This is a genomic window from Streptomyces sp. NPDC003697 (assembly GCF_053587115.1).
Genome location: NZ_JBSFNN010000014.1, coordinates 1 through 110382, shown reverse-complemented (window position 1 = coordinate 110382; position 110382 = coordinate 1). Strand labels below are relative to the sequence as shown.

Below are 110382 nucleotides of genomic sequence, written 5' to 3'. Positions count from 1 at the left end.
GTCGCCTTCGTCGTCGGCGCGGCGTCGAACGCCTCCCGGCCGGCCGTGCAGGCGATGATGGCCGACATCGTGCGGCCCGAGGACCGCGCCGGCCTCTCGCCGACACCTCCGGCGGGTTCCGGTCCGGAGGGGACCCCCGCCGCCGGCCCCGTCCCGCACCCGAACATCGTCCACCGCCAGCCGATCGTGCGCGGCGACGCGACCGAGGCGGCGAGGAGAGCGGACGTCGTCGTCACGGGCGAGTACCACTTCGGCATGCAGGACCAGGCCTTCCTCGGCCCCGAGTCCGGGCTCGCGGTCCCGGAGGAGGACGGCGGGGTCCACCTCTACGTCGCCACCCAGTGGCTCCACTCCGACCTGCGACAGATCGCGCCCGTGCTCGGCCTGCCCGAGGACAAGGTGCGTATGACGCTGGCCGGCGTCGGCGGCGCCTTCGGCGGCCGCGAGGACCTGTCGATGCAGATCCACGCCTGCCTGCTGGCGCTGCGCACCCGCAAACCCGTCAAGATCGTGTACAACCGCTTCGAGTCCTTCTTCGGCCACGTGCACCGCCACCCGGCGACACTGCGCTACGAGCACGGCGCGACGAAGGACGGCAGGCTCACCCATGTCAAGTGCCGCATCGTCCTCGACGGCGGCGCCTACGCCTCCTCCTCCCCGGCCGTCGTCGGCAACGCCGCCTCGCTCGGCGTCGGCCCGTACGCGGTGGACGACGTCGACATCGAGGCCGTCGCCCTGTACACCAACAACCCGCCCTGCGGCGCCATGCGGGGCTTCGGCGCGGTCCAGGCCTGCTTCGCCTACGAGGCCCAGATGGACAAGCTCGCCGACCGGCTGGGCATGGACCGGGTCGCCTTCCGGCAGCTGAACGCGATGTCCCAGGGCACGGTCATGCCGACCGGGCAGCGGGTCGACTCCCCGGCCCCGGTCGCCGAACTCCTGCGCCGGGTCAAGGCGTTGCCCCTGCCGCCGGAGCGCCAGTGGGAGAGCTCCGAGGGCGCCGACGTACGGCAGCTGCCGGGCGGCCTGTCCAACACCACGCACGGCGAAGGCGTCGTACGGGGCGTCGGCTACGCCGTCGGCATCAAGAACGTCGGCTTCTCCGAGGGATTCGACGACTACTCGACCGCCAAGGTGCGGGTGGAGGCCGTCGCCGGCCGGCCCGTCGCCACCGTGCACACGGCCATGGCGGAGGTCGGCCAGGGCGGTGTCACCGTCCACGCCCAGATCGCCCGCACCGAGCTGGGCGTCACCCAGGTGACGATCCACCCGGCGGACACGCGGGTGGGCAGTGCCGGTTCGACCTCGGCGTCCCGGCAGACCTACGTGACCGGCGGCGCCGTGCGGAACGCCTGCGCACTCGTCCGCGAGCAGGTCCTCGACATCGGCCGTCGCAAGTTCGGCTCCCACCACCCCGCCTGGGCGACCGCCGAACTGCTGCTGGAGGGCGGCAAGGTCGTCACCGACGCCGGCGAGGTGCTCGCCGACCTGGCGGACGTCCTGGAGGACGAGGCCGTCGAGGTCGAGGCGCAGTGGCGGCACCGGCCGACCGAGCCCTTCGACCCGCGCACCGGCCAGGGCAACGGGCACGTGCAGTACTCCTTCGCCGCGCACCGCGCCGTCGTCGAGGTCGACACCGAACTCGGCCTGGTCAAGGTGATCGAGCTGGCCTGCGCCCAGGACGTGGGCAAGGCGCTCAACCCGCTGTCCGTGGTCGGCCAGATCCAGGGCGGCACCACCCAGGGCCTGGGCATCGCGGTCATGGAGGAGATCGTCGTCGACCCGAGGACCGCGAAGGTGCGCAACCCCTCCTTCACGGACTACCTCATCCCCACCATCCTCGACACCCCGACCATTCCCGTCCACCTCCTCGAACTCGCCGACGAGCACGCCCCGTACGGGCTGCGCGGCGTCGGCGAGGCCCCCACCCTGTCGTCCACCCCGGCCGTCCTCGCGGCGATCCGGGACGCGACGGGCCTGGAGCTGAACCGCACACCGGTCCGCCCCGAGCACCTGACGGGCACCGCGTAGGCCTCCGCCGGCGGCCTCCGCTGCGGCGGACGGGTCACGCACGCGCCTCAGGGCCGCTCCAGGAGCCGGTTCACGGCCCGGCCGAACAGCGCGCGGGCCGTCCGTTCGACCAGCGGGTCGAAGAGGGCCGGAAGGAAGCGCACGCGGAGCGTCTCCCGCCAGATCACCCGGGCCCGGCCTCCCGGAGCGGGGCGGACCTCGATCTCGGCCCCTCCCAGGACGACCCGGCCCCGCTTCTCCAGCCGGCACAGGCCCGGCTCGCCGTCCGCCGGCGGACGCCAGACGGTGACCTCCATCGGGTCGTCGAAGCCGAGCGGGCCGACGGCCGAGCGGGCCACGAAGCGCGTGCCCTCACCGGTCGGCGCGGGGGTGACCACGGTGACGCGGGTCAGCGGCATCACGTCGCCGTGCCGGGGCCACTCGGTCAGACGCCGCCACGCCTCGTCGAGGGGGAGCGGCGGGGTGCGTTCGATCCGGAAGTCGGCCACACGGTGATCGTAGAGAAGGGGCCCGGCCCGGCGGGCCGTTCGGCGCCGGGTCACCCCCGCCTGGCCGACGGCTCTTCGTCCGGCGGTTCACGGACTGGTGCCGCCCCCGAGCGGATGGCTCCGGGTGCCGACGTCACGGTCGTGGGGTGCGCCGCCGCCGTGATTGCGCTAATGTGGATCTTGAGTTCACCGCCGGACGGCCGGTGGTGGCCACTGCGTTGGTGGTCCAAGGAAAGACGTCCCGCTTCCTGCGGGGAGATGCAGGTGCAAGGCCTGCCCGGCGCTCGACAGAACCCCGCCCCCGGACGCCCGGGAGCGGGGTTCTTCCGTGTGGCCGCCGGCCTGGCGCCGGTCCGGCGCGCCGTCAGCCGTGGTAGTTGATGTAGCCGTTGCCGTCGCGGTCGTTGGCGGACCTGGTGTAGGCGTGGACGTCCGCCCGGCTGCCGGAGGGCTTGTACAGGTAGATGGTGTCCCGGTCGTTGTTCCAGAGGAAGTTGCAGTTCTGGCGGTAGACGACGTTGCCGGCGTCGGAGTCGGTGCCGCGTCCGCCCCTCAGCTTCACGTAGTCGCCGGGCTGGAGGTAGTGGTTGGCCGTGAAGGCGAACCGGTTGCCGGTGGCGTCCTTCACGACGTAACCCTTGAGGTTGACGGTCGCGCTGCCCGAGTAGTTCTTGATCGTCAGGTACTCGTCCTTGGTGTTGCCGCTGCTGCAGCTGTTGGAGTCCCGTCCGGGAGCGTCGTACTGGACGCCCTTGACCTTCAGCGCGGACGAGTACTCGGCGGCGTGCGCCGGCGCGGCGACGGCGGCGAGCGTTCCGGCGGTGACGGTCGTGGTGGCCGCGATGGCCAGGGCGGAGCGTATCCGCATGAGGTGTCCCCCCTCAGTGGTGCGATGAAAACCTCAGGAGAATATCCGACAAGTGCCCCGCGTGTGACGGGGAGATGGAGAAATGGTGAAGAGGATGGAAGTGCGGTTCCGTCTTCACCGGAGCCTTCCGATCCTCGACCGCCCGTTCGGCTTCAGGGGCGCGGGTCCGCTCATGCGGCCGCGCTCGGTGTCCCTCTCGGTTTGCGCCGGCCGGCCGTCGAACACCTGGGCGAACAAGTCGGGCGAAGTGTGCGAATTCGCCTCAGGGTTACTCAGGGCGACACACGCGTGAGGCCGAGAGCCGACACACACGCGCGAGGCCGAGAGGGAGGAGAACCCCGTGAGCGGACGCACCTGGCGCCGGGCACTGGTCACCGGCGGAGCCGGCTTCGTGGGATCCCATCTGTGCGCGCGGCTGCTGGACGCCGGCGCCGCAGTCCTGTGCCTGGACGACCTCTCCACCGGCTCCCGCGCCAACGTCGCCGAACTGGAGCGCCGGCGCGCTTTCCGCTTCGTGCCGGCCGACGTCACCGACGCCGAAGCCGTGCGCGGCCTGCCCGGCCGCTTCGACCTCGTCCTGCACTTCGCCTGCCCGGCCTCGCCCGCCGACTACCTGCGGCTGCCGCTGGAGACCCTCGACGCCGGCAGCACGGGCACCCGCAACGCCCTGGAGCGCGCCCGCGCCGACGGCGCCCGCTTCGTCCTCGCCTCCACCTCCGAGGTCTACGGCGACCCCCTGGAACACCCGCAGCGCGAGGACTACTGGGGCAACGTCAACCCGGTCGGCCCGCGCAGCGTCTACGACGAGTCCAAGCGCTTCGCCGAGGCCCTGGTCACCGCGCACCGCGCGGTCCACGGTACCGACACCGCCATCGTGCGCATCTTCAACACCTACGGGCCCCGTATGCGCACCGGGGACGGTCGGGCCGTGCCGGCCTTCATCGCACAGGCCCTGGACGGCATGCCCCTCACCGTCGCCGGCGACGGCACCCAGACCCGGTCCCTGTGCTACGTCGACGACACCGTCGCCGGCGTCCTCGCGCTGGCCGCCTCCGCGGAGAGCGGACCCGTGAACATCGGCGGCACCGACGAGCTCACCGTGCTGGACCTCGCCCGGCGGATCCTGGAGCTCACCGGGTCCGCCTCGCGCATCCGGTTCGTCGACCGGCCCGTCGACGACCCCGGCCGACGCCGGCCCGACACCCGCCTGGCCCGCGAGCGGCTCGGCTGGCAGCCGCGCGTGCCCTGGAGCGAGGGGCTGACACGCACCATCGGCTGGTTCGCCCGCGCGGCCGCGGCCTGAGCCGTATGCCCGGCACCCGGCGCCCGGCGACTGCCGTCCGGCTCGGCGGCCGGCGACCGTCCCCGGCCGCCGGCCACCCCCCGAGGCCGCCCACGAAAGCCGCCTGGGCGCCCGCGACGGCCCCCGGGGCCGGCCGCGGCCGCTGAGCCGACCGGCGACGGCCACCAGGGCCACCCGCGACGGCGGCCGAGCCAACCCCCGGCCGCCCCGGCCGCCCGGGTACCCGAGCCGCCCGGCTCCCGCGCCCCACGCATCCCGAGTCGCGCGGCACTCGGCACCCGAGCCGCGCGCGCCGCGGGCCGCCGACCGTGCCCGCCCGAACCGTACTGACCTGCTGCGGTGGGGCGATGTGCGGTACTTGGGACGAAGAGTGACATTCTGCTGCTCAACCGGACAGTTGCCTTCATATGTTTGAGACAGTCGCATTGCGGCACCCAGTGCCCATAGGCCCCATCAGCCGAACGGGACGGAGCGCCCATGCGCATCCTTGGTATCAACGCCCTGTTCCACGATCCGGCCGCCGCGCTCGTGGTCGACGGCAGGACCGTCGCGGCCGCCGAGGAGGAGCGGTTCAGCAGGCGCAAGCACGGCAAGCGCCCGGTGCCGTTCTCCGCATGGGAACTGCCCGAGCTCTCCGCCCGCTGGTGCCTGGAGCACGCGGGCATCCGCGCGGAGGACCTGGATGCCGTCACGTACTCCTTCGACCCCGCCCTCGCCCGGCCCGCCGGTGACATGGGGCTGCGCGACCCCTGGGACCCGCTGCGCCTGGAGTACGCCCGTCGCGCGCCTCAGTTCCTCGCCGAGGCGCTGCCCGGGCTCGACCCGGCCAAGGTCGTCTTCGTCCCGCACCACGTGGCACACGCCTGCTCCGCCGGGCCCGCCTCCCCGCACCCCGACAGCGCCGTCCTCGTCCTCGACGGCCGCGGCGAGTGCGCCTCCCACCTCGCGGGCCGCTTCGGCGACTGCGGGCTCGACACGCTCGCCGCGCAGGAGCTGCCCCACTCCCTCGGCCTGCTCCACGAGGAGCTGACGGCCCACCTCGGCTTCCTGCGCAGCAATGACGAGTACAAGGTCATGGCGCTCGCCTCCTACGGCAAGCCGCGCTTCCTGCCGCAGTTGCGCCAGCACGTCCACGCCACCGGTGACGGCGGCTTCCGCGCCCACGGCGTCGACTGGGCCGAGTTCGCCCCGCCGCGCGCCGGGGGCGAGGGGTGGGCCCAGGACCACGCCGACCTCGCCGCCAGCTGCCAGGCCGCCCTGGAGGAGGTGCTGCTCGACCTCACCCACTGGCTGCACCGCGAGGCCGGCGGCGAGGCCCTCACCATGGCCGGCGGCGTCGCCCTCAACTGCGTCGCCAACTCCAAGATCGCCGAGCGGGGCCCGTACCGCCATGTGTGGGTCCAGCCCGCCGCAGGCGACGCCGGGACCGCGCTCGGCGGCGCCCTGTACCTGGCCGCCCGCGAGGGCCGCGCCCAGCCGATGCCCGGCGCCGACCTCGGGCGCGGCTGGAGCGAGGAGGAACTGCGCCGGTGGCTGGAGGAGGCCGGCGTGCCGTGGGAGCGGCCCGCTGACATCGCCGAGACGGCCGCCGAGGAACTCGCCCGCGACGGCGTCGTCGCCTGGTTCCAGGGCCGCAGCGAGTACGGCCCGCGCGCCCTCGGCCACCGCTCCCTGCTCGCCCACCCGGGCCGGGCCGACAACCTGGAGCGGCTGAACCGGGTCAAGGGCCGCGAGGAGTTCCGGCCCGTCGCGCCGATGGTGCTCGCCGAACGCGCCCACGAGCTGTTCGAGGGGCCGCTGCCGAGCCCGTACATGCTCTTCGTGCACGACGTCCGCCGTGACTGGCGCGACCGGATCCCGGCCGTGGTGCACGTCGACGGCACCGCGCGCATCCAGACCGTCGAGGAGCGCCGGGAACCGCTGGTCGCCCGCATGCTGCGCGCCTTCGAGGCGCGCACCGGGCTGCCCGTCGTGGTCAACACCAGCCTCAACACCGCCGGCCGCCCCATGGTCGACGACCCCCGCGACGCACTGGAGTGCTTCGGCTCCGCACCCGTCGACCTGCTGGCGATCGGCCCGTACGCGGTGCGCCGGGGGAGGGCGTACGCATGAGCCACACGCCTGGCGGGCTGCCGTACGCCGTCGTGATCCCCACGCTCGCCCGGGACACGCTGGCCGACTGCCTTGCCGCGCTCGCCGCCGCCACCGGGCCCCGGCCGGAGGAGATCGTCCTCGTCGACGACCGGCCCGACCCGGAGCCGGGCGTGCTCGACCACGCGCTGAACGTGCTGGGGGACCTGCGCCCCCGCACCACCGTGCTCACCAGCGGCGGCCGCGGGCCCGCCGCCGCCCGCAACACCGGCCTGCGCGCCGTGACCGCGCCCTGGGCCGCCTTCCTCGACGACGACGTCCAGGTCGGGCCGCACTGGTGCGACCAACTCGTGCGCGACCTCGCCCGGGTGAGCCCGGACACCGGGGCCGTGCAGGGCGTCATCACCGTGCCGCTGCCCCGCGAACGCCGCCCCACCGATTGGGAACGCAACACCGCCGCTCTCGCGCGGTCCCGCTGGATCACCGCCGACATGGCCTACCGCACCGAGGCCCTCAAACAGGTACGCGGCTTCGACGAACGCTTCCGGCGGGCCTACCGCGAGGACGCCGACCTCGCGCTGCGCGTCCTCGACGCCGGCTGGCGCATCCGGCAGGGCCGCCGCACCACCCGCCACCCCGTGCGCCCCGCCGACCGCTGGGCGTCCGTGCGCGCGCAGCGCGGAAACGCCGACGACGCACTCATGCTGCGCCTGCACGGCCGCGACTGGTGGCACAAGGCGGTCGCCCCACGCGGCCGCATACGCTCCCACCTCGCCCTCACCGCCGCCGGTGCGGCGGCCTGCGCGCTCGCCGCGGCCCGGCGGCCCCGGGCCGCCGCCCTCGCCGCGCTCGGCTGGGCCGCCGGCACCGCCGAGTTCGCCTGGGCGCGCATCGCCCCCGGGCCGCGCACCCGCGACGAGGTGACGACCATGATCGCCACCAGCGTGCTCATCCCGCCCGTTGCCACCTGGCACCGGCTGAGCGGACTGTGGCGCCACCGCGGCGCCCCCGCCTGGCGGGAGGTGGCGCCGTGAACAGCGTCAGGGCCGTGCTGTTCGACCGGGACGGCACCTTGGTCGAGGACGTCCCCTACAACGGCGACCCCGACCGCGTCCGTCCGGTCGCCGGCGCCCGCGAGGCGGTCCGGCTGCTGCGCGCCGAGGGCATCGCCACCGGCGTCGTCACCAACCAGTCGGGCATCGCGCGCGGACTGCTGAGCACCGGCGACGTGCTGCGCGTCAACCAACGCGTCGACGACCTCCTCGGCCCGTTCGACGCGTGGGCGGTGTGCCCGCACGGCCCCGGCGACGGCTGCCCCTGCCGCAAGCCGCAGCCCGGCATGATCCTGTGGGCGGCCGGACGGATCGGCACCGCCCCCGCGAACGTCGTCGTCATCGGCGACATCGGCGCCGATCTGGAGGCCGCCCGCCGGGCCGGCGCGCACGGCATCCTCGTGCCGACTCCCGCGACCCGGTCCGAGGAGGTCACCGCCGCCGCGTGCGTCGCCCGCGACCTGCTGACCGCCGTCCGCGCGGTGCTGGCCGGCCCGCCACGGGCGAGCGTCCCGACCGGCGCCGGGCCCGCCGGCGGCGCGGCCCGCGCCGCCGGCGGGCGGCCCCACGACGGCGCCGGCCGGAGGACGCGATGAAGGCCCTCGTCACCCGCCTCGACAGCTTCGGCGACGTCCTGCTCGCCGGGCCGGCGATCCGTGCCGTCGCCGCCCGCGCCGACCGGGTCACCCTGCTGTGCGGGCCGCGGGGCGAGCCCGCCGGGCGCCTGCTGCCCGGTGTCGACGACATCGTCGTCTGGGACGCCCCGTGGGCCGGGTTCGAGCCGCCGCCCGTCGACCGGCGGGAGATCGAGGCACTGCTCGGCGCCCTGCACGCCGACACGGCCCTGGTGCTGACCTCCTTCCACCAGTCGCCGCTGCCGACCGCGCTGCTGCTGCGCCTGGCCGGCGTCCGGCGCATCGCCGCGGACAGCGTGGACTACCCCGGCTCCCTGCTCGACGTACGCCACCAGCGCGCCCCGCACACCCACGAGGTGGAGGCCGCCCTGCACCTCGCCGAGGCCGCCGGCTTCCCCCGGATGGACGACGGACGGCTGCGGGTGCTGCCCCCGCCGGACACTTCCGGCCTGACCGGTCCCGAACCGTACGTCGTGCTGCACCCCGGCGCCAGCGTCCCCGCCCGCGCCTGGAGCCGGGAGCGCTGCGCCCAGGCCGTACGCGAACTCACGGCGGCCGGGCACCGGGTGGTGGTGACCGGCGGGCGGGGCGAACGCCGGCTCACCGCCCGGGTGGCCGGTGAGCACGCACTCGACCTCGGCGGCCGCACCGCCGCCGGTGAACTCGCCGGCGTCCTGGCCGGCGCCCGGGCCGTCGTCACCGGCAACACCGGCCCGGCCCACCTCGCGGCCGCCGTCGGCACGCCGGTCGTCTCCCTGTTCGCCCCGGTCGTCCCCGCCGAGCGCTGGCGCCCCTACGGCGTCCCGTACGTGCTGCTCGGCGACCAGAACGCGCCGTGCGCGGACAGCCGCGCCCGGCTGTGCCCGGTTCCCGGCCACCCGTGCCTGGAGTCGGTGACCGCGCACGACGTGCTCGCCGCCGTGGAGAAGGTGATGCAGGCGTGAGGATCCTGATCTGGCACGTGCACGGCTCCTGGACGACGGCGTTCGTCCAGGGCCCGCACACCTACGTCGTCCCGGTCACCCCCGGCCGCGGGCCCGACGGCCTGGGCCGCGCCCGCACCTTCGACTGGCCCGACACGGTGGTCGAGCTTTCCCCCGAGCGGCTGCGGGACGCCGGCATCGACGTGGTGGTCCTGCAACGCCCGCACGAGCACGCCCTGGTGGAGCGGTGGCTGGGCCGCCGCCCGCCGATGGTGTACCTCGAGCACAACGCCCCGCACGGGAACGTCCCCGACACCCGCCATCCGGTCGCCGGCCTGCCCGGCGTCCCACTGGTCCACGTCACCCACTTCAACCGCCTGATGTGGGACGCCGGGAGCGCCGAGACCACCGTGGTCGAACACGGCGTCGTCGACCCCGGCCCCCTGTGGACCGGCGGGGTACCGCACGCCGCCGTCGTCGTCAACGAGCCCGTCCGGCGCGGCCGCACGACGGGCACCGACCTGCTGCCCGCCTTCGCACGGGCCGCCCCGCTGGACGTGTTCGGCATGGGGACGGACGGCCTCGCCGGCCACCTGGGCCTGCCTCCCGGACGCTGCCGCAGCCGTGAACTCGTCCAGCGGGACCTGCACCGCGCGATGGCCCGGCGCCGCCTCTACGTCCACCCCGTCCGCTGGACGTCCCTCGGCCTGTCCCTGCTGGAGGCGATGCACCTGGGCATGCCCGTGGTCGCCCTCGCCACCACCGAGGTGACCGAGGCGGTTCCCCCGGACGCCGGAGTGGTCTCCAACCGGATCGACGTACTGACCCGGGCCGTACGGGACTTCGTCGCCAACATGCCGTACGCCCGCGCCGCCGGCGAGGCGGCCCGCACCGCGGCGCTCGCCCGCTACGGGCTCCCCCGCTTCCTGGACGACTGGGAGCGGCTGCTGAAGGAGGTGACCCGATGAGGATCGCCATGGTGTCCGAGCACGCCAGTCCGCTCGCCGCGCTCGGCGGGGTGGACGCCGGCGGCCAGAACGTGTATGTCGCCCGCCTCACCGAGGAACTGGCGCGGCGCGGTCACGACGTCACCGTCTACACCCGCCGCGACCGCACCGGGCTGCCCGACCGCGTGCCACTGCCCGGCGGCGCCGTCGTCGAGCACGTGCCCGCGGGTCCGCCCGAACCGCTGCCCAAGGACGCGCTGTTCGCCCACATGCCCGCCTTCGGCGACCACCTGGCACGCGCCTGGGCCCGGCAGCGCCCCGACGTCGTGCACGCCCACTTCTGGATGTCCGGCATGGCCTCCCAGCTCGGCGCGCAACCGCACGGCGTCCCGGTCGTCCAGACCTTCCACGCCCTGGGCACCGTCAAGCGGCGCCACCAGGGCCGGGCCGACACCAGCCCGGCCGAACGCGTCGGCGTCGAGCGGCAGATCGGCCGCACCTGCGAACGGGTCCTGGCGACCTGCACCGACGAGGTCCGCGAACTGGCCGGCATGGGCGTGTCGACCCGCCGGATCTCCGTGGTGCCCTGCGGCGTCGACGCCGGGCACTTCCGACCCGGGACGGACACCGGCGGCGCCCCCGCGCGCGAGCGGCGGCACCGGATGCTGGCCTGCGGCCGGCTGGTCCCGCGCAAGGGCTACGACCAGGCCGTCCGCGCGCTGGCCCGCATCCCGGACACCGAACTCGTCGTCGCCGGCGGCCCGCCGCCGGACCGGCTGCACACCGAGCCCGAGGCCCGGCGGCTGCTGGAACTCGCCGAGCGGAAGGGCGTCGGCGACCGGGTGCGCCTGCTCGGCGCCGTCGATCCGCGCCGGATGCCCGCGCTGATGCGCAGCGCCGACCTGGTCCTGTGCACACCGTCGTACGAACCCTTCGGCATCGTGCCGCTGGAGGCCATGGCGTGCGGCGTGCCGGTCGTCGCCACCGGCGTCGGCGGCCACCGCGACACGGTGGTCGACGGGCACACCGGCCGGCTCGTGCCGGCGGGCGACCCCCCGGCGATCGCGGCCGCGGTCCGCGACCTGCTCGGCAGCGACCGCACACGACGGCACTACGGAGCGGCGGGCCGCGAACGCGTCCTCGCCCGCTTCACCTGGCGGCACGTCGCCGGCGGCGTCGAAGCGGTCTACCGGCGGGTCGTGACCGGCCCCGGACTGCCGTCGGAGGTGGCGTGATGGGCCACGGAACGCGAACGGCCCGGGCGGACGGCACCGCCGTCGCGGGCGCCGTGCCGGTCAGGGGTCACGGAGAACCGTCGGAGGTGGCGTCATGAGCGTGGAGACACCAGCCGTTGTCGGGCACTGCGACGCGCTCCAGGCCGCCCTGGGGCACTTCCGCGGCTCCGCCCACATCACCCAGCGGTGGGGCGAGCGGCTGGCCGCCGTCCTCGCCGGCGGCGGGCGGCTGCTCGCCGCGGGCAACGGCGGCAGCGCCGCCCAGGCCCAGCACCTCACCGCCGAACTCGTCGGCCGCTACCGGGACGACCGTCCCCCGTTCTCCGCGATCGCCCTGCACGCCGACACCTCCAGCACGACCGCCATCGCCAACGACTACGGCGTCGACGAGCTGTTCGCCCGTCAGGTCCGCGCCCACGGCCGGACCGGCGACGTGCTGCTGCTGCTGTCCACCAGCGGTGCCAGCGCCAACCTGCTGTCCGCGGCCCACGCGGGCCGCGCCACGGGCCTGCACGTGTGGGCGCTGACCGGACCGGCGCCCAACCCGCTCAGCGCGGGCAGCGACGAGGCGCTGTGCGTGACCGGGGCCTCCAGTGCCACCGTGCAGGAACTCCATCTCGTCGCCGTGCACATGATCTGCGTTGCGTTCGACGCGGCGGTGGAGCGGGGCGGGAGGTGACATGACGGGCAAGGCACCTCTCGTCGTGGTCGGCGACGGCCTGCTGGACCGCGACCTGAGCGGACACGCGGACCGGCTGGCGCCCGACGCGCCCGTGCCGGTCGTCACCGACTGCGCGGAACGGTTGCGGCCGGGCGGCGCCGCGCTCGCCGCGTACCTCGCCGCCCGCGACGGCCGCGACGTCACGCTGGTCACCGGGCTCGGCGACGACCCGGCGAGCCGCGCACTGCGCCGGCTTCTCGGACCCTGGCTGACCCTCGTGCCGCTCCCGATGACCGGGGCGCTGCCGGAGAAGACCCGCGTCCTGGCGCAGGGCCGTCCGGTCGTCCGCCTCGACCGCGGCACCGGCCGGGTGCGCGAGGCGACGGACGAGGCCCGCGCGGTGCTCGGGGCGGCCCCGGCCGTCCTGGTCTCCGACTACGGCCGGGGCGCCGCGGACGCCCTGCGGGACGTGCTGAGGAGGCGCCGGCCGGTGGTCTGGGACCCGCATCCCCGGGGCGGCCCGCCGGTGCCCGGGACCCGGCTGGTCACGCCGGCGCGGTCGGAGGCGCACGGGTTCGCGGCGGCGCGGGACCGCGGCGCCGGCCCGGAGGCCGGGGACGGCTCCGGCCCGGCCGGGGCCCGCGCCCCGCGCGGCGCGCCGGACGGCGAGCGCAGCGGCAACGAGCTGTGGGACGTCGCCCACGAGGCCTCCGCGCTCGTACGGCACTGGCGCGTCGCCGCCGTCACGGTGACCCTCGGCGCACGCGGCGCGCTGCTGTCGTACGGGGAGCACCCGCTGCTCGTGCCGGCGCCCGACGACCACCACGGCGACCCGTGCGGCGCCGGCGACCGGTTCGCCGCCACGGCGGCCGGGCTGCTCGCCGACGGCGCCCTCGTCGGGGAGGCGGTGGAGGGCGCCGTCGCCGCCGCGACCGCCTTCGTGGGCGCCGGGGGAGCGGGCGGCCTCGACCTGTCGACGGCCGAGCGCCGGGGCGCGGGCCGGGGCAGGGGCCGGGACCCGGGTGGGATCGCAGGGCGGGGCGTGCGGGCGGCCGGCGCGGGCGGGGGCGCGGGTGGGACCGCGGGCTGGGACGCAGGGGCGAGCGCGGACCGGGGCGCAGGGACGGCGGGCGCGGGCGGGGCGGCGAGCGCCGGCGCCTCCGGGCGCGGCGACGGCGCGCCGGTGCCGGCGACCGACTTGCACGCGCCCGCCGCGACGACCCCTGACGGCGCCTCCCGCGCCCCCGCCGGCCCCGGCGCCCGTAGCGCCGCGGGAGGCGCGGGGGCCGAGGGCCGTAGGGGAGGCGTGCCCAGCGGCACTGGGGGAGCCGGCCCCGCGCAGCCCGCGCACGGGCCGCGCGATCCCGACGCCCAGTCCGCGGGCGGGCCGCGCGATCCCGACGCCCCGCCCGCCCTGGACGACCCCTTCGATCTGGCCGCGCACGTACGGGCCACCGGTGGGACGGTCGTGGCCGCGGGCGGTTGCTTCGACCTGCTGCACGCCGGGCACGTCGGGCTGCTGCAGGCCGCCCGGCGGATCGGGGACTGCCTGGTCGTCTGCGTCAACTCGGACGCGTCGGTGCGGCGCCGCAAGGGCGGGGGCCGCCCGGTCAATCCGCTGGCCGACCGCGTCCGTGTGCTGCGGGCACTGGCCTGCGTGGACGCCGTCGCCGTGTTCGACGAGGACACCCCCGAACGTCTTCTCGCCGAACTCCGCCCGGACGTCTGGGTCAAGGGCGGCGACTACGCGGGCGCCGAACTGCCGGAAGCGGCGCTGCTGGAGGAGTGGGGCGGCCAGGCGGTCCTGCTGCCCTATCTCGACGGACGCTCGTCGACGGCGATGATGGCACGCGCCGCGGAGGTGACCCGGTGAACGGGCCCGACCCGACGGCTCCGACCCACCCGACGGGCATGGCCCACCCGACGGCCCCAACCCGCCCGACGAGCACGGTCCCTCCGGCCGAGACGACCTGCCCGCCGGGCACGGCCGGCTCGGCGAGAACAGCTTCCGCGGCCGGGACGGCTGTTCCCCCCGAGACGGCTCGCGCGGCCGGGGCGGCCGGTCGTGGCGAGACCGCTCGTCCGCCGGGCGCGGCTCGCCCGGCCGCCCCTGCTCGCCCCTCGGGCGCCACCCGCCCGGCTGAGGCGGACTGCCCGCAGGGCGTGGTTCGCCTGGTCGGTGCGGTTCGTCCGATGGGGAGTGCCGGCCTGGCGGAGGGGGCCGGTCCTGCCGAGACGGCTCGCGCGGCCGGGGCGGCCGGTCGTGGCGAGACCGCTCGTCCGCCGGGCGCGGCTCGCCCCTGGGGCATGGCCCGCCCGACGGGCATGGCGGCGGGCCGACCGTCGGGCACGGCCCGTCCGGTGGGCGCCGCCCGTTCGTCGGGCGCGGCCCCCCGCCTGCTGGCGCTGCGTGCCCTGGGGCTCGGTGATCTGCTGGCCGGTGTGCCGGCCCTGCGCGCGTTGCGGCGCGGCTTTCCCGAGTACGAGCTGGTGCTCGCCGCGCCCGCCGAGCTGGGGCCGGTCGCCGTGGCGAGCGGGGCCGTCGACCGGCTGCTGCCCGCCTCCGCGCCCGGCCGCGCCGTACCGCGCACCCTCGACTGGCTCGGCCCGCCCCCGGACGTCGCGGTCGACCTGCACGGCAACGGGCCGCCCAGCCACCGCCTGCTGGCCGGTCTGCGTCCGGGCCGGCTGTTCGCCTTCGCGCATCCGCGGACCCCGGGGATCCAAGGCCCGCCGTGGTACGCCGAGGAACACGAACGCGACCGCTGGTGCCGGCTGCTGCGCTGGTACGGCGTCGACGCCGACCCCGCCGACCTGCGGCTGCCCCGCCCCGCCGGCCCGTCCCCGGCGCCCGGGGCGGTCGTCCTGCACCCCGGTGCCGGGGCCCCGGCCCGTCGCTGGCCCGTCGAACGGTTCGCGGCCGTCGCGCGGGCCCTGCGCGCGAGCGGCCACCGCGTCGTCGTCACCGGCGGAGCGGGCGAGGAGGACCTGGTGGCCGGCCTGGCCGAACGGGGCGGCCTGCCGGACACCGACGTGTTCGGCGGCGGCCTGCCCTTCGGCCGGCTCTCCGCGCTGGTCGCCGGCGCCCGCGCTGTGGTCAGCGGCGACACCGGCATCGCCCATCTCGCCGTCGCCCACGCCACCGCGTCCGTCACCCTGTGCGGACCCGTGCCACCCAACCGCTGGGGCCCGCCCCCGGACCCCCGGCACCGTGCCCTGTGGCACGGCCCGGCGGGCGACCCGCACGGCCGTCACCCCGACCCGGCGCTGCTGAGGATCGGCACCGGCGAGGTCCTGGACGCCCTCCACGCCCTCCCGGAGCCGTGCAACTGAACCCGAGACCCGACCCCTGGGACACCGCCCATGGAACGCTCACCCGTCGGCGTCGTCATCGCCACCCGCAACCGCCGCGCGCGTCTGGCCGTCACCCTGCGGCACCTGCTCGACCTGCCGGAACGGCCCGAGATCCTGGTGGCCGACAACGCCTCCTCCGACGACACCCGCGCCATGGTCGCCCGCGACTTCCCGCAGGTCCGCCTGCTGTCGCTGCCGTCCAACCGCGGCGCCCCGGCCCGCACCCACGGCCTGCGCGCCCTCGGCACCCCCTACGTGGCATTCAGCGACGACGACTCCTGGTGGGCGCCGGGCGCGCTCGGCCTGGCCGCCCGGCTGTTCGACGAGCATCCGCGGCTGGGCCTGCTCTCGGCCCGCACGCTCGTCGGCCCGGGCGAGGAACCCGACCCGCTCAACGACGTCCTCGCCGACTCCCCGCTAGGCAGGGCCACCGACCTGCCCGGCGTCCAGGTGCTCGGCTTCCTCGCCTGCGCCTGCGTCGTCCGGCGCACGGCCTACCTCGACGCGGGCGGCTTCCACCCGCTGCTGTTCTTCGGCGCCGAGGAGACACTGCTCGCGTACGACCTCGCCGCGCGCGGCTGGGGCGTCACGCACAGCCCCGACGTCGTCGCCCACCACCATCCCCACCCGGCCCCGCGCACCGGCCGCCCGGCGGTCCAGCGCCGCAACGAACTGCTCACCGCCTGGCTGCGCCGCTCCCTGCCGCACGCCCTGGCCCGCACCCGCGACCTGGCCGTCGCCTCCTGCCGGGACCCCCACGCGCGGCGCGCCCTGGGCGAGACGATCGCCCGTCTGCCGGCCGTCCTGCGCGCCCGCCGGGCGCTGCCGCCCCACCTCGAACGCGCCGCCCGCCTGCTCGACCAGGAGACCGGGCGCGCCGCCCGCGCGCCGGACGCGGACCCGGGAGGCACCCCGTGACCGACCCCCGCACCACCGTCGTGATCATCACCCACAACCGCCGCCCCGAACTGCTGCGCACCCTGGACCGGCTCGCCGAACTCCCCGAGCAGCCCGAGGTGTTCGTCACCGACAACGGCTCCACGGACGGCACGTCCGGCGCGGTCGCCCGCCACCATCCCCAGGTGCGGCTGCTGCGTCCCGGCCGCAACCTCGGCGCCGTCGGCCGGAACCTGGCGGTGCGCCGGGTCCGCACACCGTACGTGGCGTTCTGCGACGACGACTCCTGGTGGGCGCCCGGCGCGCTCGCCGGCGCCGCCGACCTGCTGGACCGGCACCCCGCGCTCGGCGCGGTCACGGCCCGTATCGTCGTCGAACCGGACGGCACCGAGGACCCCATCGTCGAGGAGTTGCGGGACTCGCCCGTCCCCGGCCCGCACTGGCTTCCCGGGCCGGCGCTCGGGTCGTTCCTGGCCGCGGCGACCGTGCTGCGCACCGAGGCGTTCCGTCGCGCGGGCGGCTTCAACCCCCGCCTGTGGCTGGGCGGCGAGGAGGAACTGCTCGCCGCGGACCTGGCGGCGGACGGCTGGTGGCTCACCTACGCGGAACACCTGACGATCCATCACCAGCCCTCCTCCGCACGGGACTCCACCCGCCGGCGGCGGGACGGCATCCGCAACACGCTGTGGTTCACCTGGCTGCGCCGCCCGGTCCGCCCCGCCCTGCGCCGCACCCTGCACCTGGCACGCACGGTCCCGCGCGACGGCGCGTCGCTGCGTGCCTTCGCCGAGGCGGCCGCCGCACTGCCGTGGGTCGTCCGCGAGCGGCGGGTGCTGCCCCCGCCCGTCGAGGCGCGGCTGCGCCTGCTGGAGGACACCCAGCGCCGCTCCAGGGCCCGCCGCTACACCGGCTGAACAGAGCCGGTGAGGGGCCGGACGGACACCGCACCCCGCCCTTCCGGTTCCCCGGCAACGGGAACGGCCCCTGCGCGCCGCGCGGACGGTCACCGCTCCCGCGCGGGTGGACGAACGCCTCAGGTCCGCGACCACCGGCACAGCAGCCGGAACACCGCGAACAGGGTCACCGGCCACATCGCGGCGAACGCCCAGATCACGGCCGCGGCGGAGGTGACGATGCCGGTCACCATCAGGCCGACGGACACCGCCAGCAGCAGTGCCACGAGCCACGACGGCGGCGCCCAGGAGGCGACCCCGGACAGATCGGGCCGCCGGTGCAGGCGCAGCGTGCGCAGCCGCCGGTCCAGGCGGCGATCCCTGCGCAGGGCACGCTCCACCTCGTCGAGGATGCGCTGTTCGTGATCGGGGAGTCGGCTGATCGACACTGTTGCTCCTTCTACGGCGGCCGACCGAGTCCCCCGCCGAGTGCCCGAACCACCGCGAACCAACCGGCGGACCCGTACAGGAGCACCGTCACCTGAGCGCCGGGCCAGGCCGCCCTTGTCGGCCCCCGACGACTACTCGGCCGGGTGCCGCAGCGCCTCCAGCAGGCCGTGCGTGCTGTCCCTGCCGGCGCCCTCCGCGTACTCGTCGCGCAGTTGCCGGGCGCCGACCCGGCCCGAGGCCAGGCACCAGTTCCACCAGCGGTCCAGCTCACGCGGGCTCAACCGCTCGGCCGGCACCAGCGCCGGCCAGCCGCACGCACGTGCCTGCGCGCTCACCTTCGCGCCGCCCTCGACCGGATCGACGGTCAGCGCCGGGGTGCCGGCCCGCAGCGCGAGGACCATGCCGTGCAGCCGGTCGGTGACCACCAGGTCCAGCCGGACCAGGACGGACTCCAGTTGGGCGGGCGTCGCGCACAGCCGCCAGTCGTGGGCGTCGAGCCGGGTGTCCAGCTCCAGGCGCGCGCAGTCCTTTCCGTGCAGCCAGCCCGTCACCTCCTTGGCGACCACGTCGTGCCGGCGTGCGGGCCCGTACTCGTGCTGCCCGTGCGTGAGGATCACCCCGGCGACGGGGAGGGCCGGCAGGGCGGGCGCGCGGGCCGCCAGGTCCCACGCCGGCCGCGTCCCGGGCACATCCCGCGCGAGGATGCGGTGGAAACCGGTGGCCGCGTGGTCGGCGGGATCGATGACGGAGGTGCCGACGGCGACCCGCAGGCAGTGCGCGAACTGCTCGTGCAGCCGTTCCACCTGGGGCCCGTGCAGGGGACCGCACACGAACACCAGCCGTGTGTACCGCTCGGCCCGGACCGCGTCGAGGTGCAGCGCGCCGGGCCGGAAACCGGGGCTCCAGGCGACGTCGTAGGTGAGCCCCGCCCGCCGCAGGACGTCCTCGACCCGGTGCAGCGCCAGCACGTCCCCCGCAGTCGCCTCCCCGTCCGGGAAGCTGAACCAGCCCGTGATCAGAATCGTGGCGTCCCGCTGTCCGTCGTGCACAGTGCGACCGGGTGCCCCTCCCGCGTCGCGCCCAATCACCCGCTCACCGCGGCACGGCCCCGTCCGGACGGGCCGGCGCTTGGACCGCGGGCCCTGGGTACCCGGCGCGAGGGGACGGCGGACCACCCGCACCCGCACCGGAGGCGGGAGGACGGCGACGGCTCCCGTGCCCGCGGTGGCATGGGGGCAACGGCGGGAAGGAGGCGCGAGCGTGCCGCGGATGGACCCCGACAGGGCGCGGCGGCGCTTCTCGGCCGCCCGGGTGGCGCGGCTGGCCACGGTCGACGCGGCGGGCCGCCCCCACCTGGTGCCGGTGGTGTTCGCCGCCCTGGGCGACGACCGCGTCGTGATGGTGGTCGACCGGAAGCCCAAGACCACGACCGAGCTGAAACGGCTGCACAACATCGCCGTCCACCCGGCCGTGTGCCTGCTGGTGGACGGCTACGACGAGGACTGGGACCGGCTGTGGTGGGTCCGTGCCGACGGCGGCGCCCGGATCGTGCCGGCGGACGCGCGGGACGCGGCGACGCGGCAGGAGTACGAGGACGTGGTCGCACGGCTGCGGCGGAAGTACCCCCACTACCGGACCGACGCGCCGCACGGACCGGCGGTGGTGATCACCGTCCACCGCTGGAGCGGCTGGCACGCCGTGCCGTCGGCCACGGAAGCCCCGGCCGGCTGACGGGCGGCCGTACGGGCGCCCGCCCACCCGCCGGGACCGTGGCATGTGCCCTTGCGGGGGCCGGGACATGGAGAGGGGGCGCTGCGGGCCGCTCGTGGAGGCCCGCAACGCCCCCCGGTACTCACCTGAGCGGATCGCTCAGGAGGTCTTCACGGGGCACCGGGCGCGGTCATGAGGAGACCTGCGCGGCCACGAGGCTGGAGAAGGTGGTCAGCCGGGTGTAGACACCCGGGTAACCCGCCTCGGCGCAGCCGTTGCCCCAGGAAGTGATCCCTGCCAGGACGCCCCCGACAAGCAGGGGACCGCCGCTGTCGCCCTGGCAGGTGTCCACGCCGCCGGAGGTGTATCCGGCGCACACCATGTCGCTCGCGACGAAGTCGGAGCCGTACGAGCCGCGGCAGCTCGTGTCGGACACGATCGGCACGGTCGCCGTCCGCAGCTGGTTGGAGGAGCCGCCGCTCTCCGAGGTGGTGCCCCAGCCGAGGATGCGGGCGGTGGTGCCCGCCGCGTACACGGACGTGTCGGAGGAGGAGACGTACCTGGCCGTGGTGTACGGCATCGACGTCGACAGGGTGAGCACGGCCACGTCGTCGCCGCTGGTGACGTCCCGGTAGGACGGGTTCACCCATATCCCGCTGACCCGGCTCACCGTGCCGTCGGTGCCGTCGAGGTAGGTGCGCCCGCCGACCACCCGGACGCCGGAGGCGGTCTCGCCGGCCATGCAGTGCGCGGCCGTGACCACCTTCGTGGGAGCGACCAGGGTGCCGCCGCAGTACTGGTTTCCGTACGCGTCCGTTATCTGCATCACGAACGGGTAGGCGGTCGTCGTCGTCGCGGTGCCGCCGACGACGGGCTGGGGGGCGGCGACGGCGGCGGGAGCGGTGAGCAGCGCGGTCGCGGCGGCGGCGCCGGCCGCGAACGCGGCGGCGGCCCGTCTGGCGCGGGTGAGCCCGAACATGCGTCTCCTCGACTGGCCGGTGGGGGATCGCGCGGTGGGGGTGAGACACGGGGGCGGCGGTGACACCGTGCTCGGTGCGAGCTCGGGAGAGACCGACCCCGTGTGCCCGGGCGAGCGGCACGTCCCACACGCTACGAGCCGGCCGACCCCCCACCAATGAGGGAACCCCCTAGGGGAGTTGGGAGCCGGGCAGGGAAAACCCTCGGTCGTCGCCGGGGCGACGGCCCCTCACCGGACCCACTCAGGCAGTCAATCCGCCCCGGGCTCAGTCCGCGCGGCGGCCCGCCGCCAATCGGACGATGTCCACACGCGAACGGATCCTCAGCTTGCGGTAGACGCGGGTCAGCGTCGCCTCCACCGTCTTGACGCTGACGTACAGCCGCGCGGCTATCTCCCGGTTGGTCGCGCCCTCCATGACCAGGGCGGCCACCTGACGTTCCATCGTGGCCAGCCCGTCCAGGGCCGCCGGCACCACCTCCGGCTCCGCCGGCCGGGCGGCGGCGGCCGCCTCCACCAGGCGCAGCCACGGCAGGGCGCGGCAGCGCCGGAACAGCCGCGCCGCCTCGTCGTAGGGGGCCGCCCCCGGTGCGGGGGTCCCCGCCGCCCGGGCCGAGCCGAGCGGCCGGGGGAGGGCGCGCACCTGGGCCAGCGCGAACGCCGCCCGCGCCTCCTCCAACCCGAGGCCGAGCTCGGCCAACCGGTCCTGCGCGGACGTCAGCTGGGCGACGGCGGCCTCCTCGTCGCCGCGCGCCGCCCGCACCAGCGCCTCGGACCGGTCCAGCACCGCCAGCACGCTCTCCCGGCCGAGCCGCAGGGCGTGCTCGCGCGCGGTGTCGATGACGGCCTGCGCCTCGGCCGGCTCCCCGATCCGCACCAGGGCCTCCGCCAGATCGCCCTGCCAGCGGCCGCGCGCCGGGTCCGTGATGCCGAGCGCCGGCTCCAGCTCGCGCACCCGGCGCAGCGACACGACCGCGGCCTGCGCGTCCCCGGACACCAGCTGGGCGTAGCCGAGGGCCGCCAGCGCGAGGGAGAGGTAGATCTGGTCGCCGTCCTCCTCGGCGTGCGCCACCGCCTCCTGGGCGAGGGCCCCGGCCCGCTGCGCGTCGCCGGCGGACGCCTCGGCGAGGGCGGTGGTCATCGCGGAGGCGCTCTCGCCGATGCCGGTGTCCCGGGCCAGCCGCAGGCTCTCCCGGGCCAGGTCGACCGCCCGGCCGCAGTGCCCGGACCGCAGCTCGGTCTCGGCCAGGTAGCGCAGGTAGTGCACCTCGCTCTCGAACATGCCGCGCCGCCGCACCTCGCGCAGCAGCGCCGTGATCGTCGTCCGGGCGGCGCCGAGCTGGTCGTTCATCAGCAGCCAGCGGAACCGGGCCGATCCGACGCCGTTGTGGTGGCACGCCACGTACGGGTCCTGGGGTTCGCGCAGGGCCCGCTTGATGGTCGCCGCGGCATCCGGATGCCCCATCAGGGTCTCCGTCGAGGCCTGCAGGGCGAGCGCCATGAGCTCGGTGCGTCTGTCCGCGCCCTCCGCCGCGAGCTGTGCCGCGTGCGCGGCCTCCTGCCGGGCCTCGGCGAAGTCGCCCGCGACCACCAGGCCGCGCCAGGCCAGCTGGTAGTGGACCAGGGCGAGCAGCCGCGGGTCGTCGCCCGCGTCGGCCAGCGCCTGCGGGAAGACGGCGTCCACGTCCGCGAGCGCCTGCCCGGCCGCCTCGATCACCACCATCCAGGCCCGCACCCGCTCCGCGGGCACGGTGGCCCGGGTCAGCACCTCCCGCGCGATGTCCCGGGCGAGGTCCATCTCGCCGGCGGTGATGGCGTCCTCGGCGGCCTGCAGCCGCCGCCCGTCCGGTCCCGGCTCGCCGTCCGCCGGGGCGTGCCGGGCCGCGAGCAGCCCGAGCGAGGCCGCCACCGACGGCGCCCCGCGGTCCCGGGCCAGCGTGGCCGCCCCGGCCAGCCGGGCGGCCACGCCCGGGTCGGTGCCGGTGGTGGCCAGCGCCAGGTGGCGGGCCCGCTCGATGGGGTCGGAGGCCGCGGTGGACAGCGCGGCGTGCGCGGCGCGCCGCTCGCTCGCGGGCGCCTCCGCGTACAGGGCGGCCGAGATCAGCGGGTGCGCGAACCGGACGGCCGGGCCCTCCGGCTCCGTCGCCAGCAGCCCCAGTTCGGCGGCCCGGGCGCAGTCGGCCTCCGCGTTCTCCCGGCCGGCCGCGCGCAGCAGCGCCGGAGTGGGGCGGGCGCCGGCGCTGGCCACCAGGAGGGTCCGGCGGGCCTCGTCCGACAGCATCTCCAGCCGGCTCAGCACCAGGGCGCGCAGCGAGGTCGGCACGGGCAGCGCCTCGCCGGGCCGGGGCGGGGTCGGGCTCTCGGCCAGGGCGCGGCCCAGTTCGAGGGCGAACAGGGGGTTGCCCCCGCTCGTGCCGTGGATGTCGCGGACCGTGGAGCGGGGCAGGCCCGCGTAGCCGCGGTGGTCGAGCAGCGCGGCCACCTGGGGGCGGGTGAGCGGACCGATCCGCACGGCGGCCGTGTCGGGCGGGCAGGCGAGCAGGTGCCGGTCGTACTCCTGGCCCTCGGTGCGGACCGCGCACAGGAACTGCACCGGCAGGTCGCCCAGCCGCCGGGCGGCGAACCCGAGCAGTTCAGCGCTCGCGGAGTCCAGCCACTGGAAGTCGTCCGCGACGACCAGGACGGGCCCCTCGGCGGCGAGGGCGCGCAGCGCGGACAGCACGGCGAGGCGCAGCGCGAGGCCGTCGCGCTGCAGGGTGGACTCGCCGCGGCCGGTGAGCGCCGACTCGAGCGCGGTGCGCTGCGCGGCGGGCAGCTTCCCGGAGACCTCGTCGAGGACCAGGCCGAACAGGTCGGCCAGGGCGAGGAAGGGCAGGTGGGATTCCGACTCGGTGGCGGAGCAGCGCAACACGGTGCGGACCGACGGGGCATATTCCGCGGCCCATGCCCGCAGCACGGTCGACTTTCCTATTCCGGCCGGGCCGTGCAGCAGCATGCTGCCGCCGCGGGCCAGCTGCTCACGGGCCGCCGCGGTCTGCTCGTCGCGGCCGATGAGCAGGTCGGAGCGGCAGCTCGCAGGGTCCCTGACGTCCCGTCGCACGGTCACCGCTCCCCTCGCGTGTCGTGTCCTGGCCAAATTCTAGGCAACACGCCGGGAAATTCGGACACCCGGCAAGGTGAGGCAAATAACAGCGACGCCCGCAGAACCGAATTCACGACACCACCGAATGAATAACACCTGCCCCCAGCCGGCGCCGCAGCCAGGCCGCCCCAGCCCAGCGGGGGATCCGCGCCCACGCGGCCGTCCACGGACGGGCGCCGCCCCAGCCTCGCGGAGGATCCACGCACGCGCGGCCGCACGCGGACCGGCGCCGCCCCAACCCAGCGGGGGATCCGCGCCCACGCGGCCGTCCACGGACGGGCGCCGCCCCAGCCTCGCGAAGGATCCACGCACGCGCGGCCGCACGCGGACGGAAGGGGCCGTGTCGGGGGGTGCCCGCCCGCAGCGGCCGGCGCGTCTGCGCCGGGTTCCCCGACAAGAGACCAAGTCCGCGCCGGTCCGAGGACGGGCACCCCCCGGCGCGGCCCCGACCCCCCACGCACCGCAGGCGACCCCCCCCGTCACGGCAGCAGTCCCGCTCTCCGGGCCGCCACCACCGCCTCCCCGCGGGTGTGGGCGCCCAGTCTGCGCATGGCCGAGCGGAGGTAGCCCTTGACGGTCTCCGGGCTCACACCCAGGCGGGCGGCGGCCGCCGCATTCGTCGCTCCGGCCGCCACGCACGCCAGCACGTCCACCTCCCGGGGCGCCAGCGAAACCCCCCGCCCCGGCGAGACCCCCCGCCCCGGCGAAACCCCCCGCCCCGGCGGCACCCCCCGCCCCGGCGCCGCCGCCGCGAGGAGCCCGCACGCCTCAAGGAGTTCCGCCCGCAGTCCCGCGTCCGCGATTCGGGGTGCCAGGGCACGCAGCGCCGCATGCGCCTCGCGCACCTCTTCCCACGCGGCACCACCCGCCGCCCCGCACGCGGCGCCTCCCGCCCCCTCCCACACGGCATCCGGCCGCACCGCCGCGAGCAGCCCCCGCGCCTCCTCCCGCACCACCAGCGCCTGCTCGACGTCCCGCGCTGCCTCCACGGCCGCGTTCAGGACCCGGTCGCCCAGCGGGTGGGCGGTGCGCAGCGCCCCGTACAGCACGCCGCGCACCCGGCGCCGCACCACGACCGGCACCGCCAGCACCGAGCGCAGGCCTTCCGCGGCGACCGGGGCGTCGTACTCATGGCTGATCCGCGGGGAGGACGAGTAGTCCGTCACCGCGCACGGCCGGGCGAGGGCCACCACCTTCCCGCCCAGGCCGTTGCCGGAGGTCACCGCGAGCGCGCTGAGGGCGAACGTGGTCGTACCGGTCAGCTCGCTGATGCGCACCTGCGGCCGGCCCGGCTCGACCAGCCCGCCGAAGGCGACCGGAAGCCCCGTCGAAGCGCGCAGCCGCAGCAGCGCACCCCGGATCTCCACCGATGCGGACGCCTCCGATGCCACCTGCCATCCCCTTCGCCGGCCCCTGCGCCACCCACACCCCCGTTCGGGGGTAGTGAGACCTGCATCACGGATTACACGATGGCAGTGAGCCGCCCGGCAATGGCCCGGAACCGAGCACCAGCGAACCCGAACCCCAGCGAAGCCACGTCCGCACCACCGCAAAGCCACCTCCGCACCACCGCAAAGCCACCTCCGCACCCAAAGCGAAGCCACCTCCGCACCCACAGCGAAGCCCCCGCGCAGCCACCACAAAACCACCGCCAAGCCACCGCGGACCCACAGCGCAGCAACCGCAGAACCACAGCGCAGTCACCGGAGAACGACCGCAGAAGAACCACCCCAGAATCACCCCAGGACCACCGGACAAGAAGGAGGACGGATGCCGACGGCGACGGAGCTCTTCCGCAGGGCCAGGGACTTCCTGCTGGAACACCGCGAGGACTACGCCACCGCCTACGCGGGCTTCGAGTGGCCCCGCCCCGAGCACTTCAACTGGGCGCTGGACTGGTTCGACGTCGTCGCCCGCGGCAACGACCGCACCGCCCTGCACATCGTCGAGGAGGACGGCGGCGAGACCCGCGTCTCCTTCGCCGAGATGGCCGAACGCTCCGACCGGGCAGCGAACTGGCTGCGCGCACGGGGCGTGGCCGCCGAGGACCGCATCCTCGTCATGCTCGGCAACCAGGCCGAGCTGTGGGAGACGGCGCTGGCCGCGATGAAGCTGCGGGCCGTCGTCATCCCCGCCACCCCGCTGCTCGGCCCCGCGGACCTGCGCGACCGCGTCGACCGCGGCCGCGTCAAGCACGTCATCGTGCGCGCGCAGGACACCACCAAGTTCGACGACGTCCCCGGTACCTACACCCGCATCGCCGTCGGCGGCCTGCCCGAGGAGGGCTGGGAGCCGTACGAGGACGCCCGCGCCGCCCCCGCCGAGTTCCTCCCGGACGGCCCCACCCTCGCCGACGACCCGCTGATGCTGTACTTCACCTCGGGCACCACCGCCCGTCCCAAGCTGGTGGAGCACACCCACACCTCGTACCCGATCGGGCACCTGGCGACCCTGTACTGGATCGGCCTGACCCCCGGCGACGTGCACCTGAACATCTCCTCGCCCGGCTGGGCCAAGCACGCCTGGTCGAACCTGTTCGCCCCGTGGAACGCCGAGGCGACCGTCTTCATCCACAACTACACCCGCTTCGACGCCACCCGGCTGATGACCGAGATGGACCGTGCGGGCGTCACCACCTTCTGCGCCCCGCCGACCGTGTGGCGCATGCTCATCCAGGCCGACCTCACCCAGCTGCGCACCCCGCCCCGCGAGGCCCTGGCCGCCGGTGAGCCGCTGAACCCCGAGGTCATCGAGCAGGTCCGCCGCGCCTGGGACGTGACCGTCCGCGACGGCTTCGGGCAGACCGAGACCGCCGTGCAGGTCTCCAACAGCCCCGGCCAGCCGCTGAAGACCGGCTCCATGGGACGGCCGAGCCCGGGCTACCGCGTCGAGCTGCTCGACCCGGTGTCGGGAGCGCCGGGCGTGGACGAGGGCGAGATCGCACTCGACCTGTCCGTGCGCCCCGTCGGCCTGATGACCGGCTACCACGGCGATCCCGACCGCACGGCGGAGGCCATGGCGGGCGGCTACTACCGCACCGGCGACATCGGCTCCCGCGACGAGGACGGGTACATCACCTACGTCGGCCGCGCCGACGACGTCTTCAAGGCCTCCGACTACAAGATCAGCCCCTTCGAGCTGGAGAGCGCCCTGCTGGAGCACGCGGCGGTGGCGGAGGCGGCCGTCGTGCCCGCCCCGGACGAACTGCGCCTGGCCGTACCGAAGGCGTACGTCGTGCTGGCCGAGGGCTGGGAGCGCGGACCCGACACCGCGAAGGTGCTCTTCGAGCACTCCCGGGAGGTCCTCGCCCCGTACAAGCGCATCCGCCGCCTGGAGTTCGGCGAGCTGCCCAAGACCGTCTCCGGCAAGATCCGCCGTATCGAGCTGCGCGAGGCGACGGCCGCCGGCTCCGCCCGGGAGTACCGCGAGGAGGACTTCCGGTGAGCGAACCGTCGTACACCCACGGCACGAGCGGGACGCCCCTGCTCGGCGACACCATCGGCGCCAACCTCGACCGGGCGGTCGCCGCGTTCCCCGACCGCGAGGCGCTGGTGGACGTCCCGTCCGGGCGGCGCTGGACGTACGCCGAGTTCGGCGCGGCGGTCGACGAGGTCGCCCGCGGACTGCTGGCCCTGGGCGTCGCCAGGGGCGACCGGGTCGGCATCTGGGCCGTCAACTGCCCCGAGTGGGTGCTCGTCCAGTACGCCACCGCCCGCATCGGCGTCATCATGGTCAACATCAACCCGGCCTACCGCGCGCACGAGCTGGAGTACGTCCTCAAGCAGTCCGGCATCTCGGTGCTGGTCGCCTCCCTCGCCCACAAGGGCACCGACTACCGGGCCCTGGTGGAGCAGATCCGCGGCAACTGCCCCGAGCTGCGCCGGACCGTCTACATCGGCGACCCGTCGTGGGACGCCCTGACGGCCGGCGCGGCAGCCGTGCCGGCCGAGCGGCTGGCCCTCGCCGCGGCGGAGATCGGCTGCGACGACCCGGTCAACATCCAGTACACCTCCGGCACGACGGGCTTCCCGAAGGGCGCGACCCTCTCCCACCACAACATCCTCAACAACGGCTACTGGGTGGGCCGTACGGTCGGCTACACCGAGCAGGACCGGGTGTGCCTGCCGGTGCCCTTCTACCACTGTTTCGGCATGGTGATGGGCAACCTCGGTGCCACCTCCCACGGGGCCTGCATCGTCATCCCGGCACCCTCCTTCGAGCCGGGCGCCACCCTGGCGGCCGTGCAGCAGGAGCGCTGCACCTCGCTGTACGGCGTGCCGACGATGTTCATCGCGGAGCTCAACCTGCCCGACTTCGCGGCGTACGACCTGTCCACCCTGCGCACCGGCATCATGGCGGGCTCGCCGTGCCCGGTGGAGGTGATGAAGCGGGTGGTCGCCGAGATGCACATGGCGGAGGTCTCCATCTGCTACGGCATGACCGAGACCTCCCCGGTCTCCCTGCAGACCCGCCGGGACGACGACCTCGAACACCGCACCGGCACGGTGGGGCGGGTGCTGCCGCACATCGAGGTGAAGGTCGTCGACCCGGCGACCGGCGTGACGCAGCCGCGGGGCACGGCGGGCGAGCTGTGCACCCGCGGGTACAGCGTGATGCTGGGCTACTGGAACGAGCCGGAGAAGACCGCCGAGGCCGTCGACCCCGGCCGCTGGATGCACACCGGGGACCTGGCGGTGATGCGTGAGGACGGGTACGTCGAGATCGTCGGCCGGATCAAGGACGTGATCATCCGGGGCGGCGAGAACATCTACCCGCGCGAGGTCGAGGAGTTCCTCTACGGCCACCCCAAGATCCGCGACGTGCAGGTCGTCGGCGTGCCGCACGAGCGGTACGGCGAGGAGGTGCTCGCCTGCGTCATCCCCCGCGATCCGGCCGACCCGGTCACCGTCGAGGAGCTGCGCGCCTTCTGCGAGGGGCGGCTGGCGCACTACAAGATCCCGAGCCGGCTGCGGCTGCTGGACGCCTTCCCGATGACGGTCTCCGGCAAGGTGCGCAAGGTGCAACTGCGGGCGGAGTACGGCGGGTAGACCCCCGGACGCGTGCGAGGGGCGGTCCCGCCGTGAACCGGCGGGGCCGCCCCTCGCTGCCCCCGTACCTCCGGGAGCCCGCCGCCCCCGTGCCGGCGGAGCCCCGTGCAACAAGACTCTCCCCCAACCGCGGTGCGGCTGAAGCCCCGTGCACCGTCTTCAGAGGTTGATTTGAGCTTCCGCCCACCGCGCGCCGCGACGGGGGGCACGGTCGAGCGGCGGCCGGGTGCGGCGCCGTGCGTCCCGCGCGCACGCCCCGGCCCTGCCCTCAGGCGTCCTCGTCCTCCGACAGACCCGGCCAGTAGTCCGGGCCGCCGCCCTGCCACTCGACCAGGCCGCCCTCCTCGATCTCGGCCCAGTCGTGGCCGGCCAGGCCCAGGATCTCGACGACGTCGTCCAGGTGGGAGGCGACGCCCAGGGTCACGTCGCCCTCGGTGACCCGGCGGGAGCCGTCCAGGGCCGGCGGGTGCACCACGACGTGTGGCGGGTTCGCGGGGTTGTCCATGTCCCCAGGCTGCTGCGGCCGGGGCGGTTCCGCACGCCGGGCGGCCAGGGCCTCGGCGCACGTCCGGACGCCCGCCGCGACGACCCGCCGGCGGGCGGCGGCCGTGGGCGACGGACTCCGCCCGCGGGGAGGAACGCCCCACGGCCGGCCACGGGGCGGTGGCCGCCGGGTGCCCGGCGGGGCCGCGGCCGGTCCGGAAGCCGGCGGCGCGGGTTAGGTTGAGCGCGTGCGATTGAAAGTGGAGTTCACGACCGAGCCCTTCGACCTCGACGAGACGCCGGCGCACGCTCTGGTGGCCCGCGAGGTCATCGAGTCCGCCGAGCTGGACGCGGTGGACGTCGGCCCGTTCGGCAACACGGCGGAGGGTGGTGCCGACGCCGTGCTCACCTCCGTGGACGTCCTGCTGCGCAAGGCCCTCCAGGCCGGCGCCACCCGGATCTCGCTGCAGGTCAACGTCGTCGGGGAGAGCGCGTGACGGGCGCCGGGCAGGAATCGTTCATCGCCGCCGTCAAGCCGCTGGTCGACGCGATCGGCGGCGGGATGCTGCCACCGGACGAGGCCGGACCCGACGACGTCGTCCTGTCCTGGGAGGGGGCCGCCGTGGTCGCCGTGCGCCTGCCGCAGCTGGCCGACTCCCTCGACCACATTCTGGCCGCCATGGAGCGCAAGCGGGGCAGGCCGCTGGCGGAACTGGACCGCAAGGCCAAGCAGGAGGTCGTGCGGGTGCTGGAGGCGCGCGGCGCCTTCTCGGTGCGGCACGGTGTGGAGACCGTCGCGAGCGCGCTCGGGGTCAGCCGCTTCACCGTCTACAACTACCTCAACCGGGAGAAGGCCTGACCTGCCCCCTCGGCTCGTCCGGCGGCCGGGACCCCGGTGGGCGGCGGCCTGTTCGGCGCGCCGAGTCTTCAACAAAGTGTTGACGGTTGGCCTCGCAGGGCGTTAGCTGTCCGCAGCCCGTACAGCACCAGGCCCACGGAGGCTCCGTGACGTCCACTTCCACGCCGCCGGGACTGGCCCGCCTCAACTCGCTGGACGACGGCGCGGCCCGCTCCGCGCTGCACGAGGTGTGCGCCTCCACGGTGTGGGGCGAGCGAGTGCTCGCCGCCCGGCCGTACGCGACCTGCGAGGACCTCTACGCCGCGAGCGACGCCGCCACGGCGGGACTGACCGCCGCGGACCTCCGGGAGGCGATGGCCGGCCACCCGCCCATCGGCCGTCCCCGGCCCGGCGACCCGGCCTCGGCCCGCGAACAGCGGGGCATGGCAGGAGCGTCCGGACGGCTCCGGGCGGAGATGCGCGAACTCAATCTGGCCTACCAGGAGAGGTTCGGCCATGTGTTCCTGATCTGCGCCACCGGCAGGACCGGTGAGCAGATGCGGGACGCGGCCAGGGAGCGGATCGGCAACCCGCCGGAGCGGGAGCGGGAGATCGTCCGCACCGAACTGGGAAGGATCAACCGCGTCCGGCTCGCCCGACTGGTGGAGGAGGAGACCGCATGAGCGCCGAGAGAACGGCTTCCGTGTCCACGCACATCCTGGACACCAGCGCCGGCCGTCCCGCCGGGGGCGTCGCCGTCCGGCTCGCCGCCCGCAGCGGGCGCGAGGCGGACTGGCGTGAGCTCGGCGGCTCCGCGACCGACGCGGACGGGCGGTGCAGGGACCTGCCGGCCCTGCCACGAGGGACCACCCACGTCCGGCTCGACTTCGCCGTCGAGCGGTACTTCGAGCGGTACTTCGAGGAATCCGCGAGGAAGCAGGCCGAGGCGCGGCAGGACGCCCCCGCGCAGGGGGACGGCGGCGCGGGACCCGTGTTCTTCCCGGAGGTGGCGGTCACCTTCGCCGTCGTCCCCGGCGAGCACTACCACGTGCCGCTGCTCCTCAACCCGTTCGGCTACTCCGTATACCGAGGGAGCTAGCAGAAGATGGCAGACTATTCCCGCCCGGCCCGCCCCGTGGCCCTGGGGCAGAACCAGTACGGCAAGGCCGAGACCCGCGTCGTGAGGATCACGCGGGACGGCGCCGCCCACCACATCAAGGACCTGAACGTCTCGGTCGCCCTCTCCGGCGACATGGAGGAGGTCCACTGCTCCGGCTCGAACGCCAACGTCCTGCCGACCGACACCACCAAGAACACGGTGTTCGCGTTCGCCAAGCAGTACGGCGTCGCCTCCGCCGAACAGTTCGGCATCCACCTCGCCCGCCACTTCGTCACCTCCCAGGACGCCATCCACCGGGCCCGCGTCCGCATCGAGGAGTACGCCTGGGAGCGGATCGCCGCCTCCGGCGCCCCGGCCGGCGGCGCGGACGGGACCGGGACCGGGCACTCCTTCGTCCGCAGCGGCCGGGAGACCCGGCTGACGCAGATCACCTACGACGGCGACCGGTGGGAGGTCGTCGCCGGCCTGACGGACCTGACGGTGCTGAACTCGACCGACTCCGAGTTCTGGGGCTATGCCAAGGACGAGTACACGACCCTGCGGGAGACCCACGACCGGGTCCTGGCCACCGACGTCAACGCCCGCTGGCGGTACGACTGGACCGGCGACGAGCAGCGGACGCCCCACTGGGACACGTCCTACGAGCAGGTCAGAAAGCACATCCTGCGAGCCTTCGCGGAGACGTACTCCCTGTCGCTGCAGCAGACGCTGTACCGGATGGGCGCGCACGTGATCGACCAGTGCGACGAGGTGGACGAGATCCGCTTCTCCCTCCCCAACAAGCACCACTTCCTGGTGGACCTCGAGCCGTTCGGGCTGAAGAACGACAATGAGGTGTACTTCGCCGCCGACCGCCCCTACGGCCTGATCGAGGCCACCGTCCTGCGCGACGGCTGCGAGGCGCGCATCCCGGTGGACCTGACCAACCTGTGACGGACCGGGGTGCCCCCGCTCCGCAGGGAGCAGCCGCCCCCTTCCGCACCCGCGGCCGCCGGACCGCCGCCGGCCGCGGCACCCGGACCCCCCGCGGTCCTGCCGTGCCCTCCCCGCCAGCCGCAAAGGACGCACCATGGCAGCAGCCCCCCGGCGCACCGTCATCGAGAACTGCGCCATCGCGACCGTCGACGCGAACGACACCGAGTACGCCCGCGGGCACCTGGTCGTCGCCGGCAACTGCATCGAGACGCTCGGCCCGGGCAGTGCCCCCGGGAACCTGGAGAACGTCGTCCGCCGCATCGACGCCTCCGGCCACCTGCTGACCCCCGGCCTGGTCAACACCCACCACCACTTCTACCAGTGGATCACCCGGGGCCTGGCCACGGACCACAACCTGTTCGACTGGCTCGTCGCCCTGTATCCGACCTGGGCGCGCATCGACGAGCCGATGGTCTACGCCGCGGCCCAGGGATCACTCGCGATGATGGCCCGCGGCGGCGTCACCACCGCGACGGACCACCACTACGTCTTCCCCCGCGGCGCCGGCGACCTGACCGGCGCGATCGTCCGCGCCGCCCGCGAGATGGGCGTCCGTCTCACCCTGGCCCGGGGTTCCATGGACCGCGGCGAGTCGGACGGGGGCCTGCCGCCGGACTTCGCCGTCGAGAGCCTTGAGGACGCGCTGGCCGCGACCGAGGCGGCCGTCGACGAGCACCACGACGCCTCCTTCGACGCCATGACCCAGGTGGCCGTCGCCCCCTGCTCCCCGTTCTCCGTCAGCACCGACCTGCTCAAACAGGGCGCCGAACTCGCCCGCCGCAAGGGCGTGCGGCTGCACACCCACGGCTCGGAGACGGTGCAGGAGGAGGAGTTCTGCCACGAACTGTTCGGGATGGGCCCGACCGACTACCTGGAGTCCACGGGCTGGCTGGGCGAGGACGTGTGGATGGCGCACTGCGTCCACATGAACGACTCCGACATCGCCGCTTTCGCCCGGACGCGGACCGGCGTCGCCCACTGCCCCTCCTCCAACGCCCGCCTCGCCGCCGGTATCGCCCGCGTCCCCGACCTGCTCGCCGCCGGTGTACCCGTCGGCCTCGGCGTCGACGGCACCGCCTCCAACGAGTCCGGCGAACTGCACACCGAACTCCGCAACGCCGTGCTGATCAACCGCCTGGGCGCCCACCGCGAGGCCGCCCTCGGCGCCCGGCAGGCGCTGCGCCTCGGCACGTACGGCGGCGCGCAGGTGCTGGGCCGGGCGGCGCAGATCGGCTCGCTGGAGGCGGGCAAGCTGGCCGACCTGGTGCTGTGGAACCTCGGCACCCTCGCCCACTCCTCGATCGCCGACCCGGTGACCGCGCTCGTCCTCGGCGCGGCCGCCCCGGTCACGGCCTCCTTCGTCGGCGGCCGCCAGATCGTCGAGGACGGCCGCCTGCTGCGCGCCGACGAGGACGCGATCGCCCGCTCCACCCGTGCGGAGGCGCAGCGGCTGGCCCGCCTCGCGGCGCGGTGAACGCGCCCTCCACCGGGCGGGGTCGGTGGGTGGCCTCAGGGGGTTGGCCGGCGGCCCGCCGGGGTCGGCCGGCGGCGCTCACCGGCGGCCCCCCGGCGGAGTTGGCCGGGCGGCCCGGCGGCGTTCACCGGCGGGTCGGCCGGTGGCCCGGCGGGGTCGGTCGGTGGTCGGGCGGCGCTGACCGGCGGCCCGGCGGGGTTGGCCGGCGGTGCGACGGCTCACCGGCGGCCCGGCGGGTCGGTCGGCGCCCCGGCGGGGTCGGCCGGCGGACCGCAGGGGGTGGCCGGGGTTGGCCGGGCGGCCCACGCGGTCCCGCCCGTCCGCCTCACAGCCCGAACAGGCCCGGGTCCTGAGCCAGCTCCTTGAAGTGGTCCCGCGGATCCGCGACCAGCTTGCGCTCCTTCAGATCCAGCAGGCCGCCGACCGCCGTGATCTCGGCCGCCACCGTGCCGTCGGCCTTGCGGATCGTCTGCTCGATCCGGAACGTCTTCCCGCCGCCCCAGGCGAAGGCGCACGTCACGTCGACCTCGTCGCCCGCGAGCAGCTCCCGCCGGTAGCGGATTGTCGTCTCCAGCGCCACCGGGCCCACACCGCGGGAGACCAGGCGGTGCTGGCTGATCCCGGCCGCCTGGAGCAGCGACCAGCGGGCGTGCTCCGCGTAGTTGAGGTACACCGCCTGGTTCAGATGGCCCTGCACGTCTGTCTCGTAGCCGCGGACGGTCACCCGTACGGAAAACGGCTCGCTCACTGCTTCTCCTCCTCCTCGCCCCCGAGGTCTGGACGCGACGATCCTGGCACGCCCCGCACACCCGTCACACCCGTCGCGGCGAGGCCAGCAGATAGCGCCTCCTCGTCCGCGGCTCGGTGTACTCGCCGGTCTGCCAGCCCGCGCCCTCCAGCGTGGCCGCGTACGCCCGCATCTCCTCGGCGTCCGGCCCGTACACGGCGACCGCCTCCGGCTGCGGGGTCGCCCGCACCCGGTAGCCGTCCGCGTCCGGTCCCGCCGGACGGTGCCCGGCGGCCTCCAGGGCCAGTGCGGCGGCCTGCACCAGATGCGACCGCTCCCAGCCGCACGGCCGGTCGGTGGCGCCGTCCGGATGGGACATCCGGCGCAGCTCCAGCAGCCCCTGCCAGGCGCTGTGCACCTCGCGCCCACGGGCGGGCCCGGCCGGCGGCGGCTCAGTCTCGCCGCCGACCCGGGCGGAGAACACCCCAGCGGCGGCCGGCTGCGCCGCCGGCGCCGCCGCCGGTCCGGGCGCCTCGGGTCCGCTGTCCCGGACGCGGTGCCCCGCCGGGGTCAGGAAGTGGTCGTGCGGCGGGCGGGGATGCCGGAAGGCGAGCCCCCGCTCCACCAGGGCCGCCAACTGCGCCCCGGTGCCCCTGAGCCGCCCGGTCACCGGGTCGGCCGCGTCGATGACCCGGCGCTGCGCGGCGGTCGGCGGTCGTGTCACGGCCTACTCCTCCCCAAGAGACCCCCGGCTGTCCGGTGGGTCCCCCAGCAGGCTACGACCCGGGTCCGACACCCCGGCGGGCGACGGCCGCCCGTCGTCGTCAGCGGGAGCCGTGGGGCCGTCCGTCGGCCGGTCCCGTCAGCCGGAGTCGTCGGGCCGGATGTTCCAGCCCGCGATCACCGGCCGGCCGTGCTCCGTGCTCAGCCGGCCCACCGTGCCCGTGGCGAACTGGAACAGCGCCCCCGCCGACGGCGGCAGACCGAGCCACCGGGCGGTGAGCACCCGCAGGAAGTGGCCGTGCGCCACCAGCACGACGTCGCCCTCGGTGTTGCACAGCGCGGCGTCCGCCTTGGCGAGCACCCGGTCGGCGCGCTCGCCCACCTGCTCCGGGCTCTCCCCGGGATGGTCGGACGGACCCGGGGCGACACCGTCGTCGAACAGGAACCAGCCTGGCCGGGTGCGCTGGATCTCGACGGTCGTGATGCCCTCGTAGCCGCCGTAGTCCCACTCCCGCAGGTCCGGGTCGAGCTGGGCGTCCTCGACGCCGATGAGCTCGGCCGTCTCCCGGGCCCGCTGCAGCGGGCTGACGAACGCGGCGCCGATCCGGTGCGAGCGGATCATCGGCGCCAGCCGGCGCGCCTCCTGCCGGCCGCGCTCGGTCAGCGGGACGTCCGTCCAGCCGGTGTGCCGCCCGGACCGGGACCACTCGGTCTCCCCGTGCCGGACGAGAAAGAGATCGCCCACGTCGTGCCCTTCCTGCCGTACTCGAAGAGCACGGTGTCACATCCCCGCCGCGACCCGCGGGAGGACTCGGCCGGATGGCCGCCCCCGAACGCGTCCCCTCGGGACCGCCTACGAAGATCACCAACAGACTGCCCGGGACACGCATTCCCCGCTGCCGGTAGCCGCCGAGGAACCGGCCGATCCCATTGATCCCCGTGCCGGGCACGTTGGCGGGCGGCAGTGTCAGGACGCGGAAGTAGTCGGCTGCCGGCTACGGGCGCCCGCAGGAGGAAGGGGACTGCCGAGGGCGGTGGCTGGCGTCGTCTCCAGGGGGGAGCGGGACCCCCAGCGGCGCACCCTCTCGGTGGACCCCTCCCACCCGGCCTCCGCGGTGCCGCACTGGCGGGGGCACTGGCACCGTCCCGATGCCCGAGGGCCGCTCTCCGCGGCGAACGGACTGCCGGGGGAAGTGCCAGACAGGAACACACGTGGGGACATCGACCAAGTTCCTGGCAATCCCGGGGCGACTGCCCGCATGCCAGCGGGGGTGAACCTCTACCGATCCGGCTGTCCGAGGCCGCGGGGCCGTCCTACACTGCTGGCGTGACCGCTGCACGCGACTACGAGGACATGCACCACCTGGTGGACCGGCTCACTCCGACCCAGGTGCGACGCCTGCGCCTGCTCGTCACCCAGGATGAGGAACTGTCCCAGGTCGCCCAGTCGCTGCCTGCAGTCGACGCGACCAAGGAGGAGTCGGTCCCGGCCGGACTGCTGGCCTTGATCGGCAGCGTGAATGGCCCGGAGGATCTGGCTGAACAGCACGACGACTACATTCGCGAGCGGATGCGCGAGCGCTTTGGCGACTCGGCGTGATAGGTCACGCCCGGGATCTTGTAACCCGCCGACGCACCGTCGGCAAGGTGCCGGTCGGCGGCCTCACCGCCGAGAGCTGAGGTCACAGGGCCGGCGCCGGGCCCACCATGGTCAGGAGACGGCCTGCCACTCGCGATCGAGGATCGCGTGCACGATGGAGTCCCGCCACTTCCCGGCCTTCAGCACGTGCTCGCGGATCCTGCCTTCCTCGACCATGCCCGCGGCGCCCATGGTCTTCGCGGAGGCCTCGTTCAACGGCGACCGGGCACCCCACACGCGGTGCAGCCCGAGATCCTCGAACGCGACGCCGAGCAGCAGCCGCACCGTCTCGGTGCCGTAACCCATGCCCCAGGCCTCCGGGCGCAGCGCGAAGCCCATGGTGGCCGCGCGCTGCTGGTGGGGGTCGGTGGCCAGGCGGCCGAACCCGATCAGCCTGCCGGTGTTCCGCTCGATGACAGCGAGGGCGTACTCCGCACGCGGCTCGGCCGTCGCCGCGGCGATGGAGCGGGTGACGATCTGCCCGACCTGCTCGCGGGTGCGTGGCTCGAAACTGAGGTGCTCCGTCGCCTCGGAGCTGCCGTAGACGGCGTGCACCGCGTCCACGTCCTCAGCGGCGAGTTCGCGCAGTTCGAGGCGGGCACTGGAGCGCTTGACCGGGTACATGGCGGGGACTCTACCCACGGGGCAGCGCCGGCCGGCTGGTGGGGAACGCCTCGATCTCCGAGCGCAGTTCCCTCGCCGTGACGGCTGTCCGAGCGGGGCTGGTCATCAGGGCCTGACGGACCCGCATCGCGGAGACGACGATGCCGTTGTTGCGGTGCGATGCCGGAAGGTCGAGCACCGGCCGGATGGCGTCGGCTGCGCCGTCGACGTCACCGCTGAACAGGCGAATGAGCGCCAGGTCGCACTGGCAGCCGGCGAGGTCGCCGAACGCCCAGTTCGGGGCGGTGGGGTCGCTGAAACCCATCACCGCTTGTTCGGCCTGCTCGCCAAGGCGCCCGTCCCCGTGGCCGAGGAGTGCCTCGGACTCCACCGCGTAGTACAGCTGTTTCTCCGGGGCGTAGGTGAACAGGCCGCCGAGCTGGTCAAGGTCGTCGTGGATGACGCGTTCGCGACGGTTGGCCGCCTGCTGGTTCGCGGCGCGGACCGTTTCCTCGTCGCCGAGCACCGCGGCGGCGCGGGCTTTGAGTCCGAGCAGCCACAGGCCGACGGTTCCGCGCAGGTTCACGGCCGTCTCGGCGCCCTGGCTCGCGTAGTGGTAGGCGTCGGCCGGCTTGTCGGCCCAGTAGGCGATCAGGCTCTTCAGCCCGTCCGTGAGGGCGATCAAGCCCGGGTGCTCGGCGTCTCTGGCACAGGCCGCGGCGACCCGGGTCATCGTCATGGCCTGGTGGGGGACCTCCATGTCGTTGAAGCCCTTGGCCACCAGGAACGACAGGACCGCGCCCTTGACGTACAGGTCGCGCAGCTGGGAGGGCCGGACCCGGCCGCCCTCCAGGAGACGGAACACCTGGTCGTGGGTCTCCAGCAGGTCGTCCCACATCGACGCCAGCGGCTCGCGCGGGTACGCGGCCACCAGGCGCTGCACCTCGTCATCGAGCAGGCCGAGCGTGTCATCACCGACCCGTTCGCGGTCCGCCCCCAACAGGAAGTCCTTCGCACGTCGCACAGCCATCGCGCCCACCTCTTTCATCTCGTTCAGGTTCGTGCCCGGCTCGGCATGCAGTTGAGTCGGTGACGCGCCGACCAGCGGAGCGAAGTTCGGCGCGGTGCCCTCGGGGACCTCACTCCACAGGGCATCGATGCTGTAGCCCAGCATCTCCACAAGGACCGGGCGGAAGACCCGTTGCGGTTTACGGCCTTCGTACAGCCATCCCTCAACGGTCTTCGGAGCCGGTTCGTCCGCGTTCTGGAGACCTAACCGTGCGGCCGCCTCCCGGTACTTCGGCAGGAAGTCATCAGGGTGGCGTATGCCGCGCTGCTCGCAGGTGTACCGGAAGAACAACACGGCGCCTCCATTCGGTTCGCCTGGCACGTCACTGCCACGACGGTAGAACGCTGTGCCAATCAAGTCGCCCTCCACAGACGCTACTTACTGAGTCCGAGGAAGGTCCGGGGAAAGTCCGAGAAATCCGGTCGAAATCCGGGGTCGGTCCGGGGGTAGATCTGTCCGCCCGCCATTGTCACGCTCGTAGCAATCCTCACTGACGGTGCTCGTACGTGATCAGGGAGTTTCTCCATGCCCCCCAGAGTTGCCGGACCGACCAGCCTGTTGAAGGCGTCCCCGCCCAACGGGGACAACGCTTTGCCGCCGGGCTTCGGCATAACGGTCCGCTCCGTGCCGTCGAGCGTGGAGGTCTCACGCCGCCTCACCCGGGCGTGGGCCCGTTGCTCCCGGATGCCGGAACAGATCGTCGACGCACTGCTGATCGTGGTGTCGGAGCTGTGCACGAACGCTGTCCAGCACGGGCGGTGCAAGGCGTTCACCGTGCGCGCCTGGATGTCGGCGGCCGGCGAGCTCCACTTCGAAGTCCACGACGGGACGCCGTCCCCGGTCCCGCAGCCGCAGCGGCCGACCGCCGAGGCGGAGAACGGGCGCGGCCTGTTTCTGGTGGACCTTCTCATCACGGAGCTGGGCGGCACCTGGGGGTTCACAGAAGACGGCACCTGCGTCTGGTGCCGTCTTCCCCTGCCGCAGGGCGATCAGTGAGCGTGGTCGTGGAGCGGTGGACGCCGCCTGTGAGCCAGGAGGACTTGGGGCGGGTGCTGGCGAGGGTGCGCGAGTGGGAGCCGTTCGACGGCGGAGCCCTCCTGGACGACGTCGCAGCCGCCCTGGACGAGGTCATGCCGGCCGAGAGCTACGTCGATGAACTCGCCGAGCGGCTGCACGGTCACCTCGACCAGCTCGTGACTATCGCGGTCGCCGCAGAAGCTGAGCACCGGGACCCCGAAGCGGCCCGGCTCATCGACTACGCCCGCGTCCTGCGCAGCCAAGACGTGCCCGGCTGCCACCGGCGAGCCGTGGGGCACCTACGTCGGATTGGCTGGATCGCCAACGAGCTCCTCGAGCGGCTGGTCGCAACCAGGTGCCTGTCCGAAGCGCCATGACCTGCGCCACTGAACACCCCTCTCATGCGACCCCCACGAAAGAAAGGAGAACGCCCGCATGCGCACTCTGACCGAACCGGGCCTGGTCCCCTTCATCACGATGAGAGAGGGGGAGGAAAGCGCCCCGGACAACCTGCTCATCCTGCCCTCAGGCGGCCATGAGCGCCTGCGCTACGCGGACGAGGACCCCAGGGACCGGGACCTGCGCGGCGTGCTCTGGGCGCGGTGCTCCTTCAACCCCGTCGATGAGCGCAACATGCCCACCGGGAAACCGCGGTGGAAGGACATGCACCCGTACCGGCAGATGGTGACGATGCAGGCGATGCGCTGCCAAGTCTGCGCGGAGCGCGCGCGGACCCCGCTCGGCTTCATCTTCCTCGCCGGGCCGAAGGACCTGAACCCCGAGAAGACCACCGTCCTCACGAACCAGCCGCCGGTGTGCGCCAGACACGTCCGCGCCGCCGCGAAGTTGTGCCCGCACCTGGAAGAGGTTCCGACGGTGTTCCTGGCTCAGAGCGCTCCTCTTCACGGGGTGACCGGCGTCCTCTACGGCATCGGCGACCAGGGCGTGCAGGTCGTCGCCCGGCCCGAGGCCCCTATGCCCTACGGGAACTCGAAGCTGCGCACCTTCCTCGCGTCCCAGCTCGTCCGCCGGCTCGGCTCCTTCCGCGTCCTCGACATGGAGGAACTGCTGCAGGCGCTCCGCGCGGCGGCCGCATAAACCCTGCCCAACGGCTCGGATGACGTCCTGCCGTGGCCGTCGGGCAGGCCCAAACCCCCGGCGCGCGGTGGTGCCACGACTGCTTCGCCGTGCGGCGTGGTCTCTCGCGCGCCGGGCCCATCCCGCTGCCGCCCAGCCCCTGCTTTCGGGCGGCAGCGGGTCACCTTTGGATGGTCCTGGAGGCCAGCATGCAAGAGCTGATCGGTCCCGCAGCAACCGACGCCGTCGACTTCACGGCGCTGCAGAACTTCGCTGCCTTACGCGGGCAACTGCGGGTGTCCTTCACACCGCAGTGCAACATCGCCTGCTTCTTCTGCCACAACGAGGGGGATGTCCCACCCCCACTCATGCGCATCGACCGTTCCCGGAAGCCGCGACCGCGGGTCCTCGGCCCGGACGACTACCTCACGATCCTCCGCTCGCTGATGGCAGCCGGCCTCAAGCGGGTGTATTTCACCGGCGGTGAGCCCCTGGTCTCCCCGCTGGCCCGCCCGGTCCTCGAGCAGCTCCCCGAGCAGGGCCCCGACGCCAGCTACACCCTGATCACCAACGGCACGCGCGTTCGCACGCACAAAGCGTGGCTGTCCCACACTCGCCTCGACAAGATCAAGGTCAGCCTGCACTACTTCTCCGACGCGAGCCTCAAGGCCATCGCCGGCACCCGGTACAGCATCAGCACCGTCCTCGACGGGATCGACGCCGCCCGGGAGAGCTGCGCACGCGTGGAGGTGAACACGCTCCTGCTGCAGGAGAACGTGCACGAGGTCCCGGCCATCCTCAACTACGCGCTGGAGCGACGGATGCCGGTGCAGCTCATCGAGCTCGTCGGCACCGACTTCAACGAGGGACGCGCGTCCTCCGCCGTATCGGCCGACCACGCCGTCTCCTACCTGCGCACCCTGACCAGCGAGGAACACACAGAGATCACCGGCGTGGGCCAGGGCCGCCGTGTCTTCCGCGTCGACGGTGTCGAGATCGACGTCATCCACCGCAACCTCGGCCGCCACCACGTCGGCCAGTGCGGTACCTGCCCGCGCCGCGTCGACTGCGTCGAAGGGCTCTGGGCCCTGCGCCTGGACCACCAAGGCGGCCTGCAGCCCTGCCTCCTGCGGAACGACCTCCGTCTGGACCTCACCCCGCTCCTGCCGGACCCGACCCGGCTCGCCGACAACGTCGCACGCCACGTCACCGCCTTCACGGAGGGAACCCTGTGACCGAAGCATTCCGCCTGCCCCCGCCCTACCAACCTTTCTCCTACGAGGGCGGACAAGATCCGCTCATCGTCCTTGAGGGAGTGTCCGGCGTCGGCAAATCCACGCTCCGCAACCTCCTCGTGAAGCGGCTGGCAGCCACGGGCATCCACACCCTGCACGACCCCCACACCGGCTGGTCCGAAACCGTCAACGGCCGGCTCCGCCCGCTGCCGCAGTTCGCGTTCTACCTCTCCGGCCTGCTGCACGCCTCCGACGCGATGCGGCAGACACGCGCCACAGGACCCGTCATCGCGGACCGCTACGTGTCCTCCGTGATCGCGTGCCACGCGGCCGTTCACCGCGTACCCGTCACGACCGTCACGACGCTCCTTGAGCCGTACCGGCCCTACCTGACCGCACCGACGCACACCTTCTACCTGCAGTGTTCGGAAGAGACGCTTCGCGCCCGGCTCGCCGGCAAGAACGACATAACCCAAGACGACGCCGACCTGCTGGCCGTCAAGGGACGGCTTCCCCGGCTGCTGGCGAACTTCGCCTCGGTTTCCGAACAGGACCCCACGGCCGTGTGGGTGGACGCCGACGGAGCGACCGCCGATGAGCTCGCCGACTTGATCACCACCCACCTGGAGACCAACGGTGCTGAACCCGATCGACGCTGACCGCGTGTTCCGCGAGTGCGGCGCGGCCGGCGTCTTCCCCGGGCAGATCCACAAGGGCGTCGCCTGGTGGGTGGGCGCTTGCCTGGTCGTCACTCAGGAAGCCGACCGGATCGCGGTCGCCCACGACGGGCACCCCGTCATCGCCGAGTTCGCCGAGCGCTTCTGCCGCGGTGCGATCAACGCGGAGCACTACGCCTGCACCGTGCAGGCCTTGGGTGTCCAGACCCGTGAGCGGTTCCTCACCGTCCTCGCCGACCTCGGCGGGGCTCCCGGGGCCTGGCTCACCGGAACGGACCACGACGGGGCCACGACCGTACGCATCGAGCTGTTCGACCGCCAGGGCGTGCAGATCGACGACAGCAACGGCTTGGCCGAGATTCGCCGCCTGATCGCTGAGGACCGCGTTCCCATCCCGGTCAACGACCGCGCCAAGGGCCGCATCGTGCCGTGGCACGGCAAGCTCACTGAGGGAGAGCGCCCGTGATCAACGCCGCCGAGATCATCGCGTCCGGAGCCGGCATCGTGTTCGTCACCCTGGACTCCCTCCGATTCGACGTCGCCGACAGTGCCCTCACGGCCGGCCGGACACCCCGCCTGGCGAAACTGCTGCCGGGCGGGTGGGAGCGCCGGCAAACCCCCGGCACCTTCACGCTGCCCGCTCACATGGCGTACTTCTCCGGCTTTCTGCCGAAGCTGCCGCAGCCCGCCCAGCCGCCCCGCCTGTGGGAGTGCCGACCCCCGGCCTTCAAGAAGGTGCCGCCCGAGACGTTCCAGTTCGACACGCCGAACCTCCTCGAGGGCGTGACGCAGCACGGGTACAGGACCGTCTGCATCGGCGGGGTCACCTACTTCTCCCGTGAGACGCCCCTCGGGTCGGTGCTGCCGGATCTGTTCCACGAGGATCACTGGCGGCCGGAGTTCGGCTCGCCCGAGCCGGACTCCACTCGCCACCAGGTCGATCAGGCCCTCGAGATCGCCGACACCTACGCAGGCCAGCAACCGCTGTTTCTGTTCGTCAACGTCAGCGCAACCCATGTTCCCCACGGCCACTACCTGAACTCCAGCGAGGACACCACCGCCTCCCAGGCCGCAGCCCTCGCCCACGCCGACGAGCACCTCGGCCGCCTACTGGACGGCCTGGCGCAGCACGGCCGGTGGCTGGTCATCATGTGCGCCGACCACGGCGACGCCTACGGAGACGACGGCTTCCACGGGCGCGGCATCGCCCACCCCGCCGTCTTCGACGTGCCGTTCGCTGCCTGGGTGCACGGTTGACCGCTACCCTCCACGGGCATGAGTTCCGACTCGACGCCCGACGCCTCCGTGATCGTTGCGCGCGACGCCCAGGGCCTCGTCGCCCTGCTCAGCGCGGACTTCCCTCACCACGGAGGCGAACACCTCTTTCTGCCCGGTGGCCGTTTCGAGTCCGGTGAGTCCCCGCTCGAGTGCGCACGCCGCGAGCTGCGCGAAGAAGCTGGCGTCACAGCGGAGCGGTGGCGGCCGCTCGGCTCGTACGCCATCACCCTCGGTTCCAGGGCGCGCGTCCACCTCTTCGAGGCCCGTGACCTCACGCTCGGCCCCCAGGAGCTGACCGAGAACGAAGAAGACTTCAAGCTCATGTGGTGGCCGATGACCGTCGCCCTTCAGGCCGCACACGACGGGCGTTTCCTTCTGCCCGCCGGGCCGTTGGCTCTCCTTTTGGCACACCATCGTCCGGCTGATTGAGGCCTGCGTCGTTGGGGAGCAGGTGAGACAACTCGCACACGAGCTGCGGGAAGAGGGACCATCCCCGCGGGTGCGGGGAGCAGTGGGGTGGCGCCGTCGTGCCGGCCCTCGCCATGGGGCCATCCCCGCGAGTGCGCGGAGCAGGGAAGAGATCATGCCGTGGGACGGCGTGCTGTGGGGACCATGCCCGCGGGTGCGGGGAGCAGCTGCCGACGGCCTTCCGCCCGTTGGCGAGGCGGGGACCATCCCCGCGGGTGCGGGGAGCAGAGGGAAGCGATCGCAGCGGCCAGGGCTGCCACGGGACCATCCCCGCGGGTTGCGGGGAGCAGGGACAGGGTGCATCCGCTGTGGGGACGATGTGGGACCATCCCCGCGGGTGCGGGGAGCAGTCCCGCGAGCCAGAGATCCCGCCCGTCGTGCAGGGACCATCCCCGCGGGTGCGGGGAGCAGCCGATCGGGACTTTCCAGTCCATCTCACGGTCGGGACCATCCCCGCGGGTGCGGGGAGCAGCCTCACACCCTTGCGTAACGAGCATCCACCCGGGGACCATCCCCGCGGGTGCGGGGAGCAGAAGCCGACGGCCTACGAGCTCTTCGGCGTGGAGGGACCATCCCCGCGGGTGCGGGGAGCAGTCCTACGCAGCGTCCAACCCCGAGGGCGACCAGGGACCATCCCCGCGGGTGCGGGGAGCAGTTGACCTCCCGGACGAACTCATCCTTCTCCGCGGGACCATCCCCGCGGGTGCGGGGAGCAGGCAGCCGTCGCGGTCGGGCTGTAGGTGAAGCCGGGACCATCCCCGCGGGTGCGGGGAGCAGCCGTGGTCGGACGGGAGCAGGCCCCACGGGGTGGGACCATCCCCGCGGGTGCGGGGAGCAGACCACCGACGAGGAAGTGGCCGCGTTCGTCGAGGGACCATCCCCGCGGGTGCGGGGAGCAGAGATAGCCGGCGTCGTACTCGGGGCGCGAGTGGGGACCATCCCCGCGGGTGCGGGGAGCAGAGGGACCCGACCAGGGTGACGGCGGCTGCCGCGGGACCATCCCCGCGGGTGCGGGGAGCAGTCCGGGGCGAGTTGGACCACATGATCGTGGCCGGGACCATCCCCGCGGGTGCGGGGAGCAGTGGTGAGTAAATCGGCTACGCTGCGCGTGCGCGGGACCATCCCCGCGGGTGCGGGGAGCAGCCGATCAACCGTTGTTGCTCGGCGCGCTCGTGGGGACCATCCCCGCGGGTGCGGGGAGCAGCGGCGCCGCCGGTGGCCGCGCCACCGGCCGCCGGGACCATCCCCGCGGGTGCGGGGAGCAGACTGTGCGACCTGCGGGTTTACGGCGCAGGGGCCGCGGTTTGCATGAGTTTCACCGAGTCCGGCAGAAGGTGCAGACCGTTCCCCCGAGTGCCTGTTGTGGCAGCCTGGCCAAAGATCCAATCCTAGGCCCATTCCGACGCCGGTGTCCCCTGCTCGGTCTAAACCGGCAGTAGGCACTGCCACGTTTCTCGTATTGGTTTCATGGCTCACTTACGTCCTGTATGCATCTGGCATGACAGGTGAGGGGGGCGTCCCTGCTGGGCTTCATGCCCGGTTGGGCAGGCCGGCGCTGAGCGTATGGGCCAAGCACGAGCGTGATTCCGACCGGTGGCTGCCGTTGTGGCGGCACATGGAGGACAGTGCCGCCGTGGCCGGGCGGTTGTGGGACGAGTGGCTGCCGCTGTCCGTGCGGAAGTTGATCGCCGAGGCGCTGCCTGATGGGGAGGCGGATGCCCGTCAGCTGGTGGTGTGGCTGGCCGGTGTGCACGACATCGGGAAGGCAACGCCTGCGTTCGCCTGTCAGGTTGAGCAGCTGGCGCAGGTCATGCGTGGTCATGGGCTGGAGATGCGCTCGCGACAGGCGATGGGCGCGGACCGGCGGCTCGCGCCGCATGGGCTGGCCGGACAGATGCTGCTGGGGGAGTGGCTGGAGGAGCGGCACGGCTGGACGGTCAAGCAGACTGGGCAGTTCACGGTGGCGGTGGGTGGGCATCACGGGGTGCCGCCGGAACACGGGCAGATCCAGGCGATTGACCGTCATCCCGATCTACTGCGCACACATGGCACGAGCCGGACGCTGTGGAAGCGGGTGCAGGAGGAATTGCTCGACGCCTGCGCGGACGAGTTCGGCGTACGGGAGCGCCTGGCGGCCTGGCGGACGGTGAAGCTGCCGCAGCCGGTGCAGGTGCTGCTTTCTGCGCTGGTCATCGTCTCCGACTGGATCGCCAGCAATCCCGACCTCTTTCCCTACTTCCCTGAGGATGTGCCCCGCGCGGATTCAGAGCGCATCGCGGCCGCCTGGCGCGGACTGGACCTGCCCGGCCCCTGGCGTGCCCAGAAACCGGTGGGGGATGTGCAGGCGCTGTTCGCGTCCCGGTTCGACCTTCCGCCGGGAGCGAAGGTTCGACCGGTGCAGGAGGCGGCTGTCGAACTGGCGCGGGAGATGGACGAGCCGGGGCTGATGGTGATCGAAGCGCCGATGGGGGAGGGGAAGACGGAGGCCGCGCTCGCCGCTGTCGAGGTCCTCGCCGCGCGGTCCGGGGCGGGCGGGGTCTTCTTCGCGTTGCCGACGATGGCCACCGGCAACGCGATGTTCCCTCGCCTGTTGGACTGGCTCGACCGTCTGCCTGCCCCGCAGGGGACTCGCTACTCGGTACTGCTGGCCCATTCCAAGGCTGCTCTCAATGAGGACTTCGTCGATCTCATGGGCCGGAGCCGGCGGGTTGCTGCGGTCGATGTGGACGGAGCCGCGGAGCGTGAGTGGCGGCCGTCGAGCCGCAGCCGTTCGGCTGCGGCTGGACTCGTCGCTCACGCATGGCTTCGAGGGCGTAAGAAGGCCATGCTGTCGTCGTTCGTCACGGGCACGGTCGATCAGCTGCTGTTCGCCGGGCTCAAGAGCCGGCACCTGGCGATGCGTCACCTTGCGATCGCCGGGAAGGTCGTCGTCATCGACGAAGCGCACGCCTACGACGCATACATGAGCGTCTATCTCGACCGCGTGCTGTCGTGGCTGGGTGCCTACCGGGTGCCGGTGGTGGTGCTGTCCGCGACGCTGCCGGCCGGCCGGCGAAGGGAACTGGCCGAGGCGTACGCGGGAAAGGCCACCGGTGAGGCCGCGGCTGCGTTGGAGGCTGTCGCCCGGGCCGACGACTATCCGCTATTGACGGCGGTCACGCCCGGTGGCGCGCCAGTCATGCGGCGTCCTGCGGCCTCGGCTCGCCGCACGGACGTCGAACTGAAGCGACTCGACGACGACGTGGACACCCTCGCCGACCGACTGGAGAAGGAACTCGCCGCAGGCGGCTGTGTCCTGGTCGTACGCAACACCGTGCGCCGCGTCCTTGAAACAGCGGCCACACTGCGGGAGAGGTTCGGGGAAGCGAATGTCACCGTCGCTCACTCGTGTTTCATCGACATCGACCGGGCCGCCAAGGACGCCGACCTCCTCAAACGCTTCGGGCCACCGGGCAAGGCCGACCGTCCGCAGACGGCGCACATCGTCGTCGCCAGCCAGGTCGCCGAGCAGTCCCTGGACGTCGATTTCGACCTGCTGGTCACCGACCTCGCCCCGGTCGACCTCCTGTTGCAGCGCATCGGACGTCTGCACCGGCACCTGCGCGGCGGTGAGGAACAGAGCGACCGGCCCGAGCGTCTGCGCCAGGCACGGTGCCTGGTCACTGGCGTCGACTGGAGCGCCCCCGTGCCCGCGCCGGTACGCGGCTCGCTCGCCGTGTACGGGGCCCATGCGCTGCTGCGCTCCGCTGCCGCCCTGCTGCCGCACCTGGACGGCGGCCCGGAGCGTCCGGTGCGGCTGCCGACGGACATCAGCCCCCTGGTGCAGCGCGCCTACGCCGACGCACTCGATGGCCCGGCCGACTGGGCGCAGGAGCTCCAAGCTGCCCGCGCGTGGCACGAGGAACATCGCGCGGAGCAGGCCGAGCGGGCCTCGACGTTCCGACTGGATGCTGCCGCCCGGCCCGGCCGGCCGCTGTTCGGCTGGGTCGCAGCAGGTGTCGGGGACGCGGACGACACCCGCCAGGGCCGGGCCCAGGTTCGGGACAGCCGCGAGAGCCTGGAGGTCGTGGTCGTGCAGCGGCGCGCCGACGGCACACTGGCCACGGTGCCGTGGCTGGAGCCGGACGGCCGGGGCCGCCCCCGCGCCGGGTTGGCACTGCCCACGGACCAGGTACCGACCGCATTCGCGGCCCGCACCGCGGCAAGCTGCGGACTGCGGCTGCCCATCCAGTTCAGCTACGCCGACGTCATGGACCAGGCGATCGACGAGCTCGAGGAGCTGTATGTGCCTGCCTGGCAGAGCAAGGACAGCCCCTGGCTCGCCGGCCAGCTGATCCTCGCGCTCGACGAGGATTGTCAGACCCACCTGGCAGGCTTCTGCCTCCGCTACAGCCCAAGCGACGGCCTCAAGGTGACCCGCGATGAATGGCAGGAGGACAGCACGGCCCGCTAGCGGATGAGTAAGAAGAAATCCCCGCAGGAGGCGGGGAGCAGCGAAGCCACAAGCCTGGTTACGCCCCTCAGTCTGGGGCCATCCCCGTCTTGACAGGGAGCAATGACCGCATGCTACTCGAGGGACTCTTCCGCGCACGCGGTCTTATCTTCCGTGCCGGGTGCGGCGCGAGGCGGAGAGACGCCTTGTCGGCCTCTTTCCGCCCACCGGATCAAGGGTCGGCCCGTTACAGCACATACCGCACCTGCCAGGGCTGTGGCGACGCCCCACCTGGCGGCTTCATCCGCTGGGCTTGCCAGCGGAAGCCGGCGACCCAGCAAGAGAGCTAACCAAAAGGTGATCACAACAGCTCCTGTCACCAGTATCCACCGAATCCACGCGCTCAACTCGCAACTCCCCTTAGTCTGTTGTGGTAACGGCACGCACTCTAGAGGGTTGGTGGCCTCATGTCGCACGTCTTACTGGAACCTGGTCCATCGCCCCAGGTCCTGGGCACGTTCCGCAACGGTGCACCCGGCGTTGCCACGGTTGCTGGTTCATTGGAAGGACCGTCTGCAAGGGGCAGGCCGAGGGCTGATGGTCTGGGTGCCGTGGGCCCGTCCGTCCGGCGTGGATTGTCAGACCCACCTGGCAGGCTTCTGCCTCCGTTACAGTCCCAGCGACGGTCTTGAGGTGACCCGTGCCTGAAGATGACCACAGCGACAGCGACGGCGTGCTGTCGTTCGACCTCACCGCCCGGCCATGGATTCCGGTTCTGAGGCAGGACGGCAGCCAGGACGAGTTGTCGTTGCGTGAAGTGTTCGAGCAGGCACGCGATCTGCGGCGCATCGTCGGTGACCTGCCCACTCAGGAGTTCGCTCTGATGCGTGTGCTGCTGGCGGTCGCGCACGACGCGCTCGACGGACCGCAAGACATCGATACTTGGGCGGAGTTGTGGGCGGACGAGTACTGCTTTACGCCGGTCGGGGCGTACCTGGACGCGCACCGGGGACGGTTCGACTTGCTCGACGCGCAGGTGCCGTTCTTCCAGACCGCGGGTCTGCGAACCGGGCAGGACGAGGTGTTCACCCTGAACCGGATCGTGGCCGACGTCCCCAACGGCGAGCCGTTTTTCACTGCCCGGATGCCCACCGTTGAGCGGGTCAGCTTCGCCGAGGCGGCCCGCTGGGTCGTGCACGCGCACGCCTACGACACGTCCGGCATCAAGACCGGCGTGGAGGGCGACACGCGAGCCAAGAAGGGCAAGGTCTACCCCCTGGGAGTCGGCTGGGCCGGGAACCTCGGCGGCGTCTTCGTCGAAGGTGGCACCCTGCGCGAGACGCTGCTGCTTAACCTGGTCGCTGCCGACACTCCCAATCTGCAGATCGATGACTCGGACGCGCCGGCGTGGCGCAGGCCGCCGTGCGGTCCGGGCGGTACGGAGCGCGCCCCGGTGGGGGCGCGCGATCTGTACACGTGGCAGACGCGGCGCCTGCGTCTGCACTTCGATGAGAGGGGTGTGCACGGCGTCGTTCTCGGCTACGGGGACCCGCTGGCCGCCCGGGACCGGCAGCACCGGGAGCCGATGACCGCCTGGCGGCGCAGCAGGCCCCAGGAGAAGAAGCTGAAGAAGATTCCGGTCTATCTGCCGCGCGAGCATGCGCCGGAGCGTGCCGCATGGCGCGGGATCGGCGCCCTGCTCATCAACGAGGCCGCCACGGTGCAAGGGGCTGAGCCTGCCGACTACCTGCGGCCGGGCATCCTGGAGTGGGTGGCCCGCCTGGTGACCGAGGGGGAATTGGAGCACGGCTTCTTGGTGCGGGCCCGGATCATCGGCGCCAGTTATGGCACGCAGCAGTCGGTGATCGACGAGGTCGTCGACGACCACGTGGCCATGGCCGTGGTCCTGCTGCACCACCAGGACCGGCGTTACGCCGAGCAGGCCGTCGCCGCTGTCGCTGACGCGGACCTTGCGGTCAACGCGCTCGGTGATCTCGCCACCAACCTCGCCCGCGCGGCCGGCACGGAGAGCGATGGGCCACGCTCCAGCGCCCGTGATGTGGCCTACGGCCTCCTGGAGGCCCCGTACCGCACCTGGCTGGCCCGCCTCGCCGACACTGACGACCCCTACGCGCAGCGCACCGCCTGGCAGCAGCAGGTGCACGAAATCGTCGTCGGGCTCGGTGACCGGTTGATGGCCGCGGCCGGGGACGCGGCCTGGCAGGGCCGGACCGTCCAGCTCAAGCACGGCACCGAGTGGCTGAACTCAGCCCTCGCCGGCAAGTGGTTCCACGCCGCTCTGCGCTCGGGGCTTGGCCGCCCCGACTCCTTCGACCTGCCGCCGGACGCGGACGCATCCCCGGCGCCCGAGATCACCGTGAGGGCACCCGCATGACCACCGCCACTGCACCTGTCACTCCCCGCGTCCGGGTCACCCGGCTCGCCGCCGCCCACATCGCCGCCCTTCAACGGGGCTACCTTGATGATCAGTCTCATGCCGTCGCGGCCCTCGCCCGGCTCCGGCGCGGCGCAGGCCGGCCTGCCGGGCAGCTGCCGGACCTGTGGGCCCTGATCGACACCGGCCCCCTGCACGAAACCCCCGACGGCGCTCGGACCCTGAGCGAAAGCGAACTGGTGCGGGCCGAGGACGCCCTCCACGTCGCCCTCACGCTGTACGCGCTGCACCAGCAGTCCCGCCGTACCGGCATGTACCAGGCCGACCGGCCGGACCGCCGCCGGGGCCTGGGAGCCGCGGTGCGCCGCATGATGAAGCCCGGCGAGATCGACGAGGCCGTGCACAAGCGCCTCGTCCGCGCTGGCACCGCACCCGACCTCGCGGTCCTCGCTCAGCGGCTGCGAGACATCGTCGTCCTGCTGCGCCGCGAGGACCTCGAACTCGACCACGCGCTGCTGGCCGGCCAGCTCTACACCTGGCAGCGGCCGGGCGGCGCGGACGTCGTCCGCAGGGAGTGGGGCCGTTCCTTCCACGCCTGGCACGACAAGCCCAGCACCAACGATCCGGCCCCCGCCGGCACGCCCGGCGACTCCAACACCACCAGCACCACGGACCCTGACAAGGACGCCTCGTGAACCGCATCTTCCTCGACGTGCACGCCCTGCAGACCGTTCCGCCCAGCAACCTCAACCGCGACGACACCGGGGCCCCCAAGAGCGCCGTCTACGGGGGAGTGCCGCGCGCCCGCGTCTCCAGCCAGGCCTGGAAGCGGGCCACCCGCACCTACTTCAAGAACCAGCAGCTGCTGGATCCGAGTGAGCTCGGCGTGCGGACCAAGAAGATCGTGGAGGCGGTTGCAGCCCGGATCACCGCCCTCGATTCCACCCTCACTGGTGAGAACACGCTGCGGATCGCGGACGAGATCGTCAAGGCCGCCGGACTGAAGACCGAGGTTCCCAAGCGCAAGGCCAATGCTGGCAAGGACGGCGAGCCCGAACCGGCACCCCAGTCCAAGTACCTGGTATTCCTCAGCACCCGCCAGCTCGACGGCTTGGCCCGCCTCGCCGTCGAGGGCGCCGCCGACATCACTGCCTTCCTGAAGGACAAGGACAACAAGGGCCGGGCGAAGCAGATCGCGGACACCCTCCACTCCGTCGACATCGCCCTGTTCGGCCGCATGGTGGCCGACGACGCCGACATCAACGTCGACGCCGCCGTTCAGGTCGCTCACGCCATCAGCGTCCACCGCGTGGACAACGAGTCCGACTACTACACCGCCGTCGACGACGAGAACACCGATGCAGAGACCGGCGCCGGCATGATCGGCACCGTCGACTTCAACTCCGCCACCCTCTACCGCTACGCCGCCCTCGGCGTCCACCAGCTCGCCGCCAACCTCGGGCAGGGCCTGCGCGAGGAGGAGCCGCGCACCGATCCGGTCCGCCGGGCCGTGGAGGCCTTCGTCCACGGCTTCATCGCCTCCCTGCCCACCGGCAAGATCAACACCTTCGGGCACCACACCTTGCCCGACGCCGTGATCGTCAAGCTGCGCACCACCCGGCCCGTCAGCTTCGTCGCCGCCTTCGAGGATCCGGTACGTGGCGAAAACGGCGGCTATGTCCGGGAGGCCTCCGAGCGCCTGGCCGAGTACATCCCCGACATCGAGCGTGCCTACGGCGACGAAGACACTTTCACCTGGGTGTTGCGCGTCGGCCCCAACACCCTCAAGCTCGCCGGGATCGGCACTGAGGCGGACAACCTCGGCGAACTCGTCGCCGCCGTCGGCCAGGCCGTCTCCGAGCGCCTGGAGAAGCCCGCATGAGCGTGCTGACCCTGCGGCTCGCCGGCCCCCTGCAGTCCTGGGGGGCCTCGTCCCGCTTCGCCCGCCGCACCACCGAGTCCGCCCCCACCAAAAGCGGCGTCATCGGCATGCTCGCCGCCGCAGCCGGCATCGAACGCGGCGACGACCACCGACTCACACCGCTGGCAGCCCTGAGGTTCGGCGTCCGCATCGACCAGCCCGGCACCCGCCTGCGGGACTTCCACACGGCCCACCACGGCGTCACCGGCAAAGCCATGCCGCTGTCGGAACGCTTCTACCTCGCCGACGCCGTGTTCGTCGCCGCCCTCGAAGGCGATCATCGGCTGCTCGCCCAGCTGCACGCAGCGCTGCGCACCCCGGTGTACGCGGCCTTCCTCGGCCGCCGCTCCTGCCCGCCCTCCCTGCCCATCGAGCTCGGCCTGTACGACCGCGGCAGTCTCAAGGACGCACTGCAGGAAGAGCCGTGGCAGGCATCGCTGTGGTACCGCAAACAACACCGCAGTCAGGGCGAGGTCGAACTGACCGTGCTGCGCGAAGCGGACGACCACGAACAGCACACCGCGGACACCCTGCGCGATCAGCCGCTCAGCTTCGCCGCCGAGCACCGGCGCCACGCCATGCGCGCCCAGGTCAGCGACAGCGTGCGCATCCCCAACCCGTCCGCCCGGCAACTGCCCCGGCACGACCCGTTCGACGCCCTGGACGAAGAGAGCGCCTGATGTTCCTCACCCGCTTCCGCGTGAACACCGCGCGGCCCGGTGCCCGCCGCCTGCTGTCCTCACCGCAGGCCATGCACGCAGCCGTCATGTCGTCCTTTCCGACGCTGCTGCCCACCGCCACGCCCCCGGCAGACGGTCCGCGTGTGCTGTGGCGGCTGGACCACACCACGCGCGCCGAGGTCATGCTCTACATTGTCAGTCCCGACCGGCCCGACCTCACGCACCTCGTCGAACAAGCCGGCTGGCCCGCCGCAGCCGCCGCCAACCCGGCCGAGCCGGGGTGGCAGAGCCGCCCCTACGGTCCATTCCTCGACCGGCTCAGCACCGGCGACCGATGGGCGTTTCGCCTCACCGCCAACCCCATCCATCACATCCGCCGCAAGGACGACGAACCAACCAAGCGCACCGCTCATCTCACTCCGGTGCACCAGATGGGCTGGCTCCTGAAGCGCCAGGAAACCTGCGGGTTCCGCGTACTGGAAAAAGCAGACGACGAGCGATTGCTTCCCGGCGGCACCACGCACACCAAGCAACCCCACCACGGCGACCGGTACGAACTCACCGTCCGCGACAAGCGCTCCGTGGCCTTCAACAAGTCCCGCAGCACCAACACCCTGGTCGCCCGCCGCACACCGCCGGTCAGCCTGGTCACCGTCACCTTCGACGGTCGCCTGGAGATCACCGACCCGCAACTGCTACGCCGCGCCCTCACCCAAGGGATCGGCAAGGCCAAGGCATACGGCTGTGGTCTGCTCACCCTGGCACCGCTCGGCACGGCAGGGTGAGACGGTGACCGCAGTCTCTCAGCGCGTCGCGCTCACCCCGCGCCAACTCACCCGCACCAGCGAACGGCTGTCCTTCGTCTACCTCGAGCGCTGCACCGTGCACCGGGACGCCAACGCGATCACCGCGGAGGACGCCGACGGCACCACCCACATCCCCTCGGCGACCATCGGCACCCTCCTCCTCGGACCCGGCACCCGCATCACCCACCAGGCGATGAGCGTCCTCGGCGAAACCGGCGCCACGGTCTGCTGGGTGGGCGAGCAGGGCGTGCGCTACTACGCCGGCGGTCGCGCCCTGACCCGCTCCTCCGCCCTCGCCGAAGCACAAGCCGTGCAGTGGGCCAATACCCGCAGCCGGCTCGCGGTCGCCCGCGCGATGTACCGCCTGCGCTTTCCCGACGAAGACCCCGCCGGCCTCACCCGCCAGGAACTCCTCGGCCGTGAAGGACGCCGCGTCAAGGACTGCTATCGCGCCCAGTCCGCCCGCACCGGCGTCCCCTGGCGCGGCCGCCGCTACACCCCCGGAGACTTCACCAGCGGCGATCCGGTCAACCAGGCCATCACCGCCGCCGCTCAGTGCATGTACGGCATCGCCCATGCCGTTGTCGCCTCCCTCGGCTGCAGCCCGGCCCTCGGCTTCGTCCACTCGGGGCATGAACTGTCCTTCGTCCTCGACATCGCCGACCTGTACAAAACCGAGATCGGCATCCCCATCGCCTTCGACGTCGCCGCACAGGACGAAGAAGACACCGGCCCGCGTACCCGCCGGGCGCTACGCGACCGCATCAACGAAACCTCGCTGCTTGACCGTTGCGTGCGCGACATCAAACGTCTTCTGCTGCCCGAGGCATCCGCAGCCACTACCGCGGACGAGGACCACGACATCGTCACGCTGCAAAGCGACCGCGGTCACCAGGTCGCCGCTGGCCGCAACTACGGAGATACCGAAGACGAGTACGACGTGGAGACAACCTGGTGACCGTCATCGTTCTCACCAACTGCCCAGCCGGCCTGCGCGGATTTCTCACCCGCTGGCTGCTCGAAATCTCCGCTGGCGTCTTCATCGGCAACCCGTCCGCACGCATCCGCGACCTGCTGTGGGACGAGGTGCGTCAGTACGCCAATCAGGGCCGCGCTCTCCTCGCCCACAGCACGAACAACGAGCAGGGCTTCACCTTCCGCACCCACGACCATGCCTGGCACCCGGTCGACCACGAAGGTCTGACCTTGATCCGCCGCCCGAGCACCGAGAGCGCGTCCCCCGCGCTGAAAAAGGGCTGGAGCAACACGTCCAAGCGACGCAGGTATGGAAGCCGCTGAAGTGGCGCGTATACGCCTTACGCGTGGATTGCCGGAATCCGAGAAACTAAGTCGGAACAGCCTGCTGCCGTGACAAAGCCGCAGGTAGCGAAGAGTGCTCCCCGCACCCGCGGGGATGGTCCCTCGACCGTCGCATGGTCGTCAAGCGACTCCGAGTGCTCCCCGCACCCGCGGGGATGGTCCCGTGTTCATCGCCTGCGCGGCGATGACGGCGCTGTGCTCCCCGCACCCGCGGGGATGGTCCCTCGGCGCGTCAAATCGGCCCGGTATGGTGCTTGTGCTCCCCGCACCCGCGGGGATGGTCCCTATCAGACCGGAATTAAGGGCCGACAACGCACGTGCTCCCCGCACCCGCGGGGATGGTCCCACCTGCGGCCACGACTAGGGTGCGAGCGTCCGGTGCTCCCCGCACCCGCGGGGATGGTCCCACCGAAGGCTTCGGCACCTGGCTCCAGCGACGGTGCTCCCCGCACCCGCGGGGATGGTCCCTCCACGTCGTACAGGGCGGTCGAGGACGGGTCGTGCTCCCCGCACCCGCGGGGATGGTCCCGGGGCCAAGGGCAGAACGTGGCGCGACGTGCTGTGCTCCCCGCACCCGCGGGGATGGTCCCCCGAGGCCGTCGCATCGCGCGCAGGACGGCGAGTGCTCCCCGCACCCGCGGGGATGGTCCCGCGTCACGCTCCTGCTCGAAGTCCCCCAGCTCGTGCTCCCCGCACCCGCGGGGATGGTCCCGCCCCCGGCATCCCCCCGCCGGGGGCGTTCGTGTGCTCCCCGCACCCGCGGGGATGGTCCCCAGACCGACGCGGCGCCCTCCGGGCCGTACTTGTGCTCCCCGCACCCGCGGGGATGGTCCCGGCGAGACCCGCAGTCGGCGGACGGCCCGCCAGTGCTCCCCGCACCCGCGGGGATGGTCCCACCTGGGCGCCGATCGCCGGGTACTCACTGAAGTGCTCCCCGCACCCGCGGGGATGGTCCCGGCGTTTACGTGGAGGACTACTGCCACGATTTGTGCTCCCCGCACCCGCGGGGATGGTCCCCCCGCACGTACGCCGACACGCTCGAAGCGCTGGTGCTCCCCGCACCCGCGGGGATGGTCCCGAGACGTGCTCGCCCTGCTCCCACCGGAACCGGTGCTCCCCGCACCCGCGGGGATGGTCCCGTCGCGTCGACGTCGCTCAGCTTGATCGGATTGTGCTCCCCGCACCCGCGGGGATGGTCCCGTCGCGTCGACGTCGCTCAGCTTGATCGGATTGTGCTCCCCGCACCCGCGGGGATGGTCCCGATGTGCGTCTGCCGTCGGTGTGGGAGGCGGCGTGCTCCCCGCACCCGCGGGGATGGTCCCCAGAACCGGCGGCTTCGGCTCGGCGGGTTGCGGTGCTCCCCGCACCCGCGGGGATGGTCCCCGCGACATGCCCGTGCGGAAGATCCGCAAGCAGTGCTCCCCGCACCCGCGGGGATGGTCCCTTGTCATCCGCCACGACCGCGGACAAGTCCTTGTGCTCCCCGCACCCGCGGGGATGGTCCCGGGGTCATAAGGGCCCGGGGCACGCTGATGGAGTGCTCCCCGCACCCGCGGGGATGGTCCCGCGGGCCGCGTGTCCATGTGGGTTGCCGACGAGTGCTCCCCGCACCCGCGGGGATGGTCCCTCCCCCGCGTCGACCCATCGCAGGATCGTCCGGTGCTCCCCGCACCCGCGGGGATGGTCCCCCGTCGCGGATGTCAGGTGCTATACCCGACCGGTGCTCCCCGCACCCGCGGGGATGGTCCTCCACCCCGCCGGGGCCTGCCGCCGGTGACCGTGCGCTCCCCGCACCCGCGGGGATGGTCCCGACGTCGCGTCCGGTGGTGGCGGGCAGGTCGGGCGCTCCCCGCACCCGCGGGGATGGTCCCCCGAAGATCACGGCCGCCATCAAGAAGGGCGGGCGCTCCCCGCACCCGCGGGGATGGTCCCGCCGTGCTGCGGTTCTGCCTGAAGGTCATGAAGCGCTCCCCGCACCCGCGGGGATGGTCCCGGCACGGGGGGGGGGGAGGTGCCGTTCCAGATGTGAGCGCTCCCCGCACCCGCGGGGATGGTCCCGAAACGTGCTCGCCCTGCTCCCACCGGAAGCGGCGCTCCCCGCACCCGCGGGGATGGTCCCTCGGGCCGCGGCGCCGGGACGGCCGGCGCCTGGCGCTCCCCGCACCCGCGGGGATGGTCCCGGTGAGCCAGTCGGCGAGCGGGTTGTCAGGGCGCGCTCCCCGCACCCGCGGGGATGGTCCCCCCCGCAACTGGCTGCGGGTGGTGGAAGTGCTGCGCTCCCCGCACCCGCGGGGATGGTCCCACGCTGTCCGCGGTCCTCGGCCTCATCGTCAGGTGCTCCCCGCACCCGCGGGGATGGTCCCCAGAACGCGCTCCGGTCCGGCGCCGGGCTCGCGTGCTCCCCGCACCCGCGGGGATGGTCCCGCCCCGGGCACTTGATCACGAGAGAGCTGGAGGTGCTCCCCGCACCCGCGGGGATGGTCCCGGACTTCGAGCGGGAGTCGGCCGGGTAGAACTGTGCTCCCCGCACCCGCGGGGATGGTCCCTCCTGCGTGGTCGGTTCGGTCGGCATCGGTCCGTGCTCCCCGCACCCGCGGGGATGGTCCCCACGTCGGCATCGTCACCGAGATCCCGTCCACGTGCTCCCCGCACCCGCGGGGATGGTCCCATCTGGGACACTGCGATGCCGCTCCTGGTGGAGTGCTCCCTGCACCCGCGGGGATGGTCCCGCCACCCCGAGTGGGCGCGGCTGTTCGAAACCGTGCTCCCCGCACCCGCGGGGATGGTCCCGCGATGATCACCGACCTGCGGAAGGTCGCCAAGTGCTCCCCGCACCCGCGGGGATGGTCCCGCAACCAAGGACGACATCCGGGCCCGCATGGAGTGCTCCCCGCGCCCGCAGGGATGGTCCCGCGTTCCTTGATCGCGTCCTGGCGACGTGCTCCCCGTGCCCCGTCACAGTGCTGAGCCCCCGGCGGGTTTCCCGACGGAGCGGGAGAGCCCGCCAGGGGCTCCCCGGCGATTCAGTGAGGTTCCGTCAGACCCCCGGCGGCACCCGGGAAGGCCGGCCCGCGCCGCGGGTCAGGGCGTAGCCGCCGACGCCCGCGAGTGCGGCGAGCACTCCGCCGAGCGCGGTCCACACCCACCGGTCGGACCACCAGCCGGAGGACCAGCCGTCGTCGGGTTCCACGGCCGACAGCACGGCCGACTTCGCCGAGCCGTCCGATGCCGCCGAGCCGTCCCCGTCCCGGGACGTCATCGCGACGCCCGGCACCAGCGGCTCGGCCAGGGAGCCGTCCACCGCGGCCGCGCCGCCGACGTCCACGGAGTCGGCCCGGACCTCGGCCCTGACCGGCAGGCCCAGGTCGGACGACGCCAGGCCGACCACTGTCAGGCGTATGTAGTACGTGCCCGGCAGTGGGTCGTTGGCCCACGGCTCCGACCAGGCGCGGACCGTGCGCAGGACGCAGGCCAGCTCCACCGACGCGGTGCCGCGGGCGGCGGTGCGCGTCTGGGCGCCGTACTGGCAGGCCTGCCGGCGCCGCAGCCCGTCGTACACGTCGATCTGCCAGGTCTGGCCGGCGTGGGACTCCGGCAGCTTGACCGTCGCCCGCACGGTGGGGCGCTGCCCCGCGTCCGCCGGGAAGGACCAGTACAGGTAGTCACCGGTCGAGCCGTCCGCGGTGGCCGTCTGGCCCTGATCCAGCTCGGTCGCCGTGCGGAAGGACGTGCCCGCCTGCGTGGGCGCACCGCCGTCCCCCGACGGACTCGCGGACGGGGAGGAGTCGGCCGTCGCGGGCCCCGCGGCCAGCCCGAGCGTCAGCAGCGCGACGCTCAACGCACGTGTGATACGCATCAGTTCGTCCTCCAGACCGCGACCCGCCAGCGTGACAGCCAGCCCCACAGCAGACCCGCGACGAAGCCGGCCAGCACCAGCACGCCGAGCAGCCACCAGCCGCGCCCGAGTCCAAAAGCGGCGACGTCGTCCGCCTGGTCGGGCCCGTCGACCACGTCGACGGTGAGCTCCAGCGGCAGACCCGGCGCGGCCTTCACCCCGGCGGCCGCCGAGAAGGAGTGGGTGACCTGCAGGCAGACGGCCTCGGCCGCGGGCTTGTCGGTGTCCGCGTCCTCCTGCTCGGGCTTGGGGTAGCGCAGGCCCGTGGAGACGGCGTCCGTGCGGCCGTTGCCCGCGGCCTCACCGCGCACGATCTCCCGGCCGTGCACCGTGACGGCGCGCAGCAGCACGCCGTGGCCCGGGTTGACGGCCCGGTCCGCGGCGACGCTCACCGACGCGCGCAGTTCCTGGCCGGGCAGCACCTCCACCCGGTACCAGCGCTGCTGCCCGAACTCCTCACGGTCGGTGTACAGGCCTGACTCCAGCCGCGGTGCCTTCGCGCACTCGGACGCGCCGTTCGTGGCCACCGGTGTCACCACCGGGTCGGCGGCCCGGTCGACCAACTGGCCGACGCGGTCGGTCAGTTCCTCCTTGTGGCGCACGGAGGTGTAGGTGCCTCCGGTGGCGTCCGCGATGCAGCTGAGCTGGTCGCGGGTCTTGGCGTCCGGTACCAGGCCGAGGGTGTCGATGGTCAGGCCGATGCCCTTGGCCGCGATCTCCCGGGCCACCTCGCACGGGTCCAGCGGCTGGCAGGTGTCCTCGCCGTCGCTGATCAGGACGATGCGGCGGGTGCCGTCGCCGCCGTCGAGGTCCCCGGCCGCCTTCAGCAGCGTGGGCCCGATCGGCGTCCAGCCCGTCGGTGCCAGCGTCGCGACCGCCGTCTTCGCCTCGGTCCGGTTCAGCGGACCGACGGGGTAGAGCTGCTCGGTGTCCTTGCAGCCCGTCTGACGGTCGTTGCCGCGGTAGTTGGCGCCGAGGGTGCGGATGCCGAGCTGGACCTCCTCGGGCGTCGCGTCGAGTACCTCGTTGAACGCCTGCTTCGCCGCCGCCATCCGCGTGCCGCCGTCGATGTCCCGCGTGCGCATGGAGCCGCTGACGTCGAGGACGAGCTCGACCTTGGGGGCGGCGCGGCCGTCCGGCTCGTCGGCGGCCGCCGTCGCGGGGAAGGCCGTCCCGGCCGTCAGGGCGGCGAGCAGAGCACAGACCCCTGCCGCCAGCCGTTGTCTTGTGATCATCGGCGGATCTTATTGATCGGGAGGGCCGGTCTCCAAAACGAGCGGGTTCGGCAGTACGGCCCACAGGTCACCGGGAGTTGCGGGCGACAGCCTCATCAGTGTCAGCGCCTTCGCGGGCAGCGGCTCCTCGCACAGCGCCACCAGGTCGGCGGTGCGCGGCAGCGCCCGTACGGCCGTCTCCAGGGCCGCCCGCAGCGCCGTGCCGGAGCCCGCCGCGCCCGCCAGCGCGCCCGCCACCAGCGACCCGAACAGCTTGCGCCGCAGGGCCACCGGATCGTCTGTGAGGATCCGGTCCGGCAGCCCGGGGGCGTGGACGCCGTGCCGGGCGAGGCGGGCGGGGCTGACCCGGACGTCCGCCAGGTCGCGGTAGACCAGGCGCAGGGGGGCGCCCGAGGCGGACAGCACCACCAGCAGGTTCTGTCCGTGCGCCTCCAGGGCCACCCCCAGCTCCAGCAGCCGCAGCCCGGCCGTGAGTGCCAGACGGGCGAAGTCGCCCAGCCACCCGGGTCGTTCGGGCAGGCCCGTGGCGGGCAGGGCGGCCACCGGCAGCACGTGCTCCCCGGGGCCCGCGTACCGTCCCGGCGGCTCCCGCCACAGCGCCGCCAGGTCGGGGGAGTGGGCGGTGGCCGCACCGAGGGTGCGGGTGAAGTGCAGCAGGCCGTCCGTGCGGGCGCCCAGCGCCTCCGTGAACGCCGAGAGGTCCGCCGATGCGGCGACCGACGACACGGAGATGTCCCGCACGGACGATGTCAGCCGGGCGGTGAGCGCGGTCTTGACGTGCGGCCCGCCGGGCACGGCCAGGGTGCGCAGCGACATCAGCGGATGCGCCGTGATCGTGCCGCCGTCGCACCGCCGCTTCAGCACGTGCTCGGCCTGCCAGGGGTGCACCGGCAGCAACAGGTCTCGCCCGTCGCGCAGTTCGTCCGGCCACGCACCGACGACCAGGCACTCCTCGACGGGCACCGGCAGCAGGCCCAGCCGCACCAGCGGCCGGTGCTCGGGCGCGTAGGCGAGCTGCTCGGCCACCGAGAAACCCGGCCGGGAGCGGCAGTTGGGGTGGAAGGGGTGGCCGTCGACCACCCGCTGCTCCCACTGCCAGTCCTCCTCCGGCCACTTCCGCGGGTGCTCCCGCTGGGCCGCGCGCGACAGCGCCATCGAGGCCGTGCTGTGCCCGAGTTCGGCGGCGAAGGACGCCCGGTGCGGCGCCGGCAGCGCGTCCATCAGGTGCGCCGGGTCGTCGTACGGCACGCCGTCGAGGTCCACGGCGGTCACCTGGGCGCCGGTGGCATAGGGGTCCGCCGCCGGACCGTGCAGCCGGCGGCCGTCGGCCAGCCGCAGCACCAGCCCGTCCCGCGTGCGCTCGCGGCCGGCGACCCACGGCAGCGGCTCGTGCGCCAGGGCCCGCCACAGCCGGGACAGCACGGCGGCCCGGGCACCGGGCAGCGCCGCCGCGTACCGTGGCACGAGGCCGGCGCGCTCGGCGGCCAGTTCTGCGGCGACCTCGGCCTCGGCGGTGGGGGTTCGGTACACGGTCGGGCTCCTCGGGTCCGGGTCGGGCGCCACGGTAACGGGCACGGACCGACATACTGATCACTTTCGCACCGTGCGGACGTAGGGATCGAATGGAACGCGTGCAGCTCACCGCCCCCGGCGACGACGTCGGACAGCGCGCCGACGCCTACGCGGCGGCTCCCCTGCTGAACTGCCTGATCCGGGAGGTGGCGCGGCCGCACGCCGCCCCGGGCACGCGCCGCGTCTACCGGCTGCCGGGCAGCGGCCGGCTGCTGCGCGTGCGCGACGGGCGGCGGCCCGCCGAGCCCGAGGCGTACACGCCGGGCGGCTGGCGCCGCGTCGGCCACGCGGAACTGGTGAAGCTGGTGGCCGAGGAGCTGCGCCGGCACACGGGCCTGTCCAACTACGAACTGCCCGCGGAGATGACCGACAGCCGGGACGCCGTGGCCGCCCTGCTCACCGCGCGCGCCCGGGCCGTCCCGCCCGACGACCCGTACCTGCGTTCGGAGCAGTCCCTCGTCACCGGCCATCCCCACCACCCGGCGCCCAAGGCCCGCGGGGGCGGCCCCGTCGCCGCCTGGCTGCCGTACGCGCCCGAGGCGCACGCCCGTTTCCCGCTGGTGCTGCTCGGGGTGCGCGAGGACGCGGTCGTCGAGGAGGGCGACACCTCCGCGCTCGACGCCCTCGGCCAGGCACCGCCCGGCTACCGGCTGCTGCCCGCCCACCCCTGGCAGCTCGACCTCGCCGCACCGGAGCTGGCCGCCGCCTTCGCCGACCGCCGGCTGCTGCGGCTGGGCACGACCGCCTGCGACGTCTGGCCGACGGCGGCGGTCCGTACCGTCCACGCCCCCGAGCGTGACCTGTTCCTGAAGTTCAGCCTCGACGTGCGGATCACCAACGACGTCCGGCGGCTGTGGCGCCGCGACCTGGTGCGGCTGCGCCGCACCGACACCGCGGTCACGCGGGCCTTCGCGGCGGCGGGCGGCCCGGCCGCCTGGTTGAGCGACCGCGGTCACCGCACCGCCGCGTTCGCCTTCGAGGCGCTCGCCGTCGTCGTCCGCGACGGGCTGCGCGGCCACGTCCTGCCCGGCGCGACCCCGCTGCTCGCCGCGGCCCTCGTCGAGGGCTTCGACGGCAACCCGCTCGACGGCCCGGCGGATCCGGCGGTGTGGTGGGAGGCGTACCTGCGCCAGGTGGTGCCCCCGGTGCTCGGGGTGTTCGCCCGGCACGGTGTCGTCGTGGAGGCCCACCTGCAGAACTCTCTGGTCGCCGTGGACGGCGCCGGCGTGCCCGTGCAGGCGCTGTTCCGCGACGCGGAGGGGGTGAAACTGGTGCCGGAGGTGTCCCGCGCCGTCGGCTGGGAACGGCTGGTGTACTGCCTCGTCGTCAACCACCTCGCCGAGGTCGCCGGGGCCCTCGCCGAGCGGCACCCGGGCCTCGACCCCTGGTCGGCGGCCCGCCGCGAACTCGTCCGGCACGACCTGCCCGAGATCGCCGCCCTGCTCGCCTCGCCCACCCTGCCCGGCAAGACCAACCTCCTGCTGCGGTGGACCGGTGCCGACGGCGCCGACGCCCGCTACCTGCCCCTGCCCAATCCCCTGGCCGGTGCTCGGTGGCCGGCGCCGTGAATCCTTCCGCGGACGGGCACGGTGGGCGGCCGGTGCGGGAGGCCATCTGGAGAGGGAAAACGCAACATCGACGTCGCCCGCGCAGGCGGCTACCTTCACCTGGTCCTCGGCGATCGCCCACGGTCGCACAGGAGTTCCTTCGGGCTGAGCGATCCGCGACGGGATGAGTCGGTCACGTCGCACGCGTCCTCGCCCCCGGGCGTGAGCCACCGAACCGGGTCCACGCCAGGCACCCCCGACCAGGGAGAGACGCATGCCCCGTCTTGCGCTGTACACGTTCGGCGTCCTGACGTCACCCCTCGCCGATCCCGCACCTCTGACGCGTGAGTTCTACGACATGGGCGAGGCCGTCTACCGGAAGATCAGCCGGCACCCCGGGTACCTCGCGCGTGCCGAAGCGGCGGACGGTGACCGGGGCGTGCTCTTCGGGGCGGACTGGGGTGCGTGGGGAGAGTTCGCCGTACCGGCCTGGTACGGCAAGGGCCGTACGGCGGAAACCACCGCCCTGGCCGCGACCCTCTCACTCTGGACCGACCTGCGCCCCGCCGTCGACGCCGTCTACACCGGTGTGCACCGTGCGGCGCTGAACAGGCGTCACGACTGGTTCGAGAGGGCGGAGCACCCGAACCACGTGATCTGGTGGGTCTCCGACGGCGTGACACCCACCTGGCAGGACGGGGTCTCCAGGCTGGAACACCTCCACGACCACGGCTCCGCGCCGCACGCCTTCACCTTCCACCACGCCTTCACCTTCCACCACTCCTTCGCCCCGGATGGAACTCCGGCCAGGGCCAAGGACTCCGGGCGGAAGAGCGACCGGGTCCGATGACGCGGTGGGCGGATCAGGCCGGGCCCGCGGGGTCCGGCACGGCACGGGGCCCCGTGCGCGGGGGGCCGCCCACCACCGCCTTGCAGGCCAGTCCGCGTGTGTCCGGCGCGGGCCCGGTCCGCCGTGGCGTGCCGGGCCCCGCGTCCCCGGCATGATCCGCCGGACGGGCCTCAGGTGGGCGGGAGCCCGGAGTCCAGGCCGTGGACGGTGGTCAGGTCGGCCAGTCCGGAGATCGTGAGGACCGGGGCCAGCAGCGGGGTGGCGATCAGCTGGAGGCGGTCGGCGTGGGCGAACAGCACACTCAGGCCTGCGCTGTCGAGGTACTCGACGGCGGTCAGGTCCAGGACGAGGGGACCCGCGGTGGTGTCGAGGGCGTCGGCAAGGGATCTGATGTTGCTCATGTCGATCTCACCGGTGACGGCGAGGTGATGGGTGCCGTCCGGGTACCTGCCGGGGGTGAGGGTGAGCGGAGTGGTCATCAGGCGATCCTCGTGTGCATGTCGACGGTGGTACCGGTGCTGCCAGGCGTGATGGTGACGTGCTGCATCAGAGAGCGCATCAGGGTGACGCCGCGGCCGCGGTGGGCGTTGAGCTCGGGCTGCGGGGTCTTCCAGCGGCCGGTGTCGCTGACGGTGAGACGCAGGTTGTGGACGAAGGCCTCGGCACGCAGGCGGACGGTGTCGCCGGGAGCGTCACGGTGGCCGTGCTCGATGGCGTTGGCACACGCCTCCCCGGCGGCGACCAGGACGTTCTGCACGGTGTGCGGGGGCAGTTCGCACTGGTCGAGCCAGCTGCGCAGGGCCTTGCGGACCGGGGCGAGCTGGGAGGTCTCGGCGGGGAAGGTCACCTCCAGGGGCGCCGGGTGGCGGTACAGCAGAAGGGCGACGTCGTCGTCGTAGCCGTCGGCGGGCGCGAGCCGGGTCATGACCTCGCTGGCCAGGACGTCGACGGCGGTGTCGCGGCCGTCCTGCACGGCCTCGCTGGCCTGGTCGATGCCCGCAGTCAGCGGGCGGCGCCGGCGTTCCACGAGGCCGTCGGTGTACAGCAGGAGGGTGGCGCGCGCCGGCATCACGCACTCGGCCTCGGGCCGCCTCCTGCCCGGACGGACCGCGAGGGGGATGGAACGCGCGTCCTCCAGCAGACGGGTGGCGCCGTCGGGCTGGGTGAGGATGCCCGGCGGGTGCCCGGCGCTGGAGTACGTCAGCCGGCCCGTCGCCGGGTCCAGGACGCCGCAGAAGACGGTGGTGCACATCGCGCCGGGGATCGTGGCGGCGAAGTGGTCCAGCGCCATCAGCGTCTGCGCGGGGCTCGCGTCCTGCAGCAGCAGGGCGCGACAGGCACTGCGCAGCTGCCCCATGACCGAGGCCGCTTCCAGGCCGCGGCCGACGCAGTCGCCGACGACGATGCCGATCCGGCCGTCGGGCAGGCTCACGGTGTCGTACCAGTCACCGCCGACCTCCAGCGGCTGGGTGGCGGGCTCGTAGCGGACGGCGAACCCGTCGGGCAGGTTGGACGGCCCGAGGATGGCGCGCTGCAGTGCGATGGCGGTCTCGCGCTGCTGGTCGATCTGGTGGGCGCGGGTCAGGCCCTGCGCGAGGTGGCCGGCCAGCAGCGACAGCAGCAGCTGGTCCTCCTCGGTGAACGGCCGGTGCTCACCCAGGTCGATCCACACCACCATCGGCCCGTCGGGATGCTCGATGGCGATCCCGGCCCCCGTGTGGCCGGGCACCGCCGTCAGCGGCGGCCGCCGGCGCACCTCGCCGATCGCGTCGCGCTGCTCGCCGGGCAGGTCCTGCCAGAGCGAGCCGTCGGTGGCCGTCACGGACGGCTCCTGACCGCCCTGGTGGACGGCGGCGAGCACGCACCGGGCGCGCCACAGGTTCCTCAGCTCGTCGAGGGCGCCGGAGAGGGCGTCGGGCAGGCTTGCGGCCTGAGACAGCCGGGTGCTGAGCGCGGCCAGGGCGGTCTCGCGCTGGATGGCGTAGTGCTCGGCGGTGACGTCGCGGAAGGTGCCGACGGTGACGCGGCGCCCGGTGTCGGGGTCCTGGGCGTGGGCGAAGGTGGCGGTCACCCACCGGCGGCGCCCGCTGCGGTGGGTGATGGGGATGGTGCAGGAGCCCCGGCGGTCGCCCAGGAGCCGGTCGAAGGCCTCGGCGACCTGCCGGTGCGCCTCGGGGTCCGTCTCGGCGTCCGGCCACCAGGGCTGGACGGGAGCGTAGGGCAGGCCCTCGGGACCGTAGCCGAGGATCTCGGTGAACGCGTTGTTGATCTCGACGACGGCGCCGTCCTCGTCGCAGACGAAGAAGGCCTCCTGCATCGACTCCACCAGCGCGCTGCGCCAGCGGGCGTGGTGGGCGCGCAGCCGGGCCAGCTTGATGTTGGCCTCCACCCGGGCGAGGAGTTCGGCGGCGGCGAACGGCTTGACCAGGTAGTCGTCGGCGCCGGCCTGCAGGCCCTCGATGGAGGCCTCCTGCCCGGCCCGGGCGGACAGCAGCAGCACGGGCAGTGCGGCGGTGCGGGCGTCGCCGCGCAGGGCGGTCACCAGGTGCAGGCCGTCCATGCGGGGCATCATGACGTCGCTGACGAGCAGCTCGGGGGGATTGCGGCGGACGGCCTCCAGCGCCTCCTGCCCGTCGGTGACCGCCTCGACCTGGTAGCCGGCACCCCCCAGCAGGCGGGTGAGGTACTCGCGCATGTCCGTGTTGTCGTCGGCGACCAGCAGCCGCGCCGCGGAGACGGGCTTGGACGTCCCCGCGGGCACGGCGTCGTCGGCGAGGACCTGCGCCGGTTCCTGCGCCGAGGCGTCGGCGGAGCTGTCGGCGGGCAGCCAGCGCATGGCCTCCTGCAGATACGGATCGGCGGCGGCGAAGGCGGCACGGGAGTCGGACGCGGGCGCGAGGGCCTCGGTGGGCAGGTGGCCGGTGCCGAAGGGCAGGCGGATGGTGAAACAGGTGCCCTCGCCCTCGGTGCTGGCGGCGGTGATGGTGCCGCCGTGCAGGCCCACCAGCTCGTGGACGAGTGCGAGGCCGATGCCGCTGCCCTCGTTGGAACGGGAGCGGGCGTTGTCGATGCGGTGGAACCGTTCGAACAGCCTCGGCACCTCCGCCGCCGGGACGCCGATGCCGGTGTCCGCGACGGTGACGACCGCCCCGTCCTCCTCCTCGCGCACGCGCACGCTGATGGAGCCGTCGAAGGTGAACTTCAGGGCGTTGCTGAGGAGGTTGAGGATCACCTTCTCCCACATGTCCCGGTCGATGTGGACCGGCTGTCCGAGCGGCGGGCAGTCGACGTCGAAGCTGAGGCCGGCCTTGTCGATGGCCGAGCGGAAGACACTGGCCAGCTCGCCGGTGACCGCGGCCAGGTCGACCGGCTCGTAGCTGGCCTGCATACGGCCGGCCTCGATGCGGGAGAAGTCCAGCAGGGTGTTGACGAGCTTGCTCAGCCGCAGACCGTTGCGGTGGATGACGTCCAGTTCCTGCCGGCCCTGCTCGTCGTCCGCCAGCCGGGACCGCAGTTCGTGCACCGGCCCCGTGATCAGCGTCAGGGGGGTGCGGAACTCGTGGCTGATGTTGGAGAAGAAGGCGGTCTTGGCCCGGTCGAGCTTGGCCAGTTCCTCCGCCCGCTGCTGCTGGCCCTCGTAGCTGCGGGCGCTGCCGATGCCGGAGGCGAGGTGCCCGGCGGTCAGCTCCACGAACCCGCGGTAGCCGTCGTCCAGGGCCCGGTAGCGGTTCAGGGCGGCCACCAGGAACCCGTAGGGCGCGTTGCCCTGCTGCAGCAGCGGCACGGCCAGGGCCTGGGTGGGCGGCTGCCCCCAGTCACCGGCCGGCAGGTCGGCGAACGCCGCGCCGTCCAGGGTGACCAGCGCCGGCTCGCCGCGGACGAGTTCCGCCGCCGGCCACACGGCGTCCGGGTCGTCGACGTTCACGGTGGCCACGGCGGCGGGGTGGCCCTCGGGGAGCCCCGTCATGGCCGCGAGCTCGGCCGAACCGTCGTTCTGGAAGAGGTAGGTCAGGGTGAACGGCAGGTCGCGCCGGTTGCGGCCCAGCTGCCGGCCGGCGAAGTCCAGCACCTCCTGCTCGGTGCGGATCACGCTGGGGTCGGAACCCAGATCACGCAGGGTCGCCATCCGGCGCTCGCCGATGACGCGCTCGGTGTCCTCGCTGACCACGCACAGCATGCCGACCACGGCGTCGTCGTCGTTGCGTAGCGGGCTGTAGGAGAAGGTGTGGTAGCTCTCCTCCGGGTAGCCGGAGCGCTCCAGGAACAGCAGCAGCGCCTCGTCCCAGGTCGCTTCGCCCGTGGCCAGCACCCGGTCGATGCGGGGGCCGATGTCGTTCCAGATCTCCGACCAGACCACGCTCGCCGGCCGGCCAAGCGCCCAGGGGTACTTCTGACCCAGGGTGTCGCGCCGGTACGCGGCGTTGCAGAAGAAGGTCAGCTCGGGTCCCCAGGCCATCCACATCGGGAACCGGGACGACAGCAGGATGCTCACCGCGGTCCGCAGACTCTGCGGCCAGCTCTGCGGCGCTCCCAGCGGCGTCGCCGACCAGTCCACCGCGGCGAGGTCGCGGCCGACCTCGCCGTCGACGGCGAAGACATCGACTCCGGTCGCCGACAGTTCGTGCTCGGCGTCTTCCGAACGCGCCACGCCACACCCTTTCGTCCACTGCCGTAACTGCCTCACCCTCCGCCCACACCGCCCGGGGCCGCTGTGCGCAGGTGTACATCTCCTCGCCGGCCCGCCACCGCGGTGAGGGAGAGGACTTCCAGGCAGGACGAGGCCTCGCCCGGCCCGTGCGCGTACCGGCGGTCGCAACCGTGTGTGATGTCCTGGCTCCGCTGCCTGAAGCCCGGTGTCGCCGCCTCGCGAGGTTCTGCGACTTCGTAGGATAAGCCAGTGGCCCCGGGTCCTCGGCTGCCCCCGCGTGGTTCGGTTCCTCACCCGCTCGCCGCCACGGCCGGCCGCGAGCGGTGCGACGCCTGGCCCACCTGCGCGTCCACCGCCGGCTGCCACGCTCGGTCACGCCGTACACGCCGGTTCGCGCCCGGAGGCCGGGGGAGCGCACCGCGACCCGAGGCCCCGGACGGCACCCCGTCGACTCCGGTCGCGGCCGTCCGCGCCGGCGGGGTCACCAGCCCGTCGGGAACAGATGGTCGAGGAGCAGGCCGGCGGGGTCACCAGCCCGTCAGCAGCAGATGGTTGAGGAGCAGCGCGAGCACCGCCTGGGCGGTGAGCCAGGCGCGGGGTCGGGCGAGGAAGGCGCAGGAGGGCAGGAGCCACAGCGCGAAGGGGAGCCAGATGCGCTCCGTCTCCGCCTTGCTCATCCCGGAGAGGTCGGCGACGAGCAGCGCGAGCACGGCGGCGGCCACCAGCAGCGCGAGGCGGACGGCGCCGGACGGCGACGATCCCCGCCGCAGCAGGACGGCTCCCGCCCGCCGCAGGCCCGCCGCGGTCGCGAGGCCCGTGATGAGGACCGTGCAGGCCAGGTCGGCCCACACCCAGTAGCCGTACGGGCGGACGCCGCCCACTCCCTGGTAGTAGCGCGTGATCAGCAGGGGGTAGGCCTCCCACCAGTCGAATCCGGCGAGCGTGAACGCCGTCGGCACGACGGCGAGACCGGCGAGCAGCGCCACCGGCAGCAGCGGCCGCTCCCGCAGCCCGCGCCGGCCGAGCAGCAGCACCGCCGCGCCGATCGGCGCGAGGAGCGTGAGGCCGTAGGAGAGGTAGCAGGTCAGGCCGAACAGCAGACCCGACGCGCCGGCCGCGACCGGGGACCCCCTGGTGACGGCCAGCGCGAGCAGGGCCACCGCCCACGCCGCCACCGCCGTGAAGTACCCGTCCGCCGAGGTGCCCGTCCACACCGCCGCCGGAGCCAGGACCAGGAAGGGCGCCGCGCGCCGCGCCAGGTGCTCGCCGGCCAGGGCGCGGAGGGTGACCAGTACCGCCACGCAGGCCGTCGCGCCCACGGTGATGCACCAGATCCCGGCCCAGCCGCCGCCCCGCAGCCCGATCCGGTCGAGCAGGACGAAGGTGAGGGGGGCGGCGGGCGGGTGGCCGGCGACGTGGGCGGGCCAGTTGTCGGGGGACTGGACCAGGATGTGCCGGGTGAAGTCGCGCAGGGCGGCCGGGATGTCGTGGAAGCGGCCGACGACCCGCAGGTATTCGTGGGGCGTGGTGAGCCGGGCGGCGATGCCCCGGTGCCAGCCGTCGATCAGGGCGAGAGAAAGGATCCACGCCAGGGCCGAGCCCCAGGCCGCCGGGAGCAGGGCCCGCCAGGGGAGGCGGGCCGCGAGGGTGGGGCCGTGGGCCGCGGTGGCGGCCGCGACGAGTACGGCCGCCGGAGTGCCGGGGCCCACGTGCGGTCCCCAGGAGGCCAGCAGCGGGGGCCAGTCGACGTGGAGTGTGTGGGCGGTGTGCTGGATGTGGCGGCCGGCCAGCACGGCCGCGGTCACCAGCGCGACGGCGGCGCCGACGGCGTACAGGTCTCGTCGGAGGCCGTGCGCGGGGCCGCCGGAGCGCGGGGCGCGCGGCGCGGTGGACGGGAGGGTGTCGGTCACACCGGCACGCTAGGCCGACCGACGGGTAGCAGGCCGTCGTCCGGGCCGGACGTCAGCGTTTCGTCACAGGTGGCTGGCCCTTTCCGGGGGGTGTCCGGGCCTACGGTCGGTGCATGCGAGACGATCCACGGCTCCCCAGCTCGCCCCGTTTCTGGCGCAGTCCCCTGCGCGGTCCCTGGTTCACCTCCGTCCTGGGCCTCGTCCTGCTCGGCGGCATCACGGTGCTGTTCGTGACCGGCCTGGTCTCGTACGCCGCCTACAACCCGGACCTGTCGCCGGTCAACGACAAGACGCCGGACAAGGGGATCCTCGGCTTCTACCTCTTCGCCTGGCCGACGGACCCGCACTGGCTGTACCGGCTCACCCAGGGCGTCCACGTCACGCTCGGCATCACCTTGATCCCCGTCCTGCTGGCCAAGCTGTGGTCCGTGGTGCCGAGGCTGTTCGTGCTGCCGCCGGCCCGCTCACTGGCCCACGCGCTGGAGCGGGTCTCGCTGCTGCTGCTGGTCGGGGGCGGACTGTTCGAGTTCGTCACCGGGGTGCTCAACATCCAGCTCGACTACGTCTTCCCGGGCTCGTTCTACGCGCTGCACTTCTACGGCGCCTGGGTGTTCTTCGCGGCCTTCGCCGCCCACGCGCTGCTGCGGATGCCCACGGCGCTGCGCAACCTGCGGCATCTGCGGGAGGAGAAGGACGACCTGGTCCCCCCGGACCCGGTCGCGCCCACGGTCTCCCGGCGGGGTGCCCTGTGGTTCGTCGGGGGAGGCTCGCTGCTGCTGTTCCTGACGACGGCCGGCCAGACCACCGACGCCCTGCGGCGCACGGCTCTCCTCGCGCCGCACGGTGGCCGCGACCCCGGCAGCGGCCCGAACGGCTTCCAGGTCAACAAGACCGCCGCGTACGCCGGCATCGACCCGGGGCGGACGAGGGACGACACCTGGCGGCTCCTCGTCATGGGGCGCTCCGGCACCGTCCGCCTCAGCCGCGCCGATCTCGCCCGGCTGCCCCTGCACAGCTCGGCGCTGCCCATCGCCTGTGTCGAGGGCTGGTCCACGTCCGACCAGTGGTGGCGCGGAGTGCGGCTGCGTGACCTCGCCGCGCTCGTCGGCCACGACGGCGACCCGCCGGACCTGTTCGTCGAGTCCCTCCAGCCGCACGGTGCCTTCCGTAGCGCCGCCCTGCGCGCGAACCAGGTGGCCGACCCGCGCTCGCTGCTCGCGCTGTACGTCAACGGCGAGGACCTTTCCCCCGACCACGGCCACCCGGCCCGGGTGATCGTGCCCGCGGCGCCTGGTGTGCTGAACACCAAGTGGGTGGCCCGGCTGACGTTCGGAGACCTGTGATGCGGCCGCCGCGGATCCCCGTCGGACGCCCCCTCCCGCTCCTGGTGCTCGGCTGCTCGTTCGCGCTGGCCGCCTATGCCGGCGTGCGGCTGTTCGAGGACGACTGGCTCGGTGTCGCCCTGTGGATCGTGGGCGCCGCGCTGCTGCACGACCTCGTCCTGCTGCCCCTGTACACGGCGGCGGACCAGGTGGTCGCCCGAGGACTCCGCGCGGCCGGGCACCGGGACCGGACGATGTACGTCCGGGTCCCGGCCGCTTGCTCGGGCCTGCTCCTGCTGGTGTGGTTCCCGCTCATCGGCGGCAGGGTGGACCGGCGTTACCGGCTGGCTACCGGACTGTCGCCGGACGGCTTCCTCGCGCGCTGGCTGCTGATCAGCGCCGCCCTCTTCGCCGGCTCGGCACTGCTGCTGGCACTGCGGCTGCGCAGGGCGGCGAAGCGGCGCCCCCCGGCCGACCAGTGACCGTCCCGCTGCCAGCCGCGGGCGTACCGCAGCAGGGCCGGGGTACCGAGGCGCGCCCAGGGGAAGGGAGCGCCCACGGCCGTGTGGGCGTCGGCGAGACGCACCCGCACCCGTTCGTCGACGTCCACCGGTGCGGTCTCGGCGAGGAGCAGACCGCCCGGCCGCAGCAGCCGGGCCACCCGCTCCAGGAGCGCCGCCGGGTCGCCTCCGATGCCGATGTTGCCGTCCATCAGCAGGACCGTGCCCCAGCGGCCCTCTCCCGGCAGCGGCTCGAACACCGAGCGCAGCAACGCCTGGCCGCCGAGCCGGGCCGTGCGCTCGACCGCGGCCTCGCTGACGTCGACGCCGAGGGCGGTCCGCCCCCGCGCGGCCAGCTCCGCGACCAGCCGGCCCGGTCCGCAGCCCACGTCCAGCACGGCGCCCTCGCACCGGTCCAGCACGTCCAGGTCGACCGCGTCCGCACGCGCGCACCACCGTTCCACCTCCAGGGGCAGCAGCCAGCCGTCGGAACGGCGCAGGAACAGCGGCCCGTGTCCGGCGTGCAGGGCGGCGGCGTAGGAGCCGGCGGCCGCCCAGGGGGGCACGGTGGTGCTCATCGGCGGCCCGCCGCCGCGGCGCACTCGGCCAGGCGGGCGGCGAACCGGCCGTGCGGGACGAGAGCGGCGACCGCACGGGCGTCGGCGGCGGTGTCGACGTCCCGCAGCCGGAGCAGGTCCCGCACCCGGAGGCCGGCGGCGACGAGCCGCTCCCGCTGCACGGCCCCGGTCACCGGCGACGACATGGGCACGCCCCGCAGCAGCGCGGGATCCGGTTCGGCCAGGCCGAGAGCCCAGAAGCCGCCGTCCTCGGCGGGCCCGACGTACGCGTCGCAGCCTGCGAAGTCGACGGTGAGCAGGCCGGGAGTCACCTGAGGGGTGTCCATGCCGATGAGCAGGGCCGGTCCTGCGCAGTGCCCGAAGGCGTCCGCGAGCCGCTCGTCGAGGCCGCCCGCGCACTGCGGGACGACGTCGAAGCCGGGCGGCAGCCAGGGACCGGGTGAGCCGTCGAGGACGAGGACCCGCCGCGAGGCCGGGGCGGCGGCCACTGCCCGCAGGGTGTCGGCGAGGGCCGCCTCCGCGAGCCGCGCCGCCTCCTCGGGCGTGAACGGCGGGGTGAGCCGGGTCTTGACCCGGCCCGGCACCGGTTCCTTGGCGATGACGAGCAGCGTGGTCACCGGGGGCTCCCCTCGCGGACGGGTGTCTCCCGGAGCACGCGGCTCATGTCCCGGACGGCCTGCCAGGTGCCCCGCCAGGTGCCGGTCACCTTCGATGCGCCGGTGCGCGGCAGATAGGGCACGTCGTGCTCGGAGATCCGCCAGTGCGCGTCCGAGGCGCGCACCACCATCTGCAGCGGGTAGCCGCTGCGCCGGTCGGTCAGGCCGAGGGCGAGCAGGGGCTCGCGGCGGGCGGCGCGCAGCGGACCGAGGTCGTGCAGCCGCAGCCCGGTGCGGCGGCGCAGCAGGTGGGCCAGTGCCAGATTGCCCGCGCGGGCGTGCGCGGGCCAGGCGGCACGGCCGCGCGGCCGGCGCCGCCCCAGCACCAGGTCGGCCTCGCCCGCGCGGATCTCCTCGACGAAGGGGACGAGCAGCGCGGGGTCCAGGGAGGCGTCGCAGTCGCAGAAACACACGACGTCGGCGTGGGCGGCGCTCAGCCCGGCGTGGCAGGCGGCGCCGAAGCCGCGGCGCGGCTCGCGCACGACGGTCGCGCCGAGCGCGCGGGCGATGTCGGCCGAGCGGTCGGTGGAGCCGTTGTCGACCACGACGGCCCGCCAGCCGGCCGGGATCCTCGCGAGGACCCACGGCAGGGCCTCGGCCTCGTTCAGGCACGGCAGGACGACGTCGACGTCCGGGGGTGGGGTAGGGGTCACGGCTCTCACCCTACGAACGCGAATGCCGCACAACGGGCTTCGGCTCCTTACGAAACGCGGACGTCCCGGGCGGCGCGGAAGGCCGGGGGCCTGCGCGGGGCGGTGCCGTGCCAGGGTGGGGGCATGCAGCAGCCGTACGCGTCCCCGGGGGCAGGGACCGGGAACCGCGCCGCGCGGGTCCTGGTCGTCGACGACGATCCGACCGTCTCCGAGGTGGTCGCGGGCTACCTCGACCGCGCCGGCTACCTCGTGGACCGCGCCGACGACGGGCCGGCGGCCCTGGAGCGGGCCCGCGCGCACCGGCCGGACCTGGTGGTCCTGGACCTGATGCTGCCCGGCATGGACGGTCTGGAGGTGTGCCGGCGGCTGCGCGGCGGCGGACCCGTGCCGGTCATCATGCTCACCGCGCGCGGCGACGAGGAGGACCGCGTCCTCGGCCTGGAGGTCGGCGCCGACGACTACGTCACCAAGCCGTTCAGCCCCCGGGAACTGGTCCTGCGCGTGGAGTCCGTCCTGCGCCGTGCCCGCCCCGGCGCGGGCACCCGCCCGATCGGCGCGGCCGGCCTCACCGTCGACCCCGCGGCCCGCAGGGCCACCCGTGACGGCGCCGAACTCTCCCTGACGCTGCGCGAGTTCGATCTGCTCTCGTTCTTCCTGCGGCACCCGGGGCGGGCCTTCAGCCGGGAGGACCTGATGCGCGAGGTGTGGGGCTGGGACTTCGGCGACCTGTCCACCGTCACCGTCCACGTCCGCCGGCTGCGCGGCAAGGTCGAGGACGACCCGGCCCGGCCCCGGCTGATCCGGACCGTGTGGGGCGTGGGCTACCGCTTCGAAGCGGGCGGTGAGTGACCGTGCCGGACACCCTGCTGATCGCCCTGTACGCCTTCGCGGCCGCCGCCGTCACCGGCCTCGCCGGGGCGGGCGTGCTGCGGCTGACCCGGCGCCGCTCGCTGACCGCCTCGCTCACCGTGGTCGCGGCGGTCGGCGTGCTGGCCATGCTCGCGGGCACGCTCGCCGTGGCCTGGGCGATGTTCCTGTCCCCGCACGACCTGGCCGTGGTGACGACGGTCGTCGCCATGGCGGCGGTGGTCTCCCTGGCCACCGCGCTGCTCCTGGGACGCTGGGTCGTCGCCCGCAGCCGTGAACTCGCCGCCGCCGCACGCTCCTTCGCCGACGGCTGGTTCGCGCCCCCGCACGGCCCGGCCACCGCCGAACTGGAGGCGGTGAGCCGTGAACTGGCGGCCACCAGCGCCAGGCTCGCCCGGTCCAGGGAGCGGGAACGCGCCCTGGAGGCCTCCCGGCGGGAACTCGTGGCCTGGATCTCACACGACCTGCGCACCCCGCTGGCCGGTCTGCGCGCCATGTCGGAGGCCCTGGAGGACGGCGTCGCCGCCGACCCCGACCGCTACCTCCGGCAGATCCGCACGGAGGTCGGACGTCTCGACGGCATGGTCGGCGACCTGTTCGAACTCTCCCGCATCCACGCCGGGACGCTTCCGCTGTCCTTGTCCCGCACCTCGCTCTACGACCTGGTCGGCGACGCACTCGCGGGCGCGGACCCGCTCGCCCGGGAGCTGGGGGTGCGGCTGGTCGGCGACCGGGTGGAGCCGGTCCCGGTCGAGGTGGACGGCAAGGAGATGAGCCGGGTGCTGGGCAACCTGCTGGTCAACGCGATCCGCCGCACCCCGGCCGACGGCACGGTGGCGGTCGCTGCCGAGCGCTCACCCGAGGGTGTCGTGGTGTCGGTGACGGACGGCTGCGGCGGCATCCCCGAGGAAGACCTGCCCCGTGTCTTCGACACCGGCTGGCGCGGCACGCACGCCCGGACCCCGCCGGCCGGGGCGGGCCTGGGCCTGGCCATCGTCCGGGGGATCGTGGAGGCGCACCAGGGGCGGGCCACCGTACGCAACATCCCCGGCGGCTGCCGCTTCGAGGTGGTGCTGCCCGCCGCCGCTTCGTGAACGCGGGCAGCACCACCGCTCCTGGGGTCGCCGCGGACGGGCGTGCCGGACCCGGCGTCCCGGCGGATCACGCCGGAGGAACCTGCCGCAGCCCGCAGCCCGCAGCCCGCAGCCCGCAGCCCGCAGCCCGCAGCCCGCAGCCCGCAGCCCGCAGCCCGGGCGGGCCGGACCCCGTGTCCGCGGCCGGATCCGGACGGCCGCTAAGCGTCCCGCATCCGGGCCCGCGCGAACTCCGCCATGCCTTCCTCGAAGCCGACCAGCGGCTTCCAGCCCAGCTCGTTCCGCAGCCGTGAGGAGTCCGCGGTGATGTGGCGTACGTCCCCGAGCCGGTAGTCGCCGGTGACGACCGGCTCGGGCCCGCCGCACGCGGCGGCCAGCGCCCGCGCCATCTCCCCGACGGTGTGCGGCTCGCCGCTGCCGGCGTTGTACGCGGTCAGGGCTCCCGGCGCGGAGCGGGCCTCCAGCGCCACGGCGTTGGCCGCCGCGACGTCACGCACATGGACGAAGTCGCGCCGCTGCCGTCCGTCCTCGAAGACGCGGGGAGCCTCGCCCCGGGCCAGCGCGGAGCGGAAGAAGGACGCCACCCCCGCGTACGGGGTGTCGCGGGGCATCCGGGGCCCGTACACGTTGTGGTAGCGCAGCGACACCGCCGACCCCTGTGTCGACCGGGCCCACGCGGCGGCCAGATGTTCCTGCGCCAGCTTGGTCGCGGCGTAGACGCTGCGCGGATCGACCGGGGCGTCCTCGCCGACCAGGCCGGGCGCCAAGTCCTCCCCGCACAGCGGGCACGGCGGTTCGAACCGGCCCGCGTCGAGATCGCGGACCGCGCGCGGTCCGGGCCGGACCAACCCGTGCCGGGCGCACTCGTACCGTCCCTCCCCGTACACGACCATCGACCCGGCCAGCACAAGACGCCGTACGCCGGCCTCCGCCATGGCGGCGAGCAGCACGGCGGTGCCCAGGTCGTTGCGCGAGACGTACTCCGCCGCGTCGGTGACCCCGTCGCCCAGCCCGACCTTCGCCGCCTGGTGGCAGACCGCGTCGACGCCGGTGAGGGCACGGGCGACCGCCGCCGGGTCGCGCACGTCTGCCCCGGGGTCCTCCCGGACGTCGTAGGCGACCGGCTCGTGCCCGCGTTCGCGCAGTACGTCGACGACATGGGACCCGATGAAACCGGCGGCGCCGGTGACCAGTACACGCATGCGGCCACGCTAGGTCCGGGAACCCGCCGGACACCGTGACCCGCCGGGCACGTCACCACTCCGTAAGACGTCCCGCGTGCGAGAGGCCGCGGGCCGGCCGGGCGGGGCCGGGAGGGTGCCTGCCCCGCCCGGCCCGGGCGCCTCGGGCGGCCGCGGCACTCAGCCCGTGGCGCGGGTGTGCAGGTCGGAGAGGGTGTCGGCGAGCCGGGTCACGCCGTCGACGATGGTCTTCTCCGGCGCGCTCAGGCTCAGCCGGAGGCAGCGGGTGGCGTGGCCGCCGGGGAGGCCGGTGGACGGGGCGTCGACGAAGAAGTACCGGCCGGGGACGACGAAGACCTGCCGCTCCTTCAGCCTCCGGTACACGTCGATGTCGTCGAACCACGGGTGGTCCACCCACAGCCAGGTGAACATCCCGCCGGAGCCGGAGTGGACGCGCCAGTTCAGACCGGGCGGGAGCTGTTCGGCGAGGACTTCCTCCATGAACCGCCGCTTGTGCCGGTAGTGCGGGGTGATCGCGTCACGGGTGACACGGTCCAGCCGTCCGTCGCGCAGCGCCGCCGCCACCGCGGCCTGCGGGAGCTGCGGGGCGTGCAGCACCGAGTTGGACATGAAGGCGGCGAGCGCGCCGATGCGGTCCGGGTCGCCTGTGGCGAAGCCGATCCGCTCGCCCGGCAGGCCGGCCTTGGAGAAGGAGAAGCAGTTGATGACGTTGCGGTGCCGTACCGGGTCGACGTGCACCTCGCCGATCCTGGGGAAGGGCGCGCCGTAGGCGTGGTCCACGACGAGGGGGACGTCGTGCCGCTCGGCGACGGCGATCAGGCCGTCCAGTTCGGTCCGGGTGACGGCGCGGCCGGTCGGGTTGCCGGGACTGGAGATGAGGAGCATGCCCAGGTCGTCGCGGCGGTCCAGCGCGTCGAGGTCCAGGGAGTAGCTGAACCGGTGCTCCGCTTCGAGGGTGATCCGCGGGGGGACGCCCGCGATGCTGTCCTCGTGCATGCACAGGCCCTGGTACCCGGTGTAGTCCGGCACCATCGGCATCACCAGCCGGCGCATGCCGTCGGGGCCGGGCCCGACGAACAGCGCCGCCGCGGCGAAGCACACCATCTGGCTGCCCGGGCCGACCACCACGTTCTGCGGCGTCAGGTCCCAGCCGTAGACGCGGTTGAAGTAGCCGACGACGGCGTCGATCAGGACCGTGCTGCCGCGCGAGGGGCCGTAGCGTCCGACGGCCCGGTCGAAGTCCTCCGCGAGGGCGTGCGACAGCGCCTGCCGCCACATGTCCCCGGCCTCGGGTATCGCGGCCGGGTTGCCGATGCCGAGGTTGATCCAGTCCTCCTCCGCGGTTCCCGCCATGGTGGAGGCCACGTCCTCCATGATGCTTCGCAGGCCGGACATCCCTGCCATCCGGGTGCCGATCGGCGACAGTCGCATACGTGATCCTCCGGGAGGACGAGAGGGGAACGGGGCCGGCGGCCCGCGGGAGCCGGGCCCGCGGACGGGACCGGCCGGGCGTGGAAGGGGGTCAGGAGCGGGCGGGCAGGCCGTCGATGCTGACGGAGTTCTTCTCCCGCATGTACGTCTCCAGCTCCTCGGCGCTCTTGCGTTCCCCCCACTTGTCCTGCAGGTCGCGTTCGCGGACCAGCGTCATCTCGGGGACGGTGAAGCCGCAGGAGTCGGCGATGCGGTGCAGGGAGACGACCATGACGGAACGGGGGATGGGATGTTTCCCGAAACGGCCGATCAGCTCGTCCCACTCGGCGGAGTCCGGGAGGACGCAGCGGGCACTGCCGTAGAGCCGCAGGATCTTGGGGCGGGTGCCGAAGGAGCAGAACATCAGGGTGATCCGCCGGTTCTCCCTGACGTGGGCGATGGTCTCCGCGCCCGAGCCGATGAGGTCCAGGTAGGCCACCGTGGTGTCGTCCAGGATCGTCAGCGTGTCCCTCCCGCCCTTGGGCGACACGTTGACGTGCCCGTCCTCCGCCCGCGGCGCGGTGGCCACGAAGAACAGGGGCGCTTCCTCGATGAAGGCGCGCAGCGCGGGCGTCAGCGCCGGGTAGAGCTTTCCCATGGGCCGCTCACCTCTCCTGTGACGGTCGGACGGCCGTGGCGGAGCGCAGGTCCCGGCCGGCGACGCCTTCCAGCCAGCGGACGACCTCCACGTTGTCGGCGCCGTCGGGGAGTTCGGCGAACGCCTTCTCCCACAGCTCGCCGCAGGCCGTGCCGAAGGCCGCGGGGCCGCCCGCCTCCGTCTGCAGTGCGGTGGCGATACGGATGTCCTTGAGCATCAGCCGCAGGGCGAAGCCGGAGTCGAAGGTGCCGGACAGGACGTGGTCGGGGAGCTTGGTCTGCGAGGCGTGGTTGCGCCCGGTCGACGCGTTGATCACCTCCAGCATGACGGCCGGGTCCAGGCCGAAGGCCCTGCCGGTGATCATGACCTCCGCGACCGCGGCCAGGTTCACCGCGGACAGCAGGTTGTTGAGCGCCTTCAGGGCGTGGCCGGCGCCGGCCGGACCGACGCGGTGCACCCGGCCCAGGGCGGACAGGACCGCTTCGGCGCGGTCGAGGGCGTCGGGGGCACCGGCCGCCATCAGGGTCAGCTCGCCCGCGCGGGCGGCGGCGGGACTGCCCGACACGGGCGCGTCCACGACGGCGACGCCGTGGTCGGCGGCCACCCGGCCGAGCTCCAGGGTGTCGGCCGGGGCGGACGAGCCGGTGTCGACGATGAGCGAGCCGGGTTCGAGCCGCGGCAGCAGCACGTCCGCGACCTGCCGTACGGCCGAGCCGTCGGGCAGCATGGTGACGACCACCGGTGCCGCGAGACCGGGGACGCCCGAGGCGCCCTCGACACCCGGGTGACGGCCGGCGGAAGCGACCGCCTCCCGGTCGATGTCGAAGACCGTGACCTTGAACCCGCGGTCCGCGAGGCGGCGGCACATGCCGCCGCCCATGGCTCCGAGACCGGCGAAACCCACGCGCATGCTGTGCACGTCCTTCCTCACTCGTCCCCGAAGTCGAACGTGACGCGGTCCTCGAGTTCCATCTCCCGGACGATGCGGCGGATGCCGGAGAAGTCCCGGACCAGCAGCCCGTTGCCGGTCTGGGCACGGCAGTCGGCGACGATCTCGTCGGCGGCCTCGATCCCCGCGTGCCGGAGGATGCCCGGCCACACCTCGAAGTCCTGGGCGACGAAGGCGTGCAGCGCCCTGGGCAGCGACTCGACGAACATGCGCCGCTGCTCCTTGTTGAGGTGGACGAACAGGGCCTTGGCGACCTCGACCATGACCGAGGAGTGCGCGGCCTCGTCCCGGGCGTGCAGGCGGGGCACGAGGGAGTGCAGGGGCTGCACGGTCTCGTCGCGGGACAGCAGTTCGAGATAGGCGTTGACGCTGATCTCGGAGACGGTCGTCCAGATCAGCTTCAGCAGGTCCCGCTCCCACTGCTCCGAGGCCTGCGCCTCGGCCTCCAGGAGCCTGCGGTAGGTGACGGTGTGCGGGTAGCCGGGCTCGCTCGTCACCTGCCGGATCTCGCGGGTGCGCTGCATGGCCACCATGTGCATGTAGGTGTGCCAGACCTCGTCCACGTGCGTCTGCTGCACGGCGCGCTTGAGGTGCACTCCGTCGGCGCCCGGGAAGGCGCCGTGCATGATCATGGCGAAGGTGGGGTTGGCGACGTACTCCTCGGCCGCGATGACCCGCTCGTTGTACACCAGCCACGCCATGGTGATCACCTGTTGGCGCTGCTCCGGCGAGGCGGCCAGGAACAGGGGGTGCTCGGCGAAGGGCAGCAGCCGCACCGGGTAGTCCGGCAGGGACTCGTCGTAGGCCTCCGGCTCGGAGATGCGGTCCAGGTCGGTGCGGATCGTCGCACGGCGGGGCCAGGCGTCGGCGATCCGGCGCAGGACGGTCTCGTCCAGGTGGCCGGGTTCGGTGAGGACGGCGTCCGACAGGTCGGTCACTGCGCGTGCCCTTCTGCTGAGGCCGACGTGATGGAGTCGGCGAGGATGGCGAGGCCGCGGCGGAGTTCGTCCTCGCCGGTGGTGATCGGGGGCATGATCTTCAGCACCTGGCCGCGGGCGCCCGAGGTCTCCACCAGGAGCCCCTTGCCGAAGGCCGTGCGGGAGACCCGGTCGGCGAGCGTGTCGTCGGCGAAGGCGAGACCGCGTATCAGGCCCCGCCCGCGTACGGAGCACCCCAGCCGCTCGTGGTCGGCGGCCATGTCCTCCAGCAGGCCGGTCAGGCAGACGGCGTGCTCCTGGACCTGTTTGCCGAAGGCCGGGTCGGCCCAGTAGTCCAGGCAGGCCGTGGCGGTGACGAAGGCCAGGTTGTTGCCGCGGAACGTGCCGCTGTGCTCGCCGGGTCGGAGCCGGTCCAGCTCGGGCCGGACCAGGACGAGGGCCATGGGCAGTCCGAAGCCGCTGATGGACTTGGACAGGCACACGAGGTCGGGGGTGATGCCGGCTTCCTCGAAGCTGAAGAACGTCCCGGTCCGGCCGCAGCCCGCCTGGATGTCGTCGACGATCAGCAGGATGTCCCGCTCCCGGGCCACCGCGGCGAGCCGGCGGAGCCAGGAGGGGCTCGCCGCGGACAGGCCGCCCTCGCCCTGCACCGTCTCGACCACGAAGGCGGCCGGCAGGTCCACACCGCTTCCCGGGTCGTCGAGAAGACGCGTCAGGTAGTCGATGGTGTCGACGTCCTCGCCCGGGAATCCCTCGTACGGCATGCGGGTGACGTGGGGCAGCGGGACGCCGGCGGCGTTCCGTTTGAAGGCGGTCGCCGAGGCGGCCAGCGCGCCGAGCGACAGCCCGTGGAACCCGCCGGTGAAGGCGACGATGTCGGTGCGGCCGGTGACCCGCCGGGCGGTCTTGAAGGCCGCCTCGATCGCGTTGGTGCCGGTGGGGCCGGTGAACTGGACCCGGTACTCCATGTCACGGGGGGCGAGCACGACCTCCTGGAAGCGGGTCAGGAAGGCGGCCTTGGCCGTCGTGTGCAGGTCCAGTCCGTGCACGGGACCGTCGGCGAGCAGGTAGTCGACGACGGCGGCGCGCACCTCGGGCGGGTTGTGGCCGTAGTTGAGGGCTCCGGCGCCGGACAGGAAGTCCACGTACTCGCGGCCCTGCTCGTCCCACATCCGGTGGCCCGAGGCCCGGGTGAACACGGCGGGGAAGCGGCGGCAGTAGGTCCGTACTGCCGATTCCATCGCGTCGAAGACCGTCACGGGATGCTCCAGGGGTCGGTTGCGGCGATCTCGGCGGACTCCCGGCGGCCGAGCGCGGTGTGCGGAGAGAGCGGGAACCAGCCCGCCAGGGTGAGCCGGAGCAGTTCGCGCATCCGGTCGGCGATCAGGGCGGGCGTGTACGCGGTGGGCACGTCGGCGAAGTCGATCGTCGGCGTGGGCGGGAAGTACCGGCCGCGGCGGGCCGGCCGCACCACGGCGTCCCAGAGGTTGAGGCTCTGGCCGCCCCAGCGGGCCCGGCCGCTGAACACCGAGTAGACGGGCAGGCCGTGCGGGTGCGGACGGCTCAGCGCCTGGTTGACCGCCTCGCTCACCATCTCGACGATCAGACCGCACGCTCCCGCGTCACGGGCCCGGCGGGCCTGCGCGAACAGGTCGGCCGCGTCGTCCACGGCGTCCCCGCGGCGGCTGAGGCCGGTGAGCTGGGGCGTGTAGCCGAGGTGGGCGAGGGTGGGCAGCCCGGTGGCGGCACAGGACTCGACGCAGCGCATCCCGTCCTCGCCGGCCACCTCGATCTTCACCGCGTCCGCGCCGGCCGCGGCGAAGCGTCCGGCGGCGGTCCGCGCCGCCGTGGCGTTCACCGTAGTGCCGTCGGGCAGGTCGGCGAGCAGGAACGGCCGGCGGCCGGCCGGGAACCGCGCGTCGAGCGCGGCCCGCACCTCGGCCACCAGACCGACCAGGGTGTCCAGGGCCCACGCCTGCTCCGCGGGGTTCGACATCACCGTTCCGGTACGGCCGAGGTGGGTCATGAAGTACGAGTCGCCGACCATGACGCACTCGACGGGGCTGTCCGTCAGGTCCGGAGTGGACAGCGCCTGGGCCAGCCCCTCGATCTCGTAACCCCGGTAGGCGTTGACCTTCAGTCCCAGTTGCGCGGGGGACGCGTACCGCCGCAGATAGGGCGCGAGCAGGCCCGTCGCTGCTGGTGCGGTCAGCTCAGTCTGCATGGAGGAGCTCCTGGTAGATCTTGTTGATGCGCAGTACCGCCTCGTGCACCTGAGCGGGAGGCGCGGCCGTGAAACAGATGCGGGCCCAGCCGGCACAGTGCTCGCCGAAGACCCTGCCGGGTGCCAGGCCGACGCCTTCCTCGGCGCAGCGCCGCACGAAGGCGTCCCCGGCCTCCCCGTCGCCCAGCGCGCGCAGGTCGAGGAAGGTGTACAGGCCGCCGGCCACCGCGGTGTGCGGGATCCCAAGTGCCTCGTCCGTCCGGTGCCAGGCCTCGGCCGCGCGGGCGCGCCGGGCCGCGAGCTCCTCCCGCGGGGTGGCCAGTGCCTCGAACGCGGCGAACTGGGACGCCGTGGCGACCGAGTAGAGCGTGTGCAGCGACCACTTGGTCAGGGCCTCGCCGAGTCCCGGCGGGTGGATGAGGTGGCCGACCCGCGCTCCGGGCATCGCGTAGGTCTTGCTGCAGGAGTGCACCGAGAAGGTGCGCTCGTGCGCCCCCGCGATCGTGGCGGTGTCGAGGAAGCCGTCCGGGGAGAAGTCGTAGTTCTCGTACGCGTTGTCCGCGACGAGCCACAGGTCGTGCCGCCGGGCCAGGGCGACGAGTTCGGCGAGCTGGTGCGCGTCGAGCCGGTAACCGGTCGGGTTGTTCGGGTTGTTGAAGTACACGGCACGCGTGCGGGGCCCCACCGCGGCCTCGACGGTCGCGGCGAAGTCGTAGGCGGGGTCCCGGGACAGCTCCAGGAAGACCGGTACCTCGCGGGGCACGCCCCCCGCGGCCCGGACCAGACCGGTGGCGAACAGCCACTGCGGGGAGAGGACCAGCACCTCGTCGCCGGGTTCGAGCACGGCGTGCAGGACGACGGCGATGGCGTGCGTGGCCCCGCCGGTCACCAGGACCTCGTCCTCGCCGACCGGTGTGCCGCGGCGCGCGGTGGCGGCCTCGGCGAAGCGCTCGCGGAGCGCGGGCACGCCGGCGGGCGGGGCGTGTTCGTGGGCGGCGATCCCGAACTCGGCGCGCTCCCACGGGCGGGGAGTGGCGCACGGCGCGAAGACCGTCCTGCCCTGGTGGAGTCTCGCCGGGTTCTCGTGACGGTGCTGCCGCAGGAGACGTTCGACCGCCGTCAGCGGGGAGGCGGGTATCTCGGCCAGCGGCCGGCCGATGGAGGGCATGGCTGGTGACTCCTAGTCTTGTCGCGTGCGGGCCGAGGCGCCCCAGGCCGGCCGGCCGAGCCCGAGGTTCTCGCGGAGCGTCCTGCCCTCGTACTCGGTGCGGAACAGGCCCCTGCGCTGGAGTTCGGGGATGACGTGACCGACGAAGTCGTCCAGTCCGTCGGGCAGGACCGGGGGCATGATGTTGAAGCCGTCGGCGCCCTCGTTCAGGAACCAGTCCTCCAGTTCGTCGGCGACGCTCTGAGCGGTGCCGATGACGATGTGGTGCCCCCGGCCGCCGGAGACCGACTGGTAGAGCTCGCGGATGGTGAGCCCCTCGCGCCGCGCCTTGTCGTACACCAGCTGCTGGCGGCTGATGCTGCCCTCGGTGCGGGGGAGTTCGGGCAACGGGCTGTCCACCGGCAGGTGGGAGAGGTCGGCGCCGCCGAGGAGCAGCCGGAGCAGGCCGAGGCCGACCACCGGGTCCACCAGTTCCTGGAGCGCTGCGTACTTGTCCTCGGCCTCCGCCCGGGTGCGGCCCACCACGGGGAAGACGCCGGGCATGACCTTGGCCTCGTCGGGCTCACGGCCGTGGTCGGCGAGCTGCTTCTTGATCCCGCGGTAGAACTCCTGGGCCTGGGACAGGTCCTGGGCGGCGGTGAAGATCACCTCGGCCCACCGGGCGGCGAAGTCCCGGCCGTCCGGCGACGATCCGGCCTGTACGATCACCGGGTAGCCCTGCGGGGGGCGGGCAACGTTGAGTGGTCCGCGCACCTGGAAGTGCTCGCCGCGGTGCCCCAGCACATGCATTTTCCCGGGGTCGAAGAAGCGGCCGGACGCCTTGTCGTGGAGGAACGCGTCGTCCTCCCAGCTGTCCCACAGTCCGGTCACGACCTCCATGAACTCCCGGGCACGGTGGTAGCGCTGCGCGTGGGAGGGCTGCCTGTCGCGGTTGAAGTTCTGCGCCTCCGCGTCGGTGACGGACGTGACCACGTTCCAGCCGGCCCGTCCCGCGCTCAGATGGTCCAGGGAGGCGAAGTTGCGCGCCAGGTGGAACGGCTCGTGGTAAGTGGTCGAGGCGGTCGCGACGAGGCCGATGCGCTCGGTGTGGACGGCCAGTGCCGACAGCAGCGTCAGCGGCTCGAACTGGATGATCCGTCCCTGGCGGCTGAGCTCGTCGTGACTGTCGAACGGGATGCGGATGCCCAGGCCGTCGGAGAGGAAGACCAGGTCGAACAGCCCCCGTTCGGCGGTACGCACCAGGTCGCGGTAGTGGCCGAAGTCCAGCCCGCCGGCCGCGTGGGCGTGCGGGTGGCGCCACGAGGCGACGTGGTATCCGGGGGTGACGAGGAATGCTCCCAGGTGAAGCGTGCGGCGCGATTTTCGCGTCATGGACTCTCCCTTGGCGGGCGCTCCGCGACGGGTGCCGGAGTGGCCCGGAGTGACTGGACTGGAACGTAACCGAGCCGGGCGGCGGCACGAGGGTTGTGGGCGCAACGCGCTTTCGCCGCGGAAGTTTTGTTCGGATCCTTTTGATCGCTGTGCCGTCCGGGCTTCGAGCCCAATGGGGTACTCGACCAGAAGCGGGTGCCCGGGGGCGTCGCGGCCTACGCTGCGAGCGATCCGGAGCGGGAGGGCACAGCGTGCACGAGGCGAGCGGACGTGACGTCCTGGTACTGGTCGACAGCGACCACGCGGACACCCCGTACGACAAGTGGGCCGCCGAGGCAGGGGTCCGCGCCCATCTGCTGGTGTCCCGGGCCCGGTATCCGCAGTACCGCCACGTCCCCGGCGCACAGGTCTTCGACGACTACGCGTCGGGCGGCGGGGTGGAGCGCGCGGCACTGGAACTGGCCGACTCGGTTCCGCTGACCGCGGTGGTGGCCCGGGCGGAGGGCGACCTGCTGCGCGCGGCCCGGCTGCGGGAGGTCCTGGGCGTCCCCGGGCAGGACCGGAGCAGCGCCCTCGCCTTCCGGGACAAGGTGGTGATGAAGTCCCTGGTGCGTGAACGGGGACTGGAAGTACCGGAGTTCGCAGCCGTACGGACACCGGCGGACCTGCTCGCCTTCGTCCGGCACCACGGGTACCCGGTGGTGGTGAAGCCGGCCCTCGGATCGGGCTCGACGGGGACCCAGGTGCTGCACGGGCCCGGGGACGTGGACGCCCTGCTCGCCGCGGGGCTGCCGGACGACCCGGAGGTGGAACGGTTCGTCGAGGGCACCATGCACGTGGTGGACGGCCTGGTCGTCGACGGCCGCATGCGCGCCGCGTTCGTCTCGCGCTACGTCAACGACTGCCTCTCCTTCCGGGCCGGCGGACACCTCGGGTCGGTGCAGCTCACCCGGGACGACCCTCTGACGCCTCGTCTGGTCGACTACGCCCGTCAGGTGCTCGCCCTGCTGCCCACCCCCGACCGCACCACCTTCCACCTGGAGGTCTTCCACACCCCGGACGACCGGCTGGTGCTCTGCGAGGTCGCCAGCCGTACGGGAGGCGCCCTCACCGCGCCCGCCGTACGGGCCGCCTCGGGCATCGACCTGGACAAGGAGTGGTTCCTGGCGCAGGCGGGGCCGCCGCGGCACGGCCTGGTGCCGTGCGTGCACGGTGCGGCGCCCGGGCGGTCCGCCGGCTGGGTGGTGTTCTACCCGGAGCGGGGGAGACTGGCCGCGCTGCCGCAGTCGCCGCCGCCGTTCGTCGCCGAGCAGCGGCTGCGCGGAGCGGTCGGCACGGCCTACCGGGGCGGCGAGAAGTCGGGCGTGTACCTGGCCGGTTATGTGGTGACCGGCGGACACGCCGGCGAGGTGGAGGACAGGATGGGGGAGGTCGCCGCGTGGTACGCGGACCAGGTCCGGTGGGAAGAGTGAGTGAGAGCTGATATGCGGTACATCGTCATCGGAGCCGGCGCGGTGGGCGGCTCGATCGGCGCCCGGCTGTTCGAGAACGGTCACGACGTCGTACTCGTCGCCCGGGGCGCCCATCTCGAGGCGCTGCGCGAGGGAGGACTGCGGTTCACGACCCCGGAGGGGACCCGCCGGGTTCCGGTGCCGGTCGCGTCCGGCCCGGAAGAGGTCGCGCTGCGCCCCGGCGACGTCCTCGTCCTGGCCGTGAAGACCCAGCACAGCGCGGCCGCGCTGAGCGCGTGGGCCGGCCGTCCGGTCGGCGACGGCACCTCGGCGGGCGAGTCGCTTGCGGTGGTCTGCGCCCAGAACGGCGTGGAGAGCGAGCGGCTGGCGCTGCGTCACTTCCGGGCCGTCTACGGTATGTGCGTGGTGCTGCCCGCGGCCTTCGTGCGCCCGGGGGAGGTGACCGCGGCGTACGGCCCGTGCACCGGGGCGCTGGTGCTCGGCCGCTACCCGTCCGGAGACGACGCGCGGGCCCGGCACATCGCCGCGGACCTGGAGCGATCGGTCTTCTTGGCACCCGTCGTGCCGGACGTGATGCGCTGGAAGTACGGCAAGCTGCTGGCCAATCTCACGCAGACGGTCGAGGCGCTCTGCGGGCCGGTCGAGCCCGGCGGCCCCGCCGCCGAGCTGGCCGAGCGGTCGAAGGCGGAGGGGAGGGCGGTGCTGGCCGCCGCCGGGATCGCGTACGCCGGCGCTGCGGAGCTGGCGGCCCTGCGCAGCGGCAGGGTCGAACTGCGGACACCGGCCGCCGACGGTGTGCTGGGATCGACCTGGCAGAGCCTCGCGCGCCGCACGGGCTCCGTCGAGGCGGACTACATCAACGGCGAGTTCGTGCTTCTGGGCCGGACGCACGGGGTACCCACCCCCGTCACCGAGACGCTGCTGCGGCTCGCGCACGCCTGCGCTCTCCAGCGGCGCGAGCCCGGCTCGACCTCCCCCGAGGAGGTGCTGAAGCCGGCCGCCTCCGGATCCCGGTGAGCGCGGCGGAGGGGGTGGCTGCCGGTTTCCGGCGTGCCGTCTGCACGAGCCCGGCGTCCCGGCGCCCGCGGCGGGCGGAACCGGTGGCGCCGCGCGTTCGGCCCGGTGAACGCGCGGGCCTCGCAGGGAGGACCTGACGGCTCCCGGCCGGCGTCCTCGGCCTGGGCCTCGACGACAGCCGGGGCGCGAAGCCGCCCGTGCGAAAGACACCGTCCCGAACGACCTCGCACACGCTTTTCGACAATCAACTGCTAACTCTTCCACCGCCGTTGGCGGACTCTACGCCGGACGGCGATGAACGCTGTCCGCAACGAGCTGAACTCTGTGCGTCGATCTTGCGGCGCTCCGAACATCTGTGGGTTAGTTGGAAGGGGGCTCGTTCGCGGCTCCCCGACGCACAGGATCGGGACGGATGAGGTGTAGCAGGAGTGGCCGGTTACGGTGGGGGCGGTGTCATGCAGGACATCCGCGCGGGACGTCTCCTCAAACATGAACTCAGGAACACAGTGCACGTGCTGATGGGGCTGCGCGAGCTCGCCCGACGCGAAGTGCCGGACGCCGTGGCGCTCGCCGGGGCGCGGCGGATCAGGAACGTGGTCGTGCGGGCCCTGCTGGTGGGCAAGGAACGGGCCGCCCGGGCGGGCGGGGTCCGGCTGGAGATCGACGAGGACTCGGCGCTCACCGGCGCCTCGGAGCTGTCGGGGGACATCGTCGCCGTGCTCGGCAACCTGGTGGACAACGCCGTCGACGCGGCCCTGGAGGGGCCCGCGCCCGAGCCGGCGGTATGGGTGTCGGTGCGGGAGAGCGCCGGGGACGTGCTGCTGCGGGTGGCGGACAACGGTCCGGGGATACCGCTGGACAAGCGGCAGTGGATCTTCACCACGGGCGCCTCCACCAAGCAGCGCGCCGACGGACCGGACCGCGGACTGGGGCTCGCCATCGTCCGGAAGGTCACCGCCGCGCGGGGCGGCACCGTCGCGGTCTCGGACCGGGCGGGCGGCGGGGCAGTGGTCACCGGGCGGCTGGTCACCGCGAGATGACGGCCGTGTTCAACGTCCTCGTCGTGGACGACGACTTCTATGTGGCCAAGATCAACTCGCGGTACGTGGCCGCGGTCCCCGGGTTCCGGGTGGTGGGCCAGATGCACAGCGCCGCGGACGCGTTCGGCGTCCTGGAGCAGGGCGGTATCGACCTCGTCCTGCTCGACCACTACCTGCCGGACGAGGACGGCCTGTCGCTGACCCGCCGGCTGCGCGCCCTCGGCCGTGACACGGACGTCATCATGGTGACGGCCGAGCGGAGTTCGGCCCTGGTCCACGAGGCCATGAGGGCCGGGATCCTCCAGTACATCGTGAAGCCGTTCACCTTCGACGCGCTGCGGCGCAAACTCGAGGCGTACAGCAGGCTTCGCGGGACGCTCAGCACCGGCCGGCTGGACCAGGAGCGGATCGACCGGATCGTCGGCGGTGGCGGATCGCAGACCGCCCTGCCGCTGCCGAAGGGGTACAACAAGCGCACGGTCGAGTTGATCATGGAGCTCGTCTCCCACACCGACCACCCGTTATCCGCGCACACGGTGGCGGACCGGACGGGGGTCAGCCGGTCCACCGCGCAGCGCTACCTGAAGCATCTCGAGGAGAACGGGAAGCTGCAGCTCACCCTGAGGTACGGGGACAGCGGCCGTCCCGAGCACCTGTACCAGGGGAAGTGACGTCGCCCCGCGGGATCCGCAGGGCGGCGCGACGGTCATACGACGTCACCGGCGAGGGGACGGACCCGCAGCCGGACGCCGAGCACGTCCACGGCGGCCCGGGCCGCCCGCACCGCCTCCTCGGCGGTCTCCGCGACCGCGCGGACCTGGGCCACCCGGGAGTCGGACGAGGCCAGGGCGGACACGGTGTCGCCCGGGTCGGCGGACACGGAGACCTCCGTCACGCCGGGCAGCGCCCTGGCCTCCTCGACACCCGTGATCTCCTCGAGCTCGCCGGGGGCGTCGACGGCCGCGAACCAGATCGCCGAGGCGCGGGGCGGACGCTGCTCGGCGAGCGTGGCCCGGACGCCGGGCAGGACGTTCTCCCCGAGCACGTGGCGGACCATGCACTCGGCGATGTCGACACCGGTCGCGTCGAGGGTCAGGGCCGGTATCTCGTCACCGCCCGCCCGTACGTGCGTCTCGATCACCCGGGGGCCCTTGCCCGTGAGGACGACCTCCGTGTGGGTCGGCCCCGAGCGCACCCCCAGCGCGTCCAGCAGCCGCCCGACGTACGCGTGGATCTCCGCCTGCTCCCCGGCGGACAGCGGCGCAGGGGACACGTGGCCCAGCTCGACCAGGCTGACCGGGTCGGAGTACTTCCGGGTGATGCCCACCACCTGGTGGTCGCCGTCGTAGGAGAACGCCTCCACGCTGAACTGCGGCCCCTCGAGGAACTCCTCCACCAGCACCCCGGTGTTGACCAGGCCCATGTAACTGCCGCCGGCCCGCTCGAAGGCGGCGGCCAGCCCGCTGTCGTCGGTGACCTTGGTGACGCCCGCGCTGCCCATGCTGTGGACCGGCTTGACCACGCAGGGCAGTCCGTGGTCGCGCACGAAGGCCCGCAGCTCCTCCAGGTCCGTCACGCGGCGGTACGCGGCGGAGTCGACACCGGACTCCCGCAGCCTCGCCCGCATCGCCTCCTTGTCGTGGACGACGGCGACCGTGTCCGGGCTGAGCGCTTCCAGGCCGAGCGCCTCACCGATCGCGGCGTATCGGTCCTGGTCGCGTTCGCCGAAGGTGGCGATCCTGGTGAAGGGGTGGATGGCGTGCACGGCCGAGGCCATGGCGATCCACTCCTGGTCGTCGGCGTCCCCCCGGACGGCGATGATCCGCAGGTGCCCGGCGGGCTCACGGACGTTGCGGACGTATTCCACCTGACAGATGGTGGTGGTGCTGACTCCGGGCCGGATGCCGCGGAGCAGGGCCGGGTGGTTCCGGCCCGTGCCCACGACCAGTACGTGTTCGTTCATCGGACGCTTCGTCTCTCTGTGTCGATCCGGTGTGCGCCGGGCCTACTGCCAGGCGGTGCTCGCGTGCCACCACTTGGTGACCTCGGCCATGCGCTTGCGGACTTCCTCGGCCGTCCCGGCGTGGACGAGGGCCTCGGCGGCCGCGTCGGTCGCGTGCTCCACGCCGTTCCGCCGGGTCCCCGCGGCCAGCTTCACCTCCAGCTCCACACCGGGGACGGGGCACGACCCGGCCGGCGGCACGAACGTGCCGTGACCGACGGGCAGCAGGAGCCAGCCGAGGAGCGCGGCGGGCGCGGCCGGCTGGTGGTCCAGGGCGAGGCCCGAGCCGCACTGCGCCCGCAGCCCCTCCCTGGCCAGCTGCACGCCGAAGGCGCGCTCGTAGACCTCGGCGATCAGCGCGCCGCCCGCCCGGCTGGCGATCTCGCACATCACCGGTTCGCCGTCCGGGCCGATCCACGCCTCGAGGTGGAAGGCGAGCGGGTCCGGGGCGGCGGGCAGCGCGGCGACCACGTCGGCGGCGAACCGCCTCAGCACCTCGGTGCGGGCGTCGTCCCGTTCGAGCAGCACACTGCCCAGGGACGTCCCGTCGGCGACGCGCTCCGCCAGGCCGCCGGTGTACTCGCAGGGCCAGGAGTGGACGATCCCGCCGTCCCGCATGATGCCGTCCACGTGGAAGAGGTCGCCCCGCACGAAGCTCTCCACCATCCACTGGCCCGGCACGTGGGGCACGGCCGACTCACGGCCGCCCGCCAGGAACGCGGCGACGTCCGCCGGGGAGCGCAGGATGGAGACCCCCTTGGCGGCGGCCCCGGTGCGCGGCTTGACCACCACCGGGAAGCCTTCCGCGTCGATGAAGTCGAGCAGGTCCATCGGGCCCTCGACCGCGGCGAAGGCCGGCACGCGCAGGCCCGCTGCCCGGGCCGTGCGCTTCATGACCAGCTTGTCGCGGTACGCGGTGGCCGACTCCACGCTCTGCCCGGGCGCCCCGAGCCGGGCCCGCAGCCGTGCGGCCCGCAGCACGTCGTTCTCGCTGGTGCTCGCCACCAGCTCGGCGCCGTGCTCCCGGGCCGCCTCCTCCGCGGCCTGCTCGGTCGCCCACGAGTGGTAGTCCTCGACGAGGCGGTGGCGCGGGAAGTGGGTGGCCAGGACCTCCTCCGCCCCGGCGACGGCCTTGGGCGTGGTGATCAGGACGACGGTGTCCGCGGTGTCGTCCAGCCACTCCTGCAGGGGGCGGCTGGTGAGCGGCTGACGGGAGAACAGCAGAACTCTGGGCATCAGATCCTCGTGAGGTCGGTGGAGGGAACGCCCCGCAGCCGGCTGTGGAGATGCACCAGGCTGTCGCCGGGCTCGCCCTCCACCACCTCGTCGACGGAGCACACCACCAGGTGGTGGTCCCCGAGCCTGGCCTGCTGGTACGGGGAGCAGATCAGCCAGCACAGGCAGTCGTCCAGCAGCGGGACGCCGTGCGGACCCGGGTGCCAGCGGGTGGGCGGCGCGAAGCGGTCCACGCCCGAGGACGCGAACAGCTTCGCCGTCTCGACCTGGTGCGCGCCGAGGAGCTGCACCCCGAACCGGGTGCAGTCCTTGATCCGCTCCCAGGTGCTCGAGGTCTCGGCGAGGGCGAAGGAGACCAGGGCCGGGCGGGCACTGACCGAGGTGAACGAGGTGACGGTCACCCCCGCCGGTCCGGCCGGGCCCGCGGCGGTGACCACCGTGACGCCCGCCGCGTGGGCGCGCAGGGCCGACCGCAGGGCCAGGGCCGTGACGGTCATGACCCGCTCCCGGTGGTGAAATCGGGGCGGGGCAGGCCCAGGTGGTCCCGCAGCGTGATGCCTTCGTACTCGGTGCGCATCAGACCGCGCCGCTGCAGCTCGGGGACCAGCAGGTCGACGATGGAGTCCAGACCGGTGGGCAGGCAGTCGGGCATGATGTTGAAGCCGTCGGCCGCCCCGTTCACGAACCAGTCCTCCAGCTCGTCCGCGACGGTCTCGGCGGTGCCCAGCAGGAAGCGGTGGCCCCGGCCGGCCGCCACCGACAGGTACAGCTGCCGGATGGTCAGGCCCTCGCGCCGCGCCTGCTCGTAGATCGTCTGCTGCTTGCCCGAGCTGCCCTCGGACGCCGGGAGTTCGGGCAGCGGCCCGTCCAGCGGGTACTGGGACAGGTCGACCATGCCGAGCTGGTACGAGAGCATCCCCAGGCCGACGACCGGGTCGACCAGCTCCTGGAGCTCCGCGTACCGGTCCTCGGCCTCCGAACGGGTGCGGCCGAGGACGATGAAGGCGCCGGGGAGGATCTTCACGTCCTCGGGGTTGCGGCCGTGGTCGGCGACCTGCTTCTTCAGCCCCTGGTAGTAGCTCTGCGCCCGCTCCAGGGTCTGCTGCACGGTGAACACCACCTCCGCCCACCGGGCCGCGAAGTCCTGGCCGTCGGGCGAGGACCCGGCCTGCACGATCACCGGGTGGCCCTGGGGCGGGCGGGCCACGTTGAGCGGGCCGCGCACCTGGAAGTGCTCGCCGTGGTGCCCGAGGACGTGCATCTTCGCGGGGTCGAAGAAGCGGCCGGACACCTTGTCGTGGAGGAACGCGTCGTCCTCCCAGCTGTCCCACAGGCCGGTGACGACCTCCATGAACTCCCGGGCACGGTGGTAGCGGGCGGCGTGCTCGGGCTGGGTGTCCCGGTTGAAGTTGCGGGCCTCGGCGTCGGTGGCGGAGGTGACCACGTTCCAGCCGGCCCGGCCGGCGCTGAGGTGGTCGAGCGAGGCGAACTGGCGTGCCACGGTGAACGGTTCGTTGTACGTCGTCGAGGCGGTCGCGGCGAGACCGATCCGCTCGGTGTGGACGGCCAGGGCCGACAGCAGGGTCAGCGGCTCGAAGTGCACCATCCGGCCCTGCCGGCTGAGCTCGTCGGCGTCGCGGTACTTGGTGCGCACCCCGGCGCTGTCGGAGAGGAAGACCATGTCGAACTTGCCGCGCTCGGCGGTCTGGACCAGCCTGCGGTAGTGCTCGAAGCTGTGTCCTCCGTCGGCGCGGGTGTCGGGATGGCGCCAGGCGGCGACGTGATGGCCCGGCGCGGGCAGGAAGGCGCCGAGTTTCATCATGCGGCGGAGCGATCTGCTCACAGGGGTCCTCCAAGGGCTGCGAAGGCGGGCGTCGGGAAGGGAAGAGGGGCGGGTCAGCCGAGCCTGCGTACCGGCGCGCCCGCCAGGAATGCCTCGATGTCCTCGACGGCCTGGCCGTAGTACGTGCGGTAGTTCTGCTGGGACACGTAGCCGAGGTGCGGCGTGGCCAGCAGCCGGGGCGCGGTGCGCATCGGGTGGTCGCCGGGCAGCGGCTCGACGTCGAAGACGTCGACCCCGGCGCCGGCGATCCGTCCCTCCCGCAGGGCGTCGAGCAGGGCCTCCTGGTCGACGATCGCGGCCCTGGAGGTGTTCACCAGGTAGGCGGACGGCTTGAGCAGCGCCAGCTCCGGGGCTCCGATCAGGGACCGGGTGCGGTCACTGAGCGCCAGGTGCACCGAGACGAAGTCGCTGCCGGACAGCAGCTCCTCCTTGGACGCGGCCGGCCGGACCCCGTGCTCCTTGGCCCGCTGCTCGGTCAGGTTCTGGCTCCAGGCCACCACGTCCATGCCGAAGGCGAGACCGACCTGCGCCACCCGGCTGCCGATCTTGCCGAGGCCGAGCAGACCGAGACGGCGGCCGTGCAGGTCGGCGCCGACGGTGGACTGCCAGGGGCCACCGGTGCGCAGGGCGGTGTTCTCGGCGACGATGCCGCGGGCCAGCCCGAGCAGCAGCGCCCAGGTCAGCTCCACCGGCGGGGTGGAGGAGCTCGTGGTGCCGCACACCGTCACGTCGTTGCGTGCCGCGGCCGCGAAGTCGATCACGGAGTTCCGCATGCCCGAGGCGACCAGGAGCGTGAGCCGGGGGAGCCGGTCCAGCGTCGAGGCGGGGAACGGGACGCGCTCCCGAAGGGTGACGATGATGTCGAAATCCCTTACCGCCTCGACGAGTTCGTCCTCCGTGCCGAAGTGCTGCGGGAAGCTGACGACCTCCACCCGGTCCAGGACCGGGCCCCAGTCTGCGAGGGACGTGGCGACGGCCTGGAAGTCGTCGAGGACGGCGCAACGCAGGTGCATGTCAGTGCTCTCCGATGTTTCCGCGGTGGGTGGGGTAGTGGACGGGGTCCGGCTGGGCGCCGAGGCCGGGAGTCCGGGGGCGGGAGATCACTCCGCGGTCGACCCGGGCACCGGTGAAGGGGTCGCCGGTCAGGTCCAGGTGGCCGTCGAGGTCCAGGTGGTCGGCGAGCCCCGCCAGTTGTGCCATGGCGGTCACGCCGAGGGAACTCTCCACCTTGCACCCGAGCATCACCTTCAGGCCGGAGCGGCGGGCCAGGACGATCGCCTCGCGGGCCGCCAGCAGGCCGCCGCAGGTGAGCAGCTTGATGTTGACGCCGCTCACCCGGCCCCGCAGCCGCAGGACGTCCTGCGGGCCCGCGCAGTCCTCGTCGGCGAAGACGGGGACCGGGGACCGTTCGTGCACGTGGCGCAGGTCGTCCGGTGAGCCGGGCGGCACCGGCTGCTCCAGGAGTTCCACACCGTGGCGGTGCAGTTCCTCGGCGACCCGGAGCGCCTGGTCGGGCGTCCAGGAGCCGTTGCCGTCCGCCCGGATGCGCCCGCCGTAGACCGAGCGCAGCACTCCCGCCCGGCTGCCGTCGTCCTCGGGGGTGAGCTTGAGCTTGAGGACCGGCCACGAGGCCGCCGCCCGCGCCTTGGCGCGCAGTTCGTCGTCCGGGCAGGCGCCGATGGACAGCGCGGTCGGCGCCGTCGGCAGCCCCGCGAGACCGAGCACGTGCCGCAGCGGCTGACCGCACGCCTTGCCCAGCAGGTCGTGCAGAGCCATGTCCACGGCCGACCGGGACGCCGCGCCGATGCCGGCCGCGTCCAGGCGCCCGAGGACGCGGCGCATCTCGTGCGGCGAGGCACCGCTGAGCAGCGGGGCACAGGCGTCGATCTCCGCCGGGTCCGCGTCCCGCGCGGTGCCGTACCCCGTCAGTCCCTGCCAGGTCAGCTCCAGCACGCACTGGCGCACGGCGGAGGTGACACCGGTGTTGCTGACGAAGGGCTCGGCGAGGCCGATCGAGGTCTGCCACCGGGTGACTCTCATCCCAGCACCTCCTCGAACGCGGCGACCACACCGCACGCCTGGCGGAACGTCAGGTCGCGGAACCCCTCGGGCTCCACCGGTGCGGCGGGAGCCCGCCGCACGGCGTCGGTGGGCACACCGCTGCCGTCCCGGAAACGGGCGCGCAGGTAGGGCGACAGCCGGTCCCCGTGCGCGGACAGCCAGGTGACGGTCGTGTCGTGGGTGGTGTCCGGATCGGCCGCGAGCACGGCCTTGAACAGGTCGGCGAGCAGCTCGCGGTCCTGCTGCTCGCTGTCGGGCGGGCACAGCATGAAGATCTGCGCGGGCAGCAGCGCGAAGCACAGCGGACGCACCTCGGCGAAGTCGCGCACCAGCGGACCGGTGATCGCGCGCAGCGAGCGGACGGTGGTCTTGCGGGCCAGATAGCCGCCGCGCCGCGGCGGACAGCCGGCCATCGCCCGGGCGCCCCAGTGCAGATGGGTGACGAAGGGGCTCTCGGAGGGCAGCCCCTGACGGCCGGGGAGATGGCTGCCGAGCAGGCCGAACAGAACGCTGCTCAGCTGGATCGAGATCACGGGCAGGACCGGGGGCAGCTCGCTCATCCGGGAGAAGAAGGCCCGGGGTTCGTTCAGTGCCCGGACGGTGAGCAGGGCCGCCTCGGCGAACGCCCGCGCGGACGGGTAGACGTGGTTCCCGATCGCGTAGCCCGCGCCGTGCCGGCGCACCTCGCAGCGGCCCACCGAACCGTCCAGCCCGGCGGCGTGGCTGATCAGTTCCGCGAAGGCCGCGCGCGGGTTCCGCCGGGCGGAGGCCTCCTCCAGCAGCAGGCAGAGCATGTCGGTCACCAGGGCGGCGTGATCGGCCAGGAAGGACGCCCACTGCCGGAACCGGTAGCCGGGCAGGGTCGTCATGCGCCGCCAGTGCACCTCGGCGAGCGGGACGAGCTCCCCGTCCAGCTCCGCCTGGGTCAGGGCGCAGAACAGCGGACGGCTGCGGTCCCGCCGGACGAAGGCCCGCCCGTCCCAGGTGTGCAGCGGCAGCACGATCCGCCGGCCGCCGTCGACCAGCGAACCCGGCAGGTAGACGTCGTCGCCGCCGTCGGTGTCGGCCTCGGTACGGGTGAAGCCGTAGATCAGCGGATAGCCGTAACCGCCCGCGCAGACGGCGGTGTTGAAGTCCATCGGGCCCGAGCGGCAGAGCGCGATGTCCTCCCAGTTGCCCAGGTGACCGGTGCGCGGCGGCAGCAGTCCCTCCGTGTCCCGCACCAGGTCGAGCAGGCTGCCGATCCGGACGTCGTGCGTGCCCAGGTGGAGGGTCGTGTAGGGCTTCTCGCCGCCGGCCAGTGCCGCCGTGCCGGTGGCGGACGGCGTCAGGCCGAGGCGCTCGAGGACGTTCGTGCTCACCCCGCCTCCTCGGCGCGCAGCCTGCCCAGCAGGTGCGGCAGGGTGCCGCCGGACAGCAGGACGTCCCACTCGCCGGCCGAGGTGACGTCCGCCCTCGCGGTGAAGGACACCCGGTCCGCGGTGACGTGCACCAGACCGCTCTCCCGCACGCCGTCCAGCGCCAGGTCGAAGGTCTCGTGCCCGGTCAGCCCGAGCGACGCCCAGTCCCGGCCCTCGGGCAGCAGCAGGGGCAGGATGCCCATGGCGCACAGGTTCGCTCGGTGGATGCGCTCGAAGCTCTCGGCGAGGACCGCCCGCACCCCGAGCAGCCAGGGGCCCTTCGCCGCCCAGTCACGGGAGGAACCCATGCCGTAGTTCCGCCCGGCGAGCACGACGAGGGGGGTGCCCGAGGCGGCGTAGCGCTCCGCGGCGTCGAAGACGGGGAGCCGTTCGCCGGTGGGCAGGTGCAGGGTGGTGCCACCGCTGTCGCCGTCGCCAACGAGCCGGTTGCGCAGCCGCGGGTTGCTGAAGGCACCCCGCGCCATCACCTCGTGGTTGCCGCGGCGCGAGCCGTAGGAGTTGAAGTCGCGCACCCCGTGGCGGCGCAGGTGGATGCCGGCGGGGGAGTCCTCGGGGATGTCGCCCACCGGTGAGATGTGGTCGGTGCTGACGTCGTCGCCGAGTGCCAGGAGCGCGCGGGCGCCGGTCAGCGGCCCGGCCTTCGGGCCGGCGTCGACGTAGGCGGGGAAGCGGATGTACGTGGACTCCTCGTCCCAGGGGAACGTCTCGCCGTCCCCGGCGGTCAGGGCGTCCCACTCCGCCACCGGCGCCTGGCCGGCGGTGAACAGCTCCGCGGAGAGGAACTCGGCCTCCAGCGCCTGCAGTTCGGACGCGTCCGGCCAGATGTCCCGCACGGTCACGGGGCCGCCGTCGCTGCCGACGCCCAGCGGTTCGCTGTCCAGGTCGGCGCGGACGTGCCCGACCAGGGCGAGCGCGACGACCAGCGCGGGGGAGGCGAGGTAGCCCGCGCGCACCTGGGCGTGCACCCGGGACTCGAAGTTGCGGTTGCCGCTGAGCACCGCGGCCACCGTCAGGCCCTCACGGGTCACGGCCTCGCCGACGCCCGGGTTCAGCGGTCCGCTGCCCCCGTTGCACGTCATGCAGCCGTAGCCGGTCACATGGAAGCCGAGCTTCTCCAGGTACGTCATGAGACCGGAGTCCTCGAGATAGCGGGTCACGGCCCTCGACCCGGGCGAGAGGCTGGTCTTCACGTGGGCGGGCACGCTCAGTCCCCGCTCGACGGCCCGCCGGGCCACCAGCCCGGCGGCCAGCATGGCCCGCGGGTTGGAGGTGCTGGTGCACGAGGTGATCGAGGCGATCACGATGTCGCCGTCGGTGACGCCGTCCGCCGTCCGTTCCGCGCCGCCGTGCAGCGCGGCGAAGGACGTGGGCAGCTCCCCGAGCGAGATCCGCTGGTCGGGCCGGGACGGGCCGGCCAGGGTCGGGCCGACCGAGCCGAGGTCGAACTCGATCACCCGGCCGAACCGCGGCTCGGCCTCCCCGGCGTGCTCGCGCAGCAGCCGCTGCCGTCGGCAGTACTCCTCGACCCGCCGCAGGAGCGCCTCGGGGCGACCGGTCTGCCGCAGGTAGGCGAGGGTGTGCCCGTCCACCGGGAAGAACGCCGACATGGCGCCGTACTCGGGCGCCATGTTGGCGACGGTGCAGCGGTCGGGCGCCGAGAGGGCGGTGAGGCCGGGACCGGTGAACTCGACCATCAGGCCGCGCACGTTCGCCTCGCGCAACGTGCGGCACAGCGCGAGGACCACGTCGGTCGCGGCGACGCCGGACGGCATCGTGCCGGTCAGGCGGACGCCGACCACCGGGGGGATGCGGACCGGGTGGGCCATGCCCAGCATCAGGGCCTCCGCCTCCAGGCCGCCGACGCCCCAGCCCAGCACGCCGAGACCGTTCACCATGGTGGTGTGGCTGTCGGTGCCGATGACGGTGTCCGGGAAGAGCGTCCCGTCCGGGCCCTCGGCCACCACGGTCGCCAGTCGCTCCAGGTTCACCTGGTGCACGATCCCGGTGCCCGGCGGTGTCACCCGTACGCCGCGGAACGCCTTCTGCGCCCACTTCAGGAACGTGTAGCGCTCCCGGTTGCGGCTCATCTCCAGGGCCTCGTTCCGGGCCAGGGCGTCCGCCGTGCCGGCCCAGACGGTCTGCACGGAGTGGTCGACGACCACGTCGACGGGCAGGGCCGGGCTGACCCGGCCGGGCTCGGCCACCCGGTCGCGCAGCGCGGCCAGGTCCACCAGGAGCGGTATCCCGGTGTAGTCCTGCACGAGGACGCGCGCAGGCCGGAACGGCATCTCCAGCGCCGGGTCGGCGCCCCGCGCCAACCGCTCGCCGAGCGCGGCGGCCCGCTCCGGGTCGCCGCCGCGCAGCAGTGACTCCAGCAGGACCCGGCCGGTGTACGGGACGGCGCCGAGGTCGAACCCGTGCCGCGCGGCGAACTCGGGCAGGGTGCTCAGGGACGCTGTTGTCACCGGTTTCCCTTCGAGTACGGGCGTGCGTGCGGGCCCACGTAGCTGAGCAGCGGCCTGATCAGTACGTTGTTGGACTGCTGTTCCAGGACCTGCGCCACCCAGCCGGCGGTGCGGCCGATCACGAAGAGGGGGACCGCCAGGTCGTCGGGCAGGCCGAGCAGCCGGTAGGCGAGGCCGGCGTAGAGGTCCACGTTGGCGGCGACACCGTGCCGGCTGTAGGGGCTCATGGCGGCGGCGACGGCGTCGAGGGTCTCCAGCCCGGACGTGTCCCCGCGCTCCTCGCTGAGCTCGACGACGGTCGCCCGCAGGTGCCGCACCCGCGGGTCCTCGGTGCGGTAGACACGGTGGCCGAAGCCCATCACCGGCTCCCCGCGCCCCCGCAGTTCGGCGACGTAGGCCGCGGCCCGCTCCGGCGAGCCCACCTGGTCCAGCAGCGTCATCACACGCTCCGCCGCCCCGCCGTGGACCGAGCCGCCGAAGGCCGCGATCGCGGCGGTGAGCGAGGCCGTCATCCCGGCCCGGCAGCCCGTCGCCACCCGCGCCACGAACGCCGAGGCGTTCGAGCTGTGGTCGGCGTGGACGATCAGGCCCCGGTTGATGAACCGCACCGCGGCGGGCGTCGGGGACTCACCGAGGAGCGCCGTCAGGAAGGACTCCGCGTAGGAGGTGTCCTCGGCCGGCACCAGCGGCTCGCGGCCGGTGCGGAAGGCGTGGTGCGCGGCGACGATCATCGGGATCTGGCCGAGCAGCGTGATCCCCGCCTCCCGGGCCTGCTCGTAGGTCTCGTCGGAACCGTCCGCCCGGCGCTGACCGAACGCGGCGAGCGCGGAGACGCAGGTGCGCAGTGCCACCACGGGGTGGGCGTGGGCCAGCGAGCGGGCCAGGTCCAGGACCGGGCCCGGCAGCGCGCGGGCGGCGAGCAGCTCCTTGCTGAATCCCTCCAGCGAGGTGGCGTCCGGCAGTTCGCCGTGGATCAGCAGGTGGGCGACCTCCTCGAAGGAGGCGTGGGCGGCCAGGTCGTGGATGCTGTAGCCCCGGTACTCCAGGACGCCGGCGACGCCGTCGATGTGCGTGATGGCCGTCCGGTCGAAGACGACGCCCTCCAGGCCGCGGTGCACGGCGGCACGGTCGTCGGGTGCGGCCGGCCCCTGCTGCGGGGTGTTGCCCGCCACGAACTCCCGTATCGCGGCGACCGTGCGCAGACTGAGCGTCAGCTCGTCGTCGACGGGGACGCCGTACTCCTTCTCGAGCGCCACCATGAGCGAGACGTGGCCCAGCGAGTCCCACTCCCTGATCGACTGGTATTCGACCTCGTCGGTGACCCGGGCCTGCGGAATGCCCAGGGTGCGGGCGATGAGCTCGTCAACGCTGCTCATGGCTCCCCTTCTGCAAGTGGTCGTTGGGACAGGGCGGGCGCGGCCCCGCGGGGCCGCGCGTCAGCTGTTGCCGGACCGTTCGTCCAGCAGTCGGCGCAGGGCCTGGCGGTCCACCTTGCCGTTGGCGTTCACCGGCAGGGCGTCCACCAGGTGGACGGATCTCGGCGCCATGTAGGCGGGCAGGCCCGCCGCGCAGGCGTCGCTCAGGGCGTCCGGGTCGTCCGCCCCGGACACCACCGCGGTGACGGTCTGGGCGTCCGGCCACACCAGGCACGCGGCCTCGGCCGCCCCGGCCCGGCGCAGGACGGCCTCGATCTCGCCCAGCTCGACACGGTGACCGCCGATCTTGACCTGCTGGTCGTTGCGCCCGAGGCAGACGAACTCACCGTCCTGCAGCCGCACCAGGTCCCCGGTGCGGTAGTACGTCCGGCCGTCGCGCTCGAAGTAGCGCTCCGCGGTGAGCTCGGGGGCCCGCCAGTAACCCGGGGTGGTCTGCGGTCCGGCCATGCACAGCTCACCGGTCCCGCCGTCCGGGACGGGGAGGAGGTCCTCGTCCACCACCAGGGGGTGCAGTCCGGGGTACGGCCGGCCGATCGGCACGTTGTCGTGGACGCACCGGGCCGGACTCGTCCGCGGATCCCAGCGGTGCACCGTACAGGCGATGGTGAGTTCGGTCGGCCCGTAGAGGTTCTCCACCACCGAGTGCGGGGCCGCGGCCTGCCAGTCCTCGGCGGCCGCGCGGGGCAGCGCCTCACCGCAGAACAGGCTCCAGCGCAGGGTGGGCATCGTCCCCGGCTTCAGCACCCCGCGCCGTCGCAGCACCGCTGCGACGGACGGCACGGAGAACCAGACGGTGATCTGGTTGCGTTCGAGGTACTTGAACGGAACGAGGAGCTCCAGCGGATCCATCGCGCAGACCCGCGCCCCGTGCTCCCAGGCCATGAAGAGGTCGAAGACCGACAGGTCGAAGGTCTGCTCGAAGGTCTGGGTGAGCCGGTCGTCGGGGGTCAGCGCGTAGCGCTCCTGGTTGGCGTCGAGGAACGCCCGCACGTTGGCGTGGGTCACCGGCACCCCCTTGGGTGCGCCGGTGCTGCCCGAGGTGAACAGCAGGTACGCCGGATCCTGCGGCGACACCTCCGGGAACCGGTCCAGCGCGGTCGCCGCGGCCAGATCGGCCGCGTCCAGGACGCGCGCGTCACCGAGGTCGGGGGCGTCGGCCCGCAGGGTGTCGGGCAGGAGGACGACCGGCCGGCGCGGCAGGCTCCGCAGCAGCTCGGGGAGTTGGGGCAGGGACGCGGCGTCGGCCAGCACCGCGTCCACCTCCGCGCGCTCCAGCATCGTCGAGGTGCGCTCCGTGGGGAACTTGCGGTTGAGCGGTACGAACGCCGCGCCCGCGAGCAGCGAGGCGGCCACCCCGAGGTAGGAGGTCACGCTGCGCTGGGCGAGGACCGCCACCCGCTGCGGCCGGCGGCCGACCGCCTCGACCAGCACCGAGGCCCAGCGGCGTGCGGTGTCGGCGGCCTCCGCGTAGGTGACGTCACGGCCCTGGACGGTCAGGGCCACGTGGTCGGGGAGAAGGGCCGCGTGACGGAGGAGGCCGCTGCCCAAACGGTGGTCGAGTGCGGTGGTCATGTCGTTCCGGCCTTCAGTAACGGCAGTTGTGGCGCGATCTGCCTGTCGGCTGTACGGGGGCAGACGCTAGCCCCGCCCCGGCCCGGTGGAACGATTACGTGCGCACTGCCTCTTAACCGGGAAAAACCCGGTGCTCAAAGCTCAAGAGGCGGAACTGGCTTTTCGCGGTAATGCCGCTTTGTGCTCGCAACCGCGGCCGCTCCCGGGCCTTGACCTACCCTCGTCGCGGACAGAAGCGAGGAGATCCCCGGAATGCTCACACGTTTCCTTCCCCCGCCCGGCCCCGCCAGGCTCATCACCGTCATCACCATGGTGCTGACGCTGGGGCAGGGGCTGTGGATGGCCATCAACGCGGTCTACGCGGTCGAGATGCTGCGCCTGACGCCGACCCAGCTCGGCATCAGCGTCAGCGCCGCGGCCGCCCTCGTGCTCCTGTGCAGCACCCCCCTCGGGCACCTCGCCGACCGGGCGGGTCCCCGCGAGGTGCAGGTGTGGGCGTACGTCCTGGCGACGCCGCTGACGGTGGCCCTGGTGTTCGTGGACGGCTTCGTGTCCTACCTCGTGGTGACGGCCGTCCAGGCCGTCGCCTACCGGGCGGGCCGCAGCGCCCGCAAGGCGATGATCGCGGCGCTGATCCCCGCCGCGGACCGGGTGCGTCTGCTCGCCTACGTGCGGGCGGCCAGCAATGTGAGCGTCTCGATCGGCGCGGCCCTGGCGGGACTCGTGATCGCGGCCGGCAGCCGCCCGGCCTACCAGGGCGCCGTGCTGTTCACCGCCGCGTGCTTCCTCGCCACCGGCCTGCTCACGCTGAAGGAACAGCATGTCCCGCCGGTCCCCGCCAAACCCGGATTCGCCTTCTCGGTGCTGCGCGACCGGCCGTTCCTGCTGTTCACCGCCCTCGACGGGATGCTGACCACGCACGCCCTGCTGCTCGACGTGGTGCTGCCCCTGTGGGTGCTGCACCACACCGGTGCGCCCCGGTGGATGAGCGCCGTCATCCTCATCCTCAACACCGTCCTGGTGGTGGCCCTGCAGACCAGGGTCGCGCGGGGGGCGGACGGGCCGACGGCGGCGGCGAAGGCCAGTCTCCAGGGCGCGGGCTGCGTCACCGGTGCCTGCGCCGTGTTCGCCCTGAGCAGCGGCGCCGGGACGCTGACCGCGGTCCTGCTCCTCCTGGTGGGTGCCGTGATCCACGCCCTCGGCGAGATCCGGCAGGCGGCGGGCAGCTGGGGAGTGGCCTTCAGCCTCGCCCCCGACGACGCCCAGGGGCAGTACCAGGGCACCCACGCCATGGGTATCGACCTCGGCAAGATGATCGGCCCCGCGGTCTTCACCTGGCTGGTGCTCGAACACGGGGCCGTCGGCTGGATCGTCCTGGCCGCCGCGTTCGCCCTGCTGGGAGCGGCGATGCCGACGGTCGTCGGGTGGAGCGTGCGCAAGGGCGCCGAGGACACCGAGGAACCCGGGCGCATCGCCGCAGCGGGCTGACACGAGGAGAAGCGCGGTATGACGCAGTGGCACGTGGCTCCGCGGAGTGTGAACCTGCAAGGCGTCTGCCTCGTCGACCGGGCCACCGGCTGGGTCGTCGGCGACGGCGGGATGATCCTCGCCACCCACGACGCAGGGGCCACCTGGACACCCCAGGGCGACACCGACAAGGACCTCCGGGCGGTGTCCTTCGCCGACGGCGCCAGAGGCTGGGCCGCCGGGCGGGACGGCACACTGCTCAGGACCATCGACGGCGGCACCCGCTGGGAGCAGTGCGCCGCCGGCACCACACGCAACCTCTACGGGATCTCGTTCGCCCCCTCCGGGCGGACCGGGTGGGCCGTCGGCGACGGCGGCACGATCCTCGCCTCGTCCGACGGCGGACTCACCTGGCAGTCGCAGAACCCGGCGGGGGAGACCCACTTCACCCGCTGCTGCGCGGTCGACGACCGGGTGGCGTGGGTGGTGGGCAAGCACGGCAGCGTCCTCGTCACCACCGACGGCGGACAGACCTGGACGGACCGCACCCGCGCCACCACGGCCGACCTGAAGGGCGTCTTCGCGGTCTCCGCCGAGCTGTGCTGGGCCGTGGGACGTTCGGGCACCCTGCTGTCGACGACGGACGGCGGCGCGCACTGGGACGCCGCGGACGGCGTGACCGTCCTCGACGTCTACGGGGTGTGGGCCTCACCCGACGGCCGCACCGTGCGGGCCTCCGGGGACGACGGCCTGGTACTCGGCTCGGACGACGGGGGCCGCACCTGGTCGCACCTGGACAGCGGCACGCCCAAGGACGTGGTGACGCTCGCCTTCACCGCCGACGCGCGGTACGGGTGGGCCGCCGGGGACGACGGTCTGATCCTCGCCTCCGCGGACGCCGGCCGGACCTGGACCGCGCAGCTCAACGGCACGTACAAGGATCTGGTGGGCGTCCACGGCGCGGGTTCCACCCGGTGGGCGGTCGGTCAGGACGGCACGATCCTGACCACCGCCGACGGCGGAACCGCCTGGCGGGCCCGCGGGGAAGCCGGCCGGCTCCTCTGGGCCGCGCACGTCCTCGACGACGAACAGCGCGGCTGGGTGGTGGGTGCCGGGGGGACGGTGCTGGCCACGGCGGACGGCGGCGGGAGCTGGCAGCGCCGGGACGTGCCCGTGGACGTGGATCTGTTCGGTGTGCACTTCGCGTCGGACGAACAGCGCGGCTGGGTGGTGGGTGCCGGGGGGACGGTGCTGGCCACGGCGGACGGCGGCGGGAGCTGGCAGCGCCGGGACGTGCCCGTGGACGTGGATCTGTTCGGTGTGCACTTCGGGCCGGGCGGGCGCCGGGGCTGGGTGGTGGGTGCCGGGGGGACGGTGCTGGCCACGGCGGACGGCGGCGCGAGCTGGCACCCCCAGGACACGCCGGTGCAGGCCAACCTGACGCATGTCCACGCCGTCGGCGACGACAGCGCCTGCGCGGTCGGACGCGCCGGCACCCTGCTCGTCACCCACGACGGCGGCGCCACCTGGGCGCCACGGGACAGCGGCACCCGGGCGGCCCTGTGGTCCGTCGCCTTCGCCCCGTCCGGAGAGCGGGGCTGGGCGGTCGGCGACCTCGGCACGGTGCTCGTCACCGAGGACGGCGGCGAGGTGTGGAAGGCCCGGGAGACCGGGACGTCCGGGAACCTCAAGAGCGTGTGGGCGGCCGCGGACGGCCGGCACGCGCACGTCGTGGGCGACGGCAGCCTGGTCCTGGCCACCCGGGACGGCGGCACGTCGTGGACCCGGCAGGTGGCCGGCACCGGCAAGAACCTGTACGGCGTCCGCATCCTCCCCGAGGCGCGCCGGGGCTGGGTGGTCGGCGACGGGGGCACCATCCTCGCCTGCCGGGAAGCGGGCACCTGGGCTCCGCAGCCGAGCCGCACCACGGGGAACCTCTACACGCTCGCCGCGGCCTCGCCCGAGGCGGCCTGGGCGGTGGGCCGGGGCGGCGTCGTCCTGGTCACCGGCGACGCGGGCGCCTCCTGGCGGTCGCAGGACAGCGGAACCGTCAGGGACCTGCTGGCGGTGTGCGTCCGTCCGGACGCCCGCACCGGTTGGGCCGCGGGCGATCACGGCACGATCATCGCCACCCGGGACGGCGGGGCGACCTGGCTGACCCGGCCCACCCCCACGGGTGAGGTGCTGTGGGGCATGGACTTCGCCGACGCGCGGACCGGCTGGGCCGTGGGTCTCGGCGGCACGATCCTGCACACCCGCGACGGCGGGGACACCTGGGGCTCGCAGGACGGCGGCACCCCGGACGACCTGTTCGGCGTGTACGCCGCCGACAGCCGGACCTGCTGGGCCGTCGGTGACCGCGGCACGGTCCTCAGCACCCGGGACGGCGGCCGCACCTGGCAGCGCGGCTCGACCGGCACGACGCAGAACCTCAACGCCGTCGCCTTCTCGGCGGACGGCGCCACGGCCCTCGCGGTGGGCCGCAGCGACACCGTCCTCACGTCCCGGGACGGCGGCGTCACGTGGCGGACCGGTTCGACCGGCACCGGGATGTCGCTGTGGTCCGTGCAGCTCGTCTCGGCGCGGGAGGCATGGGTGGTCGGCGACGAGGGGACCGTGCTGTCGACCTCGGACGGCGGCACCACCTGGGACCGCCACCCCTACAGCCCGGCCAAGGACTCGGTCGTCCACTGGTAGCACGCGCCCGGGAACCCCGGACGCGCCGTCAGGCGCCCCGGCAGAAGTCCCGGACACCCGACACAGGAGAAACAGATGAGCAGCACCACCCCGTTCGCGGACATCCCGACGACCACTCTCGCCGACGTCCTGGGACGCGGGCAGGTCATGGACATCACCATCCGGCCGCTGTGGCCCTCGATGCCCCGCTTCGCCGGCCCCGCGTTCACCGTGCAGTGCCCGCCCGGGGACAACCTGATGCTGCACGCGGCGATCCACCGGGCCGAGCCCGGCTCGGTCATCGTGGTGGAGTCCGGCGACCTGGACTACGCGCTGGCCGGCGGGAACGTCTGCGCCGTGGCCCAGCGCCGCGGGGTCGTGGCGTTCGTGGCCGACGGGCTGATCCGCGACCTCGCCGAGGTGCGGGAGGCCGGCTTCCCCGTCCACGCCCGCGGAGTCATCCCCTTCCCCGGGAGCAAGAAGGCCGTCCGGCCGCTGAACGAGCCGGTGCGGTGCGGCGGCGTGCGGGTCGAGGCCGGTGACGTCGTGGTGGCCGACGAGGAAGGCGTGGTCGTCGTCCCCGGCGCGCGTCAGGAGGAGGTACTGCGCCAGGCCCGGGCCAAGCTGGCCAAGGAGGCGGACGAGTCGCTCGACGCCTGGCAGGAGGCGCACCGCACGCGCATCGACCGGATCCTCGCCGAGTCCGGCTTCGAGGACTGAGCGCCGGTCCCATGCTCAACCGTCTCCTTCCGGTGCACGGGCCCGTGCGGACCTTCCTCGGCATCGTCCTGGTCCTCACCCTGGGGCAGGGACTGTGGATGGCGCTCAACGCCGTCTACTCGACCACCGTTCTGCACCTGTCCGCGTCGCAGTTCGGTGCCGGCGTCGGGCTCGCCGCCGGCGTGGCGCTGCTCCTGAGCACGCCCAGCGGCCACCTGGCGGACCGGATCGGGCCGCGCCGGCTGCAGATCTGGTCCCTCACCGCGATGGGCCCGCTGTCGGCCGCGCTGCTCCTGGTCTCGGGCTACCCCTCCTACCTGGTGGTGGTCTGCACGCAGGCGGTGGCCTACAGCGCCAGCCGCAGTGCCCGTCTGGCGATGATCGCCGGGCTCGCCCCGCCGGAGGAGCGGGTGTCCGCGCGGGCGTACATGCGGACGGTGAGCAACGTCAGCGCGACGGCCGGCGCCGGGGCGGCGGGCCTGCTGCTCGCCGTCGGCAGCACCACGGCCTACCGGGCCGCCGTCGTCGTCGTGTCGCTGGCCTACCTGGCCAGCGGCCTGCTGACGCTGCTGCTGCCCACCGTGCCCCCGCAGCCGGCCCGGCCCGGCCCGGCGCTGGTGGTGCTCCGCGACCGCCCCTTCCTCACCTTCGTGGTGCTGGACGGCCTGCTGTCCATGCACAACATGCTGATCGAGGTGGTGCTGCCGCTGTGGGTGCTGCACCGCACCGGCGCACCGCGCTGGGTGATCGCGGCGATCATGCTCCTCAACACCGTGCTCGTGGTGGTCCTCCAGGTGCGGGCCTCCCGCGGCACCGACGAACCGGAGACCGCCGCGCGGGCGGCCCGCGGCGGAGCCCTGTGCATCGCCGCCGCCTGCGTCGTGTTCTCCCTGACCCAGGGCGCCTCCGCGGTCACGGCGTCGGCACTGCTGCTGCTGGGCGCCCTCGCGCACGTCCTCGGCGAGGTGCGGCAGGCGGCGGGCAGTTGGGGCATCTCGTTCGGGCTCGCCCCCGCGCACGCCCAGGGCCAGTACCAGGGGACCTCG

The 110382-nt window shown here is 73.6% G+C and carries 93 protein-coding genes and 2 CRISPR repeat arrays; of the genes, 52 read left to right on the top strand and 41 right to left on the bottom strand.

The genetic code is table 11. The annotated features are described in order from the left end of the window. Positions 1 to 2031: molybdopterin cofactor-binding domain-containing protein (locus ACWDNY_RS08645; protein WP_451644993.1), on the top strand; the 2031-nt coding region annotated here is incomplete at its 5' end. A gap of 47 nt (positions 2032 to 2078) precedes the next feature. Here ACWDNY_RS08645 and ACWDNY_RS08640 read toward each other — a convergent pair. Continuing rightward, positions 2079 to 2519: an SRPBCC family protein gene (locus ACWDNY_RS08640; protein WP_451644992.1), complete on the bottom strand. Its 441-nt coding sequence runs from the start codon at positions 2517 to 2519 to the stop codon at positions 2079 to 2081. 364 nt (positions 2520 to 2883) lie between these two features. Further along, positions 2884 to 3387, bottom strand: a complete 504-nt coding sequence (locus tag ACWDNY_RS08635) for a lamin tail domain-containing protein (RefSeq protein ID WP_451644991.1) — start codon at positions 3385 to 3387, stop codon at positions 2884 to 2886. A gap of 340 nt (positions 3388 to 3727) precedes the next feature. Between ACWDNY_RS08635 and ACWDNY_RS08630 the strand changes: the two genes are divergently transcribed. The 12 genes from ACWDNY_RS08630 to ACWDNY_RS08575 all read left to right on the top strand — a co-directional run bounded on the left by ACWDNY_RS08630 (position 3728) and on the right by ACWDNY_RS08575 (position 17399). Then, a complete protein-coding gene (locus tag ACWDNY_RS08630) occupies positions 3728 to 4690 on the top strand; it encodes an NAD-dependent epimerase/dehydratase family protein (protein WP_451644990.1) in 963 nt (320 codons plus the stop codon). 477 nt (positions 4691 to 5167) lie between these two features. After that, complete coding sequence (locus ACWDNY_RS08625) at positions 5168 to 6802, top strand: carbamoyltransferase family protein (protein ID WP_451644989.1); 1635 nt, start codon at positions 5168 to 5170, stop codon at positions 6800 to 6802. Then, entirely contained in the window at positions 6799 to 7815 is a 1017-nt protein-coding gene (locus tag ACWDNY_RS08620; RefSeq protein ID WP_451644988.1) for a glycosyltransferase, read from the top strand. The genes ACWDNY_RS08625 and ACWDNY_RS08620 overlap by 4 nt, the downstream gene beginning before the upstream one ends. After that, positions 7812 to 8429 carry a D-glycero-alpha-D-manno-heptose-1,7-bisphosphate 7-phosphatase gene (locus ACWDNY_RS08615; RefSeq protein WP_451644987.1) on the top strand — a complete coding sequence of 206 codons (618 nt, stop codon included), beginning with the start codon at positions 7812 to 7814 and terminating at the stop codon, positions 8427 to 8429. The genes ACWDNY_RS08620 and ACWDNY_RS08615 overlap by 4 nt, the downstream gene beginning before the upstream one ends. Further along, positions 8426 to 9412, top strand: coding sequence for a glycosyltransferase family 9 protein (locus ACWDNY_RS08610; protein ID WP_451644986.1), 987 nt, complete (start codon positions 8426 to 8428; stop codon positions 9410 to 9412). Before ACWDNY_RS08615 ends, ACWDNY_RS08610 begins: the two co-directional genes overlap by 4 nt. Beyond that, positions 9409 to 10359 carry a glycosyltransferase gene (locus tag ACWDNY_RS08605; RefSeq protein ID WP_451644985.1) on the top strand — a complete coding sequence of 317 codons (951 nt, stop codon included), beginning with the start codon at positions 9409 to 9411 and terminating at the stop codon, positions 10357 to 10359. The genes ACWDNY_RS08610 and ACWDNY_RS08605 overlap by 4 nt, the downstream gene beginning before the upstream one ends. After that, positions 10356 to 11573, top strand: coding sequence for a glycosyltransferase (locus ACWDNY_RS08600; protein WP_451644984.1), 1218 nt, complete (start codon positions 10356 to 10358; stop codon positions 11571 to 11573). Before ACWDNY_RS08605 ends, ACWDNY_RS08600 begins: the two co-directional genes overlap by 4 nt. 94 nt (positions 11574 to 11667) lie before the next feature. Next, positions 11668 to 12252, top strand: coding sequence for a D-sedoheptulose-7-phosphate isomerase (locus ACWDNY_RS08595; RefSeq protein ID WP_451644983.1), 585 nt, complete (start codon positions 11668 to 11670; stop codon positions 12250 to 12252). A gap of 1 nt (position 12253) precedes the next feature. Beyond that, on the top strand, positions 12254 to 14107 hold the full coding sequence (rfaE2, locus tag ACWDNY_RS08590) for a D-glycero-beta-D-manno-heptose 1-phosphate adenylyltransferase (RefSeq protein ID WP_451644982.1): 1854 nt from the start codon (positions 12254 to 12256) through the stop codon (positions 14105 to 14107). A 434-nt stretch (positions 14108 to 14541) separates the two neighbouring features. Then, the gene (locus ACWDNY_RS08585; RefSeq protein ID WP_451644981.1) at positions 14542 to 15567 is read left to right on the top strand and encodes a glycosyltransferase family 9 protein; all 1026 of its coding nucleotides are present in this window, start codon (positions 14542 to 14544) and stop codon (positions 15565 to 15567) included. A 30-nt stretch (positions 15568 to 15597) separates the two neighbouring features. Beyond that, positions 15598 to 16506, top strand: a complete 909-nt coding sequence (locus tag ACWDNY_RS08580) for a glycosyltransferase family 2 protein (protein WP_451644980.1) — start codon at positions 15598 to 15600, stop codon at positions 16504 to 16506. Beyond that, positions 16503 to 17399 carry a glycosyltransferase family 2 protein gene (locus ACWDNY_RS08575; RefSeq protein WP_451644979.1) on the top strand — a complete coding sequence of 299 codons (897 nt, stop codon included), beginning with the start codon at positions 16503 to 16505 and terminating at the stop codon, positions 17397 to 17399. The genes ACWDNY_RS08580 and ACWDNY_RS08575 overlap by 4 nt, the downstream gene beginning before the upstream one ends. A 119-nt stretch (positions 17400 to 17518) precedes the next feature. Here the strand turns inward: ACWDNY_RS08575 and ACWDNY_RS08570 are convergent, their stop codons facing one another. Together ACWDNY_RS08570 and ACWDNY_RS08565 are read right to left on the bottom strand one after the other, a co-directional pair. After that, entirely contained in the window at positions 17519 to 17827 is a 309-nt protein-coding gene (locus ACWDNY_RS08570; RefSeq protein WP_451644978.1) for a DUF3040 domain-containing protein, read from the bottom strand. Between the two features lie 132 nt (positions 17828 to 17959). After that, a complete protein-coding gene (locus ACWDNY_RS08565; RefSeq protein ID WP_451644977.1) occupies positions 17960 to 18877 on the bottom strand; it encodes a polysaccharide pyruvyl transferase family protein in 918 nt (305 codons plus the stop codon). Between the two features lie 211 nt (positions 18878 to 19088). On the opposite strand from ACWDNY_RS08565, the gene ACWDNY_RS08560 reads away from it, so the two are divergent. After that, positions 19089 to 19559, top strand: a complete 471-nt coding sequence (locus tag ACWDNY_RS08560) for a TIGR03668 family PPOX class F420-dependent oxidoreductase (protein WP_451644976.1) — start codon at positions 19089 to 19091, stop codon at positions 19557 to 19559. A 169-nt stretch (positions 19560 to 19728) separates the two neighbouring features. On the opposite strand, the gene ACWDNY_RS08555 is transcribed toward ACWDNY_RS08560, so the two are convergent. From ACWDNY_RS08555 to ACWDNY_RS08545, 3 genes are all read right to left on the bottom strand, one after another. Continuing rightward, positions 19729 to 20517: a S1 family peptidase gene (locus tag ACWDNY_RS08555; protein WP_451644975.1), complete on the bottom strand. Its 789-nt coding sequence runs from the start codon at positions 20515 to 20517 to the stop codon at positions 19729 to 19731. 265 nt (positions 20518 to 20782) lie between these two features. Next, positions 20783 to 23620, bottom strand: coding sequence for an ATP-binding protein (locus tag ACWDNY_RS08550; protein WP_451644974.1), 2838 nt, complete (start codon positions 23618 to 23620; stop codon positions 20783 to 20785). Positions 23621 to 24135: 515 nt separating this feature from the next. Next, on the bottom strand, positions 24136 to 25047 hold the full coding sequence (locus ACWDNY_RS08545; protein ID WP_451644973.1) for a response regulator transcription factor: 912 nt from the start codon (positions 25045 to 25047) through the stop codon (positions 24136 to 24138). Positions 25048 to 25426: 379 nt separating this feature from the next. On the opposite strand from ACWDNY_RS08545, the gene ACWDNY_RS08540 reads away from it, so the two are divergent. Both ACWDNY_RS08540 and ACWDNY_RS08535 read left to right on the top strand, forming a co-directional pair. After that, the gene (locus ACWDNY_RS08540) at positions 25427 to 27100 is read left to right on the top strand and encodes an AMP-binding protein (RefSeq protein WP_451644972.1); all 1674 of its coding nucleotides are present in this window, start codon (positions 25427 to 25429) and stop codon (positions 27098 to 27100) included. Next, a complete protein-coding gene (locus tag ACWDNY_RS08535; protein ID WP_451644971.1) occupies positions 27097 to 28704 on the top strand; it encodes an AMP-binding protein in 1608 nt (535 codons plus the stop codon). Before ACWDNY_RS08540 ends, ACWDNY_RS08535 begins: the two co-directional genes overlap by 4 nt. 268 nt (positions 28705 to 28972) lie before the next feature. Here the strand turns inward: ACWDNY_RS08535 and ACWDNY_RS08530 are convergent, their stop codons facing one another. Continuing rightward, positions 28973 to 29209 (bottom strand): hypothetical protein, encoded by a 237-nt coding sequence (locus tag ACWDNY_RS08530; RefSeq protein WP_451644970.1) that lies wholly within the window; start codon positions 29207 to 29209, stop codon positions 28973 to 28975. A 226-nt stretch (positions 29210 to 29435) separates the two neighbouring features. Here ACWDNY_RS08530 and ACWDNY_RS08525 point away from each other — a divergent pair, with 226 nt between their 5' ends. The 6 genes from ACWDNY_RS08525 (at position 29436) to ACWDNY_RS08500 (ending at position 33594) form a co-directional block, all read left to right on the top strand. Then, the gene (locus ACWDNY_RS08525) at positions 29436 to 29684 is read left to right on the top strand and encodes a hypothetical protein (RefSeq protein ID WP_451644969.1); all 249 of its coding nucleotides are present in this window, start codon (positions 29436 to 29438) and stop codon (positions 29682 to 29684) included. After that, on the top strand, positions 29681 to 30046 hold the full coding sequence (locus ACWDNY_RS08520; protein ID WP_451644968.1) for a helix-turn-helix domain-containing protein: 366 nt from the start codon (positions 29681 to 29683) through the stop codon (positions 30044 to 30046). Before ACWDNY_RS08525 ends, ACWDNY_RS08520 begins: the two co-directional genes overlap by 4 nt. Before the next feature lie 146 nt (positions 30047 to 30192). Next, positions 30193 to 30708, top strand: a complete 516-nt coding sequence (uraD, locus tag ACWDNY_RS08515; RefSeq protein ID WP_451644967.1) for a 2-oxo-4-hydroxy-4-carboxy-5-ureidoimidazoline decarboxylase — start codon at positions 30193 to 30195, stop codon at positions 30706 to 30708. Continuing rightward, positions 30705 to 31124 carry a hydroxyisourate hydrolase gene (uraH, locus tag ACWDNY_RS08510; protein WP_451644966.1) on the top strand — a complete coding sequence of 140 codons (420 nt, stop codon included), beginning with the start codon at positions 30705 to 30707 and terminating at the stop codon, positions 31122 to 31124. Before uraD ends, uraH begins: the two co-directional genes overlap by 4 nt. A gap of 6 nt (positions 31125 to 31130) precedes the next feature. Further along, entirely contained in the window at positions 31131 to 32078 is a 948-nt protein-coding gene (pucL, locus tag ACWDNY_RS08505; protein WP_451644965.1) for a factor-independent urate hydroxylase, read from the top strand. A 136-nt stretch (positions 32079 to 32214) separates the two neighbouring features. Beyond that, positions 32215 to 33594 carry an 8-oxoguanine deaminase gene (locus ACWDNY_RS08500; RefSeq protein ID WP_451644964.1) on the top strand — a complete coding sequence of 460 codons (1380 nt, stop codon included), beginning with the start codon at positions 32215 to 32217 and terminating at the stop codon, positions 33592 to 33594. Positions 33595 to 33919: 325 nt separating this feature from the next. Here the strand turns inward: ACWDNY_RS08500 and ACWDNY_RS08495 are convergent, their stop codons facing one another. The 3 genes from ACWDNY_RS08495 to ACWDNY_RS08485 form a co-directional block, all read right to left on the bottom strand. Continuing rightward, complete coding sequence (locus tag ACWDNY_RS08495; protein WP_451644963.1) at positions 33920 to 34342, bottom strand: acyl-CoA thioesterase; 423 nt, start codon at positions 34340 to 34342, stop codon at positions 33920 to 33922. A gap of 64 nt (positions 34343 to 34406) precedes the next feature. Beyond that, complete coding sequence (locus ACWDNY_RS08490) at positions 34407 to 35045, bottom strand: hypothetical protein (protein WP_451644962.1); 639 nt, start codon at positions 35043 to 35045, stop codon at positions 34407 to 34409. Between the two features lie 138 nt (positions 35046 to 35183). After that, positions 35184 to 35789 (bottom strand): histidine phosphatase family protein, encoded by a 606-nt coding sequence (locus ACWDNY_RS08485; RefSeq protein ID WP_451644961.1) that lies wholly within the window; start codon positions 35787 to 35789, stop codon positions 35184 to 35186. Between the two features lie 582 nt (positions 35790 to 36371). Here ACWDNY_RS08485 and ACWDNY_RS08480 point away from each other — a divergent pair. Beyond that, positions 36372 to 36644 (top strand): hypothetical protein, encoded by a 273-nt coding sequence (locus ACWDNY_RS08480; protein WP_451644960.1) that lies wholly within the window; start codon positions 36372 to 36374, stop codon positions 36642 to 36644. A gap of 111 nt (positions 36645 to 36755) precedes the next feature. Here the strand turns inward: ACWDNY_RS08480 and ACWDNY_RS08475 are convergent, their stop codons facing one another. Together ACWDNY_RS08475 and ACWDNY_RS08470 are read right to left on the bottom strand one after the other, a co-directional pair. Further along, positions 36756 to 37307: a GNAT family N-acetyltransferase gene (locus tag ACWDNY_RS08475; protein WP_451644959.1), complete on the bottom strand. Its 552-nt coding sequence runs from the start codon at positions 37305 to 37307 to the stop codon at positions 36756 to 36758. 10 nt (positions 37308 to 37317) lie between these two features. Then, positions 37318 to 38649 (bottom strand): hypothetical protein, encoded by a 1332-nt coding sequence (locus ACWDNY_RS08470; protein ID WP_451644958.1) that lies wholly within the window; start codon positions 38647 to 38649, stop codon positions 37318 to 37320. A gap of 231 nt (positions 38650 to 38880) precedes the next feature. Between ACWDNY_RS08470 and ACWDNY_RS08465 the strand changes: the two genes are divergently transcribed. The 16 genes from ACWDNY_RS08465 (at position 38881) to cas2e (ending at position 55640) form a co-directional block, all read left to right on the top strand. After that, positions 38881 to 39351: an ATP-binding protein gene (locus ACWDNY_RS08465; RefSeq protein WP_451644957.1), complete on the top strand. Its 471-nt coding sequence runs from the start codon at positions 38881 to 38883 to the stop codon at positions 39349 to 39351. A 29-nt stretch (positions 39352 to 39380) separates the two neighbouring features. Continuing rightward, a complete protein-coding gene (locus tag ACWDNY_RS08460) occupies positions 39381 to 39749 on the top strand; it encodes a DUF6415 family natural product biosynthesis protein (protein ID WP_451644956.1) in 369 nt (122 codons plus the stop codon). A gap of 58 nt (positions 39750 to 39807) precedes the next feature. Then, complete coding sequence (locus tag ACWDNY_RS08455) at positions 39808 to 40470, top strand: hypothetical protein (RefSeq protein WP_451644955.1); 663 nt, start codon at positions 39808 to 39810, stop codon at positions 40468 to 40470. Positions 40471 to 40658: 188 nt separating this feature from the next. Beyond that, positions 40659 to 41684 (top strand): radical SAM protein, encoded by a 1026-nt coding sequence (locus tag ACWDNY_RS08450; RefSeq protein WP_451644954.1) that lies wholly within the window; start codon positions 40659 to 40661, stop codon positions 41682 to 41684. Continuing rightward, positions 41681 to 42343 (top strand): dTMP kinase, encoded by a 663-nt coding sequence (locus ACWDNY_RS08445; RefSeq protein ID WP_451644953.1) that lies wholly within the window; start codon positions 41681 to 41683, stop codon positions 42341 to 42343. Before ACWDNY_RS08450 ends, ACWDNY_RS08445 begins: the two co-directional genes overlap by 4 nt. Further along, entirely contained in the window at positions 42321 to 42827 is a 507-nt protein-coding gene (locus tag ACWDNY_RS08440) for a hypothetical protein (protein ID WP_451644952.1), read from the top strand. The genes ACWDNY_RS08445 and ACWDNY_RS08440 overlap by 23 nt, the downstream gene beginning before the upstream one ends. Further along, positions 42824 to 43618 carry an STM4013/SEN3800 family hydrolase gene (locus ACWDNY_RS08435; RefSeq protein ID WP_451644951.1) on the top strand — a complete coding sequence of 265 codons (795 nt, stop codon included), beginning with the start codon at positions 42824 to 42826 and terminating at the stop codon, positions 43616 to 43618. The genes ACWDNY_RS08440 and ACWDNY_RS08435 overlap by 4 nt, the downstream gene beginning before the upstream one ends. An 18-nt stretch (positions 43619 to 43636) precedes the next feature. Then, positions 43637 to 44068 (top strand): NUDIX hydrolase, encoded by a 432-nt coding sequence (locus ACWDNY_RS08430; RefSeq protein ID WP_451644950.1) that lies wholly within the window; start codon positions 43637 to 43639, stop codon positions 44066 to 44068. Between the two features lie 359 nt (positions 44069 to 44427). After that, positions 44428 to 45372: a CRISPR direct-repeat array (repeat unit 29 nt; unit sequence GGGACCATCCCCGCGGGTGCGGGGAGCAG). Between the two features lie 233 nt (positions 45373 to 45605). Next, entirely contained in the window at positions 45606 to 48560 is a 2955-nt protein-coding gene (gene cas3 / locus ACWDNY_RS08425) for a CRISPR-associated helicase Cas3' (RefSeq protein WP_451644949.1), read from the top strand. A 679-nt stretch (positions 48561 to 49239) separates the two neighbouring features. After that, complete coding sequence (gene casA / locus ACWDNY_RS08420; RefSeq protein ID WP_451644948.1) at positions 49240 to 50934, top strand: type I-E CRISPR-associated protein Cse1/CasA; 1695 nt, start codon at positions 49240 to 49242, stop codon at positions 50932 to 50934. Continuing rightward, positions 50931 to 51629, top strand: a complete 699-nt coding sequence (casB, locus tag ACWDNY_RS08415; protein WP_451644947.1) for a type I-E CRISPR-associated protein Cse2/CasB — start codon at positions 50931 to 50933, stop codon at positions 51627 to 51629. The genes casA and casB overlap by 4 nt, the downstream gene beginning before the upstream one ends. Then, positions 51626 to 52816, top strand: a complete 1191-nt coding sequence (cas7e, locus tag ACWDNY_RS08410) for a type I-E CRISPR-associated protein Cas7/Cse4/CasC (RefSeq protein ID WP_451644946.1) — start codon at positions 51626 to 51628, stop codon at positions 52814 to 52816. The genes casB and cas7e overlap by 4 nt, the downstream gene beginning before the upstream one ends. Continuing rightward, positions 52813 to 53535 carry a type I-E CRISPR-associated protein Cas5/CasD gene (cas5e, locus tag ACWDNY_RS08405; protein ID WP_451644945.1) on the top strand — a complete coding sequence of 241 codons (723 nt, stop codon included), beginning with the start codon at positions 52813 to 52815 and terminating at the stop codon, positions 53533 to 53535. Before cas7e ends, cas5e begins: the two co-directional genes overlap by 4 nt. Next, positions 53535 to 54320 (top strand): type I-E CRISPR-associated protein Cas6/Cse3/CasE, encoded by a 786-nt coding sequence (gene cas6e / locus ACWDNY_RS08400; RefSeq protein ID WP_451644944.1) that lies wholly within the window; start codon positions 53535 to 53537, stop codon positions 54318 to 54320. Before cas5e ends, cas6e begins: the two co-directional genes overlap by 1 nt. A 4-nt stretch (positions 54321 to 54324) precedes the next feature. Then, entirely contained in the window at positions 54325 to 55299 is a 975-nt protein-coding gene (gene cas1e / locus ACWDNY_RS08395; protein WP_451644943.1) for a type I-E CRISPR-associated endonuclease Cas1e, read from the top strand. Then, positions 55296 to 55640, top strand: coding sequence for a type I-E CRISPR-associated endoribonuclease Cas2e (cas2e, locus tag ACWDNY_RS08390; protein ID WP_451644942.1), 345 nt, complete (start codon positions 55296 to 55298; stop codon positions 55638 to 55640). The genes cas1e and cas2e overlap by 4 nt, the downstream gene beginning before the upstream one ends. Before the next feature lie 94 nt (positions 55641 to 55734). Beyond that, positions 55735 to 58573: a CRISPR direct-repeat array (repeat unit 29 nt; unit sequence GTGCTCCCCGCACCCGCGGGGATGGTCCC). Between the two features lie 125 nt (positions 58574 to 58698). Here the strand turns inward: cas2e and ACWDNY_RS08385 are convergent. From ACWDNY_RS08385 to ACWDNY_RS08375, 3 genes are read right to left on the bottom strand one after another with little or no spacing between them, the layout of a single operon-like run. After that, positions 58699 to 59517, bottom strand: coding sequence for a hypothetical protein (locus ACWDNY_RS08385; RefSeq protein WP_451644941.1), 819 nt, complete (start codon positions 59515 to 59517; stop codon positions 58699 to 58701). After that, positions 59517 to 60791, bottom strand: a complete 1275-nt coding sequence (locus ACWDNY_RS08380) for a VWA domain-containing protein (RefSeq protein WP_451644940.1) — start codon at positions 60789 to 60791, stop codon at positions 59517 to 59519. The genes ACWDNY_RS08385 and ACWDNY_RS08380 overlap by 1 nt, the downstream gene beginning before the upstream one ends. Before the next feature lie 9 nt (positions 60792 to 60800). After that, entirely contained in the window at positions 60801 to 62321 is a 1521-nt protein-coding gene (locus tag ACWDNY_RS08375) for an IucA/IucC family protein (protein ID WP_451644939.1), read from the bottom strand. 92 nt (positions 62322 to 62413) lie between these two features. Here ACWDNY_RS08375 and ACWDNY_RS08370 point away from each other — a divergent pair, with 92 nt between their 5' ends. Further along, positions 62414 to 63931 (top strand): IucA/IucC family protein, encoded by a 1518-nt coding sequence (locus ACWDNY_RS08370; RefSeq protein WP_451644938.1) that lies wholly within the window; start codon positions 62414 to 62416, stop codon positions 63929 to 63931. A gap of 253 nt (positions 63932 to 64184) precedes the next feature. Further along, positions 64185 to 64760, top strand: coding sequence for a DUF3291 domain-containing protein (locus ACWDNY_RS08365; RefSeq protein WP_451644937.1), 576 nt, complete (start codon positions 64185 to 64187; stop codon positions 64758 to 64760). A gap of 170 nt (positions 64761 to 64930) precedes the next feature. On the opposite strand, the gene ACWDNY_RS08360 is transcribed toward ACWDNY_RS08365, so the two are convergent. The 3 genes from ACWDNY_RS08360 to ACWDNY_RS08350 all read right to left on the bottom strand — a co-directional run bounded on the left by ACWDNY_RS08360 (position 64931) and on the right by ACWDNY_RS08350 (position 71318). Beyond that, positions 64931 to 65239, bottom strand: coding sequence for an STAS domain-containing protein (locus ACWDNY_RS08360; RefSeq protein ID WP_451644936.1), 309 nt, complete (start codon positions 65237 to 65239; stop codon positions 64931 to 64933). Beyond that, positions 65239 to 69408 (bottom strand): SpoIIE family protein phosphatase, encoded by a 4170-nt coding sequence (locus ACWDNY_RS08355; RefSeq protein ID WP_451644935.1) that lies wholly within the window; start codon positions 69406 to 69408, stop codon positions 65239 to 65241. Before ACWDNY_RS08355 ends, ACWDNY_RS08360 begins: the two co-directional genes overlap by 1 nt. A 527-nt stretch (positions 69409 to 69935) precedes the next feature. Further along, positions 69936 to 71318 (bottom strand): hypothetical protein, encoded by a 1383-nt coding sequence (locus ACWDNY_RS08350; protein ID WP_451644934.1) that lies wholly within the window; start codon positions 71316 to 71318, stop codon positions 69936 to 69938. 113 nt (positions 71319 to 71431) lie between these two features. On the opposite strand from ACWDNY_RS08350, the gene ACWDNY_RS08345 reads away from it, so the two are divergent. Further along, on the top strand, positions 71432 to 72661 hold the full coding sequence (locus ACWDNY_RS08345) for a molybdopterin-dependent oxidoreductase (protein ID WP_451644933.1): 1230 nt from the start codon (positions 71432 to 71434) through the stop codon (positions 72659 to 72661). A 316-nt stretch (positions 72662 to 72977) separates the two neighbouring features. On the opposite strand, the gene ACWDNY_RS08340 is transcribed toward ACWDNY_RS08345, so the two are convergent. From ACWDNY_RS08340 to ACWDNY_RS08330, 3 genes are read right to left on the bottom strand one after another with little or no spacing between them, the layout of a single operon-like run. Next, the gene (locus tag ACWDNY_RS08340; RefSeq protein ID WP_451644932.1) at positions 72978 to 73718 is read right to left on the bottom strand and encodes a class I SAM-dependent methyltransferase; all 741 of its coding nucleotides are present in this window, start codon (positions 73716 to 73718) and stop codon (positions 72978 to 72980) included. Next, a complete protein-coding gene (locus ACWDNY_RS08335) occupies positions 73715 to 74335 on the bottom strand; it encodes a TIGR04282 family arsenosugar biosynthesis glycosyltransferase (protein WP_451644931.1) in 621 nt (206 codons plus the stop codon). Before ACWDNY_RS08335 ends, ACWDNY_RS08340 begins: the two co-directional genes overlap by 4 nt. Then, a complete protein-coding gene (locus tag ACWDNY_RS08330) occupies positions 74332 to 75036 on the bottom strand; it encodes a glycosyltransferase family 2 protein (protein WP_451644930.1) in 705 nt (234 codons plus the stop codon). Before ACWDNY_RS08330 ends, ACWDNY_RS08335 begins: the two co-directional genes overlap by 4 nt. Positions 75037 to 75150: 114 nt before the next feature. On the opposite strand from ACWDNY_RS08330, the gene ACWDNY_RS08325 reads away from it, so the two are divergent. Both ACWDNY_RS08325 and ACWDNY_RS08320 read left to right on the top strand, forming a co-directional pair. Then, the gene (locus tag ACWDNY_RS08325) at positions 75151 to 75876 is read left to right on the top strand and encodes a response regulator transcription factor (protein WP_451644929.1); all 726 of its coding nucleotides are present in this window, start codon (positions 75151 to 75153) and stop codon (positions 75874 to 75876) included. A 2-nt stretch (positions 75877 to 75878) separates the two neighbouring features. Next, complete coding sequence (locus ACWDNY_RS08320; RefSeq protein WP_451644928.1) at positions 75879 to 76988, top strand: sensor histidine kinase; 1110 nt, start codon at positions 75879 to 75881, stop codon at positions 76986 to 76988. A 200-nt stretch (positions 76989 to 77188) separates the two neighbouring features. Here the strand turns inward: ACWDNY_RS08320 and ACWDNY_RS08315 are convergent, their stop codons facing one another. The 9 genes from ACWDNY_RS08315 to ACWDNY_RS08275 form a co-directional block, all read right to left on the bottom strand. Beyond that, on the bottom strand, positions 77189 to 78190 hold the full coding sequence (locus ACWDNY_RS08315; protein WP_451644927.1) for an NAD-dependent epimerase/dehydratase family protein: 1002 nt from the start codon (positions 78188 to 78190) through the stop codon (positions 77189 to 77191). A gap of 159 nt (positions 78191 to 78349) precedes the next feature. Next, entirely contained in the window at positions 78350 to 79621 is a 1272-nt protein-coding gene (locus tag ACWDNY_RS08310; protein WP_451644926.1) for a valine--pyruvate transaminase, read from the bottom strand. 91 nt (positions 79622 to 79712) lie between these two features. Continuing rightward, positions 79713 to 80258, bottom strand: coding sequence for a pyridoxamine 5'-phosphate oxidase family protein (locus tag ACWDNY_RS08305; RefSeq protein WP_451644925.1), 546 nt, complete (start codon positions 80256 to 80258; stop codon positions 79713 to 79715). 7 nt (positions 80259 to 80265) lie between these two features. After that, the gene (locus ACWDNY_RS08300; RefSeq protein WP_451644924.1) at positions 80266 to 81168 is read right to left on the bottom strand and encodes an NAD(P)-dependent oxidoreductase; all 903 of its coding nucleotides are present in this window, start codon (positions 81166 to 81168) and stop codon (positions 80266 to 80268) included. A gap of 17 nt (positions 81169 to 81185) precedes the next feature. Then, complete coding sequence (locus tag ACWDNY_RS08295) at positions 81186 to 82145, bottom strand: diiron oxygenase (RefSeq protein ID WP_451644923.1); 960 nt, start codon at positions 82143 to 82145, stop codon at positions 81186 to 81188. Further along, complete coding sequence (gene ectB, locus ACWDNY_RS08290; RefSeq protein WP_451644995.1) at positions 82142 to 83386, bottom strand: diaminobutyrate--2-oxoglutarate transaminase; 1245 nt, start codon at positions 83384 to 83386, stop codon at positions 82142 to 82144. The genes ACWDNY_RS08295 and ectB overlap by 4 nt, the downstream gene beginning before the upstream one ends. Positions 83387 to 83400: 14 nt before the next feature. Further along, positions 83401 to 84369: a 3-methyl-2-oxobutanoate hydroxymethyltransferase gene (locus tag ACWDNY_RS08285; protein ID WP_451644922.1), complete on the bottom strand. Its 969-nt coding sequence runs from the start codon at positions 84367 to 84369 to the stop codon at positions 83401 to 83403. Continuing rightward, complete coding sequence (locus ACWDNY_RS08280; RefSeq protein ID WP_451644921.1) at positions 84359 to 85537, bottom strand: pyridoxal phosphate-dependent aminotransferase; 1179 nt, start codon at positions 85535 to 85537, stop codon at positions 84359 to 84361. Before ACWDNY_RS08280 ends, ACWDNY_RS08285 begins: the two co-directional genes overlap by 11 nt. 12 nt (positions 85538 to 85549) lie before the next feature. Next, positions 85550 to 86908: an LLM class flavin-dependent oxidoreductase gene (locus ACWDNY_RS08275; RefSeq protein ID WP_451644920.1), complete on the bottom strand. Its 1359-nt coding sequence runs from the start codon at positions 86906 to 86908 to the stop codon at positions 85550 to 85552. A 251-nt stretch (positions 86909 to 87159) separates the two neighbouring features. Here ACWDNY_RS08275 and ACWDNY_RS08270 point away from each other — a divergent pair, with 251 nt between their 5' ends. The 4 genes from ACWDNY_RS08270 (at position 87160) to ACWDNY_RS08255 (ending at position 91108) form a co-directional block, all read left to right on the top strand. Continuing rightward, positions 87160 to 88380, top strand: a complete 1221-nt coding sequence (locus ACWDNY_RS08270; protein WP_451644919.1) for an ATP-grasp domain-containing protein — start codon at positions 87160 to 87162, stop codon at positions 88378 to 88380. Between the two features lie 12 nt (positions 88381 to 88392). After that, positions 88393 to 89397 carry a ketopantoate reductase family protein gene (locus ACWDNY_RS08265; protein WP_451644918.1) on the top strand — a complete coding sequence of 335 codons (1005 nt, stop codon included), beginning with the start codon at positions 88393 to 88395 and terminating at the stop codon, positions 89395 to 89397. Positions 89398 to 89852: 455 nt separating this feature from the next. After that, complete coding sequence (locus tag ACWDNY_RS08260; protein ID WP_451644917.1) at positions 89853 to 90437, top strand: sensor histidine kinase; 585 nt, start codon at positions 89853 to 89855, stop codon at positions 90435 to 90437. 5 nt (positions 90438 to 90442) lie between these two features. Next, positions 90443 to 91108 (top strand): response regulator transcription factor, encoded by a 666-nt coding sequence (locus tag ACWDNY_RS08255; RefSeq protein ID WP_451644994.1) that lies wholly within the window; start codon positions 90443 to 90445, stop codon positions 91106 to 91108. Between the two features lie 35 nt (positions 91109 to 91143). Here ACWDNY_RS08255 and ACWDNY_RS08250 read toward each other — a convergent pair whose 3' ends face one another. From ACWDNY_RS08250 to ACWDNY_RS08205, 10 genes are read right to left on the bottom strand one after another with little or no spacing between them, the layout of a single operon-like run. Further along, entirely contained in the window at positions 91144 to 92400 is a 1257-nt protein-coding gene (locus tag ACWDNY_RS08250) for an ATP-grasp domain-containing protein (RefSeq protein ID WP_451644916.1), read from the bottom strand. Between the two features lie 42 nt (positions 92401 to 92442). After that, positions 92443 to 93675 (bottom strand): ATP-grasp domain-containing protein, encoded by a 1233-nt coding sequence (locus tag ACWDNY_RS08245; protein WP_451644915.1) that lies wholly within the window; start codon positions 93673 to 93675, stop codon positions 92443 to 92445. After that, complete coding sequence (locus ACWDNY_RS08240) at positions 93675 to 94172, bottom strand: flavin reductase family protein (protein WP_451644914.1); 498 nt, start codon at positions 94170 to 94172, stop codon at positions 93675 to 93677. Before ACWDNY_RS08240 ends, ACWDNY_RS08245 begins: the two co-directional genes overlap by 1 nt. Then, positions 94169 to 95518, bottom strand: coding sequence for an LLM class flavin-dependent oxidoreductase (locus ACWDNY_RS08235; RefSeq protein ID WP_451644913.1), 1350 nt, complete (start codon positions 95516 to 95518; stop codon positions 94169 to 94171). The genes ACWDNY_RS08240 and ACWDNY_RS08235 overlap by 4 nt, the downstream gene beginning before the upstream one ends. Before the next feature lie 53 nt (positions 95519 to 95571). Then, positions 95572 to 96531 (bottom strand): D-2-hydroxyacid dehydrogenase family protein, encoded by a 960-nt coding sequence (locus ACWDNY_RS08230; RefSeq protein WP_451644912.1) that lies wholly within the window; start codon positions 96529 to 96531, stop codon positions 95572 to 95574. Position 96532: 1 nt separating this feature from the next. After that, positions 96533 to 97558: a mandelate racemase/muconate lactonizing enzyme family protein gene (locus ACWDNY_RS08225; RefSeq protein ID WP_451644911.1), complete on the bottom strand. Its 1026-nt coding sequence runs from the start codon at positions 97556 to 97558 to the stop codon at positions 96533 to 96535. Beyond that, the gene (locus ACWDNY_RS08220; RefSeq protein WP_451644910.1) at positions 97555 to 98940 is read right to left on the bottom strand and encodes a DUF6025 family protein; all 1386 of its coding nucleotides are present in this window, start codon (positions 98938 to 98940) and stop codon (positions 97555 to 97557) included. Before ACWDNY_RS08220 ends, ACWDNY_RS08225 begins: the two co-directional genes overlap by 4 nt. Next, a complete protein-coding gene (acnA, locus tag ACWDNY_RS08215) occupies positions 98937 to 101465 on the bottom strand; it encodes an aconitate hydratase AcnA (protein ID WP_451644909.1) in 2529 nt (842 codons plus the stop codon). Before acnA ends, ACWDNY_RS08220 begins: the two co-directional genes overlap by 4 nt. Beyond that, positions 101462 to 102841 (bottom strand): citrate/2-methylcitrate synthase, encoded by a 1380-nt coding sequence (locus ACWDNY_RS08210; protein ID WP_451644908.1) that lies wholly within the window; start codon positions 102839 to 102841, stop codon positions 101462 to 101464. The genes acnA and ACWDNY_RS08210 overlap by 4 nt, the downstream gene beginning before the upstream one ends. Before the next feature lie 60 nt (positions 102842 to 102901). Beyond that, entirely contained in the window at positions 102902 to 104473 is a 1572-nt protein-coding gene (locus tag ACWDNY_RS08205; RefSeq protein WP_451644907.1) for an amino acid adenylation domain-containing protein, read from the bottom strand. Positions 104474 to 104725: 252 nt separating this feature from the next. On the opposite strand from ACWDNY_RS08205, the gene ACWDNY_RS08200 reads away from it, so the two are divergent. The 4 genes from ACWDNY_RS08200 to ACWDNY_RS08185 form a co-directional block, all read left to right on the top strand. Continuing rightward, positions 104726 to 105961, top strand: coding sequence for an MFS transporter (locus tag ACWDNY_RS08200; RefSeq protein ID WP_451644906.1), 1236 nt, complete (start codon positions 104726 to 104728; stop codon positions 105959 to 105961). 18 nt (positions 105962 to 105979) lie between these two features. Next, the gene (locus ACWDNY_RS08195; RefSeq protein WP_451644905.1) at positions 105980 to 108637 is read left to right on the top strand and encodes a WD40/YVTN/BNR-like repeat-containing protein; all 2658 of its coding nucleotides are present in this window, start codon (positions 105980 to 105982) and stop codon (positions 108635 to 108637) included. A 75-nt stretch (positions 108638 to 108712) separates the two neighbouring features. Next, a complete protein-coding gene (locus ACWDNY_RS08190) occupies positions 108713 to 109336 on the top strand; it encodes an RraA family protein (RefSeq protein ID WP_451644904.1) in 624 nt (207 codons plus the stop codon). A gap of 11 nt (positions 109337 to 109347) precedes the next feature. Then, positions 109348 to 110382: MFS transporter (locus tag ACWDNY_RS08185; RefSeq protein ID WP_451644903.1), on the top strand; the 1035-nt coding region annotated here is incomplete at its 3' end.

What these genes read in the sequence shown, in the direction of transcription:
- ACWDNY_RS08635 (WP_451644991.1), bottom strand. Translation starts at nt 3,387, where the DNA reads ATGCGGATACGCTCCGCCCTGGCCATCGCGGCCACCACGACCGTCACC.
- ACWDNY_RS08625 (WP_451644989.1), top strand. Translation starts at nt 5,168, where the DNA reads ATGCGCATCCTTGGTATCAACGCCCTGTTCCACGATCCGGCCGCCGCG.
- ACWDNY_RS08620 (WP_451644988.1), top strand. Translation starts at nt 6,799, where the DNA reads ATGAGCCACACGCCTGGCGGGCTGCCGTACGCCGTCGTGATCCCCACG.
- ACWDNY_RS08610 (WP_451644986.1), top strand. Translation starts at nt 8,426, where the DNA reads ATGAAGGCCCTCGTCACCCGCCTCGACAGCTTCGGCGACGTCCTGCTC.
- ACWDNY_RS08600 (WP_451644984.1), top strand. Translation starts at nt 10,356, where the DNA reads ATGAGGATCGCCATGGTGTCCGAGCACGCCAGTCCGCTCGCCGCGCTC.
- ACWDNY_RS08595 (WP_451644983.1), top strand. Translation starts at nt 11,668, where the DNA reads ATGAGCGTGGAGACACCAGCCGTTGTCGGGCACTGCGACGCGCTCCAG.
- rfaE2 (WP_451644982.1), top strand. Translation starts at nt 12,254, where the DNA reads ATGACGGGCAAGGCACCTCTCGTCGTGGTCGGCGACGGCCTGCTGGAC.
- ACWDNY_RS08585 (WP_451644981.1), top strand. Translation starts at nt 14,542, where the DNA reads ATGGCCCGCCCGACGGGCATGGCGGCGGGCCGACCGTCGGGCACGGCC.
- ACWDNY_RS08580 (WP_451644980.1), top strand. Translation starts at nt 15,598, where the DNA reads ATGGAACGCTCACCCGTCGGCGTCGTCATCGCCACCCGCAACCGCCGC.
- ACWDNY_RS08555 (WP_451644975.1), bottom strand. Translation starts at nt 20,517, where the DNA reads ATGTTCGGGCTCACCCGCGCCAGACGGGCCGCCGCCGCGTTCGCGGCC.
- ACWDNY_RS08540 (WP_451644972.1), top strand. Translation starts at nt 25,427, where the DNA reads ATGCCGACGGCGACGGAGCTCTTCCGCAGGGCCAGGGACTTCCTGCTG.
- ACWDNY_RS08530 (WP_451644970.1), bottom strand. Translation starts at nt 29,209, where the DNA reads ATGGACAACCCCGCGAACCCGCCACACGTCGTGGTGCACCCGCCGGCC.
- uraH (WP_451644966.1), top strand. Translation starts at nt 30,705, where the DNA reads ATGAGCGCCGAGAGAACGGCTTCCGTGTCCACGCACATCCTGGACACC.
- pucL (WP_451644965.1), top strand. Translation starts at nt 31,131, where the DNA reads ATGGCAGACTATTCCCGCCCGGCCCGCCCCGTGGCCCTGGGGCAGAAC.
- ACWDNY_RS08500 (WP_451644964.1), top strand. Translation starts at nt 32,215, where the DNA reads ATGGCAGCAGCCCCCCGGCGCACCGTCATCGAGAACTGCGCCATCGCG.
- ACWDNY_RS08475 (WP_451644959.1), bottom strand. Translation starts at nt 37,307, where the DNA reads ATGTACCCGGTCAAGCGCTCCAGTGCCCGCCTCGAACTGCGCGAACTC.
- ACWDNY_RS08465 (WP_451644957.1), top strand. Translation starts at nt 38,881, where the DNA reads ATGCCCCCCAGAGTTGCCGGACCGACCAGCCTGTTGAAGGCGTCCCCG.
- ACWDNY_RS08455 (WP_451644955.1), top strand. Translation starts at nt 39,808, where the DNA reads ATGCGCACTCTGACCGAACCGGGCCTGGTCCCCTTCATCACGATGAGA.
- ACWDNY_RS08450 (WP_451644954.1), top strand. Translation starts at nt 40,659, where the DNA reads ATGCAAGAGCTGATCGGTCCCGCAGCAACCGACGCCGTCGACTTCACG.
- ACWDNY_RS08430 (WP_451644950.1), top strand. Translation starts at nt 43,637, where the DNA reads ATGAGTTCCGACTCGACGCCCGACGCCTCCGTGATCGTTGCGCGCGAC.
- cas3 (WP_451644949.1), top strand. Translation starts at nt 45,606, where the DNA reads ATGACAGGTGAGGGGGGCGTCCCTGCTGGGCTTCATGCCCGGTTGGGC.
- casB (WP_451644947.1), top strand. Translation starts at nt 50,931, where the DNA reads ATGACCACCGCCACTGCACCTGTCACTCCCCGCGTCCGGGTCACCCGG.
- cas5e (WP_451644945.1), top strand. Translation starts at nt 52,813, where the DNA reads ATGAGCGTGCTGACCCTGCGGCTCGCCGGCCCCCTGCAGTCCTGGGGG.
- cas6e (WP_451644944.1), top strand. Translation starts at nt 53,535, where the DNA reads ATGTTCCTCACCCGCTTCCGCGTGAACACCGCGCGGCCCGGTGCCCGC.
- ACWDNY_RS08385 (WP_451644941.1), bottom strand. Translation starts at nt 59,517, where the DNA reads ATGCGTATCACACGTGCGTTGAGCGTCGCGCTGCTGACGCTCGGGCTG.
- ACWDNY_RS08380 (WP_451644940.1), bottom strand. Translation starts at nt 60,791, where the DNA reads ATGATCACAAGACAACGGCTGGCGGCAGGGGTCTGTGCTCTGCTCGCC.
- ACWDNY_RS08370 (WP_451644938.1), top strand. Translation starts at nt 62,414, where the DNA reads ATGGAACGCGTGCAGCTCACCGCCCCCGGCGACGACGTCGGACAGCGC.
- ACWDNY_RS08365 (WP_451644937.1), top strand. Translation starts at nt 64,185, where the DNA reads ATGCCCCGTCTTGCGCTGTACACGTTCGGCGTCCTGACGTCACCCCTC.
- ACWDNY_RS08360 (WP_451644936.1), bottom strand. Translation starts at nt 65,239, where the DNA reads ATGACCACTCCGCTCACCCTCACCCCCGGCAGGTACCCGGACGGCACC.
- ACWDNY_RS08345 (WP_451644933.1), top strand. Translation starts at nt 71,432, where the DNA reads ATGCGAGACGATCCACGGCTCCCCAGCTCGCCCCGTTTCTGGCGCAGT.
- ACWDNY_RS08340 (WP_451644932.1), bottom strand. Translation starts at nt 73,718, where the DNA reads ATGAGCACCACCGTGCCCCCCTGGGCGGCCGCCGGCTCCTACGCCGCC.
- ACWDNY_RS08325 (WP_451644929.1), top strand. Translation starts at nt 75,151, where the DNA reads ATGCAGCAGCCGTACGCGTCCCCGGGGGCAGGGACCGGGAACCGCGCC.
- ACWDNY_RS08315 (WP_451644927.1), bottom strand. Translation starts at nt 78,190, where the DNA reads ATGCGTGTACTGGTCACCGGCGCCGCCGGTTTCATCGGGTCCCATGTC.
- ACWDNY_RS08310 (WP_451644926.1), bottom strand. Translation starts at nt 79,621, where the DNA reads ATGCGACTGTCGCCGATCGGCACCCGGATGGCAGGGATGTCCGGCCTG.
- ACWDNY_RS08305 (WP_451644925.1), bottom strand. Translation starts at nt 80,258, where the DNA reads ATGGGAAAGCTCTACCCGGCGCTGACGCCCGCGCTGCGCGCCTTCATC.
- ACWDNY_RS08300 (WP_451644924.1), bottom strand. Translation starts at nt 81,168, where the DNA reads ATGCGCGTGGGTTTCGCCGGTCTCGGAGCCATGGGCGGCGGCATGTGC.
- ectB (WP_451644995.1), bottom strand. Translation starts at nt 83,386, where the DNA reads ATGGAATCGGCAGTACGGACCTACTGCCGCCGCTTCCCCGCCGTGTTC.
- ACWDNY_RS08285 (WP_451644922.1), bottom strand. Translation starts at nt 84,369, where the DNA reads ATGCAGACTGAGCTGACCGCACCAGCAGCGACGGGCCTGCTCGCGCCC.
- ACWDNY_RS08280 (WP_451644921.1), bottom strand. Translation starts at nt 85,537, where the DNA reads ATGCCCTCCATCGGCCGGCCGCTGGCCGAGATACCCGCCTCCCCGCTG.
- ACWDNY_RS08275 (WP_451644920.1), bottom strand. Translation starts at nt 86,908, where the DNA reads ATGACGCGAAAATCGCGCCGCACGCTTCACCTGGGAGCATTCCTCGTC.
- ACWDNY_RS08265 (WP_451644918.1), top strand. Translation starts at nt 88,393, where the DNA reads ATGCGGTACATCGTCATCGGAGCCGGCGCGGTGGGCGGCTCGATCGGC.
- ACWDNY_RS08260 (WP_451644917.1), top strand. Translation starts at nt 89,853, where the DNA reads ATGCAGGACATCCGCGCGGGACGTCTCCTCAAACATGAACTCAGGAAC.
- ACWDNY_RS08250 (WP_451644916.1), bottom strand. Translation starts at nt 92,400, where the DNA reads ATGAACGAACACGTACTGGTCGTGGGCACGGGCCGGAACCACCCGGCC.
- ACWDNY_RS08245 (WP_451644915.1), bottom strand. Translation starts at nt 93,675, where the DNA reads ATGCCCAGAGTTCTGCTGTTCTCCCGTCAGCCGCTCACCAGCCGCCCC.
- ACWDNY_RS08240 (WP_451644914.1), bottom strand. Translation starts at nt 94,172, where the DNA reads ATGACCGTCACGGCCCTGGCCCTGCGGTCGGCCCTGCGCGCCCACGCG.
- ACWDNY_RS08230 (WP_451644912.1), bottom strand. Translation starts at nt 96,531, where the DNA reads ATGCACCTGCGTTGCGCCGTCCTCGACGACTTCCAGGCCGTCGCCACG.
- ACWDNY_RS08225 (WP_451644911.1), bottom strand. Translation starts at nt 97,558, where the DNA reads ATGAGAGTCACCCGGTGGCAGACCTCGATCGGCCTCGCCGAGCCCTTC.
- ACWDNY_RS08210 (WP_451644908.1), bottom strand. Translation starts at nt 102,841, where the DNA reads ATGAGCAGCGTTGACGAGCTCATCGCCCGCACCCTGGGCATTCCGCAG.
- ACWDNY_RS08205 (WP_451644907.1), bottom strand. Translation starts at nt 104,473, where the DNA reads ATGACCACCGCACTCGACCACCGTTTGGGCAGCGGCCTCCTCCGTCAC.
- ACWDNY_RS08200 (WP_451644906.1), top strand. Translation starts at nt 104,726, where the DNA reads ATGCTCACACGTTTCCTTCCCCCGCCCGGCCCCGCCAGGCTCATCACC.
- ACWDNY_RS08195 (WP_451644905.1), top strand. Translation starts at nt 105,980, where the DNA reads ATGACGCAGTGGCACGTGGCTCCGCGGAGTGTGAACCTGCAAGGCGTC.
- ACWDNY_RS08190 (WP_451644904.1), top strand. Translation starts at nt 108,713, where the DNA reads ATGAGCAGCACCACCCCGTTCGCGGACATCCCGACGACCACTCTCGCC.